General features: G+C 37.5%; 96 protein-coding genes (2 of these 96 cut by a window edge). 55 read left to right on the top strand and 41 right to left on the bottom strand.

What is annotated here, in order from left to right; translation table 11 throughout:
* Both AC5YGI_RS06065 and AC5YGI_RS06060 read left to right on the top strand, forming a co-directional pair.
* Position 1: a 1-nt sliver of a M17 family peptidase N-terminal domain-containing protein gene (locus AC5YGI_RS06065; protein ID WP_330747108.1), read on the top strand. 728 nt of this gene lie to the left of the window's left edge; a 1-nt sliver of its 729-nt coding sequence is all that appears in the window; its start codon lies off the left edge, out of view; the stop codon is cut by the window's left edge — 1 of its three bases falls inside, at position 1.
* A gap of 406 nt (positions 2 to 407) precedes the next feature.
* Positions 408 to 2,534: a type IA DNA topoisomerase gene (locus AC5YGI_RS06060; protein WP_330747107.1), complete on the top strand. Its 2,127-nt coding sequence runs from the start codon at positions 408 to 410 to the stop codon at positions 2,532 to 2,534.
* A 337-nt stretch (positions 2,535 to 2,871) separates the two neighbouring features.
* Here AC5YGI_RS06060 and AC5YGI_RS06055 read toward each other — a convergent pair whose 3' ends face one another.
* From AC5YGI_RS06055 to AC5YGI_RS06040, 4 genes are all read right to left on the bottom strand, one after another.
* Positions 2,872 to 3,363: a hypothetical protein gene (locus AC5YGI_RS06055; RefSeq protein ID WP_330747106.1), complete on the bottom strand. Its 492-nt coding sequence runs from the start codon at positions 3,361 to 3,363 to the stop codon at positions 2,872 to 2,874.
* A 188-nt stretch (positions 3,364 to 3,551) separates the two neighbouring features.
* The gene (locus AC5YGI_RS06050; protein ID WP_330747105.1) at positions 3,552 to 4,406 is read right to left on the bottom strand and encodes a helix-turn-helix domain-containing protein; all 855 of its coding nucleotides are present in this window, start codon (positions 4,404 to 4,406) and stop codon (positions 3,552 to 3,554) included.
* 350 nt (positions 4,407 to 4,756) lie between these two features.
* A complete protein-coding gene (locus tag AC5YGI_RS06045; protein WP_496167789.1) occupies positions 4,757 to 5,179 on the bottom strand; it encodes a hypothetical protein in 423 nt (140 codons plus the stop codon).
* Between the two features lie 94 nt (positions 5,180 to 5,273).
* On the bottom strand, positions 5,274 to 6,143 hold the full coding sequence (locus AC5YGI_RS06040) for a helix-turn-helix domain-containing protein (protein ID WP_446105316.1): 870 nt from the start codon (positions 6,141 to 6,143) through the stop codon (positions 5,274 to 5,276).
* 102 nt (positions 6,144 to 6,245) lie between these two features.
* Here AC5YGI_RS06040 and AC5YGI_RS06035 point away from each other — a divergent pair, with 102 nt between their 5' ends.
* The 4 genes from AC5YGI_RS06035 (at position 6,246) to AC5YGI_RS06020 (ending at position 10,208) form a co-directional block, all read left to right on the top strand.
* Entirely contained in the window at positions 6,246 to 7,652 is a 1,407-nt protein-coding gene (locus tag AC5YGI_RS06035; RefSeq protein ID WP_496167788.1) for an aldehyde dehydrogenase family protein, read from the top strand.
* An 11-nt stretch (positions 7,653 to 7,663) separates the two neighbouring features.
* On the top strand, positions 7,664 to 9,217 hold the full coding sequence (locus AC5YGI_RS06030; RefSeq protein WP_330747101.1) for a GMC family oxidoreductase: 1,554 nt from the start codon (positions 7,664 to 7,666) through the stop codon (positions 9,215 to 9,217).
* 122 nt (positions 9,218 to 9,339) lie between these two features.
* Positions 9,340 to 9,762: a PaaI family thioesterase gene (locus AC5YGI_RS06025; RefSeq protein ID WP_062672074.1), complete on the top strand. Its 423-nt coding sequence runs from the start codon at positions 9,340 to 9,342 to the stop codon at positions 9,760 to 9,762.
* 101 nt (positions 9,763 to 9,863) lie between these two features.
* Complete coding sequence (locus AC5YGI_RS06020) at positions 9,864 to 10,208, top strand: phage holin family protein (RefSeq protein WP_114821738.1); 345 nt, start codon at positions 9,864 to 9,866, stop codon at positions 10,206 to 10,208.
* 51 nt (positions 10,209 to 10,259) lie between these two features.
* Here AC5YGI_RS06020 and AC5YGI_RS06015 read toward each other — a convergent pair whose 3' ends face one another.
* Entirely contained in the window at positions 10,260 to 11,126 is an 867-nt protein-coding gene (locus AC5YGI_RS06015) for a chitobiase/beta-hexosaminidase C-terminal domain-containing protein (RefSeq protein WP_330747100.1), read from the bottom strand.
* 205 nt (positions 11,127 to 11,331) lie between these two features.
* Between AC5YGI_RS06015 and AC5YGI_RS06010 the strand changes: the two genes are divergently transcribed.
* On the top strand, positions 11,332 to 13,326 hold the full coding sequence (locus AC5YGI_RS06010) for a S9 family peptidase (protein WP_330747099.1): 1,995 nt from the start codon (positions 11,332 to 11,334) through the stop codon (positions 13,324 to 13,326).
* A 303-nt stretch (positions 13,327 to 13,629) separates the two neighbouring features.
* Positions 13,630 to 14,121, top strand: a complete 492-nt coding sequence (locus AC5YGI_RS06005; protein WP_496167787.1) for a DNA-deoxyinosine glycosylase — start codon at positions 13,630 to 13,632, stop codon at positions 14,119 to 14,121.
* Between the two features lie 143 nt (positions 14,122 to 14,264).
* On the opposite strand, the gene AC5YGI_RS06000 is transcribed toward AC5YGI_RS06005, so the two are convergent.
* The 6 genes from AC5YGI_RS06000 to AC5YGI_RS05975 form a co-directional block, all read right to left on the bottom strand.
* Positions 14,265 to 15,323: a phosphotransferase enzyme family protein gene (locus AC5YGI_RS06000; RefSeq protein WP_330747097.1), complete on the bottom strand. Its 1,059-nt coding sequence runs from the start codon at positions 15,321 to 15,323 to the stop codon at positions 14,265 to 14,267.
* A complete protein-coding gene (locus AC5YGI_RS05995; RefSeq protein ID WP_227941829.1) occupies positions 15,314 to 16,228 on the bottom strand; it encodes a nucleotidyltransferase family protein in 915 nt (304 codons plus the stop codon). The genes AC5YGI_RS06000 and AC5YGI_RS05995 overlap by 10 nt, the downstream gene beginning before the upstream one ends.
* Positions 16,218 to 17,615 (bottom strand): Gfo/Idh/MocA family protein, encoded by a 1,398-nt coding sequence (locus tag AC5YGI_RS05990; RefSeq protein ID WP_446105325.1) that lies wholly within the window; start codon positions 17,613 to 17,615, stop codon positions 16,218 to 16,220. Before AC5YGI_RS05990 ends, AC5YGI_RS05995 begins: the two co-directional genes overlap by 11 nt.
* 245 nt (positions 17,616 to 17,860) lie before the next feature.
* Positions 17,861 to 18,019, bottom strand: a complete 159-nt coding sequence (locus AC5YGI_RS05985; RefSeq protein ID WP_496167786.1) for a hypothetical protein — start codon at positions 18,017 to 18,019, stop codon at positions 17,861 to 17,863.
* Positions 18,020 to 18,090: 71 nt separating this feature from the next.
* Complete coding sequence (locus AC5YGI_RS05980; RefSeq protein ID WP_047433734.1) at positions 18,091 to 18,783, bottom strand: AIM24 family protein; 693 nt, start codon at positions 18,781 to 18,783, stop codon at positions 18,091 to 18,093.
* Positions 18,784 to 18,816: 33 nt separating this feature from the next.
* Entirely contained in the window at positions 18,817 to 19,530 is a 714-nt protein-coding gene (locus AC5YGI_RS05975) for a hypothetical protein (RefSeq protein ID WP_496167785.1), read from the bottom strand.
* Positions 19,531 to 19,684: 154 nt separating this feature from the next.
* On the opposite strand from AC5YGI_RS05975, the gene queA reads away from it, so the two are divergent.
* The 6 genes from queA (at position 19,685) to AC5YGI_RS05945 (ending at position 26,096) form a co-directional block, all read left to right on the top strand.
* Positions 19,685 to 20,734, top strand: a complete 1,050-nt coding sequence (gene queA / locus AC5YGI_RS05970) for a tRNA preQ1(34) S-adenosylmethionine ribosyltransferase-isomerase QueA (RefSeq protein WP_034696367.1) — start codon at positions 19,685 to 19,687, stop codon at positions 20,732 to 20,734.
* Between the two features lie 70 nt (positions 20,735 to 20,804).
* Positions 20,805 to 21,839 carry a dual-specificity RNA methyltransferase RlmN gene (gene rlmN / locus AC5YGI_RS05965; protein ID WP_120231776.1) on the top strand — a complete coding sequence of 345 codons (1,035 nt, stop codon included), beginning with the start codon at positions 20,805 to 20,807 and terminating at the stop codon, positions 21,837 to 21,839.
* Positions 21,840 to 21,913: 74 nt separating this feature from the next.
* The gene (locus AC5YGI_RS05960; RefSeq protein WP_446105327.1) at positions 21,914 to 22,864 is read left to right on the top strand and encodes a sterol desaturase family protein; all 951 of its coding nucleotides are present in this window, start codon (positions 21,914 to 21,916) and stop codon (positions 22,862 to 22,864) included.
* A gap of 221 nt (positions 22,865 to 23,085) precedes the next feature.
* Complete coding sequence (locus AC5YGI_RS05955; protein WP_496167784.1) at positions 23,086 to 23,994, top strand: hypothetical protein; 909 nt, start codon at positions 23,086 to 23,088, stop codon at positions 23,992 to 23,994.
* 71 nt (positions 23,995 to 24,065) lie between these two features.
* Positions 24,066 to 25,043 (top strand): polyprenyl synthetase family protein, encoded by a 978-nt coding sequence (locus AC5YGI_RS05950; protein WP_496167782.1) that lies wholly within the window; start codon positions 24,066 to 24,068, stop codon positions 25,041 to 25,043.
* A 258-nt stretch (positions 25,044 to 25,301) separates the two neighbouring features.
* Positions 25,302 to 26,096, top strand: coding sequence for a hypothetical protein (locus AC5YGI_RS05945; RefSeq protein WP_330747089.1), 795 nt, complete (start codon positions 25,302 to 25,304; stop codon positions 26,094 to 26,096).
* A 209-nt stretch (positions 26,097 to 26,305) separates the two neighbouring features.
* On the opposite strand, the gene AC5YGI_RS05940 is transcribed toward AC5YGI_RS05945, so the two are convergent.
* On the bottom strand, positions 26,306 to 26,599 hold the full coding sequence (locus AC5YGI_RS05940; RefSeq protein ID WP_227941821.1) for a hypothetical protein: 294 nt from the start codon (positions 26,597 to 26,599) through the stop codon (positions 26,306 to 26,308).
* A 137-nt stretch (positions 26,600 to 26,736) separates the two neighbouring features.
* Here AC5YGI_RS05940 and AC5YGI_RS05935 point away from each other — a divergent pair, with 137 nt between their 5' ends.
* Positions 26,737 to 29,169, top strand: coding sequence for an alpha-ketoacid dehydrogenase subunit alpha/beta (locus AC5YGI_RS05935; RefSeq protein ID WP_330747088.1), 2,433 nt, complete (start codon positions 26,737 to 26,739; stop codon positions 29,167 to 29,169).
* 54 nt (positions 29,170 to 29,223) lie between these two features.
* Here AC5YGI_RS05935 and AC5YGI_RS05930 read toward each other — a convergent pair whose 3' ends face one another.
* Together AC5YGI_RS05930 and AC5YGI_RS05925 are read right to left on the bottom strand one after the other, a co-directional pair.
* Positions 29,224 to 29,640, bottom strand: a complete 417-nt coding sequence (locus AC5YGI_RS05930; protein WP_496167779.1) for a carboxymuconolactone decarboxylase family protein — start codon at positions 29,638 to 29,640, stop codon at positions 29,224 to 29,226.
* 108 nt (positions 29,641 to 29,748) lie between these two features.
* On the bottom strand, positions 29,749 to 30,141 hold the full coding sequence (locus tag AC5YGI_RS05925; RefSeq protein WP_343639145.1) for a winged helix-turn-helix transcriptional regulator: 393 nt from the start codon (positions 30,139 to 30,141) through the stop codon (positions 29,749 to 29,751).
* A 166-nt stretch (positions 30,142 to 30,307) separates the two neighbouring features.
* On the opposite strand from AC5YGI_RS05925, the gene AC5YGI_RS05920 reads away from it, so the two are divergent.
* Positions 30,308 to 31,369 (top strand): NADH:flavin oxidoreductase, encoded by a 1,062-nt coding sequence (locus tag AC5YGI_RS05920; RefSeq protein WP_034696378.1) that lies wholly within the window; start codon positions 30,308 to 30,310, stop codon positions 31,367 to 31,369.
* Positions 31,370 to 31,600: 231 nt separating this feature from the next.
* Here the strand turns inward: AC5YGI_RS05920 and AC5YGI_RS05915 are convergent, their stop codons facing one another.
* On the bottom strand, positions 31,601 to 32,803 hold the full coding sequence (locus tag AC5YGI_RS05915; RefSeq protein ID WP_202839256.1) for a C1 family peptidase: 1,203 nt from the start codon (positions 32,801 to 32,803) through the stop codon (positions 31,601 to 31,603).
* A gap of 206 nt (positions 32,804 to 33,009) precedes the next feature.
* Between AC5YGI_RS05915 and AC5YGI_RS05910 the strand changes: the two genes are divergently transcribed.
* The 13 genes from AC5YGI_RS05910 to AC5YGI_RS05850 all read left to right on the top strand — a co-directional run bounded on the left by AC5YGI_RS05910 (position 33,010) and on the right by AC5YGI_RS05850 (position 54,005).
* Positions 33,010 to 33,528: an RNA polymerase sigma factor gene (locus AC5YGI_RS05910; protein WP_330747085.1), complete on the top strand. Its 519-nt coding sequence runs from the start codon at positions 33,010 to 33,012 to the stop codon at positions 33,526 to 33,528.
* Positions 33,529 to 33,540: 12 nt separating this feature from the next.
* Positions 33,541 to 35,877, top strand: coding sequence for a T9SS type A sorting domain-containing protein (locus tag AC5YGI_RS05905; RefSeq protein WP_496167777.1), 2,337 nt, complete (start codon positions 33,541 to 33,543; stop codon positions 35,875 to 35,877).
* 90 nt (positions 35,878 to 35,967) lie between these two features.
* On the top strand, positions 35,968 to 37,872 hold the full coding sequence (locus AC5YGI_RS05900) for a vWA domain-containing protein (RefSeq protein WP_496167776.1): 1,905 nt from the start codon (positions 35,968 to 35,970) through the stop codon (positions 37,870 to 37,872).
* Positions 37,873 to 37,936: 64 nt separating this feature from the next.
* Positions 37,937 to 40,705, top strand: coding sequence for a hypothetical protein (locus AC5YGI_RS05895; RefSeq protein WP_496167775.1), 2,769 nt, complete (start codon positions 37,937 to 37,939; stop codon positions 40,703 to 40,705).
* Positions 40,706 to 40,708: 3 nt separating this feature from the next.
* On the top strand, positions 40,709 to 45,229 hold the full coding sequence (locus tag AC5YGI_RS05890; protein ID WP_330747081.1) for a TonB-dependent receptor plug domain-containing protein: 4,521 nt from the start codon (positions 40,709 to 40,711) through the stop codon (positions 45,227 to 45,229).
* 169 nt (positions 45,230 to 45,398) lie between these two features.
* On the top strand, positions 45,399 to 45,902 hold the full coding sequence (locus AC5YGI_RS05885; protein ID WP_034696386.1) for a GbsR/MarR family transcriptional regulator: 504 nt from the start codon (positions 45,399 to 45,401) through the stop codon (positions 45,900 to 45,902).
* A gap of 154 nt (positions 45,903 to 46,056) precedes the next feature.
* A complete protein-coding gene (locus AC5YGI_RS05880; RefSeq protein WP_330747080.1) occupies positions 46,057 to 46,419 on the top strand; it encodes a hypothetical protein in 363 nt (120 codons plus the stop codon).
* Positions 46,416 to 47,231, top strand: coding sequence for a DCC1-like thiol-disulfide oxidoreductase family protein (locus AC5YGI_RS05875; protein ID WP_330747079.1), 816 nt, complete (start codon positions 46,416 to 46,418; stop codon positions 47,229 to 47,231). Before AC5YGI_RS05880 ends, AC5YGI_RS05875 begins: the two co-directional genes overlap by 4 nt.
* Before the next feature lie 27 nt (positions 47,232 to 47,258).
* The gene (locus AC5YGI_RS05870) at positions 47,259 to 47,735 is read left to right on the top strand and encodes an SRPBCC family protein (RefSeq protein WP_330747078.1); all 477 of its coding nucleotides are present in this window, start codon (positions 47,259 to 47,261) and stop codon (positions 47,733 to 47,735) included.
* 16 nt (positions 47,736 to 47,751) lie between these two features.
* Entirely contained in the window at positions 47,752 to 48,456 is a 705-nt protein-coding gene (locus AC5YGI_RS05865; protein ID WP_496167773.1) for a YqjF family protein, read from the top strand.
* Positions 48,457 to 48,689: 233 nt separating this feature from the next.
* The gene (locus tag AC5YGI_RS05860) at positions 48,690 to 49,589 is read left to right on the top strand and encodes a TIGR01777 family oxidoreductase (RefSeq protein WP_330747076.1); all 900 of its coding nucleotides are present in this window, start codon (positions 48,690 to 48,692) and stop codon (positions 49,587 to 49,589) included.
* A gap of 50 nt (positions 49,590 to 49,639) precedes the next feature.
* Positions 49,640 to 51,082 carry an alpha-L-fucosidase gene (locus tag AC5YGI_RS05855; protein WP_330747075.1) on the top strand — a complete coding sequence of 481 codons (1,443 nt, stop codon included), beginning with the start codon at positions 49,640 to 49,642 and terminating at the stop codon, positions 51,080 to 51,082.
* Between the two features lie 259 nt (positions 51,083 to 51,341).
* The gene (locus tag AC5YGI_RS05850; protein WP_496167772.1) at positions 51,342 to 54,005 is read left to right on the top strand and encodes a beta-glucosidase; all 2,664 of its coding nucleotides are present in this window, start codon (positions 51,342 to 51,344) and stop codon (positions 54,003 to 54,005) included.
* 54 nt (positions 54,006 to 54,059) lie between these two features.
* Here the strand turns inward: AC5YGI_RS05850 and AC5YGI_RS05845 are convergent, their stop codons facing one another.
* Positions 54,060 to 54,947 carry a hypothetical protein gene (locus AC5YGI_RS05845; protein ID WP_330747073.1) on the bottom strand — a complete coding sequence of 296 codons (888 nt, stop codon included), beginning with the start codon at positions 54,945 to 54,947 and terminating at the stop codon, positions 54,060 to 54,062.
* 290 nt (positions 54,948 to 55,237) lie between these two features.
* Between AC5YGI_RS05845 and AC5YGI_RS05840 the strand changes: the two genes are divergently transcribed.
* The gene (locus tag AC5YGI_RS05840; protein WP_238349598.1) at positions 55,238 to 55,501 is read left to right on the top strand and encodes a hypothetical protein; all 264 of its coding nucleotides are present in this window, start codon (positions 55,238 to 55,240) and stop codon (positions 55,499 to 55,501) included.
* Positions 55,502 to 55,728: 227 nt separating this feature from the next.
* Complete coding sequence (gene lpdA / locus AC5YGI_RS05835) at positions 55,729 to 57,117, top strand: dihydrolipoyl dehydrogenase (RefSeq protein WP_137904683.1); 1,389 nt, start codon at positions 55,729 to 55,731, stop codon at positions 57,115 to 57,117.
* 83 nt (positions 57,118 to 57,200) lie between these two features.
* Here the strand turns inward: lpdA and AC5YGI_RS05830 are convergent, their stop codons facing one another.
* From AC5YGI_RS05830 to chrA, 3 genes are all read right to left on the bottom strand, one after another.
* The gene (locus AC5YGI_RS05830) at positions 57,201 to 58,178 is read right to left on the bottom strand and encodes a nuclear transport factor 2 family protein (protein WP_496167771.1); all 978 of its coding nucleotides are present in this window, start codon (positions 58,176 to 58,178) and stop codon (positions 57,201 to 57,203) included.
* Positions 58,179 to 58,221: 43 nt separating this feature from the next.
* Entirely contained in the window at positions 58,222 to 58,800 is a 579-nt protein-coding gene (locus AC5YGI_RS05825) for a TetR/AcrR family transcriptional regulator (RefSeq protein ID WP_496167770.1), read from the bottom strand.
* 193 nt (positions 58,801 to 58,993) lie between these two features.
* Positions 58,994 to 60,118, bottom strand: coding sequence for a chromate efflux transporter (gene chrA, locus AC5YGI_RS05820; RefSeq protein ID WP_496167769.1), 1,125 nt, complete (start codon positions 60,116 to 60,118; stop codon positions 58,994 to 58,996).
* Positions 60,119 to 60,396: 278 nt separating this feature from the next.
* Between chrA and AC5YGI_RS05815 the strand changes: the two genes are divergently transcribed.
* Entirely contained in the window at positions 60,397 to 61,197 is an 801-nt protein-coding gene (locus AC5YGI_RS05815; protein WP_330747069.1) for a patatin-like phospholipase family protein, read from the top strand.
* A 119-nt stretch (positions 61,198 to 61,316) separates the two neighbouring features.
* Here the strand turns inward: AC5YGI_RS05815 and AC5YGI_RS05810 are convergent, their stop codons facing one another.
* From AC5YGI_RS05810 to AC5YGI_RS05795, 4 genes are all read right to left on the bottom strand, one after another.
* Positions 61,317 to 61,754 (bottom strand): hypothetical protein, encoded by a 438-nt coding sequence (locus tag AC5YGI_RS05810; RefSeq protein ID WP_110010462.1) that lies wholly within the window; start codon positions 61,752 to 61,754, stop codon positions 61,317 to 61,319.
* Positions 61,755 to 61,903: 149 nt separating this feature from the next.
* Positions 61,904 to 62,389: a hypothetical protein gene (locus tag AC5YGI_RS05805; RefSeq protein ID WP_330747068.1), complete on the bottom strand. Its 486-nt coding sequence runs from the start codon at positions 62,387 to 62,389 to the stop codon at positions 61,904 to 61,906.
* Between the two features lie 23 nt (positions 62,390 to 62,412).
* Positions 62,413 to 63,132, bottom strand: a complete 720-nt coding sequence (locus AC5YGI_RS05800; RefSeq protein WP_110010464.1) for an ABC transporter ATP-binding protein — start codon at positions 63,130 to 63,132, stop codon at positions 62,413 to 62,415.
* A gap of 80 nt (positions 63,133 to 63,212) precedes the next feature.
* Positions 63,213 to 63,773: a hypothetical protein gene (locus AC5YGI_RS05795; RefSeq protein WP_227941789.1), complete on the bottom strand. Its 561-nt coding sequence runs from the start codon at positions 63,771 to 63,773 to the stop codon at positions 63,213 to 63,215.
* Between the two features lie 760 nt (positions 63,774 to 64,533).
* On the opposite strand from AC5YGI_RS05795, the gene AC5YGI_RS05790 reads away from it, so the two are divergent.
* Complete coding sequence (locus AC5YGI_RS05790) at positions 64,534 to 65,055, top strand: DUF305 domain-containing protein (protein WP_330747067.1); 522 nt, start codon at positions 64,534 to 64,536, stop codon at positions 65,053 to 65,055.
* A 586-nt stretch (positions 65,056 to 65,641) separates the two neighbouring features.
* On the opposite strand, the gene AC5YGI_RS05785 is transcribed toward AC5YGI_RS05790, so the two are convergent.
* From AC5YGI_RS05785 to AC5YGI_RS05770, 4 genes are all read right to left on the bottom strand, one after another.
* The gene (locus AC5YGI_RS05785) at positions 65,642 to 67,111 is read right to left on the bottom strand and encodes a TolC family protein (protein ID WP_330747066.1); all 1,470 of its coding nucleotides are present in this window, start codon (positions 67,109 to 67,111) and stop codon (positions 65,642 to 65,644) included.
* Entirely contained in the window at positions 67,104 to 70,265 is a 3,162-nt protein-coding gene (locus AC5YGI_RS05780) for an efflux RND transporter permease subunit (protein WP_202839316.1), read from the bottom strand. The genes AC5YGI_RS05785 and AC5YGI_RS05780 overlap by 8 nt, the downstream gene beginning before the upstream one ends.
* 15 nt (positions 70,266 to 70,280) lie before the next feature.
* Positions 70,281 to 71,366, bottom strand: coding sequence for an efflux RND transporter periplasmic adaptor subunit (locus tag AC5YGI_RS05775; protein ID WP_496167767.1), 1,086 nt, complete (start codon positions 71,364 to 71,366; stop codon positions 70,281 to 70,283).
* Between the two features lie 104 nt (positions 71,367 to 71,470).
* The gene (locus tag AC5YGI_RS05770; protein WP_496167765.1) at positions 71,471 to 71,929 is read right to left on the bottom strand and encodes a hypothetical protein; all 459 of its coding nucleotides are present in this window, start codon (positions 71,927 to 71,929) and stop codon (positions 71,471 to 71,473) included.
* A gap of 401 nt (positions 71,930 to 72,330) precedes the next feature.
* On the opposite strand from AC5YGI_RS05770, the gene AC5YGI_RS05765 reads away from it, so the two are divergent.
* The 3 genes from AC5YGI_RS05765 (at position 72,331) to AC5YGI_RS05755 (ending at position 75,993) form a co-directional block, all read left to right on the top strand.
* Positions 72,331 to 73,839, top strand: a complete 1,509-nt coding sequence (locus AC5YGI_RS05765) for an amidohydrolase family protein (protein WP_496167763.1) — start codon at positions 72,331 to 72,333, stop codon at positions 73,837 to 73,839.
* A 397-nt stretch (positions 73,840 to 74,236) separates the two neighbouring features.
* Complete coding sequence (locus AC5YGI_RS05760; RefSeq protein ID WP_496167761.1) at positions 74,237 to 75,799, top strand: lamin tail domain-containing protein; 1,563 nt, start codon at positions 74,237 to 74,239, stop codon at positions 75,797 to 75,799.
* Positions 75,724 to 75,993, top strand: a complete 270-nt coding sequence (locus tag AC5YGI_RS05755) for a hypothetical protein (RefSeq protein WP_496167822.1) — start codon at positions 75,724 to 75,726, stop codon at positions 75,991 to 75,993. Before AC5YGI_RS05760 ends, AC5YGI_RS05755 begins: the two co-directional genes overlap by 76 nt.
* 85 nt (positions 75,994 to 76,078) lie before the next feature.
* Here AC5YGI_RS05755 and AC5YGI_RS05750 read toward each other — a convergent pair whose 3' ends face one another.
* Positions 76,079 to 76,543, bottom strand: coding sequence for a hypothetical protein (locus AC5YGI_RS05750; RefSeq protein WP_330747060.1), 465 nt, complete (start codon positions 76,541 to 76,543; stop codon positions 76,079 to 76,081).
* Between the two features lie 402 nt (positions 76,544 to 76,945).
* Here AC5YGI_RS05750 and AC5YGI_RS05745 point away from each other — a divergent pair, with 402 nt between their 5' ends.
* Positions 76,946 to 78,313, top strand: a complete 1,368-nt coding sequence (locus tag AC5YGI_RS05745; RefSeq protein WP_330747059.1) for a phage tail-like protein — start codon at positions 76,946 to 76,948, stop codon at positions 78,311 to 78,313.
* Positions 78,314 to 78,724: 411 nt separating this feature from the next.
* Here AC5YGI_RS05745 and AC5YGI_RS05740 read toward each other — a convergent pair whose 3' ends face one another.
* The gene (locus AC5YGI_RS05740; RefSeq protein ID WP_496167758.1) at positions 78,725 to 81,121 is read right to left on the bottom strand and encodes a hypothetical protein; all 2,397 of its coding nucleotides are present in this window, start codon (positions 81,119 to 81,121) and stop codon (positions 78,725 to 78,727) included.
* A 347-nt stretch (positions 81,122 to 81,468) separates the two neighbouring features.
* On the opposite strand from AC5YGI_RS05740, the gene egtD reads away from it, so the two are divergent.
* From egtD to AC5YGI_RS05720, 4 genes are read left to right on the top strand one after another with little or no spacing between them, the layout of a single operon-like run.
* The gene (egtD, locus tag AC5YGI_RS05735) at positions 81,469 to 82,449 is read left to right on the top strand and encodes an L-histidine N(alpha)-methyltransferase (RefSeq protein ID WP_330747057.1); all 981 of its coding nucleotides are present in this window, start codon (positions 81,469 to 81,471) and stop codon (positions 82,447 to 82,449) included.
* Positions 82,450 to 82,465: 16 nt separating this feature from the next.
* Positions 82,466 to 83,656 carry an ergothioneine biosynthesis protein EgtB gene (egtB, locus tag AC5YGI_RS05730; protein WP_496167756.1) on the top strand — a complete coding sequence of 397 codons (1,191 nt, stop codon included), beginning with the start codon at positions 82,466 to 82,468 and terminating at the stop codon, positions 83,654 to 83,656.
* An 8-nt stretch (positions 83,657 to 83,664) separates the two neighbouring features.
* The gene (locus AC5YGI_RS05725; protein ID WP_496167754.1) at positions 83,665 to 84,585 is read left to right on the top strand and encodes an ABC transporter ATP-binding protein; all 921 of its coding nucleotides are present in this window, start codon (positions 83,665 to 83,667) and stop codon (positions 84,583 to 84,585) included.
* Positions 84,582 to 86,147 carry an ABC transporter permease/substrate-binding protein gene (locus tag AC5YGI_RS05720; RefSeq protein ID WP_496167753.1) on the top strand — a complete coding sequence of 522 codons (1,566 nt, stop codon included), beginning with the start codon at positions 84,582 to 84,584 and terminating at the stop codon, positions 86,145 to 86,147. Before AC5YGI_RS05725 ends, AC5YGI_RS05720 begins: the two co-directional genes overlap by 4 nt.
* A 141-nt stretch (positions 86,148 to 86,288) precedes the next feature.
* Here AC5YGI_RS05720 and AC5YGI_RS05715 read toward each other — a convergent pair whose 3' ends face one another.
* The 4 genes from AC5YGI_RS05715 to AC5YGI_RS05700 form a co-directional block, all read right to left on the bottom strand.
* Entirely contained in the window at positions 86,289 to 86,459 is a 171-nt protein-coding gene (locus AC5YGI_RS05715) for a lmo0937 family membrane protein (protein ID WP_047433678.1), read from the bottom strand.
* 56 nt (positions 86,460 to 86,515) lie between these two features.
* Positions 86,516 to 86,833, bottom strand: a complete 318-nt coding sequence (locus AC5YGI_RS05710; protein WP_496167752.1) for a hypothetical protein — start codon at positions 86,831 to 86,833, stop codon at positions 86,516 to 86,518.
* Positions 86,834 to 86,969: 136 nt separating this feature from the next.
* Positions 86,970 to 87,518: a type 1 glutamine amidotransferase domain-containing protein gene (locus AC5YGI_RS05705; RefSeq protein WP_496167751.1), complete on the bottom strand. Its 549-nt coding sequence runs from the start codon at positions 87,516 to 87,518 to the stop codon at positions 86,970 to 86,972.
* A 107-nt stretch (positions 87,519 to 87,625) separates the two neighbouring features.
* Positions 87,626 to 88,078, bottom strand: a complete 453-nt coding sequence (locus AC5YGI_RS05700) for a PA2169 family four-helix-bundle protein (protein WP_110010492.1) — start codon at positions 88,076 to 88,078, stop codon at positions 87,626 to 87,628.
* Positions 88,079 to 88,526: 448 nt separating this feature from the next.
* On the opposite strand from AC5YGI_RS05700, the gene AC5YGI_RS05695 reads away from it, so the two are divergent.
* Together AC5YGI_RS05695 and AC5YGI_RS05690 are read left to right on the top strand one after the other, a co-directional pair.
* Entirely contained in the window at positions 88,527 to 89,198 is a 672-nt protein-coding gene (locus tag AC5YGI_RS05695; protein ID WP_496167750.1) for a hypothetical protein, read from the top strand.
* A 411-nt stretch (positions 89,199 to 89,609) separates the two neighbouring features.
* On the top strand, positions 89,610 to 90,248 hold the full coding sequence (locus AC5YGI_RS05690; RefSeq protein ID WP_496167749.1) for a hypothetical protein: 639 nt from the start codon (positions 89,610 to 89,612) through the stop codon (positions 90,246 to 90,248).
* An 85-nt stretch (positions 90,249 to 90,333) separates the two neighbouring features.
* Here the strand turns inward: AC5YGI_RS05690 and AC5YGI_RS05685 are convergent, their stop codons facing one another.
* Together AC5YGI_RS05685 and AC5YGI_RS05680 are read right to left on the bottom strand one after the other, a co-directional pair.
* Positions 90,334 to 90,540, bottom strand: coding sequence for a hypothetical protein (locus tag AC5YGI_RS05685; RefSeq protein ID WP_496167748.1), 207 nt, complete (start codon positions 90,538 to 90,540; stop codon positions 90,334 to 90,336).
* 142 nt (positions 90,541 to 90,682) lie between these two features.
* Positions 90,683 to 90,829 (bottom strand): hypothetical protein, encoded by a 147-nt coding sequence (locus AC5YGI_RS05680; RefSeq protein ID WP_496167747.1) that lies wholly within the window; start codon positions 90,827 to 90,829, stop codon positions 90,683 to 90,685.
* Between the two features lie 271 nt (positions 90,830 to 91,100).
* Between AC5YGI_RS05680 and AC5YGI_RS05675 the strand changes: the two genes are divergently transcribed.
* Entirely contained in the window at positions 91,101 to 91,931 is an 831-nt protein-coding gene (locus tag AC5YGI_RS05675; RefSeq protein ID WP_496167746.1) for a HipA family kinase, read from the top strand.
* A 2-nt stretch (positions 91,932 to 91,933) separates the two neighbouring features.
* Entirely contained in the window at positions 91,934 to 92,824 is an 891-nt protein-coding gene (locus AC5YGI_RS05670) for a hypothetical protein (protein ID WP_496167745.1), read from the top strand.
* 109 nt (positions 92,825 to 92,933) lie between these two features.
* On the opposite strand, the gene AC5YGI_RS05665 is transcribed toward AC5YGI_RS05670, so the two are convergent.
* Positions 92,934 to 93,242: a helix-turn-helix domain-containing protein gene (locus tag AC5YGI_RS05665; RefSeq protein WP_496167744.1), complete on the bottom strand. Its 309-nt coding sequence runs from the start codon at positions 93,240 to 93,242 to the stop codon at positions 92,934 to 92,936.
* An 89-nt stretch (positions 93,243 to 93,331) separates the two neighbouring features.
* Here AC5YGI_RS05665 and AC5YGI_RS05660 point away from each other — a divergent pair, with 89 nt between their 5' ends.
* Entirely contained in the window at positions 93,332 to 93,877 is a 546-nt protein-coding gene (locus AC5YGI_RS05660) for a hypothetical protein (protein ID WP_496167743.1), read from the top strand.
* Between the two features lie 613 nt (positions 93,878 to 94,490).
* Here AC5YGI_RS05660 and AC5YGI_RS05655 read toward each other — a convergent pair.
* Positions 94,491 to 95,708, bottom strand: a complete 1,218-nt coding sequence (locus AC5YGI_RS05655; RefSeq protein WP_496167742.1) for a phage tail-like protein — start codon at positions 95,706 to 95,708, stop codon at positions 94,491 to 94,493.
* Between the two features lie 402 nt (positions 95,709 to 96,110).
* Between AC5YGI_RS05655 and AC5YGI_RS05650 the strand changes: the two genes are divergently transcribed.
* The 3 genes from AC5YGI_RS05650 (at position 96,111) to AC5YGI_RS05640 (ending at position 100,961) form a co-directional block, all read left to right on the top strand.
* Positions 96,111 to 98,615, top strand: coding sequence for a PIG-L family deacetylase (locus AC5YGI_RS05650; protein ID WP_496167741.1), 2,505 nt, complete (start codon positions 96,111 to 96,113; stop codon positions 98,613 to 98,615).
* 100 nt (positions 98,616 to 98,715) lie between these two features.
* Entirely contained in the window at positions 98,716 to 100,407 is a 1,692-nt protein-coding gene (locus AC5YGI_RS05645) for a sodium:solute symporter family protein (RefSeq protein WP_446105371.1), read from the top strand.
* Between the two features lie 35 nt (positions 100,408 to 100,442).
* Positions 100,443 to 100,961 carry a DUF2911 domain-containing protein gene (locus AC5YGI_RS05640; protein ID WP_110010501.1) on the top strand — a complete coding sequence of 173 codons (519 nt, stop codon included), beginning with the start codon at positions 100,443 to 100,445 and terminating at the stop codon, positions 100,959 to 100,961.
* Between the two features lie 131 nt (positions 100,962 to 101,092).
* On the opposite strand, the gene AC5YGI_RS05635 is transcribed toward AC5YGI_RS05640, so the two are convergent.
* The 3 genes from AC5YGI_RS05635 to AC5YGI_RS05625 form a co-directional block, all read right to left on the bottom strand.
* A complete protein-coding gene (locus AC5YGI_RS05635) occupies positions 101,093 to 101,776 on the bottom strand; it encodes a hypothetical protein (protein ID WP_496167740.1) in 684 nt (227 codons plus the stop codon).
* A 224-nt stretch (positions 101,777 to 102,000) separates the two neighbouring features.
* Positions 102,001 to 102,318, bottom strand: a complete 318-nt coding sequence (locus AC5YGI_RS05630; protein WP_330747039.1) for a nuclear transport factor 2 family protein — start codon at positions 102,316 to 102,318, stop codon at positions 102,001 to 102,003.
* Positions 102,319 to 102,338: 20 nt separating this feature from the next.
* Positions 102,339 to 103,169 carry an SDR family oxidoreductase gene (locus AC5YGI_RS05625; protein WP_496167739.1) on the bottom strand — a complete coding sequence of 277 codons (831 nt, stop codon included), beginning with the start codon at positions 103,167 to 103,169 and terminating at the stop codon, positions 102,339 to 102,341.
* 87 nt (positions 103,170 to 103,256) lie between these two features.
* On the opposite strand from AC5YGI_RS05625, the gene AC5YGI_RS05620 reads away from it, so the two are divergent.
* Positions 103,257 to 103,625 carry a winged helix-turn-helix transcriptional regulator gene (locus AC5YGI_RS05620; protein ID WP_137904643.1) on the top strand — a complete coding sequence of 123 codons (369 nt, stop codon included), beginning with the start codon at positions 103,257 to 103,259 and terminating at the stop codon, positions 103,623 to 103,625.
* A gap of 96 nt (positions 103,626 to 103,721) precedes the next feature.
* Here AC5YGI_RS05620 and AC5YGI_RS05615 read toward each other — a convergent pair whose 3' ends face one another.
* Positions 103,722 to 105,302: a helix-turn-helix domain-containing protein gene (locus tag AC5YGI_RS05615; protein WP_496167738.1), complete on the bottom strand. Its 1,581-nt coding sequence runs from the start codon at positions 105,300 to 105,302 to the stop codon at positions 103,722 to 103,724.
* Between the two features lie 238 nt (positions 105,303 to 105,540).
* Between AC5YGI_RS05615 and AC5YGI_RS05610 the strand changes: the two genes are divergently transcribed.
* The 5 genes from AC5YGI_RS05610 to AC5YGI_RS05590 form a co-directional block, all read left to right on the top strand.
* Positions 105,541 to 106,140, top strand: coding sequence for a hypothetical protein (locus AC5YGI_RS05610; RefSeq protein WP_330747036.1), 600 nt, complete (start codon positions 105,541 to 105,543; stop codon positions 106,138 to 106,140).
* A 100-nt stretch (positions 106,141 to 106,240) separates the two neighbouring features.
* Complete coding sequence (locus AC5YGI_RS05605) at positions 106,241 to 106,768, top strand: phage tail-like protein (protein ID WP_330747035.1); 528 nt, start codon at positions 106,241 to 106,243, stop codon at positions 106,766 to 106,768.
* Between the two features lie 166 nt (positions 106,769 to 106,934).
* The gene (locus tag AC5YGI_RS05600) at positions 106,935 to 114,467 is read left to right on the top strand and encodes a DUF8202 domain-containing protein (RefSeq protein WP_496167737.1); all 7,533 of its coding nucleotides are present in this window, start codon (positions 106,935 to 106,937) and stop codon (positions 114,465 to 114,467) included.
* Positions 114,468 to 114,687: 220 nt separating this feature from the next.
* Positions 114,688 to 114,990, top strand: a complete 303-nt coding sequence (locus AC5YGI_RS05595) for a hypothetical protein (protein WP_330747033.1) — start codon at positions 114,688 to 114,690, stop codon at positions 114,988 to 114,990.
* Positions 114,991 to 115,023: 33 nt separating this feature from the next.
* Positions 115,024 to 115,343, top strand: partial view of a helix-turn-helix domain-containing protein gene (locus tag AC5YGI_RS05590; protein ID WP_330747032.1) — the 5' portion only. Its footprint extends 7 nt past the window's final position; 320 of the gene's 327 nt are visible here — the first part of the coding sequence; its start codon is at positions 115,024 to 115,026; its stop codon lies beyond the right edge, outside the window.

The following is a 115,343-nucleotide window of genomic DNA, read 5'->3' as shown; positions in this document are numbered from 1 at the left end:
ATGAACTAGTTTCATTACATTGTTGATCCGGCCCTCTTTTTATAAGGGGGCTTTTTGTATAAAAATGATTATGATTACATATCTAAAAAGCAATTTGTTAAACGCAAAGTTTAATATCCCTTTTTTAAAATTCTAAGGAAGCAAAGTTGGAATCAATGAAATTGATCCTTTCTAAGCTTGTGTATTATCCTTTCGCTTCATCAGCGACTTTAGTCGCAATTATTTGCTCCCTCAAATAAATAATAGAATCCAATAACCTTTGCGTTTACATATGTTGTAGAACTTTAGTTCTTTAGAATATAAAAACGTAATTTGCTCTTTCTCAACTTTAAGGCCTCAATCCTCAACGAAATTTGAAAAGTCAAAAAAAATCCCGATTTTTGCACTCCTTCAATAAACCCGAGTTCATGAAATTATGTATTGCCGAGAAACCCAGTGTTGCCAGAGATATCGCCAAAGTATTGGGCGCTACCACGCCTAAACAAGGCTATATGGAAGGGAACGGCTATTGCGTAACATGGACGTTCGGACACCTTTGCACCCTGAAAGAACCTCACGATTACGGTCCGCAGTTCAAATCCTGGAACCTCTTTTCACTGCCGATTATTCCCAATAGTTTTGGAATCAAACTGATCCCGAATAAAGGCGTGGAAAATCAGTTTAAAGTAATCGAGAAATTAGTAGAAGAATGTGATGAGGTCATTAACTGTGGGGATGCCGGGCAGGAGGGAGAACTCATTCAGCGTTGGGTATTGCAGAAAGCAAAATGCAACAAACCGATTCAGCGTTTATGGATTTCTTCACTAACGGAAGATGCTATTAAAGAAGGGTTTGCGAGCTTAAAACCAGCAGAAGATTATAAAAACCTGTATCTGGCCGGAAACGCCAGAGCTATAGGAGATTGGTTATTGGGAATCAATGCTACCAGGCTTTTTACGAAGAAATTCGGGGGAAATAAAGCTGTTCTTTCCATTGGAAGAGTGCAGACTCCTACATTGGCGATGCTTGTGCAGCGTCAGAAAGAAATTGATGCTTTTACCACAGAAGAATATTGGGAGCTTAAAACCAAATACCGTGATGTCCTTTTCAGTGCAGCCATAGATCGTTTAAAGACGTTGGAACGCGCAGAAAAAGGATTGGAATACCTTAAAGTCAATCCATTTGAGATCGTTTCTTTCGAAATTAAAGAAGGAAAAGAAAAAAATCCACGACTTTTCGATTTGACCGGACTTCAGGTAGAAGCCAATAAAAAATATGGATATTCAGCAGAAAATACCCTGAATTATGTGCAAAGTCTGTACGAAAAGAAGCACGTAACTTATCCGCGTGTTGATACCACCTACTTATCAGACAGTTTATATCCGAAAATTGCAGGAATCCTTCAGAAAATGTATCCGTATCAGGATCTGATTGCCCCGTTGCTGGAAGCTCCGATTCCAAAATCAAAGGCTGTTTTCGACGATACCAAAGTAACCGATCACCACGCCATCATTCCTACGGAAATTCCACCTTCTCAGAATCTGAGCAGGGAAGAAAAACTGATTTATGATCTGATTGCAAAACGTTTTATAGCCGTATTCTATCCGGAATGTAAAATTTCCAATACTTTGGTAGAAGGAAAAGTAGGTACCATTCCTTTCAAAACCAGCGGAAGACAGGTTCTTGAAGCAGGATGGAGAGCTGTTTACGCCAAAGAACCGAAAGAGGAAACCACCGATAAGGAAAAAGAAAAAGAGGAAGAACAAACGATTCCTGAATTTGTTGTAGGAGAAACCGGACCCCACGATCCGATGATCCACCAGGGAAAAACAACGCCTCCAAAACCTTACACAGAAGCAACACTGCTGAGAGCGATGGAAACTGCCGGAAAACAGGTAGAAGATGAAGAATTGCGTGAAATGCTGAAGAACAACGGGATCGGAAGACCATCCACCCGTGCCAACATCATAGAAACCCTTTTCAAAAGAAAATACATTGAGAAGAAAAGAAAAAATCTGATTGCTACCCAAACCGGAATCCAGCTGATCGATACCATAGAAGATGAGCTGTTAAAAAGCCCTGAACTGACCGGAGAATGGGAATCCAAACTTCGTAAAATTGAAAAAGGAGAGTATGAAGCTAATCTTTTCAAAGAAGAACTGATTCAGATGGTGACCGAACTGACAGAGAAAGTGGTGTACGGAAAAGGGAAAGTAATTACCCTTCAGGAAGAAGGAAAAGAAGAAGTGAAGGAGAAGAAAAAAAGAGAACCCGCACAGAAAAAAGAACTGCAGTCCTGGGAAGAAACGAAATGCCCAAAATGCAAAGAACATAATCTGATCAAAGGAAAAACCGCTGTAGGCTGCTCCGATTTCAAAAACTGCGGTTTTAAAATTACGTTCGAAATCTTTGGTAAAAAATTATCGGATAAACAGCTTTTAGACCTGGTATTAAAAGGAAAAACTTCAAAATTAAAAGGCTTCTCTACCCACCCGGAAGCGATCACAGAAGGTGTATTGACCTTAAGCGATGATTTCCACGTACAATTGAGCTAATCAATAGTATATTTGATCTACATCGTCAATGATCATTAGAAAAAAATAAACTAACTAGAATTATCAAATGGAGAATACGGGATTCGAACCCGTGATTTTTCAATACCTAATTAAGCGTATCGGTTATTTTATATCGGGATTCCTAGGGAATGACAAGCTGTATGGATAAACTATGCGTTGTATTTGTCATTCTGAAAGAATCCCGCCTTACCCTTTTTCTATCCAATCTGTGTACCAATACCCTAACTGAATACGTAAAAATTCCCCTCTTGAGAGGTGGCAAAAATTCAAAGAATTTTTGACGGGGTGGTTTTACAGTTTCTTGAATAACCTGTCATCATGAAACTTCAACATTCTCTCTTTTCTGTTTGATAAACTGAAAAACAGATCCAACAATAAAAAGCAGTAAAATAACAAGAAGAGTCTGCCCAATGATCGGATCTTTGATGTCTTTGGCCAAAGGATGTCCAATCGGAACCCGTGTGAATGTCTCATTAACAGTTGGGACAAGCGACAGAAAAAAGCTGAATGACAATAGAAAATTCTCAAAATATCGGGCTTTCTTACTTCCTTTTTTATTGGCAAAAAGAAAATAGGCTGCAGCGATCAAAACGATGATAAATAATGAAAACACATGTCCTGCATTAAAACCTCCGTTTTTTGAGATACCCAATGCAGTAAGTGAAGTGATGGCCGTCGCATAAAAATAGACCTTTCCTGACGGCTTAGCCAGATTGATTTTACCATATCTGATAAATCCGATCACTGCGCCAACAAGAGCTGTTACGCCAATAATCGTGTGGAAAATTCCTAAACCTGATAGATTCATATTGATTGTATTTTAAATTGATACTTATAAGCTGCAGGTATATTACTGTTCCCTGAAACTGACGGTACAAATTTGCAATAGAATCATAGAAATTATTTTTTGATTTAGTTCAAAAATTTGGGATTTCGGTTCAAAAAAACATTCCTTATCGAAATTAAGAAATGTCCGTATCATAAAATATGGTTCAGTTATTTTTCTTTCCGTTCCTGACGGTAGCCTGAAGGGGAGATAAGATATTTATCACTGAAGTTTTTGGTAAAAGTGGCCAGATCATTGAATCCGCATTCGAACGCGATATCGGTAATGCGTTCATCGGATATTAAAAGTAATTCAGCGGCTTTTTCCAGTTTTTTATTTCTTATATAATTGGCAGGAGTATCGTTGTATAGTTTTGCAAATTCTCTTTTGAAAGATGATACACTTAGATTGCTTTGCTCAGCAAGCTGTTCGATTGTTAGCTGTGAAAATAAATTCGCTTCAATGATTTGCTTAAAAGAATAAGCGGTGGGAGAGAAAAGCTGTGACAGGATCAGCTGAACGGCCTTTGCACTGTGTGACTGAGCCAGCAGCAAAATGATTTCCTTGAGCTTTAGAACCAATATATCTTCATTAACGAGGGAAGGGTTTTCAAAATAAAAAAGCAGCCCCTCTACATACTTCTGGATCAGGAAATCATTGTTTATTTTCTCATTGGATTTATTAGAAACGATATCGGAAGGTTTTTGCAGCAATAAAGGCAATTCTCTGTCATAAATTTTTTTCAGGATGTCAGGATAGAACGTAATGATCACAATTTCACAATGATCCTCTGACGTTGAGTTCTGAATATGTTTTCCGGAGCTGATACAATTCAGAAAAAGGGAATAATTTGCAGTAACATCAAACTCCTGCTCCTCTGTTTTGTACTGAAACTCACCTTTAAGTACATACAGAAAGCAGGCTTGCTCCGAAACCGGAAAATCATACCTGAAGGGCCCTGATATATCAATTTTCTGTATCAGGGTTTTCCCAAACAATTCGTGTTTTTTGTAATCATTCAGCATAATGGAGTACGTGAGTTTTTGAATTCAATAATCAGGAAAAGTTAAATAATTTACATTGTAAATGCAAAGCTACAATCCATTTTATCGGAGATAAAAATCCTTGCGCCTTACTTAAGACAAAACTAGCGTCTTTGCGTTTTCCAACAAAAACAATGCAGAAATTCCTATGGAATGACCAGGTGCATGGATAAACTAAGCTTTTTATTCGTCATTCCGCAGAAATCCCGCCTTACCCTTTTTCTATACAATCACATTCGTTATATTATGTACCAATACCCCAACTGAAGACGTAAAAATTCCCCTCTTCCGGAGCGGTGGCGAAAATTCAAAGAATTTTTGACGGGGTAGTTTTACTGGAACAATTTCTCATACCAGGCGCCAACATCGCTTTTAATCTCCTCATGATGCTTACACAAAATCACAGCCAGCTCCAGTTCAGACCTGCCAGATTGATAAGGATTCAAAGTAAGAAACCCGAAGAAATTTCCATCCTGATCAACAATTGCCGGAGGATAAGAAGCATAAGCATTCCATGGTGAATAGGGGCCATAGGTACTTCCGTAGTTTCCATACGTATTCCAGATAGATTTTGAGCTGAAAATATTTCCGTAATCACCAAACTTATTCCATATCGAATTTTTATCAAAATTGTCACAGTTTAAACATCCCAGATATTCTTTTTGATCTGCACCGCCATACAAATGCAGGGTTTGCGCATAAAAGACACAGCATAAGAGAAGACTTACAACAATAAACACTTTTTTACAGTACATAGGATGATTACTTTATTAAATAATGACAACTGCCAGAAATAAAAAGACCGGTACTAACCTCCATCTTCTTGCTTCCATTTTCCAGCTTTATCTATCAATCTACCTTAAACTTCTTCGGAGACTTTCCGGTGATCTGGGTAAATTTTCTGTAAAAATACTCCAATGTATTAAAACCTGATTCAAAACAGATATTTTTAATCCCGATTTCAGGATTGCTGATCAGCAATTGCTTGGCATGTTCTATTCTCAGTTGGATAATATATTCTACCGGAGTACAGCTGTAGGAATGCTTAAACTTTTTAAACAGATTGGCTTCGCTCATTCCTGCAAGCGCAGCAAGTCTCCTGATGGTAATTGGTTCTCTGTAATTGTTTTTGATGAAATGAACCACTTCCTGAAGTCCGTTCTGTATATTTTCTGCCTTTCCAGAATGGAGGAGGATATGCTTTGCATTGGTTTTCATCAGCTCATAAATCAGTTCTTTAAGACTTAAGCTTAAAAGAAAATCCGAGGTATTATGAAGATTTCCGTCAATTCTTCTGTTATAAAGATTGGTAAGGCTTCTCCATAAAGACTCATCCGAGCTGATGAACTTTTTCACAGTGTTTTCTTTCATCATAATTCCTGTTCTGTCCCAGTCCGGATGCCAGTTTTCAATCACTTCGGAGAATACACTGTCAATATATTCCTGCTCAATATTCAATACCAGACATTTCGTAGGTTCTTTAAAAACGGGATGAATATCTATACTCAGTTCCTTGTTACAGGGCGGAATAAATACACTTCTCTCCTTGAACTCAAAAGTCTCATCATCACTGCGAATAATCTTATTGCCACTCAGCATAAGTGTGATGACAGGCTTTTCAAAAAAGAAAGGAAAATCATGACAAACTACATTTGTTTCAAATACATTCAATTCACCAAAAGGAATGCTGAAAACAGTTTTTTCTTCGATCTTTTCCATGATAGGGAGAGTTTAGGTTAAAAAAAATAGAGAATAAGTAAATAATTTATATCATGTTATTGCCATTTTCGGATTACGTAAAATACAAAATAATTTAAAACAATGGAAAATACATCAGCAGCCAAACAAACCCATACCCCAGATACTCAGTTTTTATCCGTAAATCCTTCTACTTTAGAGGTTATAGGTGAAGTTATCAATACTTCCAGAGAGGAGATTGATGATAAAATTGAGAAAGCAAAAAAAGCCCGGAAACTATGGGCCGCAAGACCGGATGCAGAAAGAAAAGAGATTTTATTAAAAGTAGCGGAAGCGTTGCAGCAAAATTCAAAACACCTTGCAGAATGGATCACCCGCGAGCAGGGAAAACCGTTGAATGGTCCTGGAGCTAATTTCGAAATGCAGGCTTGTGTAGGCTGGACACAGGTTCCCGCATCACTGGATTTACCCGAAGAAATTGTTTTCGAAGACGACACCCGGAAAGATGTTGTATACAGAAACCCGATTGGAGTAGTAGCAGCCATTGCTCCCTGGAACTGGCCTTTGATGATTGCCATCTGGCAGATTATTCCTTCATTGAGAATGGGAAATGCTGTCATCATCAAACCTTCGGAATATACCACTTTCTGCAGTCTGGAAATGATAAAAGTGATCAACAGTGTGCTTCCTGAGGATATTTTGCAGGTAGTTACCGGCAGAGGAGAAGTGGGAAGTTACCTTACCTCACATCCGGAAATTGTGAAAATTATGTTCACAGGTTCTATCGCGACGGGGAAGAAAGTTATAGAAGCTTCTGCTAAAAATATGGCCCGATTAACCCTTGAATGTGGAGGAAATGATGCAGGAATTATTTTACCCGGACTTGATGTCTCTAAGTATATTGATGGAATTTTCTGGGGAGCTTTCCTGAATATGGGGCAAACCTGTGCCTGCTTAAAAAGACTATACGTTCATGAAAACGATTACGAAAAAGTCGTTAAAGCATTGGCAGACTATTCTTCCAATATTCCGATGGGGAACGGAGCGGATGAAGCCAGCGTTTTAGGGCCTATCCAGAATAAAATGCAGTACGATAAAATTCAGGATCTGATTCTTGATGCTGAAAATATCGGAGCAGACTTCATATTCACAGGGCAAAAACCTGATCTGGAAGGTTATTTTATTCCCGTAACTCTGGTTGGAAATGTAGATAACGGAGACAGAATTGTAGACGAAGAACAGTTTGGTCCTGTATTACCAATTATTAAGTATAAAACGTTGGAAGAAGCGATCAATAAAGCCAATGATTCAGAAAACGGACTGGGAGCTTCCGTTTGGAGTGATGATCTTGACGAAGCTCAGAAAGTGGCTGCACAACTGGAAGCAGGAACCGTATGGATCAATCAGCATGGTGCTATTCACCCGTTTGTTCCCTTCGGAGGGGCAAAACAATCCGGTTATGGAGTAGAGTTCGGAATAGAAGGATTAAAAGCAGTTACAGTTCCTAAAGTCATCAGCATTAAAAAATAAAGTTAGAACTCATGAAATACGATTTTATAATTGTCGGATCCGGTTCGGCAGGCGCTGTAATCGCTAACAGATTAAGCGAAAATGAAAATATAAATGTTCTTCTGCTGGAGGCAGGTCCTGATGATAAAGTTACTGAAGTGGAAGAACAGGCCGGCTGGCCCGCTATCTGGAATACCGAAAGAGACTGGGCTTATCATACCGTTGCGCAGGAACATGCAGGAGGGAATACAAGATACTGGCCTCGTGGTAAAACATTGGGTGGCTCAAGTTCCATCAATGGAATGATCTACATCAGAGGGCATCAGCAGGATTATGATAGTTGGGCTTATAAAGGATGTGTGGGCTGGGACTGGAAAAGTGTTCTGCCTTACTTTAAAAAATCAGAAACCCATGAAGAAGGTGAAGATGACATTCATGGAGGGGAAGGACCGCTTTTTGTAAGCCGTATCAAGCGCCCGAATGCCATTTCAATAAGTGCTATTGAAGCCTGTAAAGAATTGGGCTATCCTTTGACAGATGATTTTAACAAAGAAATCTGGGGTGCAGGTCTTAATCATCTCAGTGTAGGTAAAGATCATAAAAGATGTTCTACGGCAAAAGCATTCTTAGATCCTGTGAAATCGAGACCTAATCTGCATATTCATACCAATGCGCTGGCTCAGAAGTTAATTTTTGAAGAAAACGAGTGCATCGGAGTTCAGTATTTGAAAGACGGTGAATTAGTAGAAGTGGAAGCAGAAAAAGAAGTGATTGTATCCTGTGGAACCATAGAATCTGCCAAACTTCTGATGCTTTCCGGAATTGGTGATCAACAGGAACTGGAATCAGTGGGAATTCCGGTAGTAAAAGATTTGAAAGGAGTTGGAAAAAACCTTCAGGATCATCTTTTGGCAAGTGTTATTTTTAAAGCTAAAAAAGAAATTCCTGCTCCGGAAGCCAATCTGCTGGAAGCCCAGTTATTCTGGAAAAGCAAAGAAGAAATGGCTTTCCCGGATCTTCAGCCTTTGTTTATGGGACTTCCTTATTACAGTCCGGGATTCACAGGGCCGCAAAACGCATTTACATTCTGCGCCGGATTTATCAGACCTGCCAGTAAAGGGTATATTAAACTGACGTCTTCCGATCCTTCCGCTTCTCCGGAAATTAACCCGATGTATCTTTCTGAAGAATCCGATCTGGAAGCCCTTTACCAATGTGTTGAAATATGCCGCGAAATGGGAAAAACAGAAGCCATGAAAGAATGGAATGACGGTGAAATCTATCCCGGAGAAGGAAAAACAAAAGAGGAAGTGATAGATTATATCAAAAAATCATGTTCCACCTATCATCATATGACCGGAACCTGTAAAATGGGAACCGACAGCCATTCTGTAGTAGATCCGAGACTGAAAGTATATGGAATAAAAGGATTAAGGGTAGCAGATGCATCCATTATGCCGGATGTGGTTTCCGGAAATACCAATGCGCCTACCATTATGATTGGTGAAAAAGCAGCCGATATGATCAAAGAAGATCATCATCTGAAAGCGTCAGGTTCATCTGAAAAGTTATCGTTTGTTGTGTAAGAAGGGTTAAAATCCTTGAAAAGAAGCCGTTTCATGTTTATGAAGCGGCTTTTTAATGAAAAATTGAAAGATCATTGAGATAAAAAAGCCTGTAGCACTTACCTTTGTTTAAAATAAAATTCATGACACCAGAAAAAAAGAAACTCATTACAGACAGCTTCAGCCGCTCGGAAACCCTGAAATTCTATAAAGCAGAACTGCTGGAAGTAGAAACTGATTTTATCTCCATGAAGATCCCTAAGATGGAAATGATGACCCGAAAAGCAGGAATGTTCAATGGCGCAATGATCGCCTCTCTGGTGGATGTTTCTTCAGGATATGCCGCTGTGAGCCACTATCCGGAAGACTGTTATGTTGTGACCGTTGAGCTGAAAGTGAACTACCTTCGTCCGGCAATGGGTGATGCTTTGATTTCAAAATCCTATGTCATCAAAGGGGGCGGAAAAATTGTTGTGGTGAGAACGGAAATCTATGTTCAGACCGAAGGTTCTGATTCTGAAAGTCATGTAGCCACTTCATTAGTCACCATGATGAAAATAAAATAAAAGACAAAATATTCCTTCAATAAAGGGTTTCAAAGCATTTTTTTTCCCGGAATGGAATAGCTTTTGCTCAACAAACCCCATAAACATTAAAAAATATCACAATGAACTTAATTATCCGACTATTTATTACAGCGATTGTTGCTTATCTTTTAACCAAAATTTTACCGGGAGTACAATTTGAAGGATTCTCTTCAGCCATCATCTTTGCGATTGTACTTGGGGTTCTTAATATATTTGTAAAGCCTATTTTAAGTCTGTTTGGCCTTCCGTTGACCATTCTTACCTTAGGATTCTTTGCCCTGGTAATTAATGCCGCAATTGTCCTGATTGCAGACTATTTCATCGACAGTATGGTCGTAGATGGGTTCTGGTGGGCATTTATCTTCAGTATATTATTATCAATTGTAACTTCTCTGGCGAACTCTATGTTCTCAGATGGAGATTAATTAAATTATAAAAGATCAAAATAAAGGAATCCGCTCAACGAGCGGATTTCTTTATTTTTTAATGAACTTCAGTAACACTAGATCTCCTTTCGAATCTGTAAGCTTTAGAAAGTAATTTCCCGAAATAAGCTGACTAATTAAGATTTCTTTCACAAACTGATCTTTTAAAATCACTCTTCCGTTCACATCTATAATTTCATATTCATTGAAATTCCGGTCCGTATTTACTTTTAAAATATCTGAAACAGGGTTCTGATAAACTTTGATTAAAATGCTGTTATTTTTAGAGACTGATTCATTAGACGCTAAAAATAAGCATGAAGGCGGAGTGGTTATGACCCCATCCGTAAAATCATAATACAAAGTACTTCCCATCGTGATCAGATTGGTGCTGATGGTGGCAGGAATATTTTCAAATAGAGTACAGTTATTAAAACGGACATTGGCAGTTTCAAAATCTCTTGTAGTCTTATACCATGATTCACACCCTGCAGGTTGCATCACAACTCCGGGCCAGAAGGTATCGATTGCAAATCCGTCTATAGAATTGGGACTGACCATATCAACCATTACACAGCTTCCTGAAGTCCATGTAGAAGGAGCTTTAAAATAAATAACAGCATTAGGAATATTTCCTGTGTAATACTTTTTACTGATTACAGGAGACGAACTTCCTTGTCCGTTAACAAGAAATGCCTTGATCTCTTTATTCTGATCAATAGAAATCTGCACATTATTTACGGCATAGGAAGAACTAATTGTCGGAGTGCTTCCGTCAGTGGTATAATAAATAGTCCCGTTTCCATTAATAGTGACCTGATAAGGATTATAATAATGATTGGGAAAAGGACTCATCGTAAGCTGTGAAAAAAAGAATGAGGATACACAAAGTGAAGAAAAAAGTATAAATTTTTTCATATTAAATGGGTATTAGTTTAGTTTTTTGTAAAACTAATAAAATTTTTGCCATACATAAATCAATTATTTTTCAACTTTAAAAACTTAATGTTAATTCTTTCGTCCGTTTTTATTTTAAATATTAACTTTGGCAATCTTTGAATTTAATAAAAGGATGTAGGAAATCAGCTGATTTTGTACATCCGTTAAAAATGAATATCAACATATGAAACTTAAGTACAGTCTGCTGGCTTTGGCAGCTCCGCTTTTAATGAATGCACAACAAGTAATGACGCCTGAAATTCTTTGGACTTTGAAAAAAGTTGGAGTACAGGCAGTTTCACCGGATCAGGGCTCCCTTATCTATAAAGTAGGACAGGTAGACCTGAAAACAGAGAAAACGAAAAACGAGAACTATTTTCTGAATGTTCTTAATCATCAGTCTTCCAAAATAGATTTCGGGAAAAAAGCCCTTATTCAGTGGGATAAAAACGGAATATATGCTCAGGAAGGAGATAAAATCTATCTTTCCAAAGATGCCGGAAAAACCTGGGCAGAATTTTATACCATTGGTGAAGCAGATAATATCGTAATTTCTCCGGACGGAAAGAAGATTGCCTTCAGTAAGCAGGTATTGGTGGAGAAAGTAATGGGGAAAGATAAATTCAGCGATACTCCTAAAACAACGGCTCAGGTATACACAGACCTGAACCACAGACACTGGGATTATTTCAATGAAGGTAAGTACAATCATGTATTTGTAGTGAATACTTCTGATAAGGTAGAAGGAGCAAAAGACCTTTTGGAAGGGAAAACCTGGGATTCTCCTCAAAGACCTTTCGGTGGTGCTGAAGATTTTATCTGGAGCCCGGATTCTGCCCAGCTTTTATATGTTACCAAACCTAAAAGTGGTAAAGAATATGCTACAAGTACCAATACCGATATCTTTGCTTATGATCTGGCATCTGGTACTACCAAAAACCTTACAGAATCCAACAAAGGATATGATGTAAACCCTAAGTTCAGCCCGGACGGAAAATCTCTGATCTGGCAGAGTATGGCAAGAGACGGATATGAAGCTGATAAAAATGATGTGAAAATCCTGGATTGGAAGTCAGGGAAGACCACTAACCTTACCTCTGGCTGGGATGAAAGTGTTTCAGGAGATGTTCTTTGGGGAGCAGATTCAAAAACAATCTACTTCACAGCGGCATTCAGAGGAACAAAACAGCTTTTCTCGCTGGATTCAAAATCAGCAAAAGTACAGCAGATCACCAAGGGAGATTTTGACGTCAACGAAATCTTTACAGACAATAAAACTTCACTTTTAGTAGGAAGAACAGACGTAAACCATGCTACAGAATTATTCTCTGTAAACGTTAAGAACGGAGAAATGAAGCAGGTAACTGAAGCGAACAAGGAAACGTATGCGAAGTTAGCTCAGGGGAAATCTGAACTTAAAATGGTGAAAACTTCAGACGGTAAGGAAATGGGAGTTTGGTTCCATTATCCACCGAATTTTGATCCGAACAAAAAATACCCAACGCTGGTATACTGCCAGGGAGGGCCGCAGTCTGCGCTTACTCAATATTTCAGTGTAAGATGGAACTTTGCTCTTATGACAGCCAACGATTATATCGTAGTGGCTCCAAACAGAAGAGGGATGCCGGGCTGGGGAACAAAATGGAATGAAGACATTTCAAAAGACTGGGGCGGGCAGCCAATGAGAGATTATCTGGCAGCCACAGACTTTGCGAAAACTTTACCTTACGTGGATGGTGACAGGGTAGCAGCTGTAGGAGCTAGTTATGGAGGATACAGCGTATTTATGCTGGCTGGAATCCATGAGAACAGATTCAAGACATTTATTGCTCACGATGGTTTATTTGATATGAAATCATGGTATCTGACTACCGAAGAACTATGGTTTGCCAACTGGGATCTTGGTTCTCCATGGGAAAAACCACTTCCAAAAGCATACACAGAATTTAATCCAAGCAACTTCGTGGAAAAATGGAACAAACCCATCATGATTGTTCAGGGAGGAATTGATTTCCGTGTTCCTTACGAGCAAGGTCAGGAAGCTTTCCAGGCTGCAAAATTAAGAGGATTAAAATCTAAACTGGTGTACTTCCCGAACGAAAACCACTGGGTACTTCATCCTCAAAACGGATTGGTATGGCAGAGAGAATTCTTCGACTGGCTGAAGGAAACTTTATAGACAGACAATATAAAATATCAATAGGAGCGGGCTTTAGCCCGCTTTTTTTATAATCAAAAATCCAACGGCTTTAGCCAAAACCTAAATAAGCTAAGTTTAAGATAAGATTGAGTTGGAAGCTGGGTGCTTGAAGAATGAAGTTATGGAGGTTGTGATGAGTAGTTTTTTCCATATTTTCATCTTTTTTAAGCGATGATATCATTAATGTATGATGACCTCTATAAATGGTGAGACTAACAGTAACTTCCAGCCTACCTCTTCCGGCTTCCTAATCTGCAAACAATAAAATCAATATATTTGAAGATGCAAAACCGTATTTCTTCATTTCCACCCATTATTAACGCTCAGTCTGAAATTCTGATTTTAGGATCAATTCCCGGAGTGAAATCACTGGAAAAACAGCAGTATTATGCTCATCCTCAAAACAAATTCTGGAAAATCATTTTTGAATTGCTGAACGAAGAATTTACTGATGATTACAAACAAAGAATTGAAACGATAAAGAAACATCATATTGCCCTTTGGGATGTTATCGATTCCTGCGAGAGAAAAGGAAGCCTGGATTCTGAAATCAGGAATGAAGAAGCCAATCAGATCGCAGAATTGTTAGAAAAACACCCAAATATCAAAGCCATTTTCTGCAACGGTGGAAAGTCATACAAGAACTTACAGAAACTGCTCGGGAAAAATTATAAGCTGCCCGTTTTTTTATTGCCTTCTACCAGCCCGCTTCATACGGTTTCCTTTGAAAAGAAGCTGGAAGAGTGGAAGAGAATATTGGAATTTTTGGTTTGAGAGTTTGAGAGTGGGAGGGTTTGAGAGTTAGAATGCTGAAATTGTAAACGTATAGATTCCTGCAGAATGGACAACTGGGACGCTTTATTTATGCATACACTTTGTCATTCAGCAGGAATCTATGCACTTTATAAACCCAGCCCTCAAACTCTCAAACTCTCCAACCCTCCACTAGCACCTAAGTATTCTCTCAATCCTTTCAACAGTTCCAATTGATTTTTTGTTCTGTCCAGATTGTGTTCAGGATGCGTGATAGAATAGTACGTACTTCCATTCAGATAATCGGTTAAGAAACGAAGTTCCTGAATATAAATAGCGACCTGTGCTGCATAATCGAGATTCTCAGCTTCCAGTGGTGTCAGTTTTTCTTTTAAATGGAATAAAAATCCTTCTTTTACGACTTTATACATTTCAGGGTTGAAATTATCTATGGCGCTTCCATCATCTTCCTGGGTGGTATTGGTGTAAGACTGAATCATGGTTCCAAAATCATACAAAATAGTGGAAATCATCATGGTATCCAGATCAATCACCGCTAAAGGTTGATGATTCTGATCAAAGAGAATATTACTGATCTTTACATCTGCATGAATAATTCTTTTTGGGATCTGATTGTTTTTCTCCATCTCAATCCATCGGTCCGGTAAGGACAAAAGCTGGTTGGTGATTTCAATTTCAACCCTGGCATTTTCTCTTAAATGAGGTTCTGCATTTTTGAGTGAGTTTTTATAATCTGCAACCCTCTTCTCAAAATTGAGGAAATTGGGAAGAGAATCTTCAATGGCAGGCAGTTTTTCAGTATTGACCGTATTGAGAAAATAACTGAAGGTTTTAGCAGCATCATAAGCCGTCTGCAAAGTGGGAGCAGTAAGGAATGTTATACTATTTTCTACAAAACTGAGCATACGCCATGGCTGACCATTTTTATCTTTTACCAGAATTTTACCGGTAAGAGAAGGAACAGGTTCTATAATTTCAAATTGATAATGATTTGACCTGAGAACTTCATTAATCATTAAATGGTTATTAACGACCACTTCCGGCTGTTTAAAAACATGATTGTTGATTTTCTGCAGAATAAACTTTTTCCCCTGCCCTTTATCCTCCAGAAGATAGGTGGTATTGATCAACCCGTCAGTAATAGGAGTAAGGTCATAACTGTCCGTACCGATAAATTCAGCAACAATATCATTTAGCTCCATAAATTTTCCGGGTATCTGTTGTTTTTAATCTCTGAAATCAGAAAATCTTTAACTTCCTTTTTATCATCAGCATACGTAACTCCCATCCATGGGGAAGGAGATACTTTTACCTTTACCTTTACTCTGTTTTCATCCATCATTCTTTGTACTGCAGAAGGAATATAAAATTCCTGATCAGGCAGTGGATCAGATTCTATGAAATCATAAAAATAGGTGTCCAGATAACAGAAAATGTGTGGGTGGAAAATAAAAAAATTCATGGATACCAGGGTGTCAGGATCCAGTTGTATACTTTCTCCGTTTTCAATGTAAACAATTGAGTTATTTATTCTTTGAATGGATGTTTGTTCCACCACTTTGATCAGGTAGTTTTCAGCATCCAGCGTACATATTCCTCTGGCTACAGTACCGTTTCCACTCAACGTTGTACCTACAGGATAAGCAATCATTCCTAATTGTGTATCTGATATATGATGATGGTTAATTTCATGTGCAGCGAGCTGATACACTTCTTTTCCGTAGAAATCATCCGCGTTGATCATCACAAAAGGTTCCTGTATTGAATATTTGGCGCAAAGTACGGCATGAGCGGTTCCCCATGGCTTCGTACGGTCAGGATAATCAAAACCTTCCAGTGAAATAGGAATGCTGTCTATCTCCTGATATACCCAGATCAATTCAAAATTTTTAGCTTTTGAAATGCCGTTGAGTCTTTCAATATAACTTTCAGGAATCAGTTTGTTGACAATAATAACGACTTTTTGGAAACCGGCTTCCAGTGCATCAAAGATGGAATACTCAAGAATTGGCGAACCGTTATCGAGTATGCCGTCTACCTGTTTAAGCCCCTTGTATCTGCTGCCTAATCCGCCTGCCAGTATAAGTAATGTTTTCTTAGAACTCATCGGTCATTCCAAATACAGGTTTACGGGTTTTCCATTTTCCATTGGTGAAATCAGGAATATCAACTACCTGACCGCCTTTGGCAATAGACTCTTCGCTTAATGGCGTAATAGAATACCACAATGCAAGATCATACACATCCATCGGGAACTCTATATTCCGTTTGATACATTCAATAAAAGTATTCATCACAAAGAAATCCATTCCGCCATGTCCGGCACCTGCAGCAGTAGCTTCAAACTTTTTCCACATCGGATGATCGTGTTCTTTCATCCATTTTTCAGTATTGTCCCAACGGTGGGTATGGTTCATGGTTTTTTCAAAATAAATATGTCCCTGGTTGAAATCTCCCCATCCGAAATCCTGCCACAACCCTTCAGTTCCCTGAACTCTGAAACCAAGATCATAAGGTCTTTGTAAGCTTGTATCATGAGTAAGAAGGATGGTTTCTCCATTGGCACAGGCAATCTGAGTGGTTACAATATCTCCCTGGTTGAATTTTACTTTGGCACTAGGATGGTTTTCTCCGCCCTTTGCATGTTCAACAATGTATTTGTGAAGCCCCACTGATTTTGAAGAGAATGAAGAAAGCCTTGTTAAACGGTTTCCTCGGTTGATGTCCATCATCATCGCAACCGGACCTAATCCATGGGTAGGATAAAGTTCTCCGTTACGTTTTACGTAATGTTCAGTTCTCCATTTTGCCTCACTGAAGCCTTTTTCTCCAAACTCAGCACCGGAATTGTATGGAGTAACTCCGTCATTGAAAAGAACACCTCTCAGGTCATGCTGATAACCGCCTCTTCCATGTACCAGCTCTCCGAACATTCCTTTACGGACCATATTCAGGATGGCCATAATATCTCTTCGATAGCATACATTTTCCATCATAAAGATAGGAACTTTCGTCTCCTCATATACCTTTACAAATTCCCAGCAGTCCTGAAGCTTTATCGCCCCGGAAACTTCCATGCCTACAATTTTTTTAGCACGCATAGCTTCCACACCCTGGGTAAGATGCCATTCCCATGGAGTAGCAATCACAACAGCATCTATTGTTTTTAATTTCAACAGATTTCTATAATCGTATTCCCCGTTGGAAAACTCCTGAGCAGCCGGTTTATTATTGTCTTTTAAGATTTTTTGAGACGCGGCAAGCATTCTTTTTTCCGGATCTGCAAATGCAACAATCTCTACATCATTACGTTTTGCCAGTAATTTTACATGTTCCTGACCACGAAGACCTACGCCGATAAAACCAACGCGGACTTTTTTATCTGTTTTAAAATCATTGGAATAAGCAAATAAAGAATTGGGTAAAACCAATGCCCCAAAGCTTGCTAAAGCGGCAGTCTTAAGAAAGTTTCTGCGGGAGTTACTATTGTCCATCTATTTTTTTTTTAAATATATTAAAACTTTTGTAAATCCCGGTAAGGTGATAGGTAATTAGAGAATGAAGTGATGAAGGTAGTTTGTAAGAATTTGAGGCTTATTGGATTTTAAAATTGAACAGTTTTGTAGTTATTAAAATATAGATTATTAATTTTCACTTTTTTATTGGTTTTGCTCATTTATATTTTTTTTTTAAATATTTGTTATATGCGTGAAAATTTATTGATTGATCCAGGCTTTTCTTAATGCAATTTGTTTTGAATCAGGATTAAAACTGGAGTTACCTTTCCATTGGTTTCATCATAGTTGAATCCTGCCTTTTCCAGATATTCTTTCAAAGGAACGGGTTGGGTACCTTCTATATAATCTCTGAAAAAAGTACGTATTTCAGGATAAGTCATTTTTGTGATCTCATCAAAAAGTTCATTATCATTAAAGTATGTACACTAAATCTCTTCAAAATTTGTCTCTTTTATTTTTCCATATAATATACCTCTTCATAAGGCTGAATCAGTACCCATCCGTGACCTGAGAATTTCATCTGAAACTCTTCGCCGCTTCCTCTGCCGATAAGGCTTTTGAAAGAAACATTGGTTTTCAGTTCCGGGCTGAGGTTTCCGGACCATGCCACAGTAGCATTCGGATCTGTAAATACAGGTGTATCAGGAGTTACAAGTAAAGTTAAAGGATCTCCGTGAGTCGTAATAGCAATATGTCCTGTTCCTGAAAGTTTTGCCTGGAAAAGACCTCCGGACATCATTCCAGCGATGCTTTTCAGCATAGTAATATCACTTTTTACACTTTGTTCATGGGCAAGAATATCATTTCCGTTTACACAAACAGATTCATTGTTCAGATAGAGAATACGGACTTTCTTCCCGGAATCAGCAACATATAATTTTCCGGTTCCTTCTGCTTTCATCAACCTGGCACCTTCACCGCTGATCGCTTTCTTCAAAAGATTTCCAAGTCCTCCGGAAAGCATTCCCTGCCTTTCAAAATTGATATTTCCCACATAGCTTACCATACTTCCTCTTTTGGTCCATACCGCCTGATTATTAAGGTTGATTTCCAGAAGATGCTTTGTTTCCAGCTCAAAATAATCTCTTTGTTGTGGATTTTCTTTTGTTTCATTGATAAATGCTTCTATTGAATATTTGCTCATAATGATAATTTTATTGGTTGATATATAGTGTTATTATTTTAGTTTGTCGAGTTTATACTTCCTTTTGTTACTTTTAGGATTCAGATCCACAAATTCATATGCTTCAAAACCGGCAAGCCTGGCTTTGAACATCTCAGTTGCCTTTTCCAGTGACCAGGTTTTAGGGTAATGAAAACCTTCAAATTCTGCATTGACAATTTCTGCTTTGAAATCATGTGAAAATTCATGATCACCTGCGTAGGTCAGTGCTATTTTGCCTGTCCATATAATATCATACCGGTGATTTTCTTTTTTTGAAAACCGGATCTGATGTCCGGCACAGCTGTCATGCCCCAGCAGGTAGATGTTGAAAGCAAGATCGTCATCATCAGAATGGTGTTCAGACGGAAGATCATTACTGAAAAGATCATTTTGAACAACAGCATCGAAATCTAATTTTTCATCAAGATTATTAATTCTGATTCCTCTCTGTTCACCCCAATAGTTAGAAGAGAGTGTACAGGTATGATAGTTTCTCCATACGATTTTGGAGTCCCAGTCGGACAGATCTTCGTCTTCTTCTTCATTGTTTTCATTGTCATTGGCATAATATTTTTCAGTTTTTAAATGAAAATCAAACCAGATAAGTCCATATTCATCAATTCTTCCACTCCATCTGAAATTTTCAATTGTATGACCGTCAGGATACGGATTATCAATGAAGTATATTTTACTTACAGATTCCATATTGAATTTTAATTTTTCCAAAAATACTCTTTTTATGTCTTGAAAATCCCCGTAAAATCACGGTTTTATGTTTGATTGTAAATAATACTTGACAAAGGGGTGTTCAATGTCGTATATTTGCACTCCGAAAATTACACCTTGTAATTTCAATAATTTTTAAACCGTAATTTAAAAAATGAAAACATCAGATTTTAATTTTGATCTTCCTGCGGAATTATTAGCAGAACACCCATCAGAGCACAGAGACGAAGCGAGATTAATGGTACTTGATAGAAAAACACAAACTATCGAGCACAAATTATTCAAGGATGTTGTGGATTATTTTGATGAAGAAGATTTGTTCATCTTCAACAATACAAAAGTTTTCCCTGCACGTCTTTACGGAAATAAAGAAAAAACAGGTGCTAAAATTGAAGTTTTCTTATTAAGAGAGCTTGATAAAGAAACCAGAGTTTGGGATGTTTTGGTAGATCCTGCAAGAAAAATCAGAATTGGTAACAAATTATTCTTCACTGAAGATGAGTCTTTGGTAGCTGAGGTTATTGATAACACAACTTCAAGAGGAAGAACATTAAGATTCTTATTCGACGGATCTTACGACGAATTCAGAACAAAACTAAAAGAATTGGGAGAAACTCCGCTTCCCAAATATATCAAAAGAGCTGTAGAACCTGAAGATGCAGAGAGATATCAGACAATCTATGCAAAAGTAGAAGGAGCAGTAGCTGCCCCTACAGCAGGTCTTCACTTCTCTAAGCATTTGATGAAGAGATTAGAGATCAAAGGAATCAATTTTGCTGAGGTTACCCTTCACGTAGGATTGGGAACATTCAACCCGATTGAGGTAGAAGATCTTTCTAAGCACAAAATGGAGTCTGAAGAAATTATCATTGATGAGAAAAATGCTGCGATCATTAATAAAGCAGTTGAATCTCACAGAAGAGTATGTGCAGTAGGTACTACTACCATGAGAGCATTGGAAACTTCTGTTTCTTCAAACAAAAAAATCTCTGCTTTCAACGGATGGACAAACAAATTCATTTATCCTCCTCACGATTTCGGAGTAGCGAACTCAATGATTACCAACTTCCACACACCGAAGTCTACTTTGATCATGATGATTGCTGCATTTGCCGGAAGAGATTTCGTAATGCACGCTTATGAAGAAGCCGTAAAAGAAAAGTATAAATTCTATTCTTACGGTGACGCAATGTTAATTCTATAAAAAAGATAATAGGTAATAGGTTGCAGATAATAGTATCTGCAACCTGCTACCTAAAATCTACAACCTTACAATGAAAGATATCCGTACATTATCACTAGACCAGCTTAAAGACTACTTTGTGTCTTTAGGAGAAAAGCCGTTTCGTGCGAAACAGGTCTATGACTGGCTATGGAGTAAAAACCTCCATTCGATTGACGAAATGACGAATCTTTCAAAATCACTTCGTGAGAGAATTTCGGAAGAATATACCATTAATCCTGTTTCCGTAGACCTTCTTCAAAAAAGCTCTGACGGAACCATCAAAAACGGAGTGAAACTTCACGACGGGCTGATGGTGGAATCTGTTCTTATTCCTACAGAAACAAGAACTACAGCCTGTGTATCTTCGCAGGTAGGATGCTCATTAAACTGCGAATTCTGTGCTACAGCAAGACTGAAAAGGATGAGAAACCTTGAAGTAGCTGAGATTGTAGATCAGGTAGCCCTGATTGACAGCCAGAGCAGAATGTATTTCGACAGACCGCTTTCCAATATCGTCTTTATGGGGATGGGAGAGCCAATGATGAATTACAAAAACGTAGTGGAAGCCATCAAAAAAATTACCCAGCCGGAAGGATTGGGAATGTCTCCAAGAAGAATTACCGTTTCTACATCCGGTATCCCTAAGATGATCAAAATGCTTGCAGATGATGAACTGCGCGTGAAGCTGGCTTTATCCCTTCACTCTGCTATTGAATCCAAGCGTAATGAGATCATGCCTTTCTCTGATAAATTCCCGTTGACGGATATTATGGAGGCTCTTCAGTACTGGTATCAGAAGACAGGTTCTGTAATTACTTTTGAATACTGCGTATGGAAAGGAATCAATGACGGCGATGAAGACATTAAAGCTTTAATCAAATACTGCAAACAGGTTCCTTCAAAAGTAAACCTGATTCAATACAATCCGATCGGGGACGGAAAATATGACCAATGCAACAAGCAGGCAGAAGAAAATTACATCCGTCAGCTTGAAAATGCAGGGATTACCGTAATGGTCAGAAGAAGCCGTGGAGGTGATATTGATGCCGCCTGCGGGCAGTTGGCCAACAAAACAACAGATTAAAATTTCCTTAAAAAAAGCCTAAAACTTTCTTAAAAAATAGCTTAAAACCCTACCTTTGCACAAATTATTTTGTGATGATGGATTTTCTTATGAGCGAGGACGGGCTGGAAAATGTGTATGCATGGGCTATCCCATTGCATGCCACTGTCATTTTAGCTGAAATGATTTACAGCCACGTTTCAGAAGCTAAGTTATATAGCGGGAAAGATCTTGCCACCAATGTTTATCTTGCATTGATGAACTTTGGTCTTGACCTTATCATGAAGGCATTTGCCATGGGCGTAATGTTTTTCTTTTATCATCACAGGATTTTCTCATGGGATCTTAGTATCTGGTATCTGCTGGCTTGTTTTATCATCACAGATTTTGCCTATTATGTGCTGCATTATGTGGACCACCGTTCCAGAGCATTCTGGGCAGTTCATATTACGCACCACAGTTCAGAATATTTTAACCTGACAACAGGATTCAGAAGTCCCGTATTACAGCCGCTTTACAGATATTTATATTTTTCACCGCTGGCATTTTTAGGATTCAATCCCTGGCACATCATGGTGGCATACGCCATCGGACAAGTGTATGGAACATGGGTACATACGCAGACTGTGAAGAGTATGGGATTCCTGGAATATATTCTGGTAACACCTTCTCATCACCGCGTACATCACGCATGTAATGTGAAATACCTGGATAAAAATATGGGAATGTGTCTCATTATCTGGGATAAAATATTTGGAACCTTCCAAAAAGAAGATCCGAATGTACCCGTGAAATATGGAATCTATCCAAAAATGCCGGATAACAGACCGGATACGGTATTATTTTATGAATGGAGAAAAATCTGGAAAGATCTGAAGCAGCCGGGATTAAAATTCACAGACAGAATCAATTATATCTTTAATTCCCCGGGATGGAGACATGACGGAACAGGAAAAACCGTAAGGCAGTACCAGAAAGAGTATTTTGCAAGACAGGCACAAAAGAAAGAACAACAGCAAAATCAGAAAGAGCAGAAAACGGCTTAACTTCTGATTTAAAATCAATAGAAATCTAAGGGAAAAGCGGGCTGTTTCGGCCCGTTTTTCTATTTTGGAATTGGCATTTTTCAATGGCTATGCAATATTTATATTCCGCAGGAATCCACACTCTCCCCCCAAACCCGCAGCCCACATCCCGAAACCCGCATCCCGCATCACATGCAAACCCTCCAACTCTCCAACTCACAATAAAACCTTATTTTTGTCTTATGAAAAAACTCCTTCTGATAGTTGCTCTTTTCGTTGGCCAATCTGCATTTTCCCAGCGGACTGATTTTCTGAAAATAAAAAAATACAGAGTTAATTACCTGGATGATAAGATTGAAGAAACTTCAGGACTGAATATTTTCAATGGAAAGCTGTATACATTCAATGACAGTGGAAATCCTGCCGAACTTTTTGAATTGGATAAAAAAAGTGGTGAAATTATCAGGAAACTGAAAACCAATTTAATCAATACAGATTGGGAAGCGTTAGCCAATGACGGAGAGAATTTTTATATCGGGGATTTCGGAAATAATACCGGAACAAGAAAGGATCTAACGATTTACAAAGTCCCATACGAACGTCTCGATGAGTCTAATGTCATTAAAATTCCAGGTTCGGAAAGAGCCCTCGATGGAACGAAAATTTTGTTTTATTATCCTGAACAGACCGAATTTATTGCTAAAAACACAAAGAACGATTTCGATGCAGAAGCCATGATTTACCTGAATGGAAAGCTGCACATATTTACCAAAGAATGGGCTTCAAAAGCAACCACGCATTATATTGTAGATCCTGAACTCTCAGAAATGCAAAAAGCAGAAAAAATAGAAACCTATAAAACAGGCTTCGTGGTTACAGATGCTTCTTACTTTGATAAAAAGCTTTACTTAGTAGGATATACCAGGAAAACAGAAGTCTTTTTAGATATTTTTACAGAAACAGAACCCGGAATATTTTTTAAAGAGAAACCAAAGCATTATTACCTCGGGACTGCGCTTTCATTAGCACAGATTGAGGGAATAAGTGCAGATGAAACGGGAATTTATATTTCAGGGGAAAAGTTCAGATCTCCGTTGGGAACTACAAAACCTTCATTTTATTTTATCCCGAAAGAACAACTCAAAGATTAATTTGCCTTAAAATTGAGCGAAAAAAATTATCTTTGTGAGAATTAATAATTATTCACCCAGCATCGCAGATTGTGGCAAACATTGTAGAAGAGATTAAACGACCGATCAATGATGAAATGAAACTTTTTGAACAGAAGTTTTATGAGTCAATGCAGAGTAAAGTAGCTTTATTGGATAAAGTAACCCGTTTTATTGTTACCACCAAAGGAAAGCAGATGCGTCCTATGTTTGTGTTTCTTTGTGCCAAACTGGTGGGTGAGGTGACGGAAAAAACATACCGGGGTGCTTCAATGATCGAACTGATCCACACCGCTACTCTGGTACACGATGATGTGGTGGATGAAAGTTTTAAACGTCGTAATTTCTTTTCAATCAATGCACTGTGGAAAAATAAGATTGCAGTTCTGGTGGGAGATTACCTTTTATCAAAATCGGTTTTACTATCTACAGATCACAAAGATTATGACCTGCTTGGGGTGATTTCCAGAACCATCCGTGAAATGTCTGAAGGAGAACTTCTTCAGCTGGAAAAGGCCAGAAAGCTGGATATTACGGAAGAGGTTTATTATGAAATTATCCGGCAGAAAACAGCAACTCTGATTGCTGCATGCTGTGAAATAGGAGTTCTTTCCAATAATGCGGATGAAGCTTTAGCCAAAAAGATGATGGATTTCGGCACTTATACCGGAATGGCATTTCAGATCAAAGATGACCTTTTCGATTATTTAAGTTCAAACGTCATCGGTAAACCTGTTGGAATTGATATCAAAGAACAGAAAATGACGCTGCCTTTGATTCATACCTTGAAAATAGCCTCTGAAAAAGATAGAAAGTATTATTTCGATACCATAAAAAGATATAATAACAATCCCAAACGTGTAAAAGAGCTTATTGAATTTGTGAAAAGCTCCGGTGGATTGGATTATGCCATTACAGTGATGAAAGAATTTCAACAGAAAGCTCAAAATATCCTGAATGAATTTCCGGATTCCGAAGCAAGAAAATCGCTGCATATTATGCTGGATTATGTCATTGAAAGAAAATTCTGATATTAACGTTTTTTATCAGTTCTGATTTTTTTATTCTTCTATTTCCTTTAATCCTGCATGGTGTAACGGATCCACATTATTGAAAGAAAAATAATCCTATCTTCCAATAATTCAATGAGTTGTGATTATTTTACTTTTTTGTAAGATTAAATTACTGTAAATTAACATTTTGCATTAATTAAGTAAAATAATTGCTAATAATTCATTGATTTTCAATATAAATTTTGTTTATTTGTCGTTAGAAAAAAACAACAAATAATGAAAAAAATTCAAACTATGATGATAGCGTGTGCTATCAGTTCAAGCTTCATCGCGTACGCACAAGTGGGAATAGGTACTCAAAATCCCCAGACAACTTTTCATATTGACGGATCTAAAGACAATCCTGCAACAGGAATTCCTTCTGTGGCTCAACAGGATAATGATTTCAGTGTAACTTCAGGTGCTAAAGTAGGGATTGGTACAGTTTCACCCACTGAAAAATTGGATGTAGCGTCTGGAAATGCCCGTATCCGTAATATTAATTCGAATGTAGGTATCGGAGGAACCGACAGGGTGGTTGTAGCTGATGCTACCGGAATTCTGAAGACCATAGATTTTACAGCTTATTCACTGTTTCATGCGCGTTTGGCAGCGAACCAGAACATCAGTTCTTCTACGATCACGACATTATTATTCGCTGCACCGATAGCGACTTCCCCTTTCTATTCTTATAATACCGGAACTGGTGTGATGACTTTTAACCAGCCCGGAAATTATCTGGTAACGCTGCAGGCTAGTTTTACCAATATGCCCGCAGGAACACAGCTGCTCATTGGTATCAGACCTGTACCGGATGCGAATTATCTGGGAAGAGGAAGCCATTATAACGCAGTTGCTGCTTCGGGAACTGTAGGTGAACTGATGAATTATACAACCGTGGTTGTTGCACCTACAGCCGGATATCAGATCCGTTTTACGGCAGCGCCGAATCAAAATTCTACGATTATTTCGACAGAAACAGGATCTACAGGAAGTGGAAATGTTACCAATGTAACTGTTCAGAAGATCTGATTCTATTTTTACTTTAATCAAACTAAAGTGCTGTATATAGGTTTTCGGGAAACTGAAAATGTATGTACAGCACTTTTCTTTTTAAATTCAGAATCTGATAGTGATTCAGTATAAAAAATGAGAAAAGAGCTACTTAATTAATTCTTGTATTTACATGTAATTATCCTTATTTATTACCTTCGATTGTTTAATTAAGCGAAAAATTTAAATTAAATAATTTTTAGGGTTACAATGATAACGGCTAGAACTATACAAAATAAAGCGATTAAAAATAAATAATCCGCAATGTTCTCAAACGTGTATTCCCGCTTACTATTCCTTGTTCTGATTGCCAGAAAGGAAAAGAAACAGCTACAGGCAAAAAGAATACAGGCAAATCCTGCAAATTCGTCCAAATAGGTATGCTGACTGATTTTAGAGATTTTCAATGAGGTGATAATGAGTAAGGAAAATCCTAAAAGATTGCTGGAAGCATTCAAGATATGTGGTGATTTTTTTTCCATCTTTTACAATTTTTTTCAAAATAAAGCACAATTTTTTTTATTATCAAATTTTTAAAAAAGATTATTAAAAATTAAAATTAATTTAAAAAGTGTATATTAGCAAAATACTTGAAGATTAAAAACTTTTTTACTTAGCTATGCAAACAACCTATATTGAAACACAGCAAATATCCTTTCAAGATTTTAAAAATCAGATACTTGAAGACTACAGGTTAGGAAGGATCTCTCGTGAAATGTCTTATCTCGGAAGGAGAGAAGTACTCACAGGAAAGGCTAAATTTGGAATTTTTGGGGATGGAAAAGAACTTCCTCAGCTTGCAATGGCGAAAGTTTTCAGAAATGGAGACTTCCGTTCAGGATATTACAGGGATCAGACTTTTGCATTGGCAATAGATGCCTTGACGGTAGAAAGTTTCTTTGCGCAGATGTATGCAGATACCAGCGTGGAAAGAGAACCTGCTTCAGCGGGAAGACAGATGAACGGGCATTTCGCAACAAGAAGTTTACATGAAGACGGAAGCTGGAAAGATCTGACAGCTCAGAAAAATATTTCTTCCGATATTTCTCCTACAGCCGGACAGATGCCAAGATTATTGGGATTGGCTCAGGCTTCAACTATTTATAAAAGCGTAAAATTTGACGGTTCAGAAAAATTCTCAAGAGAAGGTAACGAAATTGCTTTCGGAACTATTGGGGATGCTTCTACAGCAGAAGGACATTTCTGGGAAACTCTGAATGCAGCATGTGCGCTTCAGGTTCCTATGATCGTTTCTATCTGGGATGACGGATACGGAATTTCAGTTCCTACGAAAAATCAGAGAGCAAAAGCTGATATCAGTGAAATGCTAAGTGGTTTCCAGAGAAAAGAAGGAGAAAACCAGGGATGTGAGATTATCCAGGTAAGAGCCTGGGATTATCCTGCATTATTGGATGCTTATGCTAAGGCAGAACATTTTGCAAGAACAGAAAGTGTACCGGTGGTAGTACACGTGGTAGACGTTACTCAGCCACAGGGACATTCTACATCCGGATCTCACGAAAGATATAAAAACGAAGAGCGTCTGGCATGGGAAGCTGAGTATGACGGGCTGGCGAAATTCAAAGAGTGGATACTGAACTATTCTATCGAAATTGACGGAAAAGAAGAAGTAATTGCTACTGCTGAAGAATTGGATGCTATCGACGACGAAGCGAAAAAAGCGGCAAAAACCGGACAGAAAACAGCCTGGGAAAATTATCAGAAAGCCATTTCAGAATTGATCCAGTCTATTTTACCTTTAGTAGAAAACCTTAAAGGACAGAATGCTGAAGTTGAAAATTATATCGCTCATTTTAACAAATTGGTTTCAAAAGCGAAGAAAGATATTTTCCATCTGGTTAGACAGACTTTACTGGCGACAAGAGGAACAAATTCTGCTGAAAGAAATCAATTGATGCAGAAATACAATGAAGTATCTGCTGTTGAAAAAGACAACTATTCTTCTCACTTATATTCTCAGTCCCAATGGAAAGCTGAGAATGTTCAGGAAATCAAACCTGTATATTCTGACAGTTCCGAAGAGGTAGACGGAAGAGTAGTGATCAGAAACAATTTTGACAAAATTTTTGAAAAATATCCTGAAACTTTAATCTTTGGAGAAGATACCGGAAACATTGGTGATGTCAACCAGGGATTGGAAGGAATGCAGGAAAAGTATGGTGCTGTACGTATCGCTGATACGGGAATACGTGAAGCAACGATCCTTGGACAGGGAATTGGTATGGCGATGAGAGGTTTAAGACCCATTGCTGAAATCCAGTACTTAGACTATGTTCTTTACTGTTTACAGGGAATGAGTGATGATCTGGCAACGGTACATTACAGAACAAAAGGAGGTCAGAAAGCTCCATTAATTATCAGAACAAGAGGTCACAGATTAGAAGGAATCTGGCATTCAGGTTCTCCAATGGCTGGTATTCTGAACCTTTCAAAAGGTATTTTGGTATTGGTTCCTAGAAACCTTACGAAAGCAGCAGGATTCTACAACACAATGCTTCAGGCTGACGAACCTGCTATCATCGTAGAATGTCTGAACGGATACAGATTAAAAGAAAAACAACCGGATAACTTAGGCGAATTTACTGTTCCTGTAGGGAAAATTGAAGTAACAAAAGAAGGAAAAGATGTTACTTTGGTCACTTACGGATCTACATGGAGAATTGTAACGGAAGCCGCTAATGAATTGGAAAAATTAGGAATTTCTGCAGAAGTGATTGATATTCAGTCGTTGATTCCTTTCGATTTATCTCACGAAATTGCTGAAAGTGTTAAGAAAACCAACAGATTAGTAGTGATTGATGAAGATGTGGAAGGAGGAACTACAGGATTTATCCTGCAACAGATCCTTGAAAAGCAAAAGGCATTCAGATATCTGGATTCAGATCCGTTGACGATCTCTGCCAATGATCACAGACCAGCATATGCAAGTGATGGTGATTATTTCAGTAAGCCGTCTGCAGACGATATGGTAGAAAAAATCTACGCTATGTTTAATGAAACAAATCCTCAGAAATATCCAGCGATATTCTAATCGGGATTTTAGATAAATTTTAAACCGCTTCCTTTGGGGAGCGGTTTTTGTTTGCTAATCCTCTTCCGCCAAAGCAATCCTTAGTGTATTCAAAGTATTCATCAGCATTATACTTGCCGTAAGTTCTACAATCTCTCGTTCTGAAAATTGGTCTATCAGCTTTGCTTTGGTGCTTTCCAAATTATCTTTGCTGTAAATGACAGCTTCTGTCCATTCCAAAACAAGCTTTTGCTGATCAGTGAAGCTATTGGTATGTTTCCAGCCCGGAAGTCTGTTGATGAGATCCTGTTCAAAGCCAAAATCAGAGAGTTCTTTAGCGTGATAACTGCAGCAATAGGCGCATCCATTGATTTGAGACACACGCAGCTCCACCAAAGCGATCAGTTTTTCATCAGTACCGGATTTTCTAATGCTGTTATGGGCTCTGTAGAGATTTCCAATGGTTTCTTTTGCAATTTCTTTGTAATTCATTATGAATATTTTTGTGCAAATTTGCATCAGAAATAGTTTTGAAACTATATGCTTACATTTTGGTGATATACTTACCTTTTTGGAAGTGCTATCCAAGATAAAAGGCTATCAAACATTGACAGCCTTTTTATTTTTTACTTCCGCATTCAGAAAAGCACAATCTTTATCTTCATGCTGTCCTTTCACCTGATATTTAGCTTCCCATTCCTCCAGCAAATAAAGAATAGGCAGCAGAGCTAATCCTTTTTCTGTAAGAGAATATTCTACTCGGGGAGGAAGTTCTTTAAACTCTTCACGGATCACCAATCCATCGGTTTCCATTTCCCTAAGCTGATCAGTCAGTACCTTCCTGGAAATGACATTAATGCGTACTGCCAGTTCCCCGAAACGTAACTTTCTGTCTTTAATCACCAGAACAATAATAGGCTTCCATTTGCTTCCCAAAGCGGCCATTGCCTTTCCTAAAGGACAGCTGTATTGCATTAATTCATTCTTTTTCATAGAGAGATCTTTATTTTAATATCATATGAAACTGCAGTTTCATATGTTACTTTGATGTTACTAATGTAAGTTACTGCGAAGTTACCACTATTTTTTTTATGAAAGATACAAAAGTGAACTATTATTAGTTACTTTGTGTAACAATTATAAAATATAAATTTTAAATATGAGCACATCATCATTATTTAAACCGTTTCAATACAAGAATTTACAGCTTAAAAATAGAATTGTAATGGCTCCAATGACCAGAGCACAGTCTGATAATGGAGTTCCCACTCAGAATATTGCAGATTATTATGGAAGAAGAGCCGCTTCAGAAGTAGGATTGATTCTTTCCGAAGGAACTGTGATCAACAGACCTGGATCAAAAAATATGCAAAATATTCCGGATTTCTATGGAACAGAAGCTTTGAATGGTTGGAAAAACGTCATTGATACTGTACATCAGAATGGAGGTAAAATGGGCCCTCAGATCTGGCACGTTGGAGATACAAGAATGTCAGAGGACTATCCGTTGGTTCCAATGGAAAAAGCTTCTACGATGACCATCGAAGATATCCAGGATACGATTGCACAGTTTGCAGCCTCTGCAAAGTCAGCGAAAGATCTTGGTTTCGACTGTATTGAAATTCATGGCGCTCACGGATACCTTATCGACCAGTTTTTCTGGGAAGTAACCAATACCAGAACTGACGAATACGGGGGTAAAACATTGAAAGAAAGAAGCAGATTTGCTGTAGAAGTAGTAAAAGCAATCAGAGCAGCAGTAGGAGAGGATTTTACGATTATTATCCGTCTTTCCCAGTGGAAGCAGCAGGATTATAAAACCAGACTGGCATTTACTCCAAACGAAATGGAAGACTGGTTATTACCATTAAAAGAAGCAGGGGTGGATATTTTCCACTGTTCACAGCGTCGCTTCTGGGAACCTGAATTTGAAGGTTCTGATTTAAACTTTGCAGGATGGGCCAAGAAAATTACCGGGCAACCAACTATTACCGTAGGTTCTGTAGGCTTAAACGGAGATTTTCTTAATGCTTTTGCAGGACAGGGAACAGAAAAAAGAGACCTTACAGAATTGATCAGAAGACTTGACAATGAAGAGTTTGATCTTGTTGCTGTAGGAAGAGCTATTTTACAGGATCACCAGTGGGTACAGAAGATCAAAGATGGCAATACAGAAGCTCTGCTTGACTTCTCAGCTGAGAGTATGGGCGTTTTATTTTAATATCAATTATGAATTGTGATTTCGTTTCGCGGTGGTTTTTTAACAGCATAATTTATTCATTTGCGAAAAGGAATTGACGATTCAATCTGGTATTAAATCAGCATAAATTCACTTTATTTTATATTTAATTTTCACCTATTTATTAAAGAACCCGCTCACAGAATTTTCATGAGCGGGTTTTAACAGATTTAAATATCTAAAACTGCCTTTAAATTGGCAGAAATGATTTCCTTATAAACCGATATTCTTGGTCGGTTTCAATTGTTTTAAGATGCTTTTCGGGATGGCATTTTTGTGAACAAGAATTGCTGTTGATTTGTATTCAACATAAGGTCTTGTTACATAAATATATCCGGCAAAATCATTGGTTACACCCCATGAATTTTTTACCATATAATATTCTTTACCAGTCTGGTCTTTTGCCAGACCTACGATATGCATACCATGGTCATCCGTTGTAGAAAGATTATTAAGTGCTTTCTGACGCATGTCTTCAGTGATGCTTTTATCCTTTTTAGGCTCTGTAAATAAAGTCTGCTTGTTCTCAGCAGTAATCTGGTCAAGATCCATGTCCGGAACATAAGCTACCCCGTTTTTGTAAGAGAAATAAGGCTCAGAAACATCCGTTGCCCAACCTACAGAATATCCTTTATTTACAGCGTTATCAATAATTGCAGTAAGATCTTTCATCGGAACATTCCAGTCAGAATCGTGGCTCCAGTTATCAGGAATCGGAACTACAAATTTCTGAAAATATGGATAATCTTTATAGGAAGATAATTCTACATAATCTTCAGGATTGATTCCTACAACTTCTTTAGCAAATGTTTTCGGAGTATAGTTTTTCCCTTCGTAAGTGAAGTTGGCAGGTACTTTTCCCAAATATTCATCAAGAATAGCATCTACAGAATCCATCCAGTTATCGGTCAGTTTTCCTTTTGAAGAAGCCTGAACAAGGCTGTCAAGAACCGGCTTCAGTTTTCCTTGCATTTCTTTGAAGTTATTCGTAGTCTGTCCGGCTTTTAATCCTGTGTAAACATCCTGAGGAACTGCTCCGTACTTTTTGTACATATTGATTACGTCGTGAAGTTCTCCTCCGTCACCCCAGCTGATAGCACCATTATTCAAAACATATAATTTGGCTTTATCGTGGTAAGAATTTCTTGCTGTAAAGATCTCAGCAAGATCTACAGGTTTTTTGCCCATTCTCTGCATTTCAGATTCAAGGAAAGAGTTTCCGGAGTAGCTCCAGCAAGTTCCTGATGAACCCTGGTTCTTTACAGAAGTCGCACCTACGTCCTTTAACGTTGTGAACTGAAAATTAGCATTTTGTGATTGGTTGTTTTTTAACTTGTTGATTAAGTCATCTTGGGCAAACATCATACTTCCTGCAGACAAAACAAAAAGTAATGATGCAATTTTGGCATTTTTCATTACTATAAAAAGATTATTTGTATTAATAGTCGTTGATAATAGAGATTTGTTACACAAGGAAAAGTTAAATTTGAAATTAAAAAAAGACTCAAAAGAAGTAAGAAGTTGCTTTATAATTTTATTTTTTAATTATTTTCTTAAAAAAGTTGATCATGTTTCCAACCCTTTCAAAAGTTTCCGCATCTATCATAGTATAACTCCTGACTATGGAACAAGAATTATTATTGGAATGCCAGCGTAGCAACCGCAATGCCCAGCGGAAGGTTTACGAGAAAATGGCGGGCAGACTCTACGCAGTCTGCAGACGCTATCTGAAAAACGACGAAGATATAGAAGAAGTATTGGCTGATACATTCTATAAAATCTTTACGAAAATTACTCAGCTTCAGAATCCCGAAACTTTTGAAGCATGGGCAAGAAAGATAGCGGTAAACGAATGCCTGCAGAAGTTGAGATCAGATAAAGGACTGTTTATTTCCCTGGAAGAAAATTTCACTGATCATTCTGAAGGAACTACAGAAAACCTTTCTCTGGAAAAAGATATTCTGAGCTTACTGAACTTTCTTCCTGAAGGCTGCAGAGCCATCTTTAATCTTTTTGCTATTGAAGGATATCCTCATAAAGAAATAGCGGCGATGCTTTCCATCAGTGAGGGAACATCAAAATCCCAGCTCAATTTTGCAAGGAAAAAGCTGCAGGAACTTCTCGTAAATCAAAACATTTAAACTTTTACAACAATGGAAAATAATCATATAGATCAACAATTCAATGAAGCTTCCAGACTTTCAGAAGAGCCAGCTGTTTTTCCTGGTTTTGAGAAAGTATGGGATAAAATTGAAGAGAAATTAGATAAAAAAGAAGATAAAAAGAAAACAATTCCACTTTGGCTGCCGTATGGTATTGCCGCAAGTTTGATGATTGGTCTTGGGGCCTTTTACTTTATGAATAAAAAAGAGGTTGCAGAGCCTTCACAACCTGTAATAACAGAAAATAAAGGGTCAAACGTTCCTGGTAATAAAGTTGATATTGCAAAAATAGACAGCCTTACAAAACAGAATATCCAGAAAGAGAAAAATAGTGTTAAGCCGGTAGAAAAACTGGCAATTAATACACTGCCAACTCATACTCAATATCCTGTGGGATTTCCTCAGAAAACATTGCCCAATCCCGTGTTTTCAGAAAAAGAGAAAAATGATACTTTATATAGTGATAGAAAAGTAGATTATATCTATTCAGGGCAACGCAAAGATACCAATGCCGTTAAGAGTATTGAAGAAGTGGTAGTGATGGGATATTCAAAAACAGTTAAAAGTAAGACTGTTTCATCTGCTTCCACTGTGATGATTGCTTCCACAGACAAAACTTCTGCACATGCTCCGGTTGCAATATCTTCATTGGCAGGAAGTGTTGCCGGAATAGAAGTAACCACTGGAATTAAAAAACGTGATGAAATATCAATCAGAGGAGCAAAAAGTATTGATGGCCATTCTACGAACCCTTTATATATTGTTGATGGAATATTATCAGGCAGAGAATCTGGATTTTTAAATATCCTTGATCCTAAAAAAATAAAAGAATTAAAAGTACTGAAAGGTCTTGAAGCTACTGCGCTGTATGGAAGCAAAGCTAATAACGGAGTTGTTGTCATCACCACGAATGGATTATCTAAAGAAGAAATAGAAAAACTTAAAAAAGTTTCTTCAGAAAGTAAAGAGAAAATACTAAAAGAACCTGAAAAAGTACTTCCGAAAGCAGGCCAGCTCACAGCAGGAGAAGTTAACGATTTTTCTAAGTGGGATTATTGGAAAGATATTGCAGTTCCTACTCTGGATCAGTATAAAAATACATGGAAGTTCTTCCCTGATAAAAGGGTTTCAGTTCAGTTGGTCAATCAAGACAGAAAACCGGTAATAGGGGAGAAAATAAAACTATTGGATGATAAGAAAAATATTATCTGGGAAGCCGTTTCAGATAATCTGGGCAATGTGGAATTATGGATATCACCGATGACTGATGAAAACTCAGATTCTCAGAAATATTATTTATCTGATGGTTCTGGGCAGATCATCAGTAGTAATCTCAGAACCTTTAAAAATGGACAAAACCTGATTATTCTTGATAAACACTGTCTGCAAAAGCGTGTATTAGATCTTGCTTTCGTAGTGGATGCTACCGGTTCTATGGGGGATGAGATTTCTTATCTTCAGTCTGAACTTTTGGATGTGTTGAAAAAGATCGAAGGACAGCTTAAGAATACAACGGTAAGATATGGATCAGTTTTTTACAGAGATCAGGGAGATGAATATGTAACCCGGAAGTTTGATTTTTCAGACAAAGCAGAAGACCTTGTAGGATTTATTAAAAAACAGATGGCCGGCGGTGGCGGCGATACGCCGGAAGCTGTTGTAGAAGCACTAAAAGTTTCCGTTGATGAGCTGAAGTGGAGTGATGAAAATTCTACTAAAATAATGTTTTTAATTCTGGATGCTCCTCCGCACCATTCAGAACAGAATATAAAGGAACTTTATAGTACAATAAAGGCTGCCGCAAAGAAAGGAATTACCATTATTCCACTGGCAGCCAGTGATACCGATAAACAAACGGAATATCTGATGCGTACATTTGCTTTACTCACCAATGGAACCTATACGTTCCTTACAGATGACAGTGGAATAGGAAACAGCCATATCAAACCTACCATAGATTCTTATGAAGTTGAAAAACTGAATGATTTACTATTAAGATTAATCCTTCAGAGAGCTGTTTTGCCAGAATGCAGCGCAGGAATTTCAAATGATAACATCAACAAAAAAATGGAAAAAGAAATTGACAGTCAGGTTGAGAGTAAAACTGTACTATTTCCAAATCCTACAAAAGGTCAGCTGCAGATAAAAACAAGAAAACCAATTGAAGAACTGTTTATCTATGATCTTGCCGGAAAGATTATTATGAGAAAAGAAAAACTGCCGGAAGGTAAAAATACAATTGATTTAACTTCTTATCCTCAAGGGATTTATCTAGTACGTATTCATACTAATGATCTGTGGGAGACATTTAAGATCATTAAAAATTAACTGTCTTTTTTATTTAAGGAATAAGTTTTATTTAACAATTATTAACAGGTTTGAATTTATTTTAATAATTTCCTGTCGAAATTTTTAAAGATGAAAAAAATTGTAATAACCATGCTAGGGCTTGTTGCATTGACAAGCTGTAAAACTCAAAAAAATACTGAAATGTCCAAGGAGACAAAGACTTACAGTGTCAGGAAAGATAAGGATCAGGATGGAATTCCTAATCAATTGGATAAATGCCCTGATATTGCCGGTCCGGTAGAAAATGAAGGTTGTCCGTGGGTAGAGTCGGATGGAGACGGTGTTATTGATAAAGATGACGCATGTCCTACAGTGGCAGGACCTCCTGAAAATAATGGCTGTCCATGGCCGGACACAGATGGAGATGGTATTTTGGACAAAGATGATGCCTGTCCTACGGTTCCGGGATTACCGGAATATAATGGCTGCCCAAAACCGAAGTCAGTGACCGCAATGGAAGTAGAACGTTCCATAAAATTCCCTGAATCAGGAAGAGTGTACGACCATCAGGTAGGTGATAAAAAGAATATTAAAAAGCCTACAAAAAAGGCAGATCAGGATATTGATTATAACAATGAAGAATATGCAGCGTTAGTTGAAAATGCATTTGAATTAACCCGTAATCAACCTGTTTCTACATTTTCCATTGATGTAGATAATGCTTCCTATTCCAATGTCAGAAGAATGATCAGTTACGGAGATAAGGTTGATAAAAACTCAGTGAGAGTAGAAGAGATGATCAATTATTTTAAATATGATTATCTTCAACCCGCAAATGGCGATCCTTTTTCAATTAATACAGAATACAGTGCATCTCCATGGAATCCTAAACATAAATTGCTCAAAATAGGACTTCAGGGGAAAAATATTCCGATGGATCGTCTGCCTGCTTCCAATATTGTTTTTCTTATTGATGTTTCAGGTTCAATGAGTGAGGAAAATAAACTGCCATTGCTGAAGTCTTCTCTTAAAGTTTTACTGAAACAGCTCAGACCTAAGGATAAAGTTGGGATTGTAGTATATGCCGGTAGTGCAGGAATGGTACTTCCCCCAACGTCAGCAGGTGAAAAAGAAAAAATAATTCAGGCACTAGATAAGCTTGAGGCAGGAGGAAGTACAGCGGGAGGAGAAGGAATTGAACTGGCCTATAAACTAGCGAAGCAAAACTTTATAAAAGGAGGAAATAACAGAGTTGTTCTGGCAACAGACGGTGATTTTAATGTGGGAGCTTCTTCTACCTCAGATATCGAAGCGTTGATCACAGAAAAAAGGAAAACCGGGATTTTCCTTACCTGCCTCGGCTATGGAATGGGAAATTACAAAGACAATACCATGGAAATTCTGGCGGACAAAGGAAACGGAAATTATGCTTATATTGATAATATGCAGGAAGCCAATAAATTCCTGGGAAGAGAATTTGCCGGAAACATTTATACCATTGCCAAAGATGTAAAAGTGCAGATTGAATTTAATCCTAAATATGTAAAATCATACCGACTGATCGGCTATGAAAACAGAAAACTGAGAAATGAAGACTTTATAAATGATAAGATTGATGCAGGAGAACTAGGAAGCGGACATACAGTAACTGCTTTATATGAAGTTATCCCGGTTAACATAGATTCTGAATTTATACCAAAAGAAACAAAATTGAAATACTCTGAAATTTCTAAGAAGAACTCTGGAGATGAAATGGCAACGGTAAAGTTCAGGTACAAAAAACCTGATGGAGACAGAAGCATTGAGATGACTAAAGTGATTAAAAAAGAAGATAAATCTTCTGCAAGTCCGGATTTTAAATTTGCATCTTCCGTAGCCTGGTTCGGGTTGGTATTAAGAAACTCGGAACTGATTACAAAAAAAGATCTTTCCGATATTGAAAACCTTGCTAAACAGGGAAAAAGTAAGGATGAAGAAGGCTATCGTTCAGAATTTATAAGGCTGATAGAGAGCTATAAAACAATTCAAAAATAATTCATAAAAAAAGAAATTTCCCCGGAAATTTCTTTTTTTATATTTTTAAGCATACTAATAATTGATGAAAAAGAATTATTTGCTGTTATTGCCATTTACGATTACCTTATTACAGGCACAAAATTCACAATTGTACTATTCCGGAAAATTTTTAACATCTAAGGATAAAGAACACAACTTTTTAAAGGTTTATAATAAAAACAGTGGTATTTATGAACTGACTGATGAAAAGGGATTGGCCATTATTGCAGCTAAACCTTATGATACCCTAGTGTGGAACCAGGGGAAAAATACCCATGTTATTTCTTCTTATGAACTCAGGGAATTAAAAACGATTCTGGAAAATCAGACAGGAAGTAAAAGTGTAGAAAATGTTTACAGTAAAGCCTATGACAGTCTTGTTTCAAAGGAGATTAAAGACGATTTCAGTATTGAAAAAACCAAAACCCGACTCAGTAAAAGATCACATTCTTATTTTGATAAAATAAGAAAATTAAAGCAGAAGAATGATAGTGTTTATGTTTTAAAAAGGATCAATAAGACAACATTGCTCTTTAACGGAAGCTTTACCACATCTTTTGATATTAAAAGCAGGAATGCTGTTCCGGGGACTCAAAATAAGTATGTCCAGGGAAGATCTGAAAATGGAAACCTTGTTTGGAAAGGCCCTGAAACGAATGAAATGTTCAGTTTTGGACCAGAGCTATCTACCCTTGGATTTAATGGATTACCTTATGAGTACGATCAGAATGGAAAACTGATTCCGTGGATTAATGGACTTCAGCGTGCAAAAAGATATGATAATAACCTCTTTAGAACAACGGTAGGTTATAATAACCAGTTGAATGTAAATGCTTTTATACAACAGGGTAACAATGAAAAACTCCGTCTTGCACTGAATCTGGGGCAGCAAAAGAACCAGATGTATTTTATTGATCAGTTTGATATTACCAATACCCTTAAAGCAAAGCTGAATGCAGATTTGGGTAGATATTACATTAATCTTGCTTTTAACTACGAAGAAGATAAAGCTACGAATACCAATAGAATAGGACTGTTCAACAGAGCTTACCAAAACTCATTGTTAACGCCGGTTTCTTTTTCAAATGAACAAAATACTCTCCTGAATAACGGTTCGCAGAGAAGCTACAGCAAATATGCAGACAATCCTTCTTTCCTTTTTGAGCAGGATAGCCAATACCGCTATAAGAATCGGGACAGACAGTTGAGTCTCAGCGTAGCGAAAGACTGGGATCAGTTTAAACTGAATATTACTCAGTCCTATGAAAGTATTACTACCTGGAATCAGGACCAATATAAACCTTCTACTTATGGTTTCATCAGCGGTGTATCGAATGAAAGGATTCAAAACAACAACTCCTATCATTCCAATATACAGGGCTCTTATTCATTGGGAAACTATGACTTTAGAAATACTTTCAGCCTGAATTTTATTTTAAATGACAAAAAATCCGACATTTATAACAGCCTGACCCATCAAAGATATCTCTATCAGAGAACTTCACAGGATCATATTTTTAATTATAATATGAACATCCGCGATTATGATTTCGAAGCAGGTCTTAATCTTGGAAATTCATTTTATATCTCTAATACTTCTATTAAAAATAATTATTGGCTTCCAAAGGCTAACTTTTATCTGAAGTTCAATGAGATCTTCAATTGGTATAATTACAATTTTAAATTATTTGGAAGCTATACACAATTAGGCTCCGAGCCGGAAATTATAAGATCCTATGCTTCGTATTCTACTACTTTGCTGAAGGCGGAAAATTACAATCAATACTTTCCGGTGCAGGAAGTAGAAAGCTTCCGGGGTTTATCTAATATTAATACACAGGAATGGAAAATTGGAGCCAGGCTGAATCTTGGGTATAAAATAAGTGTAGATGGAGAATATTTTAATAAAAAGAATACTGACGATATATTTCCTGTCTTTGAAAACAATCAGCTGAGGTTAAAGAATGTAGCAGATCATACCTACAGCGGATATGAATTCAATTTTGCTTACGAACGATTACGTCTGGGATACGATATGTATACCACCCATAAAGTTTCCTTTTTCAAATATAAAGATATTGTAGACCGGATAGCTCCGGGATATCAGGATCTGACGGTTTCAGGATTCAAAGATATTTATAAAACACTATCAGAAGGTCAGGTTTTGGGTGCTGTGATGGGCAGTTACTTTGAAAGAAATGCAGCCGGACAACTGATCATTGATGAGTTCGGTTTTCCTGAAAAAGCAGACGGAATGAAAATTATTGCAGATCCTACACCGGATTTTGTGATGAAATTCAACCACAGTTTTGCCTATAAAAACTGGTCCTTAGATATCAATTGGGAATGGAAAAAAGGAGGCCACCTTTGGAACGGGACACAGGCGGTTCTCGATTACTACGGTCGTTCTTACGGCTCAGGAGAAGAAAGGAACATCAAAAATTATATTTTCGAAGGTGTACAGGCCAATGGAACTGTCAACCAGATTCCTGTGGATTTCTATGATCCCAACCAGAATGTTATGGAAAACAGGTGGTCGAGGTACGGTTATTTAGGCATGGCTGAAAATTATGTTCAAAAGGCAGATTATATAAGAATCAACAATATATCCGTTTCCTCAGATTTCCCGATTAACAACAGTAAACAGAATCTTAAACTGACTTTTTATGTAAACAATGTCATGCTCTGGCAGGCTAATAATGGGGTAGATCCCAACCAGAATTTCTACGATATGAGCAATGGAAGAGGATTGGATTTTTTTAATCTTCCTTCCTTTAAAACATTTGGCTGTATTGTTTCACTTAAATTTTAACTCATGAATCTCAAGTTTATATCCACCTATATCATCCTGCTGTGCTTATTGTTTTCAGCCTTTTCTGTGAAAGGCCAGCAACCATTTCAGGACTTTGAAAAAGAAAAAACCTACATTCAGACCAATCATGTTTTTTATAAACCTGGGGAGCAAATGTATTTTAAAATATATGTGGTAAAAGGAAACAATAATTTACCGGTCGAAGAAAGCAGAGTCGTAAATTTCGAAATAACAGACCCTGCAGGAAGTGTTGTGAAAAAATTGAAATATGAAATTACCAATGGATACGCCGTGGGAGATTTCTATTTTGCTGAAGATATGAAGGGTGGCATCTATAAAATCAGAGCTTTTACCAACTGGATGCAGAACGAAGAAGGGAAAAATACCTTCGAAAAAGAAATTACCCTCCAGAAAATTGTATCTCCAAGAATTTTAATGAAACTGGATTTTCCTAAAAAAGGATATGGCCCTGGGGATGAGGTAAGTGCTGATTTTTCAATGAGAAGTCTTAGCAATCTTCCGATTCCTTTTTATGAAGCAGATTACACCGTAATGCACAACGGAGAAACCGTTTCAGAAGGAAAACTCATTACGGATAAAGAAGGCAAAAAACTGTTGACCTTTAAGCTTCCTGAAGTTTTGAAATCCTCTGATGCTCTTTTGAATATCAAAGTGAATTTTGACGGATTTACCGAATCCATCTCCAGAAATATTCCTGTTGTCCTGAATAATCTGGATGTAAAATTCTTACCGGAAGGCGGAACTTTTGTCAATGGAATAGAACAGAATATCGCTTTTAAAATTCTGGATGAGTTTGAAAAACCTGTAGATGCTGTTCTGGCAGTTTACAATCAGAATCACGTAAAAATAAAAGAAATTTCAGCCTATAATTTCGGAATGGGAAACTTCTGGTTTACGCCTACAATAGGAGAAACTTATTATGCAAAAGTTGTAAAACCGGAAAATATTACCCAGACTTTTAATCTCCCGGTAGCAAAAAATGAAGGACTGGTTTTGAATATTCGGAATGAAAATAAAAACCTGAATGTTACCATCGTTTCCACCCGGGAAAAAACAATTACCCTGCAGGGAAGTTTCCGTGGAAAAGACGTTTACAGCAAAATTATTTCGCTGAAAAAAGGAATAAATTCTTTAGAAATTGCAGAAAAAGATTTCCCCACAGGAATCTGTAGGTTTACCATTCTGGAAAACAGTATGCCACTTGCAGAAAGGATTGTTTTTACCAATAAAGTAAACCAGCTGAATATAAAAGTTACCCCTGTAAAGCAACATTATCTTCCAAGGGAAAAAGTAATGCTGAATATTGAAACTACCGATGAAAATAATAAACCTGTTCCCGCTAATCTTGGAATAAGTGTGGTAGATGATAAGCTATGGACTTATGCCGATGATAAACAGAATCATATTATTTCCTGGCTTTTGATGGACTCTGAGCTCAAAGGGAAAATTGAAAAGCCTCAGTTTTATTTCGATAAAAAAGAAGAAAAAGCAGATAAAAGCTTAGATCTTGTGATGCTGACAAACGGTTACCGATATTTTGAGCCTATTCCGGAAATTGTGAAGAGCAATAAATACAAATATCTTCCTGAAAAGAAAAACACAATCTATGGCGTGGTAGAAGATGAAAACAAAAAACCGGTGAAAGCAGATGTTTTTCTTTTGGACACCTATAATAAAAAGATCCTCAAACAGACTGTTGCTGAAAACGGGAAGTTTTATTTTTCGGATTTAAATGCAAATAATTCTTATAAAATTATTGCAAAGTCTTTTCAGCCTAAACATCAGATGAAAATCAGAATTCTGTCTTATAATCTGGATATTAATCCTTTAGTAAAACAGAAACTTACCCATATAGACGTAGAAGAAATTGTAAAGGAAGCTGAAAGAAAAGAAGAAGTAAAAAAAGAAAACAGAAACAATACCAGTCAGCTGAATAATCCCGGCAGATCAAAAACCGATACCATCAGTAAAAATAAGAGTATTGAAGAAGTAATTGTTGTGGGGTACGGGGTAAAGAAAGATCAATTAACGGTTGCTTCTACCACAGTTTCTTCTTCTATGGAAATGCAGAATGCCAGCGTAACTTCTATGTTGAGTGGAAAAGTAGCAGGATTAGTTATAACAGGTACCGGACAGTCGGGGACAGGAGAACAGATCAATATCAGAGGAACGGCCTCTATTACCAATAAGAACCCTCTATTCATTGTGGATGGTATTCCTGTCGAAAACTTTAATACGACGATTAATCCAAATGATATCAACAGTATTACCGTTTTGAAAGATGCTGCGGCTACCGCTATTTACGGAAGCAGAGCTGTGAATGGAGTAGTGATCGTCAACTCATCCAAAAATAGAAAATCAGAAATAAGTTTTGATATTACCCCGAAATCTTACCTTGCCATAGAAACCGTGCCTTATGGAAAACTAATAGCATATGAGGGGGCAAGAGAATTCGTTTATCCTGAGTATAAATCCACCAGTACCTCTTACCGTTTTGATTACAGAGAAGCGCTTTACTGGAATCCCGTAGTAGAAACCGATAAAAGCGGAAAAGCAAAAGTAGAGTTTTATAATTCAGATGCGAATTCCACTTTCAGAATTATGACAGAAGGAATTGCCGCATCAGGACTTTTGGGAAGAGATGAAACAACATATGCTGCCCAGAGTCTGATTTCGATAGATACTAAAATTCCTCAGTACCTGACGAGAACAGACCAGATGACAATTCCTGTGGTGATTAAAAATAATTCTTCTGAAACGCGTAAAATGACCATGGACGTTATTGTACCGAACCATGTGAAACTCATCAGTTCTGATAGTCTTATCACTCTGAAACCATTAGAATCAGGAAGATTATTTGTGAAAATACAGGCTGATGAGACTGTGAATTCTGATATTCAGTTTTCAGTGAGATCAGGAGATTTCAGAGAGACAATGATTCTTCCGTTTAAAGTAGAAGAAAAAGGATTTCTCCATCAGTTTTCCATCATTAATAATAAAACAGAAGATCTCAAAATCAATATTCCGGAGTATATCAACGGAAGTCTGTATTCGTCCTATTATGTATTTGAAAGTACGGCTCTGAAGATGTTTGGAGACATAGAGCAACTTAAAAAGGAACCTCATGGATGTTTTGAACAGCTTTCCTCAACAGTATATCCTAACATTTTTATTCTTGATTATTTAAAATCAAATAAAAAAATAGACACCGCGACTGAAAATCTGGTGATAAAAAACCTGAGAAAAGGCTTCCAGAAGTTGCTGAGTTATAAAAATAAAGACGGAGGTTTCGGATATTTCAGCTCCGCAGAATCAGATGTTGCCCTTTCAGCATTCGCATTACTGGAATTTACGGAGTTAAAGAAGTATGTGAACCCGGATACTAAGCTCATCCAGGGACTTTCCTCATTTATTTTGTCAAAAAAGAATGCAAACGGATTATTCGAAGTAAGAAAACCCTATGAGTCCCAAAAAGACTTTTCTGAATTTTCCTGGTCGAGAAATATGTATGTTGTATATGCTTTATCCAAACTGGGCTTTAAAAATGAAATTGAAGATTCCTTTCAGGTAATGCTGAAAAGAGCTTTGGCTACGAAAGATTCTTATCAATTGGCTTTACTTGCTAATGCAGCAGCATATCTGGGGAAACAAAAAGAATATGACGATATGATAGACATTCTGGACAAACAATATGAAACAAAGAAGGTAAAATCTGAAGTTACTTTTACGGGTTCATGGGGAATGTCTGCAGATGCAGAAACACTTTCGTTATATATAATGGCACTTCAGAAAGATGAGAAACTTAATCAGTTGAAAATCGCTGAAGCAGTTGATCAGCTTATTGGTTTGAATGGCTATTTCGGATTCGGATCTACGCAGGCCACAACACTGGCAATCCAGGCATTATCTGATTTTTTCTCTAAAAATGATAAGTTGTATGGAACTGAAAAACCGCTGATTACCATTAATAAAGCACAAACCTTACCTATGATAAGTACTTCATCAGCGTTTAAAGCCGGAGAAAATACGATTAATATTCATTATCCAAATAAGAATGGACTGCCTTATAAGCTGGAATATCAATATTACACGCTTCAGGCTCCGGAAAGCAAGGATATTCCTCTTACCATGGAGACCAAATTAAAATCCGGAATATCAAAAACAGGGGAGACCAGGAGAATGACCATTACTGTAAAAAATAAAATAAACGGTGAATTGCCGATGACCATAGCAAAGATTGGTATCCCGGCAGGACTGACGCTGCAAAATGCCTTATTGAAAGATATGGTTGATAAAAAACAGGTTTCTTACTATGAAATTTTCGATAACTATCTGGTTTTATACTGGGAACATTTCAATGCAGAGGAAACAAAGACTATTAATCTTGATCTCAAAGTAGAATTTGCCGGAACGTATACAGGAAAATCGAGTAACGTATATCTGTATTATATGCCGGAAGCAAAATATTGGAACCAAGGGATTACAACCAGTATTGAACCTTAATTTTTATAAACTGAAACAGACATCTATTGATCCTTGTCAAGGTTTTAAACCTTGGCAAGGATCATTAAAAATCTTTTTAAAAGAAATAACCTTAAATTAATTTTCAAAAATTATTGAAAATTCAAAAAATATAATTACATTTGTTACAGAAATTAAAAAAGGAAACAAGATGCAACTTTCAGAAGCCAAAGAAAAATACATTCAGACCTGGGGAACCTTTGCTACCAATTGGGGAATCAACCGTACGATGGCACAGGTGCATGCATTGCTTCTGGCGAGCGGAAAACCTCTTTCTACAGATGAAGTCATGGAACAACTGGAGATTTCAAGAGGAAATGCCAATATGAATCTACGTGCTTTGATAGACTGGGGCATCGTAAAAAAGGAATTTGTAAAAGGCGACCGTAAAGAATATTTTGTAGCTGAAAAAGATGTCTGGTATCTGTTCAAACAAATTACCAAAGAAAGAAGAAAAAGAGAGATTGAACCTGTGATTTCCTTTCTTGAAGAGTTAAAAAATATTGAGGATAAAGATTCGGAAGAAGCGCAGGAATTTATCAAGCTGATGAATGATTTCAGTTCTGTCACCGGAAAAATCAATAACATCATGGATCTGGCGATAAAAAGTGATGACCACTGGCTGGTAGGGAAGATTACCAATCTGTTGAAATAAAAATAAAGAGGGTGAAAATCCTTTTTTATTTCAATATAATTTTCAAAAATTACTGAAAATATAAAATTAATAATAATTATGAAAAATTTAATCATTCACTTATTCCTGATTATTTATTTCAGAAGAAAAGGATCACTTTAAAACCATTGCTGCCATGAAAACATTTGCAAAATATGATTATTACATTCAGTTATTCTTTATAATAATTGGGCCTCAGGCTTTTATATTGGGTGGTTTGTCTGGATTTGTTCTGTTTTATTTTATAGTAGGAATTCCTCAATTGGTAAGTTTCCTGATCAAACTGTTTTTCAAAACAAAAAAGTCAGCATTGTATATCGCGTATGGAATTGTAATAGTACCGGTCTGGATTATTGTAACCATCTTGTTTACAGAGAAACACATCAATGATTTTTTTGGATATGTTTTAATGGCCGCTCTTTTATATAGTCCTGTGATGGCAGTGGCGTATGTTTATGACTGTTATACTATTTATCAACCTTATCAATCACAATTATGAAAACGCTCAAAAACCACACATTAATCTACGACAATGAATGTCCTATGTGCAATCTCTACTCCAAAGGTTTTACTAAATGCGGAATGCTGGATGCAGATGGAAGAGAAGCCTTTACAGAAATCACATTGAGAAATAAAATCCTGATAGACTTCAACCGTGCGAAAAATGAAATTGCTCTGGTAGATCACAACAAAAATGAAGTCGTTTACGGATTAGACAGTCTGCTCCTCATCATTGGAAACTCTTTTCCATTGTTGGCAAAAATTGCACGGACAGAACCTCTGTATTGGTTTTTTCAAAAACTGTATTCTTTCGTTTCTTATAACAGGAAACAGATCATTCCTTCCTCAAAAGACTATACAGAACAATCCTGTGTTCCAGATTTTAATCTGAAATACAGAATGGCATACATCAGTTTTGTTGTTATTTTTTCAGCATGTATCCTAAGTATATTTTCCGGTAAACTGAACTTGAATTTAGAGAGGAATTTCGTGAGAGAATTTGCCGTTTGCTTTGGCCAGATCCTTTGGCAGATTATCTTTTTAAAAGCTTATGTCAAAGATAAAATCTGGGATTATCTCGGAAATATGATGACTGTTTCGTTAATCGGAACTTTACTGTTAATTCCTGCGCTGATGACCAGTTTTGCTCCTGTTTTTTATATGATCTATTTTGGAATTGTAGTATTGATCATGTTTGTGGAACATATCAGGAGATGTAGAATACTAAAGCTAAATTTTCTTCCTACCATTTCATGGATATTATTTAGAATAACAGCGCTAACAATCATTTTTCTGGCCACTTGGAAATAAAATATAACAAGCCAAAACGTTTTAAAAATGTCAACCATCTATTTAAACACAGTCATTAAAGCAGATATTCACTATGTTTTTGATCTGGCAAGAAATATCGATCTGCATCAGCAATCCACTTCTAAGTCTCATGAAAAAGCCATTGGAGGACGTACCTCTGGATTGATTGAAGAAAACGAAACCGTAACCTGGCGGGCAAAACATCTGGGAGTTTATCAAAATCTCACCACGAAAATTATCAGCATGGAAAAACCGTTTCAGTTTATTGATGTTATGCAGGAAGGAGCCTTCAAATCCATGCGCCACCGACATATTTTTAAATCCGTAAATGGGAATACCCTGATGACAGATATTTTCGAGTTTGAATCTCCGCTGGGTATTTTAGGGAAATTATTTAACTCAATTTTTCTTAAAGGATATCTAAGGAAATTTTTACTCAGAAGAAATGAAATGATCAAAACTATTGCAGAATCTTCTGTCCGTGACGGGATTGCGATTTTTTAACCTTAAAAACAACGTTATGAACTTTTTAAAAGCAGAATGGCGAAAGTTGGCCATCATCAATTACGAAATCAATCCTGAAGTTTTGCTGCCCTATCTTCCAAAAGGAACAGAGCTCGATTTTTATAAAGGCAGATGCTATGTAAGCTTGGTGGGATTTATGTTTTTAAATACCAGGCTGTTAGGCCTTCCTATTCCCTTTCACCGGAATTTTGAAGAAGTGAATCTAAGGTTTTACGTCAAGAAAAAAGAAAAAGGCATCTGGAAAAGAGGAGTGGTGTTTATCAAAGAAATTGTTCCCAAACCTGCATTAAGCCTGGTCGCCAATGCTGTTTACAAGGAAAACTATCACACGATGAAGATGAAAAATCAGATGGAAAAAGGAGAGGATGAACTGCTGATCCGTTATTCATGGAAAGATAAAAACTGGCATTCTATTCAGATTAAGGCTGGAAATACAGCAAAACCAATGGAGGAAAACTCAGAATTTGAATTTATCACAGAACACTATTTTGGCTTTACAAAAAAGGAAAATACAACCTCCGAATACGAAGTATGTCATCCGAAATGGGAATGCTACAGCATAAAAGAATATGAGCTGGAGGTAGATTTTCAAAAAATATACGGCAATGATTTTGCATGCCTGAATCATCAGAAACCTCTATCGGTAATGCTTGCCGAAGGCTGCGAAATTCAGGTCAAAACCAAGAAATGCATCAGCTGAAAAATGAAGAGATTAAAATATCTTGTTTATTCATAAACATCTGTGAAAATCTGTGTCATCTGTGGGAAAAAAACACTTTCCAATAATAGTTGCTACAAATTATTTTAAACACAAATATCACCAATACTTTCACAAATAAGCACAAGGAAAATACAACATAATCATCTGTGAAAATCTGCGAAATCTGTGGGAAAACCTTAAACATTGAACTCAAAACTTTAAACTTCAAAACAATGAAAATCATCATAGCCGGAGGCACCGGATTTCTCGGTGAAAACTTAGAAAAATACTTTACAGAAAAAGGACATCATGTCTATATTTTTACCCGCAATCCTCAACGTAAAAACGAAATCTATTGGGATGCCCGAACAATAGGAGAATGGAAAAACAGCCTTGAAAATGCCGATGTTCTGATCAATCTTACGGGGAAATCTGTAGACTGCCGGTATCATGAAAAAAATAAACAGGAGATCTATTCTTCAAGAATCAACAGTACAAAAATATTACAGAAAGCAGTAGATGAATGTTCTGAAAAACCAAAAATATGGCTGAATGCAAGTTCTGCAACCATTTATGTTCACTCTGAAAATAACTTAAATACAGAAGAAAACGGAATTATCGGAGACGATTTTTCTATGAATATCTGCAAAAGCTGGGAGAAAGAATTTTTTGCAGTTAAAAATGAAGAAATACGAAAAGTTGCCCTTCGTACTTCTATTGTCCTTGGAAATAATGGCGGTGCTTTTCCAAAACTGAAAATGATTACAAAACTGGGGTTAGGTGGAAAACAGGGAAGAGGAAACCAGATGGTAAGCTGGATTCATATCGAAGATTTCTGTAAAGCAGTGGATTGGATTATTCAGGATGAGAATCTTTCAGGAACAGTGAATATAACTGCTCCGGATCCTCTTTCCAATGAAAATATGATGAAAAAACTAAGACATAAAATAAAAGTTCCTTTTGGACTCAATGCTCCTGTGTGGCAGTTGGAAATAGCCTCCCTATTCCTGAATACAGAAACAGAATTATTATTAAAAAGCAGAAACGTTTACCCTGAAAAACTTATAAAAAACGGATTTCACTTTTCATATCCCACATTTGATGAAGCGATTCTTAATCTCTTGGAATCCTAATGTTTGCGGGTTTCCCAAAGGATAATTAAATTAGCAGAAAACTATTCCCTATGCTGGCTATATCCAAAATAAAACCCTTTTTTCTTTCATCCTTTTTAATAAGTTCAATTGCTTTTTCACAAGCTCATAATGTATCAGAAGGTTATCAGAAGCCTACAGACCCATTGGTTGTCCAGAATCTTGAGCAGTGGCAGGATATGAAATTCGGACTGTTTATGCATTGGGGAACCTACAGCCAGTGGGGGATTGTTGAAAGCTGGAGCTTATGCCCGGAAGATGAATCGTGGACACAGAGAAAACCTGAACACGGGAAATCTTATTACGAATATGTGAAGAATTATGAAAATCTTCAGACAACATTCAATCCAACTCAGTTCAATCCTAAGAAATGGGCTGATGCAGTAAAAAATGCCGGAATGAAATATGTGGTTTTTACCACCAAGCATCACGATGGTTTCGCCATGTTTGATACCCAACAATCAGATTATAAAATTACATCTCCCAAGACCCCTTTTTCAAAAAATCCAAAATCTGATGTGACGAAAGAAATTTTCAATACTTTCCGAAAAGAAGGATTTAAAATAGGAGCTTATTTCTCAAAGCCTGATTGGCATTCCGATGATTACTGGTGGTCTTATTTTCCGCCCAAAGACAGAAATGTCAATTACGATCCAAAGAAATACCCGGAAAGATGGGAGAACTTTAAAAAATTCACTTTCAATCAGCTGAATGAAATTACTTCCAATTATGGGAAAGTTGATATTCTTTGGCTGGATGGCGGCTGGGTACGTCCTTTTCATACGATAGACCCTAAAGTAGAATGGCAGCGTACCATTAAAGTAGAGCAGGATATTGATATGGATAAAATAGGGACAATGGCAAGAAAAAATCAGCCGGGAATGATCATTGTAGACCGTACCGTTTCCGGAAAATGGGAGAACTATGTCACTCCTGAGCAGGCAGTTCCGGAACACGCGCTTTCCATTCCCTGGGAAAGCTGCATCACTATGGGAGAGTCCTTTTCTTACGTTCCCAATGACAACTATAAAACCTCTCAAAAGATCATTGAAACATTGGTTAAAATCATTTCAAGAGGAGGAAATTACCTTATGAATATTGCGCCCGGACCTAACGGAGATTATGATCCGGTAGTTTATGAAAGATTACAGCAAATTTCAGGTTGGATGGAGAAAAATCAGTCCGCTGTTTTTGCAACCAGAAGCATTGCGCCTTATCATGACGGAAATTTTTATTATACACAAAGCAAAGATGGAAAAACAGTAAATGTTTTTCACTTGGATGAAAAAACAAACTATGAGTCTCCATCAACATTAATTTTTACAGTTCCGGAAAATTTTAAACCAAAATCTTTGAAAATTTTAGGATTATCAAACAAAATTCAATGGAAAAAATCAGGGAATTCAATTGAAATTAATTTACCGAAAGAAAGAGCTCAGTTAAAATATTCAACTGTCATTCAAATACTGCAATAGTTGAATTTGTGACTCATTTTTTATATTAAAGTGACATAGGAAATCGGAGCGTTAAGAGAATAAAGTCTGAGAACGTTAAGAAAACTCTACTGTTTGAGCGCGAGATAACTGTTGAAGAGAAAAACTAACATCAAATTCGCGCGAGTTTTAGAATTTTTAGAGAACAGATTTTATTTTTAGCGGAGAGTTCCAGGTCTTGAACTTTTGGTTCTTTTGCATCAAGGTAAAAGAACAAATTTTAAACTAAATTATTCTTTAGATGTGTTTTAAACTTCGATTTGAAATTTTAGGAATTTTCTTGTTGAGCTCAGTATTTATCTCTGCTCAAAAACCTTTATATAAAGATCCCAAGCAGCCCGTTGAAGCCAGAGTTCAGGATCTGTTGCAGAGAATGACCCCGGAGGAAAAATTCTGGCAGTGTTTTATGATTCCCGGAGATCTAGATAACGTTCCGAAAGGACAGTATTCCCACGGAATTTTCGGATTGCAGGTAAGCGCAGGAAGTCAGGGAGGCGGAGAAGCAGGACAACTGCTGAAATACAATGCCAGTGAAAATGCAGAGATACTTGTGAAAAAGATCAATGCCATTCAGAAATATTTTGTGGAAGAATCACGATTGGGAATTCCAATCATCCCTTTTGATGAAGCTTTACACGGGTTGGTTCGGGAAGGTGCTACGGCTTTTCCGCAGGCTATTGGTCTGGCTGCTACTTTTAATCCCGAATTAATGACCAGGGTTTCAACAGCGATTGCAAAAGAATCAAAACTGAGAGGAATCCGCCAGATTCTGACACCTGTAGTCAACCTTGCCAATGATGTCAGATGGGGAAGAACAGAGGAAACTTATGGTGAAGATCCATTTTTGACATCCGTAATGGGCGTAAGTTTTGTCACTTCCTTTGAAAAGATGGGGATTATTACCACTCCCAAACACTTTTTGGCCAATGTAGGAGAAGGAGGGAGAGATTCATACCCGATTCACTGGAGCAAAAGGTATCTGGAAGAAACCCATTTGATTCCTTTTCATAATGCTTTTACCCAAGGAAAAAGCTGCTCAGTGATGACTTCCTATAATTTGCTTGATGGAAGACCTTCAACTGCAAACCATTGGCTGTTAACGGAAAAATTGAAAAAAGACTGGAATTTCAAAGGCTTTGTTATCAGTGATGCCAGTGCAGTAGGAGGCGCCAATGTTCTGCATTTTACGGCAAAAGACTATGATGATGCGTCTGCACAGGCCATCAATGCAGGGCTTGACGTGATTTTTCAAACCGACTACAAACATTATCAGCTCTTCATTCCACCGTTTTTGGATGGGAGAATTTCAAAAGAAAGAATAGATGATGCCGTATCAAGAGTATTGAGAGCCAAATTTGAACTTGGATTATTTGAAAACCCTTATGTTTCTGCTAAGGAAATTGAAGAATTAAAAAAACTCAATCACAAACCTTTGGCAGAAAAAGCAGCAGCAGAGTCTTTTGTTTTACTTCAGAACAATAACCAAACGCTACCTGTTCCCACGAATGTTAAAAAGATTCTGGTGGTAGGAACAGATGCTGTGGATGCAAGATTAGGAGGTTACTCAGGGCCTGGAAACAAAAAAGTAAATATCCTGGATGGCCTTAAAAACTATGTGAAAAATACAGAGACCGAAATTATATATTCAAAAGGAATTGACTGGAATGTAAAAGACTTCACCACAATTTCAAAGGAATATCTGTCCTCTGAAAACAAAAAAGGATTAACAGGATTCTATTTTGCCAATACCAATTTAATAGGCAATCCGGCTTTTGGAAGGCAGGATGAAAACCTCAGTTTCAAATGGACTTTATATTCTCCTGATCCGGAAAAATTGCAGTCTGACAATTACAGTATCCGCTGGACCGGAAAACTGGAAGCTCCCAATTCCGGAAAATATCAGATAGGCTTACGTGGGAATGATGGTTTCAGATTATACCTGGATGGAAAATTAGTGATTGATCAGTGGGAAAAGCTGAGCTATTCTACCAAAACAGTGGATGTAGATTTTGTAAAAGGGAAAAAATATGATATAAAGATCGAATTTCATGAAAATCGAGGCGAAGCCAATCTGGAATTGATCTGGAACTATGGTTTATATGATTATCAGAAAGATGTTAAAGAAGCTTTGGATCTTGCCCGAAAAGCAGACTATATCCTTATTACGGCCGGAATTCATGAAGGTGAATTTCAGGACAGATCATCACTAAGCTTACCTGGAAATCAGGAAGCATTTATTCATGAAGTTTCAAAATTAAATAAACCGATTGCCGTTGTTTTAGTAGGAGGTTCTGCCATCAAAACAACATCATGGAAAGATAAAGTAGGAGCGATCCTGGATATTTGGTATCCGGGAGAAGAAGGCGGAAATGCGGTGGCAAAAACACTTTTCGGAGCTGAAAATCCATCCGGAAAACTGCCTGTCACTTTTCCGGTTCAGGAAGGTCAGTTACCTTTAACCTATAATCATCACCCGACAGGAAGAGGAAATGATTACCATGACCTGAGCGGAGAACCGTTATATCCCTTTGGTTTCGGATTAAGCTATACTACTTTTGAAATTTCTGACCTTCAGTTGAGCAAAACTCAGTATTCTGAAAATGAAACCATTGTTGCTGAAGTCAAGGTGAAAAATACAGGTTCAAAAGCCGGAAGTGAAGTCGTTCAGCTGTATGTGAAAGACGTGCTGGCTTCCGTTTCAAGACCGGTTATTGAATTGAAAGGATTTCAGAAAGTAGAACTAAAACCAGGAGAATCAAAATCAATCACTATAGAAGTTCCTGTAAAGCAATTACAGTTTTTAAATGAAAAAATGGAATGGGCTGTAGAAAAAGGAACCTACAGAATTATGATCGGTAATTCATCGAAGAACCTTCCCTTAAAACAAAATATTGAAGTTTTATGACCATAAAAAAGAGCAGAAATTTCTGCTCTTTTTTGTATCTATTATTGAGATTGTCTAGTATTTTCTGGCCAGTAAAACGTTCAGTAAGAATGTTCCTGCCCAGTTACTGTTATTGGTTGTTACACCATTCGTACCGATAAAGTCTACACGGGCAACAGATACGGTAAGCCTGGTTTTACCGCCAGTACCGCTATTGGCCAGACTTACAAAAGATGCTGTAAACACATCCGGGAAACTTGAGTTGTTTCCTGCGGTAAGAATAGGATACATATTGGTAACATTGAAAGGAGTACCCTGATATTCATACACAAGGGTCATTCTGCTGGCATTGGAGTAGGAAGCAGTCTGGGCTCTGTCCACAGATGTTTTGCTCACAATCCACCACCTGTCTGTTGCAGTACCTGAATCATAGCCTGCATTAGCATGATTGGTCCAGTCCGCAAGGGCTGCTGTTCCAAGGGCATGAGGAGGAATGAAAAGCTGTGTACCATAAATTTCTACATTGCTTGGTTTTGGAAGAACTGTAAAAGATAAATCCCATGTTCCTCCGGAAGTATTACTGTTGTTTACTACTTCGGCATATGCTCCAGTAGGGATTACAAAAGAAGCAACAGGAGTATTGTCTATTCTTAAAGTATTTCCACTGGAAGCCTGTAATGTAATAGCATTGGGAGAAATGTTCTTAATCTTATAAATTCTTCCTGTAAAACTGGTGGTCCCGGTTCCGATCACAGGAAGGGTAAAGGTAGCATCTGCAGTTCCGTTATAGGTAATATAATGATCAGTAGCCAGTATATTATACGTTGTAGCAGTAATCTGAGTATAGCCAGCCCTAAGAGAACCGTTTACAGCAAGTGTACTGTTAGGTGTTGTTGTATTAATGCCTACTTGCGCAGTTAAGGGAACAGCAGCCAATAAAAGGATCGAAATGTATTTTCTCATATTGCATAATTTAATTAACACAAAAATATAAAAAAAAACATCTGAAAATTATTTGATAATTAATATTTTAAATGTTTTTTAAATAAATCATTAAGATTTTAATATCAATCAATGTTCGGAAACAGACATTTCTCAATATACATTATTTTAAGCGGAATCATCTCCTGGAGATACATACTATGCTTTCTTTAAAAAATCTTGGTATGATATATGTAAGATTTATCGTGAACCGGAATGAATTTCATTAAATGATATTGGTTTAATTGAAAACATTCAAAAATATGAACATTATGAAAAAGTTATTAATTTCAACAGTATTGTTATTAGGTTTATCCATGAATGTTGCTGCCCAGAAACATCCGCCAGTACCTCCGCATCCTTCAAAAAGTGAGTTGGTCAATATTAAAATGCAAGAGCTTACCAAAAAATACAATACTGAAAAAAAACTGATCCTTAATCACCCGCTTGCGACCAAAAAGATGAAGAGAGATCAGATGAAAGCCTTGAATGAAAGATATGCAGCTGAAAAACGATTGCTTAGACAGGCAAGATAATACAGTATTTTTGCAGTTTTTAAAATGGTAAAACCATTTTTTTATCCGTAAAGTTTTGAAAAGTTTTCAACGTAAGGAAAGTTTATTGAAAGAGAATACATCGTGTATTCTCTTTCTTTGTTGAAAATTGAATGAAAACAGCTTTATTGGTGCATTTTAAGATCAGTTTGAAGAAACATAAAACATCCAATATTTTTCCTTAAATTCGCATAAAAATTTTTAAAGTAATGAATTACGATATTATTGTCATTGGAAGTGGTCCTGGTGGATATGTTACTGCGATCAGAGCAGCGCAATTAGGTTTCAAAACCGCAATTATCGAGAAAGAAAATTTAGGAGGAATCTGCCTTAACTGGGGATGTATTCCAACTAAAGCTTTATTGAAATCTGCTCAGGTTTTTCATTATATCAACCATGCTGAAGATTATGGTTTGAATAAAGTGGAGGCAAGCTTTGAATTCCCGAATGTAATTCAGAGAAGCCGTGGTGTTGCCAGCAAAATGAGCAAAGGAATCGAATTCTTGATGAAAAAGAATAAGATTGACGTAATTCTTGGTACTGCAAAAGTACAGAAAGGTAAAAAAGTTTCTGTTACAGATAAAGAAGGTAAAGTAACTGAATATACAGGAACTCATATCATTATCGCTACAGGAGCCCGTTCAAGAGAATTACCAAACTTACCACAGGATGGTAAAAAAGTAATCGGATACAGACAGGCATTATCTCTTCCTGAGCAGCCAAAATCTATGATCGTTGTAGGTTCCGGAGCAATCGGGGTAGAATTTGCTGATTTCTATAACACAATGGGAACTAAAGTAACCATTGTTGAATTCATGCCAAACATCGTACCGGTAGAGGATGAAGAAATCTCTAAACACTTGGAGAAATCTCTGAAGAAGACAGGAATCGAAATCATGACAAACGCTTCTGTAGAAAGTGTTGATACAAGTGGTGAAGGTGTAAAAGCTACTGTGAAAACAGCTAACGGAAACATCACCCTTGAAGCTGATATCTTATTATCTGCTGTAGGTATTGCTGCTAATATTGAGAACATCGGATTAGAAGAAGTAGGAATCCAGACAGATAAAGGAAGAGTATTGGTAAACGAGTGGTACGAAACTTCAGTACCTGGTTACTATGCGATCGGAGATATTATCCCAACTCAGGCATTAGCTCACGTAGCTTCTGCAGAAGGAATTACTTGTGTGGAAAAAATCAAAGGAATGCATGTTGAGAAAATCGACTATGGTAATATCCCTGGATGTACTTACTGCCACCCTGAAGTAGCTTCTGTAGGTCTTACTGAAAAGCAGGCTAAAGAAAAAGGATACGAAATCAAAGTTGGTAAATTCCCTCTTTCTGCAAGTGGTAAAGCTACTGCAAACGGAAACACGGACGGATTTATCAAAGTGATTTTCGATGCTAAATATGGTGAGTGGTTAGGCTGCCACATGATCGGTGAAGGGGTAACTGATATGGTTGCTGAAGCTGTTGTAGCCAGAAAACTGGAAACTACAGGTCATGAGATCATCAAGTCTATTCACCCGCACCCAACAGTTTCTGAAGCGATTATGGAAGCTGCAGCTGCTGCTTACGGTGAAGTGATTCACATTTAATCTGAAATACAGCATCTTATATATAATAAAAACCCGGATTTTCCGGGTTTTTTTAGTGAAAGTAATAATAACTTTGTAAATCTCTATTGCACATTAATAGCTTCGGACTGCATTTCTTCATTAAGTTTATAGCTATCCTCCAGAAAATGATATTTCACAATTTTACCATTCACTACTTTAAAAATCACAACAAATTCAGTAGTAAATATCTTGTTGAATTTTAAAATTTTTGAAGACAGATGTCCGGCAGCAGTGGCATTTTCACCATTAACAGCTATAAAGTCAATTTCAAATTTTTCGGGTTTGACATTTGAGTATAATTCTTTAAAAAACTCTTCTATTTCCTTCTTGGTTTGCCTTTTACCTGTCCACGGAAATTTTTGTTTATTTCCGGGTAAGTCCCAGTCTGCATGATCAGAAAATAAATCTAAAATATTTCCTTCCTTTTTTCCGGATTGTAAAGCAAAAAATTCATCTATCACCTCTTTTGTTGTTTTTAGAGATTCTTTGTTGATAGCCAACGATGGATTTTTAAAGATATTTACTCTATCTGCATCTTCTGAAGTAAAATCAGGATCTACATACACATGTACACGTTTGATAAATTCATCTTCGAATTCAAAAACATTGCAGAATTTACCATAAGAAATCTTATGATCAGGCCACTCCTTTCCGGATCTTGTAATTCCCCTTTCTGTCCCTTCTACCACAATACTATGGTCAGAAATTACATATTTAAAATTATCAATATCATGGCTGAGGCTTTGAAGATGGGCACCCATTACTTTTCCAAAATTTGCGATTCCATTTTTTCCCTTTTCAAACCCGAATTTAGGATAATATATTTCTACATCATCTGTATAGAGATTAAAATATTCTTCGTCAAATTGCCCTTCATCCACTTTTTTGAAATACGTTTTGACTTTGTTTTTGCGAAGTGTCGCAAGATCTGTATTGTTCATATTTTTTTGTTGTTGTATTGCTGGCCTTTCCTGAGCTTTCATATGGGTACTGTTTATGAATATCAGAAAAGTAGCTGTTATTATGATATTGTTCTTCATTTTTTTTATTTAAACCGATCGTTCCAGAATTTGATAAAAAAAATTATTTCTTAATTTGATCTATTAAAAAATCAACCATTTCCATTACTTCCTTTTTATTTTGGGTCAGGTTATAATGGCTCCAGAAACTGCTGAAAGAAGATAATATATAGCGGGCAATAATCTGAGCTGAAGTTGTACTTTTGATATTTCCATCTTCCTGAGCCTGTAATATTGCTTTTTCTAAAATAGCCAGTAAAGATTTGCCGCTTTGTAAAATAAGCTGCCTGGCTTCCTGATCTTCCGGAACAATTTCGAAAATGGTTTTCACCGTAAGGCATGCTTTATTATCAGTTACAGTTTGTTCAACAACATCACGGATAATGTTTTCAAGCGCGGTTATACCTTCATTTTTTGCTTGTAACGCCAGGTAATATTGATTTTCTTTGAAATCAGAATAATTGGATAAGCATTTTAAAAACAAATCATGTTTATTACCATAGGTATCATAAATACTGCTTCTGTTCAGCTTCATAGCATCTACAATATCGTGCATTGAGGTAGCGTGATATCCCTTTTCCCAAAAGAGATTACGGGCTAGTTCCAGTTTTTCCGTATAGTCGAATTCTTTATTTCTTGGCATACTGCAAATATACAATTTAAACCAATCGTTCCAAATTGAGTTTATTATTATTTAGATTCTTCAATAGCGTGTAAGGCTGGCAATTGATTCTTTAAACAGGTAAAAATAACCTGACAGGTTTCAAAAACCGGTTAAGTTTAATACACATACAACCAAAGATTTTTATCTGTGAAAGTATACTCATTAGTATTTTTCAGGATAAAAAGCTTAGTAAAAAACCTAGTAGTGCTCCTCCGATAACAACAAAAGCACTGTTTATTTTTTTTAATCCGAATACAACAGCTATACTTATACAGGCGATAAGAGTTGTTTTCCAGTCGGTAATGCTGTCAATTCCCATAGTGATGCATACAGACAGAATGAGAGCTACAGATGCCACATTTACGCCGTTAAGAAAAGAAGAAAATGTTGCAGAATTTCTCATTTTATTTACGAAAGGACCCGACAAAGCAACAAATATAAAAGAAGGAAGGAATATGGCTAAAGTAGATACCAAAGCCCCTGAAAGTCCATTAATCTGATATCCGATAAATGTCACTGAAGAAAACACAGGCCCCGGAGTAAACTGGCCTACGGCGATAGCATCTATAAGTTCCTGACGGGTAATAATCCCTCTTGAAACAAGCTCTGTATCCAGAAAGGCGAATAAAACATATCCGCTGCCGTATAATATGGCTCCGATTTTCAGAAAGATCCAGAATAATTTTAAATTGAGCAGGGAAGAAGTGTTGGATAGTAAAAACTGAAGTGGACTGATAAAAATAAAATTGTTCAGTTTTTTATTTCTTTGATACTCTATTATCAATATTAAAAATCCGGCTCCGAACATTAAAACTATTTCATTGATTTTTAACAAAGAGCATAGGAGAACAATTCCTCCCACAGCCGCTAATGGGAAAGTTTTTACTGATTTTTTTGCCAGTGGGAATGCAGCACCTATTATAATTGCTATAATGGCAGGTTTTATTCCACAAATAACGGGAGATACTTCGGGAAGCCGGCCATATTCTTTGTATAGCCATGCAAAGATACCTGTAATAATAACCGCAGGAAATATAAAACAAAGCCCGGCAACTATCAGTCCTTTCCAGCCTGCTCTTTCACGTCCTATATGGATTGCCATTTCAGTACTGTTAGGACCAGGAATAAGATTGGCAGCTCCAACAAGATCCAGAAATTCCTGATCTGTCAGCCACTTTTTTTCAGCCACTACTTCTTTTTGCATCATTGCGATATGGGCAGCAGGGCCTCCAAATCCAATGATCCCGAGCTTCAGAAATAATTTGGCAAGGTCTTTTAAGTCATTATTATTGTTCACTTTAAACGATGGGTTTTACCAGGACCATTTAAAAAAAAATGATTTAATAAAAGTAAAAAACTATAGGATATATTTTAATATCTGCATGGTCATTTTTACATTAATTTTGAAAAGTATGGGTTTTAATAGCAGATTATAAGGTCAGGCCGCTTAAGGATTTAAAGCTGTTTGATTGAATTTTGATGTGATTACAGTCGTTTTTCTTAAAATAATTTTAAAATTAACATATTTATAAAAATTAACTTAATTATTTCAGACTGTTTTCTTACATTTATTCAATGAATTTTGAGAGAGTAGGACTTGTTTTATCAGGAGGCGGTACCAAAGGAATCGCCCATGCAGGAGTATTAAAATTCTTACAGGAAAAAGGTATTGAGATAGATATTCTTTCCTGTTGCAGTGCGGGATCTATTGTAGGATGTCTTCATGCTGTCGGGAAAACTCCGGACGAAATCCTTGAATTCTTCAATTCTGTCTATTTTTTCAACTGGAAACACTTTACGTTCAATCAGCCGGGACTGGTTTCTTCAGTGATCTTCAGAAACTACCTGAAACCTATTTTCCACGAAATGAAATTAGGTGATCTTGATATCGAAGTGAAAATCGTAGCTACAGAGTTAGTTGCAGGTACCCAGAAAATTTTTGATAAGGATTTTGAAATTGTTGATGCTATTATTGCCTCTTGCTCCATTCCGGGAATCACCACTCCCTACATCATTGGAGATGAAATGTATTGTGACGGAGGAGTACTGAATAACTTCCCCGCAGATATCATTAGAGAAGACTGTGATAAGCTGATCGGTGTATTTGTATCTCCGCCCAATGAAGCAAAGATCAAAGATCTGAACTCTATTAAAGCAATCGTTTCCCGTTCTTATGATCTTCTGTCCTACAGAATCGAAAAAATAAAATTTGATTACTGTGACTGGTTCATTTCTTCCCAGAAACTATCGTCTTACGGGACTTTTGAACGAAGAAAAGACAGGTTGGAAGAGATTTTCAATATCGGTTACAAAGCAGCAAAAGATAGCTACGAAGAAAGTAGTTTTTTTACGGAATTAAGACAATCCGGAACATAAAAAAATCCTGTATCATACAGGATTTTTATTTTATAAAAGCTTAAAACGGTTTTGAGTTCTTAAAGAGAAGTTATAGAAAGACGATAACAACTTCCAGCTTCTCACCTCCATCTTCATCTTTAATTCTTCACTACATAGCCATCCTGGCGAACAATTTCACGATCATTCGCATCATTTACAACCAGCGTGTAAGGTGCTTTTTTGGGAGAATCTGTAAGGTAATTTCTCCAGATCTGATAGCTGTGTCCTTCATTGCTGAATTCGATATAATAATTTCCTCCAGTACCGTCAGGAATCAACTCACCATCACTGATAATCATACTTGGCTTAGCGGTGATCTTTGCATTGGCATTCCAGGACTGGTAAAGGTATTTTCCATTCGGTTGTTTGTCGATTCTGATCTTGAACTTTTTGGTTTTAATAATAACAGTCTTCGGTACCTGCTGAAGGGCAGAAGAAGTTATAAAACCGTCTGTTTTCGGAGCGGGAACTTCTTTAGCCTGAACAAAAGAAAACTGGGCTAAACAGAAAGTCCCTAATAAAATATGCTTTATCATATTGAGTGGTTATTGGTTAACATTTCAGACTCTATCAAATATAGAGCCATTTTTCAGCTGAATTTTCTTTTTAAGAACAAGTGCGTAAAGTTTATACAATGATTTTTTAATTATAATAAATTTGTATAAGCTAAAAATAGATTAAATAATTATTTAAATATTTCTTTGAACTCATCTGTGTAAGATAACTTTTCATAACCTAAGTACTTAAAATTTCCTTGAATGTAATTTTTTATCTGAAAATAATTTTTATGATAGAATTGTGATATTTTTACAACTTTATTTCCTTCTTTATACAAGTAAAGATATTCGTAAGTTCCTCCTTTACCTGTCAAATGGCTAAACTTCCAACCTTCAATTTCATGAGTTTTATAAGTTTTAGTTAGAAGTCCAAAAAATCTTCTTACAACAATAGTATCTTTATTGATTGTTATCTTGATACATTTTGTTCTTACTTCTCCAAAGAGTACTACATACGAAAAAAAAAGTATACTTGGGAGAAATATTCTTGGAAATACTGGAGTATTATAATTTTTTGTAATAAATATCCCGGGGATAATTGATATAATAATATATAAACAGGCAATCAACAATAAAGCTGGTAAAAAAGCTTTAAAAGTAAATTTTGTATTCATAATTACAAAATAGATCTCCTAATTTAATGTTCAGGTTTAATCTCAAAATTCTGTGTATAACTTGCAAAAGCATCTTCCAGGCTTTCAAATTTCCCTTTGAATTCATCAATAGGGCAGTCCTGAAGAATATTTCCTTTATGGATCAGAATGACTCTTGAACACAGTGCTTCCACTTCCTGCATGATGTGGGTAGATAGTAAAACAGTCTTTTGCTGTCCGATCTGTTTCACCACATTACGGATTTCAATGATTTGGTTAGGATCCAGACCATTGGTAGGTTCATCCAGAATCAGCAGATCCGGCTGATGAATGATCGCTTGTGCCAATCCTACACGTTGCTTGTATCCCTTAGACAACTGTCCGATTTTTTTTGATTTTTCCGGAGTAATTCCTACGAGTTCAATCACTTCATCTACTCTGGATTCGGAAATTTTGTGGATATTGGCTACAAACTGAAGATATTCTTTCACATACATCTCCAGATACAGCGGATTATTCTCAGGAAGAAAACCGATTTTCTTTTTGCTTTCGATCTCATGGTCTGAGATATTCATTCCATTAAAAATAATTTCTCCCTGATCAATTTTCAGCGCACCGACAATAGATTTCATCAGCGTAGATTTTCCGGCACCGTTTGGGCCAAGAAGACCGATGATCTCATTTTTATCAATAGAAATGTTGATGTTGTCAAGAGCAGTCTGTTCACCAAATTTTTTGGTTAAATTGATTATCTGAAGCGGCATAAATTATAATGTCTTTCTGCAAAAATAAAATAAAAAAACTCATCCGATAGAATGAGTTTCGCAATATTTATAAAATATAATTATTTTCTTGATTTTTTCTTGGCTCCGCCAGATGCCGGAGCTGCTGTAGAAGCAGTATTGGTGGCTCCTTTTACTGCCGAAGGGTTTATGCTGGAAGGTTTGTCATACATGGCATACTTTCCATTCGTTCTTCCAAAAATTTTCTCCACCTGTTTTTGGGTTAAAAACTGTGATTTTCCAATGTATTTCCGGTTCTTGTTGATCACCTGAATAAACTGCATGGTCTGCTGCCCGTAGTTCTTTTCATAATGAAGCTCTATGATATCATTAGGCAGTTCCAATATAACATTTTCTTCTGGAGTGGAAATAAAACCATCCATAATCAGTTTATAGAGCCCGGCAACATCTCCATTAAGGTTCTGGAATGAAAAAGATCGGATTGTATTCAGGTTGCTGGTGTTCAGATCCTGGTAGTTAACTGTAAATTTATCTTCCTTTTTATAGAGACCAACGGAATTATCTTTACCAATTTCCACCAAACTTTCATTTTTCAACACTTTGATCTGTGAGAAAACTGAAATACCGAACATACATGTAATAAGTAGAATTATTTTTCTCATGGAATGAATTTTAATGTTTTATAACTTGGTGCACATAAATTTACTCATAAAAAAGCTAAAAAGCAATTTTAATTCGTTAAAGCAAAAGTAACATTTTTTTTTAATACTTATAAGAGATCATCTGCTGATGTTATGGGCTTCATTGTTTATGTAAAGAGTTGTGATTCACAGGGTTTTAATCTCTTTTGTGACAGTGCTGTTATTTTTGTATAAGCCAGGTTTATATTTCAAATCTGGTGTAAGGTGTTGAGAAACAGAGTGAAATTTACTCAGGTGTTATGAAATTAAAAATTTATTAAAAATAAATGTTAAAAATGAGGTTTTGTGAATTAATCAATAAAAAATATCAATGAGAAGCTATAGCTGTAAGAATTACATTCTTTATTGCAGCTTCTTTGAAACTCCAGTATTCACGTCTTGTTTCTGAGCTGCTGCGGCAACAGATAACAACGTAGAAAATACACCTGTGAAAAATAATTGTGTTTTGGTCATTACTTTTTTTTTGCTAAAAATTGAGATATAAGAAAATTCTTATTGAATCTTTAAATGGTTGTTTTAAAGATTTGAGCTCCCGAATATATCTTTTTCCTCAGATTGTACAAGTAAATATTTTTGTCAATTAATATGAGTGAAAACATAAATCAGTAAGATAAAAGTCAGTATTTTTAATGGTGGTTTGAATTTATATGAGGAGTAATACTTCAAAAATGCTGATGGTACCTTATTCAGAAATGTCAATAATCAATTAAATTTCTTTTTTATGGAAAATACAGAGCATAAGCATGGAGCACCTTCTTCCATGGAAGTTGAAAAGCATTCAAAACGTCCTTCCTCTGCAATGTACGGACAATTTGTGTTGATGGCTGTAGTGATGTTTTGCGCGATGTATATCATTATGTATGCGATGATAGACAGCCTGAAGAATCTTATTTCGAACATTAATAATCTATATATGGCTTTGTTGATGACTTCAGCGATGCTTCTCATAGAATTGTGGGTGATGCGAAAGATGTATACCAACAAAGCCATAAATTGGACTATCGTGATCATTGCCGTAACATCAGGTATTTTTTCCTGGTTCGGAATCAGAGAACAGATGAATGTTGATGACAGGCAGTTTGTCAAAAGTATGATTCCTCATCATGCAGCAGCTATTTTAATGTCTCAAAAGGCACATCTTACCGATCCGCAGCTGATTACCCTGCAGAAAAATATTCTTAAAACACAATCCGAAGAAATCAAGCTGATGAAGCACAAACTCAGAGAATTTGAAAGAAGATAGGGCAGGAATCTGAAATAACACAAATATTGATATACTGTTATTTTAATCAGAATATTTTAATAATTTAGTTTCCATGAAAATTATATGTTTTTTGAAAACGAAAAACGCAAAGTTTCTTTAATTCTATGAATAATTTTAAGCCGCGAGAAGAAAGATTTTTAGCAAGTGAAAGTCAAAAAAATATCAGCACCTTACCTTAGAGTCAAAATAATTTAATAAAAGGCAAACCCTTATAAAAGGGGATATGAGATAAACCATGCTGAGCATTAGAAGCTTCATGCTGCTATCCGCTCATACTCCTCGCACAGGGCTGAATCCACTTCCTGCTGCGGGGTAACCGCTGCTATCAGGGCTAGAATAGAATTATAAATTATGAATTATGAATTATGAATTATGAATTATGAATTATGAATTATGAATTGAAGAAATATACTCAAACATCTGTGCCCATCTGTGCGATCTGTGGGAAAAACAAAAACATTCAATAGGAACGGTCTTTAGCCCGTTTACCAAAGATTAAAGAAATCATCTAAAAAAAGAAGCCTGCCTCACGGCAGACCCCTATAAAAACAAGATTGAAAAGAATTTATTGTTTGGTAATATCCGGAACTGCCAACGGAGCCTGATCCCAACCACCGCCAAGCGCTCTGTAAACAGCAACACTCGCTTTAAGTTGGTTCACTTTCTTTTCTACAAGCTCAAACCTTGATTCCAGGGCATCCCTTTGAGTCAGTAAAACCTCCATATAATCAGCACGGGCATATTTGAACAGGTCGTTGGAAATGTCTATAGACTTTGTTAAAGCATTTACTTCCTTCGTTTTGATATTCACACTGCTTTCCAGATTATGAATTTTAGACAGCTGATTGGCTACTTCAATATAAGCTCCCAGAACAGTCTGCTCATAATGATACACTGCCTGAATCTGTTTCGCGTTGGCATTATAATAGGCGGCCTTAATCGCTCTTCTGTTAATCAGCGGAGCCGTAAGTTCTCCAGCAAGAGAGAACAGGAACGACTGAGGTTTGATGATATACAGCGGATTAAAAGCCTGTAACCCGACTCCTGCAGAAAGATCAAGAGAAGGGTAGAACCTTGCTTTGGCCACTTTAATGTCAAGCTTGGCAGCAGCCAGTTCATATTCAGCCTGTTTGATATCCGGACGGTTTTCCAAAAGTTCAGAAGGAATTCCTCCATACACAGCTTGCGGAACAACAGAATCAAAAGAATCCTGACTTCTTTCTACAGGCTGGGGGAATCTACCCACCAGATAGTTGATCTTATTCTCGGTTTCAACAATCTTCTGCTGGATGTCATACTGCATGCCCTGGGTTTTCAGAACCTGGGCTTCAAATCTCTGTACGGCCAGTTCATTGGATCGCGCATTCTTTTTTAGTTCTTTGATAATCTCCAAAGCATCATTCTGAATTTTGATATTCTGATTCAAAATGACCAGCTCATTATCCAGTGCCAGCAGCTCATAATAAGAATCGGCAATCTCAGAAATCAGATGAGTGGTCATGAAGTTCTTTCCTTCAATGCTCGCAAGATACCTTTGCACCTGTGCTCTTGTAGCATTATGAAGTTTTCCCCAGATATCGGTTTCCCACTGTGCCTGGGCACCAACACCAAAGTCAAATAAAGGTTCCGGCATTTCTCTGCCGGGTTCTATTTCAGTATTGGCCTCCATGGCTCCGATATTGGTGTACCGGCTTACTTTGTCTACGCCAGCTCCGGCTTTTAAACCTACAGAAGGAAGATATTCACCTTTCCTGGCTTTGATTTCATTTTTAGACATTTCAATTTCCTGAAGAACAATATTCAGTTCCTGATTATTCTGCAGGGCCTGACTGATCAGCTCCTGAAGATGAGGATCACTGAAATATTCATTCCATTTCATTTTTCCCGTATTGATAGTGTCATTTTCTGCTGAACCGTATTTTTCAGGGACAGTTTTGTTCTCAGTACGTTGTGCTATTTCTATAGGTTTACAGGCAGTAAGACTTAATAAAACGACTGCCAGACCTGCATATTGATATATTTTTCTTTTATTCATAATGGATCATGTCTTCGCTTAATGGAGATTCATCTTCGTCTTTGATCATTTTTTTACCATCAGACCACTTGGCGAATATGTAGTAGAGCCCCGGAATGACAATCACTCCGAAAAGCGTTCCTATCAGCATTCCTCCCAGTGAAGATGCCCCGATGGTATGGTTTCCGATTGCTCCCGCACCTCTTGCAAAAACAAGCGGAACCAATCCTGCAATAAAGGCAAAAGAAGTCATCAGGATCGGTCTGAAACGGGCTTTGGAGCCTTCTACCGCAGCTTCAAGAATAGAATCTCCTGCCTGGCGTCTTTTCACGGCAAATTCTACAATAAGTACTGCGTTTTTACCCAGTAATCCGATAATCATGATCAATCCAACCTGTGCGTAGATGTCATTTTCAAGTCCCATTGCCTTTAATAATAAGAAAGATCCGAAAACTCCGACTGGGAGTGAACAAAGTACCGCAAACGGAATAAGAAAACTTTCATACTGAGCCGCCAGAACCAGATACACAAATACCAAAACAACAAGGAAGACATAAATGGCTTCATTCCCACGCTGGGCCTCATCATAAGACAATCCTTCCCATGCCACTTTATATCCGTGAGGAAGTGTTTTAGCCGCTGTTTCATTGATTGCCTGAATAGCATCCGCTGTTGTATACCCTGCAGCCGGAAGTCCGCGGATTGCCGCAGAATTGTACATGTTGTAACGGGTGATTTCATTAGGCCCCTGTGTCTTTTTCATCGTCATAAATGCGGAATAAGGCACCATTTCATCACGGTCGTTTTTCACATACAGATTCATAATATCTGTCGGAAGTCTTCTGAATTCCGGAGAGGATTGTACATAGACTTTAAAGAACTGTCCGAAACGGATAAAGCCCTGTTCATAGGTACTACCAATCAGAATGTTGAGGTTGTCCATCGCTTTTCCGATAGAAACTCCTTTCTGCATCGCCGCATTATTATCAAAAACCAGCTCATACTGAGGATAATTAGCCGCAAAAAAGGTGAAGACTCCTGAAAGCTCCTTACGTTTTTTAAGCTGTGCGATGAAATCTTTATTGGCTTTATCAAATTCCTGATAATCGGTCGTTCTGTTCAGATCAAGCAATCTCATGGAGAAACCTCCCGAAGATCCGAATCCCGGTACAGCCGGTGGTTCAAAGAACTCAATGGTAGCTCCAAGGTCTTTTGATTTTTCTTCCAGTTCTTCCATGATCTCCTTCACAGAATGATCACGGTCGTTCCAGCTTTTAAGGTTGATCAGACAGGTTCCTGCATTCGAACCACGGCCTTCCGTCATGATTTCATATCCTGCCAGGGATGATACAGATTCCACACCGTTTACTCCCATACAGATTTTCTGCAATGTTCTGGAAACCTTATTCGTCTGCTCAAGGGTAGAACCCGGAGGAGTCTGGATGATGGCATAGATAGTTCCCTGGTCTTCATTCGGGATAAACCCGCCCGGAAGAACCTTATTGATCATCACAATTCCGGCACAGAATGCGATCAGAATTCCCCATGTTACCACCTTTCGGCTTACGATTTTTCTAAGGAATGAAGCATATTTTCCGGTTACTTTATCAAAACCGCTATTGAATGAATCTAAAGCTTTGGTGAAAATATTGGCTTTTTTAGGCTTTCCATGGTGGTTTTTCAATAGCATTGCGGCCAAAACCGGAGTCAGCGTAAGGGCTACTACTGCAGAAATCACAATAGAGCTTGCCATGGTAATCGAAAACTGACGGTAGAAAGTTCCCACCGGACCCGTCATAAATGAAATAGGGATAAACACGGCTACCATCACAGCTGTAATGGCAATAATAGCACCCGCAATTTCACCCATCACTTCTTTTACCGCTTTATAAGGCGAAATATTACTATCTTCCATTTTGGCGTGAACAGCTTCAATGACAACAATCGCGTTGTCAACCACAATACCGATCGCCAGTACCAAAGCAAAAAGGGTAACAAGGTTGATGGTTAACCCAAAGAACTGAATCACAAAGAAAGTTCCGATCAAAGAGACCGGTACAGCAATAATAGGAATCAGCGTAGAACGCCAATCGCCAAGGAAAATGAAAACCACAATGGCCACCAGAATAAATGCATCTCTTAAGGTATGTATCACCTGTTCAATAGAAGCATCAAGGAACTGGGATACGTCATAACTGATTTTATAATCAACTCCCGGAGGGAAGTTTCCTTTCATTTCTGCCAGTTTCGCTTTCACATCTCTGATCACGTCATTCGCGTTACTTCCGTAATTCTGTTTTAAAACGATAGAGGCAGAAGGATGGCCGTCAAGATTGGAATAAATATCAAAGAACTCACTTCCCAATTCTACTTTGGCAATATCTTTCAGCTTTACATTTTCACCTTCTGCATTGGAACGGACAATGATATTTTCATACTCTTCCGGTTTATTATATTGTCCTTTATAGGTCAATACATATTCCAGCGACTGTGCTGCAATACCGGAACTTTGCCCGATTCTTCCCGGGCGTCCGATGATACTCTGTTCGCCAATAGCTTTCATCACCTCATCTACAGAGATGTCATAAGCGCGCATACGGTCAGGGTTCAGCCAGATACGCATGGCATATCTTCGGCTACCCAGGATCTGAGATTTTGCAATCCCGTGGATACGGTTGATTTCCGGGATGATATTCACCATAGAGTAGTTGTACAGGAATTTTTCATCCATACTTTTATTCGTACTGTAAAGGTTTACGTACATCAGCATACTCGGCTGAATCGGGTTGACAACAACTCCTTCTTTCTGTACCAGTTCCGGTAATAAAGGCATTACCTGGTCCACTCTGGTTTTTACCAGAACGACTGCCTCATTCGGATCGGTTCCGGGATCAAAGACAACATTCACGGTAGCTTCCCCGGCACTGGTAGCATCGGTGGTGATGTAACGCATTCCCTGAACTCCATTGATGGCATTTTCAATCGTAATCAAAGATGATTTTACCAATACATCTGCACTCGCGCCGGGATAGGCAATAGAAACGGCTACAGTGGTAGGGGCAATTTTTGGAAACTGTTCCGTAGGAAGCTGCTTCATGGCGATACCTCCCATAAACAGGATCACAACCGATATTACAATGGCGAAAACCGGTCGGTGTATTACTTTTTTAAACATAATGCTGCTTTTGGGTTACTCGGCGTACAGATCCAGGTTCGACATTACTTTTTCAGGCTTTTGGTATTTTGAACTGATCTTTTGATTTTCCTGTACCATTCTAAGACCCTCAAGTAGGATTCTGTCATCCTTTCCAAGTCCTGAAGCCACTACATAAATATGCGGTAATTCGGCAGCTACTTTTATTTCTCTTGCATGTACTTTACCATCTTTACCGATCACATAGACATATTTCTTTTCCAGCTCTTCGAAAGTTGCTTTCTGTGGAATCATCATTGCATTGGCATAAGGAGAGGTGATAACGATGTTTCCGGTTTCTCCGTATCTCAGCAGTCCCTTCGGGTTCGGAAAAGTAGCCCTGTAAGCGATATTTCCGGTTTCATTGTCAAAATCAGACTCTATGGTTTGTACAATACCATCTTGTGTAAACTCTTTGCCATTGGCCATTCTAAGACGTACATGCAATGGATTGTCATCTTTTTTTGCGTCCATCTGATTAAGATATTCAGCTTCCGGTACATTGAAATATACCCACATTTTGCTGTTGTCGGAAAGCTCAGTCACAAGCTCGCCTTCATCTACAAGGCTTCCTTTACGTACGTGTAATTTTCCTACAATTCCGTTGAAAGGAGCACGGATTTCGGTAAATTTTAAATGGGTATTCATTGAAGCAAGTTCGGCCTGGGCTTTTTCATATCTTGCTTTAGCCATAGCCATTTCCTGAGGGGCAACAATGTTTTTGTCAGAAAGATTTTTGGTATTCTGATATTCGATTTGTGCGTATCGGGTTTCCGCTTTGGCACGGTTTACATCAGATTCATAAAGATTAGGCATGATTTTGAACAGCAGCTGCCCTTTTTGTACAAACTGTCCTTCATCTACATAAATAGACTGAATGTATCCTTTTTCCTGGGCCCGAAGTTCAATATGATTAATAGAACGGATTTGCGCAACATAATCTTTGTTCACCAAAGTATCTTTAATAAGCGGGCTTGTTACGTTGAATGAGGCTGCTTCTGTTTTTTCCTTTTTTTCAGATTGACAGCTTACAAACAAGAGAATAAGGCACAAGTTGATATACATGAGACTTTTCTTGACCATGATAATATATTGTTTTATATAATTTATAATTGAAAAAATAGAGTGACCGGCTTTCACAATAAAGGATGAAAGCGGATAAGGTTTTCGAAAAAATTAGTATAAAATCACAGTCGGATGACCCTGTACTGGATGTACAGATCATCATGTAAGGTCTTTAAATGTTCTGATTGGGCAAGTGAAACAGCGATTTGTCTGTTGTGAAATGTAGTAACGAAACCTGAAATCAGATGCCAGAAACCATCTTTGAAAAGGGCAAGAAGCTCGGTAGAACCGGACGTCTCTACGTTGTCGTCATTTTCATTGTCGTTTTCAGAAAGATTAGCTCTGATTTTATTGTACCGGGGATGGCTGACATTGTAAGTATCATGAGCTTCATTATTTTTAAGAAATGTAAAAGAGTCTTTGAAGCTCTTTTTTTCGTGAACAAGAAGATCAGTGGTAAAATGAAGATCGGAAGAAATATCCGTTGATATATACTGCTGAATTTGCCCGTAATACCATCCTAAAACGGTAAGCAACGCAAATAGCAAACTGTATAAATATTGATAAAATCTTTTCCGCATCCCAGAGACAAAGGTAATTAAACTTCAAAATAGGTGCAACCGCTAAAGATTAAAAAAGTGTTAAAAAGTAAGTTTTTTCATTGAAAAAAATAAATGAAATAAGGTAGGAATCAGGGGTGAGCAATTACAATCCTTTACCGGGCTGTTTAAAAATAATGCCAGTCTTTCTCCTCCGCAGTTCAGAACCTCTTTCCAGTAAGGGATCATAGATAATTTTTGACCAATATAAGTCTGCAGCATTGATGTTACATCCTTTTTATTTCATTATAATTACTTGGAGGTTTTAAAAAATTTAATATTATTTTTGAATTAGCTTTATTTTGCACAATTTTTGCTGTAAAAAGCTACTTTTAACGGTTAAAGCATAACCGATAGTACAAAAAACTCCTCCAATATTTATTATGATGAAAAAATACCTTATTTATATATCACTTTTTGGAGCACCCTTATTTTGGGGCCAGGCTAAAGTGACTGAAAAATCTGTATATCAACAGAATCTGGCATTATCAGAGACAGAAAATGCATTAATGGCATTTGATGCTGATATAAAATTGTCCGACGAAGAAATAGCTTTGGATAAAAAACTATTCCAGATTCGTAAACAGTTTATCAGTGATTCGGAAGCCAAGAAAATATCTTTATATAACAGCTCTTTTAATGAATTAAAACCATTAATAGAAAGCAGCAAGCTGTTTGAAATTCTTCAGACAATGCCAAAAGGAGGCTTGCTGCATACCCACAGCGGTGGAATAACAGACGTAAAATGGATTATTTCAACGGCCAGAAAATACCAGGAATGCTATGTTTACGATCAGAAAGATAATGATCAGTACATTTTCGGACAGCTGGCTTTTTTTGAAAAAGGAAAAGTTCCGGACGGATTTGTAAGTCTTGATAAAAAGCTTACTTCAAACCCTGGTTTTGAAAAAGAACTGCAGGATCTTCTTACATTGAGACGAGACAACCTTTGCTCTTACACAGATTATTGGATTGAATTTGAAAAACGTTTTAAACGTATCAGTTTGCTGCTTCCGTACCGTCCTTTCTTTAAAGCATATTATCTGAAAGGATTTCAGGATTTGATAAAAGACAAAGTACAGCACGTTGAAATCAGATATATCTTTGATGAACTTTATGATTTTCAGCATGGAAAATATTCTTTGGAAACTTCTATCACAGATCTGCAGGACATTCTTAAAGTTATACACCAGTCAGATCCGCAGTTCACCCTGAAACTGATCTATTCAAGTTTTAAATTCCTGGATAATGAAAGCATCGGGAAACAGCTGGAATCAGCATTTGAAATGAAGAAAGAATTTCCGGATATGATCTCAGGTTTTGACCTTGTAGCGGATGAAGCAGCAGGTCATCATATCAGTTTTTTTGAAAAAAGCTGGGCAAAAATGAATGAACTTAGTGCAAAGTATAAGGTGGAGCTGCCACTTTTCCTTCATGCCGGAGAAAGCAATTCTAGGTTGAATACAAATGTTCTGGATGTAGCACCGCTCAATAATAAAAGAATCGGTCACGGACTGAATCTCATCTATTTTCCGAAAACCATGGATCAGATCAGAAAACAAAACAAGCTGGTTGAGGTAAGCCCGATCAGTAATCAGATCTTAGGATATGTAAGTGATCTGAGAAATCATCCGGCAAGAGTTTTATTAAGTAACGGAGTACAGTGTTCTATCAGCAGTGATGACCCTTCTGTCTATGGATATACCGGTCTCAGCTATGATTTCTGGGTAACACAGGTGTATTGGGAGCTGGATGTGAAAGCCCTGAAAAAACTGGTTTTCAATTCTATTAATTATTCTTCTATGAATGATGGTGAAAAAAAGAAAGCAATAACTTATTTGAACCAGCAATGGAATGATTTTGTTAAGAAAACAAATCAGAAGTTAAACTAAACAGATTTTTCCTGAATAAGCAAGATCGCATTATTGACCTTCAATAATGCGATTTATCATTTTAACAGATGTATTTGTTACTTTTTAAACTTTTCTCGGACAATTCTCACGTATTCTTTTTCCTTTTGATGTACAGCATTCCAGACGGAAATCAAAATCAAAGATTTTTTAAACTTATGTGGACTGATTATGCACCAGATATACTCTAAATCTACTTAAGTGTTTAAACCTTTTGTGGTTTGTTTTTTCACTGATGATACGGGCTTCCACAAAGGCTGGCGGTTAGCGTTATTATTTTTTATACGTACAAATGCCTATAGGGTACAGTACAAATACCTGGCTTCAAAATCGGAAATTTATACTCTGAGATCCCGCTCTTTTTCGACGTTACTTTGTTATGTTCAAAAGAAGCTTCGAAACCCTGAACAACGGCAGCATCCGAAAAGCCAGTAAAAGAGTAGGAACCATACCCAATATTATTATCATGAAAAATCCAGAAAATGTTGCTCCGTTTGTAGAAGCATCACAAATTATTACAGAATTGAAAGACAGAGCCAATGATATTCTAGCAAGTGTTTTAAGTACAGAGCTCTCGGCGATCACCATCAACGGTAAAGGAAATTTTCCTTACTACTGGCAGGATCCGTCTAATCTGAAGTTTAACAAGAAAACGTATGACTGGATCTCTTCCAACCTTAGAGCCAGTACTGAACCCGTGCAGCTGGATCAGGTATTTACCAATTATTTTATTGATGCTTTCTCAAAAGTCAATTATTCTCTATCATTAGAAGATACAGCTGTACTGAATGATGCCCATACAAGAGCTACAGATCAGCAAATGGCATTGCTTAACGCCTGGGTAGCTGCTTATAATACGCTTCCTCCGGCTACCGATACCATGCAGCCTATCGATATCATTATGGATAAAATTGCTACAGAATGGGCGAATCCTGCTACTACTTTATACCAGATTCAGAAAAGTGATAACCTCGATGCCTTACTGAATAAGACACCGGCTAGCGGAAAACCTATTATCCCTGTATTGGCCAGTTATCTGGATGCGCTGGGTGCCACCATATCTTTGCAGAACAATGTAACAATGAATAACGGATACTTATCCAAAGCCTTAAAAAATGTACAGAATCCTAAAAAAGAAAATGGCGGACTGCTCCTGAATGATGACAGTATCTTACCGGCTTTTGAGGTGACCACTCCGCTTGACCAGATTTTAAATGGTCTTAAAAATACATCTCAAACCGCACAGATTGATATGGAAGTAAGCCGTGAATCTGATAGCCGTTTCCGTGTTTCCGTTGAGGGGAAAACGGGTTTTTCTATTCCTATCTTTGATTTCTTTACCTTAGGAATTGGAGGCAATGCCAACTATTTTAGTGAAAATATTGCGACAAGCAAAAACTCCATCAAAATATCCATGATGTTTACAGGAGTTACCCTTGTAAACTTTGGACCAAAAGATTTTAATATAGCCAGCAATATGTACTGGGCATGGTTCGATCCTATCCGTAAAGCACAGATCAACAGCAGAGATAAAGAGGAAGAAAAACATATCTCAGGATACAAATTTTCTCCGGATCCGGGAATGAAATTCGGACCTGAAGGACCTTTCGGTTTGTTGAACGGAGTGGCCATTTCCAATTATCCTACAGTAGAAATCACCGTAACAGGTGAAGATTATAAAAGCATTCAGAAAACCTTTGAACAGTCTTCTTCTGCTACGCTTTCTTTTTTGGGAATTCCTTTGGCAAGTGTTAAAGAATCTACCTATTCTTCTTCGTTTTCTGTGGATCAGTCAAAATCTACGATCAAGATCACACTCAGCCCTCCGCCAAGTCTGGTAGCAGGTAATAATAGAGATTCCATAGCGTGGGTTCTTGGTGCTATTGTGGATTATCCTGCGGAAGTGAGTATGATGTTGAGCTTCTTAATGATGAAGAGTTAGTCGCTAAAGGTGCCTATCCTAACTATCAGCTGTATAAAGATAACTTCGGAACGACCTATTGTTCTGTGAAAAAAGTAAAATCGCATGCTGTGGGGGCTACGTGGGTCAGCGAATGTCTTGCCGCCCATCCGGGTACAAGCCCTGCAGGAAAACCCTGGACAAGTCCTAAACAATCCGGAGTGATCTGGCCATAACCAACCCAAAAATAGATCATAAAAATAGACTGTCTCAACAAGGCAGTCTATTTTGTTAGATTGTATTGTATTAAAGTTTTAAAAACTATTTGACCAAAAGATAGATTCCAACACCAATGGCTGCATAAGCCGTAACGGTAAGAATATCAGCAATAGGCTGTGAAAAGCGTTTTTCTGCAATTCTCTCACTATTGATCTGGTTCTTATGGAATTTCAGATTTTTTTTAGCATTACGAACCGGGTGTACTACCAGACTGTCTCCTTCCCATCGGTCGACAATGACTTTATAACTTTTGCTGTCGACTTCAATTTTAACATTTTTACCGGCAGCCAGTTTCTCCTGAATATTCACAGGTGCAGGTTGGGCGTTCAGACTCTGGGATGCAGGGTTTGTACCCGCCATTTCTGCAGAAGTATTATTCGCTGCAACGGTATTTTTTTTAGAAGCCTGATTATTGTTGGCAGCCGGATCCGCTGGCTTTTTTACCTGATAGGTATAGCAGCTGGTAAGCGTGCATAATATAAGGATGAAATAAAAATTCTTTCGCATAAGCCAAATTTAAGAATTAAACGGAATATTTGGGAGTTTCTTTTGAAAGATGATGTTTTTTTTGAAGATTCTTACTTACTATGCAAAAAGCTTCATATAGTAGCAGGGCCAAAGTGAAGAAAGAAAGTACGGTTTTCCTGTGCAGTATAATTTCCACAGAAAAAGGCTTATGTTGGAATCGCTGTCAAGGTTTTAAACCTTGACGGGGATATTTCTGCGTGCAGAAGATAGTGGAATAGAATATTCTGATGAAAAAAGTCCACCCGTTTATACAACGTATATAGAGGATAAATGCACTATTGCTGTATGTTAAATTTATTGGAGGTGTATCATTGATGTATGCAAATATTGTTGTTGTCATTTCACATCTACTTACATTTACGCCAACAAAATGATCAAATAATGAAAAAAAAATTTCTATTGCTTGGAGGCTTACTATTAAGCCTTCAGGTATTCTCTCAAGTAGGTATTAATACACCAGATCCTCAGGCTAGCCTGGATGTAGTAGGTAAGCCCACATCTACAAATGTATTCGATGGTATTATTGCACCCAGAATTACAGGAGCACAACTCAGAGCAAAAACATATACCCAAAAACAGCAGGGAGCATTGGTGTATGTAACAGCTGCTGATACGGCTCCCGGCGGGCAGACAACTGAAGTAACCAGCACCGGATATTTTTATTTTGACAGCAACCTGAACCGCTGGCAAAAACTGAACTCGGGAACTATCGCCGCAGGGGATCCTACAACCGATGCTTTCATAGATGATCCCGCCAACACAATGGTAAAATTAGGAGCATCTTCTACCGGAACTGCCAGATCTTCAAACACTGATTTTGTCATTAAAGACAATGGAAGAGTAGGAATAGGGACTGCTTCCCCTGATACAGCGCTGCATATAAAAGAAAACGGAAATCCTGATAGTAATCAGTTGAAAGTTCAGTCAACCAATAGTTCTCCATTAATTAATCTGGAAAGAACAGCAGGGAATAACCTGTCTGCCGGAACAGAGCTTGGAAAACTATCCTTTAACGGAAAGATTTTTGGGGCTAATTACCCATTGGCAGGGATAAAAGCCAATTACTGGGGAGACGGCTCAACCAATTCTTCAGCTCTTACACTTTCTACCAGTGACCGGCCGGCTGTTGTAATTAACGAATACGGATCTATGGGAATAGGACGTTATGATACCAACTATGCAATGTCTCCTACACAAAAGCTTGATGTAGACGGAAATGTAAGATTCAGAGGTGTCCCGTCATCCACAATGAACAGCACAGACATGTTAATGGCATTAGATACTAACGGGGTTGCTAAAAAAGTAGATATCACAACACCGGCCAGTGCTTTGGTTGCTACAAGAACAGGGCCTTCAGTAAAATCTGCAGATGGTTCCTCTGCCATCATGTGGTTTGAAAATACCTACCTTTCTAATAACGCTTATCTTACAAGAATAGATAACGGTACCTTTCAGGCAACCAAAACAGGATTATACACCATAAACATCACCGCACACTTCGACCAGGTTCCTGCAGGGACAGTAGAGGAAAGCCATTACAGAGGAGTAACCGTTGGGGTAAGGAATATTTCGGGTGGCAAGCTAACCCAGCATTACGGATCTAATTATTTAGGCGATGGATACACCAATATTACTGCTGTTTTTATACTAAATGCAGGTGAACAGTTTTATGCATACAGCCAATGTAATAAAGGTGGATCGTACAGACAGATGGAAGCTACAATGTCTGTTGTTTGTACACCTTTGTAATAAGTATCTTAAAGATATTACAGTTATAACACCATTTTTTAATAAATATAAGCAGCTGTTCCGGTTAACTTCATAATTTCCTTTCAGCTTCAAAACTAGAAAACCCTTTTCAGAAAAACAGAAAAGGGTTTTGTTATTATTTTAAAATGTTGTTTTCAGAATCTTTGATTTATAATGCTTAACACGAAAGTATATTCGAGGCTGTGAGGAGAAACTTTAAGCTTACCAATAAATACTTTAGAGAACTTTCGTTTAACGTAAAGATTTACAAGTTTTTTTCTATTACAAAATGGTAGTTTGTAGTAGACTAGTATAAAACTGAGAAACGTAGCGGTATCTTTATGGCTACTATGATTTCTGATTTTTTTCTTCAAAATAAAAATAGAGAGACCGGGATAGTCTCTCTACTTTTTATTTTAGAACCTGCTTATCATAAAGAATATTATCATCTTCATCAAAGCTTATGATCAACACTTTAAATTGTTTGGCGCTGTCGTTGTTAAAGAATTTAATTCTTGGCGGAACATAATCACTGTCAAATAAATTAGGATTCCAGTACAGTGTCTCACGCGTATCATTTTCAATTTTTTCCGGAGCATCGTCATCGATCATTTCAATAGGGAATTCTGAAGGTTTATCATATCCTTTGATAATTGATACATTGTTCTTCTTCAATTCTTTTTCATTGCTTTTAGATTTCATATTCCCCTTCATGGTATAGATGGCTACGGCATCACCTATTAATCCGGATCCTTTAATGATCTTTACCATCGCAATATTATTAACCGGAAGATTGCTAATCATAGTAGGGTCGGTCTGTATTTCATCCAAATAGAGCTTAGCCTGCTGCCCGCGGATATAAGGAACGCTTGCTCCTGAGTTGTTTTTCTGAAATGTCAGGCCGGCAGCTCTTCCCTGCAGCCAGTCTAAAATATTGCTTGATCCTGAAATATGCTGGTCTTCATTAACGAAATCAAATACTGTAGAATTGACAGAACTGAACATGCCGCTGGACAGTTGTTTATCCAGCTCTGCTTTCGGATCTTTCTTTTTTCCTACCAAAGCTACTGCCTGGATTTGTATATCATTACTCTCTTTCTTTTTAGTATTTTTCTGAGTGTTGATCGCTCTGGAAATGGTTGGAGGCAGGCTTTTATTTTTGTCGGTTTTTACCAATGTGTATGGGGTTGCCGGGAAATTACCTGTAAATGGGGAAGGAGTTACTAACGGTTCTATGGTAACAAACAAATCATCATTTCCCGATTCTTTATTTTCTGAATTCACAAAGGCCGAGATCTCCAGCGGTTCATCATTATTGAGGTTGTTTAAATAGATATACCCATTCTGATCTGTTTTGAACTGACCGAATACGGGCTGATTTTCTCCCGATTTTGATAGTAAATTGACCGCCGAATTGATCATCAGGGCATTATTTTTAATAGGTTTCACCCTGTAGGAAAGATATTGCTGAGACTGTGTTTTAATGGTGGGTGCCGCTCCGCTGAGTACAGAATTCCAGTCGAATCTTTTCCAGTTTTCTGAAATAAGCAGGGCGTCCAGAGCTTCGGTGTTGGCATTTTTAGAGAAATATTGCGCCGGGCTGTCTATTCTTGTTGTAAAGTCTCCCGTCAGCCAAAGTCCGCTCAGAATATTTTCCTCTTCAGGAGTCTGGCTACCGTCATCTTCACTCACTAAAACTGTGTAATGTTTAAAATAAGACTCAGGGGAAAGATCAATACTATTGAATGCTCTTGGCGTTGGTTTTAAGCTTTGTCCTATTATTTCTGCTTTCTCAATTTTTAGATCAGCAGGTTTTATAAAGCAAAGCCTTTTTGCCACGATATTGTCCTGTTCATCAAAAATAACCAACTGTAAAATACCATTCGCACCATTACTTACTTTTGTAGGAATGAGGCTTGATACATCACTCGTCAGATGGTTGATATTGGCTCTGTAAGCAAGATGGTTGTTGATGAGTCCTACAACTTTATAACCCTGAAGCTGTTGTTTCAGATGAATACCCTTTATGTTGTATTTTATCCCTTCTTTGGAACTTACAACCTCTATACTAAGACCGCTGTCTGCAGCTTGCGGCAGATCAATGGTCTGGCTTTTTCCTTTATTATCCTGAATAATGGCCTGGTACTTTTTTCCTGATACCGGAGTTATTTTAAAGGAAGCCACATTTTTATCAAAAGATTTAAATGTAGTAACAGGAGTGTTGGGAGCTTGAATATCAATTATCTTTCCGGACCAGCTTTCCGGGAGGGAAGAATTACCCGATAACCTTACAGCAAATTTGGTAGAGGTGCCGTTAATGAAAGTTCCGCCTTCCGGAAATACTTTGGCAGACCAGTCGGAATTTTTTGCAATAACCAATGATTCCGCAGAGTTCGGATTGTAAACCGGAATGGTTTTGACAATCTGGAAATCTTCATTGAAATTGGTCATATAAGGAGTGTAGGCTCTCACAAAATAAACCTGTTCCGGGAGATCTTCTTTCAGTTGAAAATCCCCGCTGCCTTCCCCATTCGTAAGAAGTACAGTTTTCCAGTCGATTAATTTTTTATTGGCATTGTAAAGCTCTACAAATAGGGTAGTAGAGAGTGGCGATCGGTTATAACCGTTAAATACAAAACTTTTAAACCAGATTTTATCGCCCGCTGCATATTGTGATTTGTCGGTAAGTACATATACTTTCTCCTGCTCGTAATGATCTTCAAGATTGGTAATTGCTTTTTCCAGTCTGGTTTGCGCCATAATAGGCTGTACCATCGAAAGAAGCATTACACAGAATATTTTTTTCATAGAAATCTCAGCACATTTTAATTCTTTGCTAATGTAATCATTTAAAGACTTCCGGAAAGGTTAAAAACTTATAATTATCCAATGTATAGGCTATTTTTTACTAAAGTTTTTACTTGCAGAACTACCGGTGTTTTTTAAGAATATGATGTTTTATAAAACAATACAGTCTAATAAAATTACCCGGCAATATTGATAATTTTCTCAATAAGGTGAGATGTGGTACATTAAAACCGCAAATAAAACCTATCTTTAATTATATGAATTGAAGAAGCTTACAGATATGCGGAAAGTGATCCGGTGTCGGCAAGATAGTTGTACTCAATGAACGACCAAACAGAATATAAACTATGAATGTACAGTTAAAACAGAATTGTCATTTTAAAAATGACGGTGCCGATAATTTCGGTTCGGACATTTTAAAAGGATTGTCCGCTCATCCGAAAAAATTATCTTCAAAATATTTTTACGACAAAACAGGCGATCATCTCTTCCAGCAGATCATGGCGATGCCGGAATATTATCTTACCAATTGTGAACTGGATATATTTCAAAATAAAACAGAGGAACTTGTAAAAGCAATTTCCAATATTAATGAATCTTTTGATCTGATAGAATTAGGCGCTGGCGATGCGATGAAATCATCATACCTTCTCAGAAATTTAGTAGAGAAAGGAACAAACTTCACCTATATGCCTATTGATATTTCAGGAAATATTCTTTCTGTTTTGCAGGAAAACCTCAAAAAGAGCCTGCCTGAACTGAAAGTTTTACCGTTGGAAGGAGAGTATTTTGATATGCTTGATAAAGCCACCGGGATTTCAAAAAGGAAAAAAGTAGTTTTTTTCTTAGGCGGAAATATAGGCAATATGGAAAGCGAGGAAGCTGCACATTTCTGCAGTGAAGTGAAAAGAAAACTGAATTCCGGGGATCTGTTTCTTGTAGGATTTGACCTCAAGAAAAATCCGCACACCATTCTTGCTGCTTACAACGATCCTGCGGGAATTACCGCTTCATTCAATCTAAATCTTCTTACAAGAATCAACCGCGAACTGCAAGCAGATTTCAAGGTGGAAAATTTCCAGCATTATCAAAATTACGACCCGGTTTCAGGAGATTGCAGAAGTTTTCTGGTAAGTCTTTGTGATCAGGAAGTTCATATAGGAAACTGTTTGTTTACCTTTAAAAAAGATGAATTGATTGATATGGAGATCTCCCGGAAATTTTCTGAACAGGATATCAGAAAACTGGCTGGCGACTCGGGTTTTCATATTCTTGCTGAAATTAAAGATTCTAAAAACTGGTTTGTAGATTCTATCTGGATGGTATAATTTAAAAAGATTTTTTATGAAAAAAGATGCATTACCTGTAAAGGCAAATCCTCATAAAGACAGGGTTAAGAAATACTTTGAAGTCAGAAATCGTTCCGTTGAAATTTGCAGTCCTCTGGAAATTGAAGACTATGTAGTTCAGCCCGTAGTAGATGTGAGTCCTCCGAAATGGCATTTGGGACATACCACCTGGTTTTTTGAAACTTTTATTTTACAGTCCAATTTTCCAGGGTATGAAGTTTTTGATCCTCAGTATAATTTTGTGTTCAACAGTTATTACGAAACCATCGGTGCCCGTGTTATCCGCACCGACAGGGGAAACCTGAGCCGTCCCTCTGTTTCGGATGTTTTTAAATACCGCGAATATGTGGATCAAAAGATGGATGAATTTCTTCAGAGCGGATATCTTACACAACCATTGGAATCCCTGCTGGAATTAGGCTTAAACCACGAACAGCAGCATCAGGAATTGTTACTTACAGATATCAAATACATTTTAGGACATAATCCTTTATTTCCTGCTTATAAAAAAGAAAAGAATTCAAAAAAAGAAACTGCCGGAAATTCAGAAATGATCAGTTTTTCAGAAGGAATTTATGAAATCGGTTTTAAAGGGGAAGGGTTCTGTTTTGATAATGAGCTGGGTAGGCACAAGGTATATCTGAATGATTTTAAAATTAGCAGTCAATTAGTGTCCAATAAAGAATATGTAGAATTTATGGAAGCCGGAGGCTATGAAGATTTCAGACACTGGCACGCCGAGGGTTGGGACTGGGTAAAGCAAAATAGTGTTAAATCCCCTTTATACTGGCATTTCATTGATGGGAAGTGGATGAACTATACTTTAAACGGCTTACAGGAAATCGATTTAGAGGAAGCGGTCTGTCATATCAGTTTTTTCGAAGCTTCTGCCTTTGCTTCATGGAAAGGAAAACGCCTGCCAACCGAAGCTGAATGGGAAGCTGCATCAGCCTGTTTCAACTGGGGAAGCTGCTGGGAATGGACGAATTCCGCTTATCTTCCTTATCCGGGATATACAAAAGAAGCTGGAGCAGTAGGAGAGTATAACGGAAAATTCATGGTGAATCAGATGGTGCTTCGTGGTGCTTCGGTGGCCACTCCGCCGGGACACAGCAGAAATACCTACCGGAACTTTTTCCCGACTCATTTACAGTGGCAGTTCACCGGAATCAGACTTGCACAATAATTTTGCCTATGATTACAGTTCAATCGGTTTCAAAAAGTTTTAACGGAAAAAAAGCAGTTGATGGTATTTCCTTTCAGGCCAATGATAAGGAAATTCTGGTGCTTCTGGGAACAAGCGGCTGCGGAAAAACCACCATGCTGAAAATGATAAACCGCCTCATCGAAGTAGATTCCGGAACTATTTTGATTGATGGCAAGAATATTCTTTCCCAAAAAGTGGAAGAGCTTCGCATGGGAATTGGATTTGTCATGCAGCATTCCGGGTTGTTCCCCCATTATACCATACAACAGAATATAGCAGTTATTCCCGATTTGCTGAAATGGAATAAAAAAAAGACAACCCAAAGAACCCTTGAATTATTACACAAACTCCATCTCTCTGAAAACGTGCTTACACGGTTTCCCAACGAATTAAGCGGCGGACAGCAGCAAAGAGTGGGAATTGCCAGGGCTTTGATTGCCGATGCCCCTGTCTTGCTGATGGACGAGCCGTTCGGAGCGCTGGACAATATTACCAAAAGTGATATTCATTCAGAATTCAAATCACTCGAAGAACTTAAAAATAAAACCATTATTCTGGTGACCCACGATGTTCAGGAAGCCTTCGATTTAGGTCATAAAATCTGCCTGATGGATCAGGGGAAAATTATTCAGTCAGGAACTCCGGGAGAAATGTTGTATCAGCCTAAAAATGATTTTGTTAAGAATTTTTTTGCTAAAAACCGGCTTTTACTGGAATACAAAGTAGGCAGACTGAAAGATCTGAACTCTCTGATTGAAGGCAGCCGCTTTTATGAAGAACTTCAGTTTTCAGACCATACGAGTGTTTGGGATGCTTTGCAACAGTTGAGTGCAGATACTTTGCTTTCCGCAGAGTACGAAAATCTGGTGAAAGCCTTTAGTGAATACCGAAAATTCCAGACTGTATGAGCGAACAAAGTTTTTGGCAGTTTATCACAGAGCAGCATGAAAAACTGCTTACTCAGGTTGTACAGCATCTGGGACTCACTTTTTTATCTCTGTTTCTGGCCATCATAATCGGGGTGCCTTTAGGGATTCTCATTGCCCGAAAAAGAAAATTATCAGGTTCTGTTTTAGGAATGGCAGGAATTTTACAGACCATTCCCAGTATTGCTTTGCTTGGTTTTATGATTCCTGTTTTCGGGATTGGAGCAGTTCCGGCCATTGTTGCATTGCTGATCTACGCTCTTTTACCGATCATCAGGAATACGTACACCGGAATAACGGAAGTAGATCCGGCGGTAACAGAAGCTGCAAAAGCAATGGGAATGAATAGAAAACATCTGCTTTTCAAAGTTCAGCTTCCTTTGGCTATGCCGATTATTATTGCAGGAATCAGGACGGCAGCGGTGATCAATGTTGGGGTGGCAACTTTAGCTTCATTTGTGGCGGCAGGCGGTTTGGGTGAATTTATTTTTGGCGGAATTTCCCTCAATAACACCAATATGATTCTGGCCGGCGCAATTCCCGCCGCTTTACTGGCTGTTCTTTTAGATCAGACCATTGCCGTTTTACAGAAATTAAGCTATCAGTCTGTAAAGAAATTAAAATATATCATTCCGGCTGTTTTGGCATTTATCGGGATTATTTATCTTTTAACTTTTGTTTCAAACCATAAGATTAAGGCAGGTTTTACCCCTGAGTTTATGGGCCGGCAGGACGGAAATCTGGGACTACGTTCGGTATATGGGCTTGATGCACATCCACTGGTTGTAAGCGATGCCATTATGTACAAAGCAGCCTACGAAAAAGAGCTGGACCTCATCAGCGGATATTCAACAGATGGAAGGATCAAAGCTTTTGATTTGTATGTTCTGGAAGATGACAAAAAGATTTTTCCTCCTTATTTTGCGGCCCCGGTGATCAAAACAAAAACATTGGAAAAACTTCCCGGACTGGAAAAAACACTGAACCTTTTGGCAGGTAAATTCAATGATTCTATCATGACTGAACTGAATTACAAAGCCGATTATCTTAAACAGACTCCCGAAAAAATTGCTAAAGATTTTTTAATGAAAACAAATTTATATAAAGATCCACGCAAAGGAAATTCCCAAACCATAAAAATCGGATCCAAAATTTTTGGTGAGCAATATATTTTAGCTGAAATGTACAAAATGCTCATTGAAGGTTACACAGATTATAAAGTAGAAACAAAAACAGGGCTTGGCGGAACGAAAATCTGCTTTGATGCTCTGATGAATGACGCCATTGATGTGTATCCTGAATACACAGGAACCGGACTGCTGGTTTTGCTGAAACCTTCGGCAAAAACGATAGAAGAAGTGTCTAAGAGCCCGGAAAAAACGCTGGAGTATGTTAACCGGGAATTCCGGAAACAGTACGGAATTGAATGGCTGCAGCCACTTGGTTTTAATAATGCATATGCTTTGATGATGCGGAGGAAACAGGCTGATGAACTTAAAATCAAAACTATTTCAGACCTGAAAAAATATATGGATTCCCAATGATGACAGACAGTTTCAACAAAAAGAATCAAATAAGACTCAACTTTACTTTCTGTCCGGTAGATCATTCGTAGATGGTCTTTATGTAATTGCTATTAAATATTAATCAGAGTAGATGGTTTTTCTACTCTGATTTTTTTGTTTTTAATTAAGAGGCTTTCTGCCGGTAAAAATATTGATCAGAACGACAATAATGGCAACCACCAAAAGGGTGTGGATTAAACTTCCTGTGTCCATACCGGGAATGATACCAAGCATTCCAAGTAGCCAGACTGCGATGCAGATGACTGCAACAAGCCATAATAAATTTCTCATACTATTATTTTTTTGTGGTTAGTGTTGTGATGTAGTGTATAGTTAGCGGCCTCGTTTTATTGATGCCTTACACCTTTATGGTGATATTGGGTGCTTTTGTGATCGGTTTTATAGTTGGAATAAACAGTATCAGTAACCGTACTGTAATTTTTATTGAAAGACTGATCATCCTCTAACTGTGGCATGGAATAATGGAACTCCTTGCCGTTCTTATAAAGCTTATTATCATAAGTACGGTAAATCTGGTTTTCTTTATAAGTATTTCCGTCAGGAGCAAGATATACTTTGCTTTTCTTGCTTTTTTTTCGCAGGCCCAGATAAAGCAAAGAACTTCCTGCTGCAAGAGCCAATGTAATTTTTACTATATTGTTCATACGATTGTGATTTGGATTTAAATAGGTACAAATTTTTTGCCATAGGAGAGAAATGTGGTACTTTTTAAGTATTTACATAGCTCTTATCAAATTTGGAGCGAAGAAAAAAGTCTGGCAGAACCAGACTTTTTTAGTTTTAGAGCGTTTGTTCCTTATGTTTTCCTTCCCTGATCTCTTCTACCATTTTGGCATTAAAGGCAGGAAGATCTTTTGGTGTTCTGCTCGTAACAAGTCCCTCATCTACTACCACCTCGCTGTCTTCCCAGCGTGCGCCTGCATTTTTTAAATCCTGGCTGATGGAGTTGACGGAAGTCAGATTCCGGCCTTCTACCACATCCGCGTTGATCAGTACCTGCGGTCCATGGCAAATGGCTGCTACAGGTTTATGCTGAGCAAAAAAATCCTTTACAAAAGTGAGTGCTTTTTCATTGGTTCTCAGCTGATCGGGATTAATAACGCCTCCCGGTAATACCAGCGCATCATAATCTGAAGCAGCTGCATTGTCCAGCGTTTGATCTACAGGATATTCCTTTCCCCAGTCTTTTTCTGCCCAGGCTTTAATGCTTCCCGGTTCAGGACTTACGATATGGGCGGTCCATCCCTGTTGTTCCAGATATTCTTTAGGTGAGCTTAATTCACTCTCTTCAAAGCCATGTGTGGCCAGTATTGCGATTTTCTTTGACATATTACTGTTTTTTGTGTTAAGTGTCGGAAGGTTTATGACCTCCGATGACAATGTTCGATTGTTGTGTGATGATTAAATAAAAACTTCCCCCATGAGAAAGAGGATATCTACTTCTTTAAATCTTCAAGAACTTCAAATTTATCATGAGAAGCCTTAAGCTGATGAAGCTGATCCAGTACCACTCTGGAACTTTCCGGGCAAAGATCACCGCTGTCTAATGCATCCTGATACGCATCTATAGCAGCACTTTCACCATATACAACATTTCCTAACGTAGAGCCGGCTGTATCTGCAGCAAAAGAATTTTTAACATCAATCCATGCTCTGTGGATAGCTCCTGCAGTAGATCCCGATTGATCCGGTGTGCCGCCTCTTTCCGTAATCAGATTGCTCAATTCGTTTTTCATCTTGTGAGATTGGGCTACCATGGTATCATAATCTGCCCTTAGCTGCGGATACTCATCCCATACTTTGTCTTCCACTTTTGAAAATCCCTGAATTCTGTCGTTGGTAATGTTCAGTAAATCATTCAATACTGAAACTGTTTTCTCGTTGTTCATATTTTTATATTTTAAATTGGTACTATGAACTTTGCAAGTGCTGTGCCTCAAACGGCATATCTGCAAAGATGTGGTATTTAAAAAAAACTTAAAATTTTGAAAACAAATCTTAATTAAAAATACCTGAAGAACTGCAAAGAACTCCATAATCAAAAGCACCACAGAGGTTTATTAGTTTTGTGCTGCGAATAAATGCTTCCCTGAAAAAGCATTTACCGGCAGCTATTTGATCAGCAAAAGAATTGATAACAGTTTCAGCTTTGGCTTCTTTTGATGGAGTAGGAGGGCAGTTGCAATAAAATATAAATTGGGCACGCAGATAGATGATGCCATAATTTTTTCTATATTTAGAAGAAGTAAGTGTATGATTTACTCATGTTTAGAAAAAATGGCTTGTGTTTGTATTTTACATCTTAAACAGGCCTATCCATATAATATAAAAAAGACAATGCCGATAAACCCGATACCTCCGGATGGAGGCCTGTTATATAAAGAAACAGATATGACTCAGTTGTTCCCTGAGCCTTTCAATGCATTAACAGCCTTATTGTTTTTAGCCATAGCCATTTTCTGGACCATCAAGCTGAAAGGTAACTTCAAAGAATATCCTTTTTTAACCTACTGCCTGGTTTTATTATATATCGGTGCCATTGGGGGAACGGTTTACCATTCTTTCAGACAATGGCCGGTATTTATTATGATGGACTGGCTTCCGATTATGCTATTATGCCTGTCTGCCGGGTTTTATTTTGTAGCGCAAAGCACCAGATGGTACTATGCTGCTGTAATGGTTCTGGGATATGTCGCTCTGATGTTTGCTTTAAGAAACTGGATTCTGATCGATAATCCTTCCCTTTTTATCAACGTCAATTATGCTATCATGGCCTCATTTGTAGTTTTCTCGGTACTCAGGTATTTGATGTATACCCAATGGAAAGCTGGCAAATGGGTAGGCTTTGCAGTGCTGTCGTTTGTTTTTGCACTGACTTTCCGTATCGCTGATAAATGGGAATGGTTCAGCTTCGGAACCCACTTTTTGTGGCATACTTTCGGGGCGGTGGCGACGTTTTGTATGTTTAATTATATTTATCTTACCCGCGATATCATCAGGAAGGTGTAAGTTTTTAGATCTTTCATCAGATCAAGACTGGAATTCTTTTTTAATGTAAAGTTCATTGATCATTTCGTTGTATTGTAAGTAAGCCTAGTGCTTCGGCTTCGTTGCTCATGAAGCGGTGTGCTTATCTATGTGTTTCTAGGAATCAGCAAAGTTTATTCTACATTTTTGCGATCTTAAAAATCATCAGTTTCAAAAGTAAAAATCTCCGTCAAATATCATCAGTATATTATCTTTTTATTCACTAAATTCCTTAAAATTAGGGATTTCCTATCCTTATTTTTATTTGTAAGTTAGTGCCGCAAAAATAGTACGGGATAAATATACAGAACGATTCTGATGAAGAAGGATTCGTATTGTTTTATCGTTCACTGTTTTAAAAAAATTATACACCCAAAAACTAAATTTATTACAATGAAGAAGACACTGATTATTCTATCAATAGGCGCTTTGCTTGCTGCCTGTAACAAAAAGGCTGAAGAGAAAACAGAGGCAGCTAAGGATACTGTCACCATAGGAAATACTACAGCCGCAGAAAAATCTCCGAGAGAAACTACTCAGTTTGACATTAATGCTGTGCCGGTTTCCACCGCTGAGGTAGGAGATTTTCCCTTTTTCAGTTTTCCCCAAGGACTGGACTTTCAAAATAAACCAGTACAAAGAAGCTTTGACATGCTGTTTTTTCCACTTAACGGCGTAATGACAGCCATAGAAGGAAAAGTATGGAAAACATATGTAGTCAATGGGAAAGATAATACGGAAGAATGGTCATTGCCCTATTTTTTGAAAAGCTATGATGAGGCTATTACAAAAGTTGGCGGTGTAAAAATATTTGATGGTAAAGTTTCTCAGCAAGAGCTTGACAGAATAAAAGAAGAGGCCAAATACTTTGGCGAGGAAGGCTCCATAGATTATTGGAATGAACCCGTAAAAGTATATGTCATCAGAAGAGCAAATGGTGATGATATTTATATTCAGCTTTATGGAAATACTTCTACCGGAGCCATACAGATTTTACAGAAAAACCGGGTTGAGCAAGGCACAAGACCGTAGAATGAAGATGGTGAAAATATAAGGTAAATCCTTTAACAATAGAGACTTGAAACTTTTTTTGTTTTTAGTTTTTTTGTTGAGCAGTCTATTCTTTTTTGTTAGTTTTTTTTCTAAACCAATTCTTTATATTTTTAAAAAACTCTAGATGAATATTTTCTAACTTGTATATATGTTCATCTAATTCCTGTAATAGTTCAAACTGTTTTTCAATATACTCATTTATACTAATGACCTTGTTATCATAAAGTTTTTCATTTTCTAACTGAGCTTTTTTAATTTCTTTAAGCGTCATAAATGTATAGGGTGATTTTTGACTTTTTGTTATTTAATTTCAATATTTCTCTGAATAAATAAGTGCTAAACGTACGGTTCTTCGTAATCAAAAAATCTCAGCATTGCTGAGACTTTTAAAGACATTTTTAACAATCTAAAGATTATTTTGAATCTCCAGGTTTGTGTTTGTGAGGCTTTAGATCCGGATGTTTTGGTTTTGTTTCCGGTGTTACCCTTCTTCTTTTGTCTGGAGTTCCATCAGACTTGTCAGGTTTTGGGCCTGGCTTAATTGCTTTAATTATTTCCATTTTAATTTATTTAACATTCTAAATTTAAAGTAAGTTAAAGCTTTTACATTACGGAAAACCGTATTCTTTAAAACCTGATTCCTATTTCAATAGTAGAGTTTTAGAAATTGTTGTAATACACCAGATACTTAAGTTAGATAAGGAAATTTCAAATATGTTTTTGTGATAAAAAACCATTTTGATGAATCATGAGCGTTATATGGCTTTTAATTCTTACTTTTAAGTAATAATATCCTTAATAGATTTTTATAATGACATATTTTGTGATTATATGACAAGGGTCAATACAATTGCACGATTGAAAGTTATTTCTGCCGGTGAAGAAATTTATACGACAGGAAATAGTCCTGTAAAAGTAATTACAGAAGACTATGAAATGTATTTGGCTAAGAATAGTAAATCTAAGAATCCTGCTTGTGATATGATTAATGAGTTATTGGCAAATAGGTTTCTGAAGTTGTGGAATTTAATAACTCCTGAGATGGCAATTTTGGATTTTTCACAAGACTTATTACTTCCTGAATATTCAAAAAACTATCATAAACCTGTTTTTTATAGTAAGCCTTTATTTGGAAGCAAATGGGAAGAGAATGCTATCGATAGTAATAATTTTTTCAATTTAAAAAGTAAATATTCTCATAAGGACTTTAGTAATCCAATGGATATTTTTAAGATTGGGTTATTTGATATATGGGTAGAAAATGATGACAGAAAACCAACAAATCATAACCTTCTATTCATAGAAAATAATGAGAATCAATTTGATATTGTAGCAATTGACCATTCCTATATATTTAGTACAATGGAATATAAGAGTCTTTTAGCAGAGGATTTTTGCCCTATTGCAAACGAAAATATTTTGGTGACAGATTTGGCAAAGAGTTTGAAAAATATAAAATGTCAAAATAGAAAATGGGATGTAGAAGATAAAGATTATTTTTACCTTTGCATTTCCGAATGTGAAAAATATTTTGATAATATTATCCGTTGTATTCCTGAAGAGTGGAATTTCACCGAGGAAGATGCTAAATGTGTAAGAAATTTGCTTTTTAATCAGGAGAGGAATAAAAAAGTATTTAAAGATTATTTGGAAAAAATATAATAATGAAAACCTTTTATACCATTTTAAAATTATCACCAAATACGATGGCTGGAGATTCTCTTTCTATCGGACTTTTGGTATGCAGTGGAAATGAGTATTGGTTGAAGATTTCAGAAACAAAGAAAAACATTATTAAGAAGCTTATAGTTAACAAAACTAAATCTGTAGATTTTGTTTTAAGGCAGTTAGAAAATTATTTGAAGCAATTAAAAACAACTTCTGATCATGAACAATTATTTCCTTTGGAAAGATTTATTACAGCAGATTATATAGATTATCTAAAAGTTTATTCAAACGGTTTGCTTCAGTTCTCAAAAGCTTCAATATTAGATGACAACTTTAATTCCGAAAAGTTTATAAAGCTTTATTCCTTATTAATAGAAAAAGAACCGGAACTTAAACTAGCTTTAAAGGAAACAGACAAGCTAAATGATGCAAAATTAAATATAAATCGTTATTACGAAACTGATTTAGATATCAATCAAAAAGTTCAGTTAAATTTGATTCAAAGGGTTGAGAATAAAATACATACAGAGATTACATTGAATCATTCTAATCTGAAAAGTTTATACTTTAATATTAATGTGGATTGCATTGGCTTAAATGGTTCTTTTGTTGGAGCAAAAACTTTATTGCTAGAAAATACTGTGCAAACCTTGGAGAAGTATGTTTCTCATTATGTTACCTTGATCGCTTTTCTTAGTCAGCAATATAAAAAAGATCTTGATAAAAATAATTTCTTTCTTATTACTGATGAGCCAGAAAGAAAAACTCCTGAACACAAATTTTGGCAGGAAATGAGAAATGTTCCTTCCTTTGAAATGATTCCTTCAGATGAAGCTGAAAAAGTTGCTGAAGTCGTGGAAAAAACTGGAGCTACTAGATTTTTATAATTAATCAATTTTTTATAAAATATAAAAACTTAAGAGAGTTATATTCCTTAAGTTTTTTAGATAAAGATATTCATCAAAGTTTCAAAATAAGAGAAAATCCCGACTCTCGTCAGGATTTTCTCTTATTTTGATTTTTAAATTCTTTTTGTAGTCGGTTGATTTCACTTTCAATATTCTTTAATTCTTTTTCATTGAGTTTTGTAAATAAATGTAATAGATCAATTTCAAGAAAATTACAGAATGTAAGAAGGCTTTCAATGGTTGGGTTGGTTTCAGCTCTTTCAATTCTACCAACATGGTTACTTGAGATATTGAGTTCATTTCCAAGCTGAAACTGTGAAAGTCCCTTTTTAAGCCTATATAATTGAATAAGCTTTCCAATTTGAAATTTTAATTCTTCTATTTGCCATTTATACATTTAGTAAAGGTTGAGCTTTCTAAAATTTTTCATCAACACATATATGTGTTTTATTATTTTTTTTCCTACATTTATAAAAAAATACAAACATGAAAAAAAGCAAAACAAACTTCGATCCCCGGTTTCGGGCAGAAAAGAAGAACTCCGGTTTGCAGCTGATAGAAACTTTCTTTCAGTTCAATGAGCTGGATGTTTCCAAAGAAAGGCTCAGCAATATTATGAATTATGCGGTAAAGAGAAATAGCTGGATCCATGAAGATCCGGCGGTGATCTTCCAGTTTCATCAGTCGATGAGGTCATTGATCCAGGCAGGCTATCTCATGATGCTGAAGAACAGAAAATGGACGGTCGATACCCGGCCGGAAAAGATTTCCCCTTGGGTTCTTGGCCTGCTTTCGGAGAAAGAATACCGGAATCCTCTGTTGGTTTTCAAAAAAGCATTCAGTGCCTACACCCTCAAAGAATTTGATTATTTTATGTCCGGAATCGTCTATTTTTCACTGGGGGTCTATGAAAATCTGCCGGAAAGAAATATCGTGATGCCCTACATTCATACGGTGAAAATGCTGGATGCGGCACATCTTATTCTTCAGAGAAAAAGGGAAAAGAAGATAACTGAAACAAGTTTAGAATAAGAAGTTTGTTGGTAAATAAAAGGTTGGGAGCTGTTAATATGGTTGATTAATGTGGTGCTGGCCTATTGTTCTGACGCAAAGATTTCATTTTTGAAACTGTTGATTGTAAGAGAGCAAAGGAAAGAATCAACAGAGTTGATTTGCTGAAGCGTATGGATAAGCATGCCGCTTAATAAGCGACAAAGTCGCATCGCTTTGCCCACTAGAATAAAACGGAATTAGTAATGAACTTTGCGTTCATCTTTCTACTCAAGAATAATTTAAATACGAACTGGTGACGTGTTTTTTTAAATGCAAAGGTTTTGTTTTTGAAACTGTTAATTGTAAGAGTGCAAAGGAAAGAATCAACGAAGTTGATTCGCTGAAGCATATGGATAAGCATGCCGCTTCATCAGCGACAAAGTCGCATCGCTTTGCCCACTTAAAATAAAACAGAATTATTAATGAACTTTGCGTTCATCTTTTTTCAAAAAATAACTTCAAATATTGTGTTCTGCTGTGCAAAGCCCAACTTTAAGTTTGTTCCAAAGTCAGGAGACATCGGAGAGCAGAGAAAAGAAAATGATTGATACCAATTAAAAATAAAAAATGCCCCTTTTTCAGGGGCATTATATTATTGAGCTTTTACCTGCTCCAACTTGATGAATATTTTAGTAAGGTTGGGCTGGGCATTGCCTGAAGTAGGAGCACCTGCCATGATGGTTGCGGTATAAGCAGTTTTTGAAGAAGAATTACTGTCTATCCAGGTATATCTTCTATGCTCAGGTCCGCCGCTGGAACCATCTATAATTCCTATGTTCCCCCAGTACGCACTTCCCATTGCTCCTGTACCCTGAGGAAACCAGGTAGCTGTTGCATCTCCCATACCGCCCCATACTCCTGAAGTAATATTGTTGGTAGTTTGAGCTGCTCCAATATAACCGCCATATTCGGTATTGTAATTCCAGTACAGGTTTACGGTAGCACCTGTATTGTTAAACAACTGTACATTAGGATTGGCAAGGGTTGTCCCACTTGTGGTATCAAATATTACTCTGATCGAATATTTGCCATCCGGGGTAGCAAGAGGGAAGGTGTACGCTTGTTTCCCATTGGGATCGGTGGTCAGGGTGGGATATCCCATCACAGCTACAGAGGCAATGTCTGCGCGGCTGCTATTTCCTACTGTTGCGGTACAGTTTTGTGCTGCTGTTAGGAAAGAAACCGTACTGCTGGTCATTGGGATAGTCATGTCATTAGCAGTGGTGGGAGTTCCGCTTACTGAGAATACCAGTTCTCCATCACCAAACTCTAAAGTTCCGGGTCTTAGCTGGAAAGTCAATCCGTTGATGGTAAAAGGAGTTCCTGAATTATATGCCCCGCCGTTTCCTCCATTATAGGTAACTCTCAGGTTTCCGGTGTAAGGAGTACCGGGAGTATAAGTAGAAGGACTTAAGTAAGCTGTAGTACATTGTAAAGCAGAAATTGCCGGAGCTATGGCATTGGTTGCCTGTGTCAGTCTTTGCCATACTGTACCGTCAAAATAATAATAGCCCATAGCAGTAACATTGACACGTTGCCCTGTGGCATCTCCGCCGGTGACGTCTGTAATATAAATTAATGCGCCGGTCTGATTGATGCCATACGTAGCGGTATTGGCTGTAAGCTCAGCTCTGGTGAGCCTTGGGGCCTGTAATCCGAATGTTTGTGTGTTATTCGTAATCAGCCCTGAAGCATCCCTTGTGGCAGATACATCCAATGTTGTTTTAGGTGAGGCTGTGTTGATCCCTACTTGGGCAAAGGAAGCTCCTGAAATAAGAATAGTAGTGAGGAGTGTAAATTTTGTTTTCATATGAGGGTGTTATTTTGTGTGTACCAAATATAATTCTTTTTTTTGTGAAAAATGAAAAAAAAACCTTTGTGATTGATAAAAATTAACTAATTGGTAATATTAAGTTTCATTATGATATGTTTTTAAGATAAAAATTTCATTTTTTTTACCGTTTAATTTTTGTTGTGTTACGTGCAATAAAAGGCAAAAAGCTTTTTAAGCACTTTAGTTATGTAAGCTATTTACTTTGAAAATAAGAAGTGCCCAAAGTATTGTAGAGGATCGAAAATTTTCATCTTTGAACTTCAAATTTTTCTGCCTTTGTGATTAATTTTAAAAACTTTTCTGTAAAATTCACAGCCTGATTCTTTTAATGTTGAAAGAAAGATGATTTACTTATATTTGCCTGCAAAGCAAATTCAAATGTTCAAAAAAGTAAGCACTGTATTTATTCTTGGCTTTTATACGGTATTTTGTTCGGCCCAGCAGGTCCGGCCATCAAAATCATCTGAAATTTACCGCGAAATCAAAACCCTTAAAAACCTGCCTAAAGTTTTATATCTTGCGGCGCATCCCGATGATGAAAATACAGGATTGCTTTCCTGGTTAATCAACAGTCAAAATGTAGAAACGGGGTATTTATCTTTAACCAGAGGTGATGGCGGTCAGAATTTATTAGGTACGGAGCAGGGGGCTGCATTGGGATTGATCAGAACACATGAGCTTTTGGAAGCAAGAAAGTTAGATGGTGCCCAACAATTTTTTACCCGCGCTATTGATTTCGGATTTTCTAAAAATACGACCGATACTTTTAAGCAATGGGATGCAGACAGCATTACAGCGGATGTGGTTTGGGTAATCCGCCAATTCCGGCCTGATGTTATCATTTGCCGTTTTCCTCCCACTGCAGCAGCTGGCCACGGACAGCATGCGGCTTCGGCGGTAGTTGCGGAAAAAGCTTTTAAGCTGGCAGGAGATAAAAATGCTTTCCCGGATCAGCTGAAATATGTGAATACATGGCAGCCAAAACGTGTATTGTGGAATACTTTCCGGTTTGGTGGAGTTAATACTACAGCGGAAAATCAACTGAAAGTTACCGTTGGGCAATATGATGCGCAACTGGGAATGGGCTATGGGGAGCTGGCAGGATTAAGCCGAAGTTTACATAAAAGTCAGGGTGCGGGAACACAGTCTGTAGCCGGCATCAGAACAGAATATTTTGCCCATGTTGCCGGTGAGCCTGCAAAAGCAACTCTTTTTGACGGAGTTACTAAAACATGGACTTCACAGGGAAATGCTGATATTGACCAGTCATTAGATCAGATTATTTCCGCTTTCAATTTCAATAACCCCGATCAGAGCCTGCCTGCTTTGCTTGCATTAAGAAAAAAGGTCATGGCGCTGCGGGATTCGGACCAGAAAAAGGATAAAATTAAATCTCTTGACAACATTATTTTAAGCTGCGCCGGGTTTATGGGAGAGGTGGTTACCAATCAGGCTGAAGCAGTTGCCGGAGATCATTATAATTTCAGGTTAAATCTGATTTCAAGAACTGTAAATCCTGTCGTTTTAGAGAATGTTAAATGGTTAAGTCAATCAGAAAGTTTCAACAGGGAACTGTCAAAAGATTCTTTAATTACCATTCAGCATGATATTCAGATTCCTGCAGATGCAGCACTTACAGAACCTTACTGGCTGGCAAAACCACCCGTGAACGCAGCAACTTTCGCTGTTCCGGATGAAACTTTAGTTGGTCTGCCTGAAGCAGAATCACCATTGAATGTTTTGGTCGGTTTAAAAATCGGCCCGGAAAAGTTTCAGGTTAAACTTCCTTTATCTTTCAAGAAATTAGATCCTGTGCGTGGTGATGTGGTTGAAGCCTTGCGTATTGTTCCTGCTGTGGAACTGAAATTTACACAGCCGCTTTATCTGGTCAAAGAAAATGAAGACCTGCAGGTAAGTTTAAATTTTAAGGTTAATTCTAACAAACCGTTCAATAAAGGTATTCTAAACCTGATGTACAACGGAGAACGATTAGGAAGCGCTGAGGTAAGAGCTGTAAAAGAGAAAGATTTTACTTTCGATTACGTTATTCCAAAAGCTAAGCTTGTCTCCATAAATTCAAACCGTTTGCAGCTGGACGCTGATTATGTTGCAGATGGGGCTACCTATAATAAAAAACAAATATTAATTCAGTATCCGCATTTGCCTTCCCTGCAATATTTTGCGCCTGCCGCTGTGACAGTGATGAAAGGCGATATTCAGGCTAAAGTTAAAAAAGTAGGTTATATACAAGGTGCGGGTGATTTTATTCCCGAATTTCTGCGCATTGCAGGTGTTCAGGTAGATATCCTGAAAGACGGAGATTTTTATGGAAACTTAGATGAATCCGGCGGAAACGGCAGTCAAAACAAGCTGTTGCAATATGATGCCATCGTGCTTGGTGTCCGTGCCAACAACACGGAGAAAAAACTGGGACGCTGGATGCCTTTTTTATGGTCTTATGCAAAAGCAGGCGGTAATCTGGTGATGCAGTATAACACCAACCAGGATACCACCGTTGATGAATTGGGAATGTACAATTTCAGTATTGCCAATAAACGGGTTACGGAAGAAAATGCTGCGGTAAAGTTTTTAAATCCCAATCATAAATTACTGAACTTTCCGAATAAAATCACTGCTGACGACTTTAAGGGCTGGGTACAGGAGCGCGGTGCCTATTTTCCTGCTCAATGGGATGCAGCGTATGAACCGCTTTTTGAAATGCACGATACAGATGAAGAGCCTCTTCAGGGTTCAACTTTATACGCGAAATACGGTAAAGGTAATTTTATTTATACGCCACTGGCATTTTTCAGACAGCTGCCTGCAGGAAATGCCGGAGCAGCACGTTTATTTTTAAACTTTTTATCTGCACAGAAAAACTAATGAACAAAAAACTTAAAAATTGGAATACCTGGTATCTGTTATTAACAGCTGCATTAATCTTGCAGATTGCATTTTATTATTGGTTTACTAAATTCTGGGCATGAGTACTATAGATTGGACCGTTCTCGTTATTACACTTGTTGCAGTGGTAGTTTACGGCGTATTCATCGGCCGTGGCCAGAAAAGCAACGAATCCTACCTGAAAGCAGATAACAAAATGCCCTGGTATATTGTGCTTATCGGTATTATGGCTACCCAGGCGAGTGCCATTACATTTCTCTCAGCTCCGGGCCAGGCGTATACAGATGGTATGCGCTTTGTGCAGTATTATTTTGGACTGCCTCTGGCAATGATTGTGATCTGTATCACTTTCATCCCGATATTTCAGCGCTTAAATGTTTATACTGCCTACGAATATTTAGAAAATCGTTTTGATAAAAAAACAAGGGTACTCACTTCACTGCTTTTTCTTTTTTCCAGAGGCTTGTCAACGGGGATCAGCATTTATGCTCCGAGTATCATCTTGTCAAGTGTTTTAAACTGGAATATTTATTTGACTAATGTTTTAACAGGTGGTATTCTGTTGATTTATACCTATGTTGGCGGGGCAAAAGCTATTGCTCATACCCAGAAATTACAGTTTCTTATTATTCTGGGGACCATGGCTTTTGCAGGGTATCTCCTTATTCAGAATATGCCGGATGGAATTGGTTTTAATGATGCGCTGTATCTGGCGGGGAAATCCGGAAAACTCAATGTTATCACCACAGAATTCGACTGGAAAGATAAATACAATATCTGGAGTGGCTTGATTGGCGGTTTTTTTCTGGCGCTTTCTTACTTTGGTACGGACCAGAGCCAGGTCGGTAGATATATCACTGCGAAAGATAATACCAATGCAAAAATGGGTTTGCTGTTGAACGGACTGGTTAAAATTCCGATGCAGTTTGCTATTCTCCTGATTGGTGCTTTGCTTTTCGCATTCTTTTCTCTGAAACCGGCTCCGATTTATTTTAACGAACGTTCTTATCAGTATTTAAAGGAAAAACAGCCTGAGCAGGCGGCAGTTTTTGAAAAAGAGCATCAGGATTTACAACTAAAATTTAATGCAGAATCGAAAGAAATTTTAAAGCTGAAAGAACAAAATTCTCCTCAGCTTACCAAAACAATTCAGGATTTTAAAGATACGCAATCGCAAGTAAAAGCACTGCACGGAAGGGTAGAGGAAGCGATTAATAATTCAAATTATAATGCAGAGAAAACGGACACGAATTATATTTTCCTGTATTTCGTAAAAAATACCTTGCCTGCAGGAATGATCGGGCTGCTGTTTGCCGTCATTTTTCTCGCCAGCTGGGGCTCCATTTCGGCAGCACTGAATTCCCTTGCCGCCTGCTCATTAAAAGATGTTCATTTACTATACAGCAAAGAAATTCCTGATGATAAAACCGAATTGAAGTACAGCCGCCTGCATACTTTAGCCTGGGGTATTTTTTCAATCGGTGTAGCTATGTTTGCTACGCAAATGGGTTCACTTATTGAGGCGGTTAATGTATTAGGCTCTCTTTTCTACGGACCGATATTGGGGATTTTCCTTGTTGCATTTTACTATAAAAAGATCAACGGTCCGAATGTATTTATTGCTGCCATTGTATCGGAAATTACGGTTATTGCCGTGTATCAGTTCGATGTCGTTTCTTTCCTCTGGCTTAATGTAATCGGGGCAGCAGCAGTCATTATATTTTCTGCAATCGGTTTGCTGTTTTATAAGCAGAAAACAGTAAATTCGTAAACGAACAATATTAAAAACAAACAAATAAAAATATTATGAAAACGATTCTTAAATCTGCAACTGTACTTGTTGCTACGATGACGATCTCAATGAATGCCTTTGCACAGGAGGCTAAAAAACCTGCCAGCCCTCCCGCTACGGCTACGGGAAAAATTAAAGATGCCAACATTACCATAAACTATAGCAGCCCTTCTGTGAAAGGACGTACAATCTGGGGCGGTCTGGAAGCTTATGATAAAGTTTGGCGAGCGGGAGCGAATGAAGCAACGACCTTCGAAACGGATAAAGATATTACCGTTCAGGGTAAAAAACTGCCTGCAGGAAAATACAGCTTTTTCTTAATCCCTAAACAAAGCGGAACCTGGACAGCCATTTTTAACAAAGAACCAAAACAATGGGGAGCTTATAAATATGAACAGGCTAAAGATGCTTTACGTGTTGATGTAAAAACAAAGGCTTTGCCAGCAACACAGGAAACTTTAGTTTATAAAATAAACAGTAATGGATTTACAATGGATTGGGACAAAATCTCAGTTCCTGTAGAGATAAAATAATTTGAATTACAAATTAAAATCCCGGTTTATCCGGGATTTTTTGTTTACAATTTTGATATTGTATAAGGCTGCTGTTGCAGTTCTAATCATTTCCTGTTTAAATTTTAAAATGTAGAACAGTCTCAATTACATTATAATACAGCCTCTGACCATTCCTCAGCTATCTTTTCAACATAATCTACAAAATTGTCAACATCTTGTATTGTGTAAAAAGTGTATTCAGGCTGATCTTCAAGGGGATCAACATTCTCAAACCAATGATCATGTGCAAATAAAAGTACCTTCCCTGAATTCTTTTCATACATTGTCATATTGCCATTAGCTTCCAGGGCAAAGCAAATGAAGTCATTATATTGTACCGGTTGTTTGTGTTCTTCTTCACAAAGATTTTCATAATATTCTTCCCATTCGCCGATTCCCGTTATGCAGGCAGATTTTAAGAATAAGTAGTCCTGATTATTAGTCAGGGCCGGTTCGGGCTGATGATAAGATTCTGAAATCCCGCCAATCTCTTTAAGTAATAATTCATGTTCTTTTGCTAACACAATATTATCCGTATCTTCTAACTCAATTTTGGTTAACCATCCACAGCTTTTATTGTACTTATTGGTCCATGAGAACAATCGGTAGGGATTATTATTTACACTAAATTCCAGCTTTCTGGCCTTTTGAATAAGTTGAGATAATTTAGGGAATGTTGATGTAAAATTTTCGGAAAGATTCAGAACTGATTCTGTATCATACAATGTAACAAGATCATTTGGCCTGATAAACCAATTGATGTCTTTTTTAAATGTTTCAAAGTCTAAATTCATTTGATTTTGATTGAATAAACAATAAATATAGGGAAGAAAATAATAATTGAGTTACCTACATCGAAATTAAAATATATCAAATGGAAATGAAACGGTCAAAAGTAGATTTTACAGAAAGCTGTGCTTACGCTTCAAAGGGGATTCTGGAATTTGGTAATCATTTGTAAATCATTAAGATGTGGTACTTTGAAATATAAACCAGTACATTCAGGTTTATTGAAATATTAACCCGTTATTTTCAGAGATTGAATGAGTCCGTCAGACAATTGAAAATGATATTTCAAAACAATTGGGCTGCCCGGAAATGTTCCCGAAACTTCCGCCGATAAGATGCTTTCACTTTCGTTATAATCTAGTGATTTCATACTGGCTTTGTATTCTTTGTTCGCTTTGTCAATCCAGCTTTCAATTTCTGCTTTTCCGTTGTAGGTTTTGCCTTCATCAAATACCTCCGCATTTTCAGCAAAACAATTTGCGTAGGCTGCACTGTTAAATTCGTTTTGGGTTTTCACCAATTCTGAAATAATGTTTGGTAAATTCATTGTATAGTATTTTAAGATGATTAAATGGTTGGCACTGTACCGCCATCGATTATAAATTCAGTTCCGGTTAAATAACTGGCTCTTGGTGAAACAAGAAAACCAACTAATTCAGCTACTTCTTTCGGTTCGGCAGGTCTTCCGAAAGGTATTCCGCCCAATGCATCCATAACGCTGTTTTGCGCTTCTTCTATTGTACTGTTTGCGTTTCTCGCAATTTCACCCAGCCAGGCTTCCGAAGCTGTTGTATTGATCCATCCTGGTGAAACAGCCAATACCCGGACACCTTTTGGGGTAACTTCGTTCGATAAACTTTTACTATAGTTTCTCAGTCCTGCTTTTGAAGCTGCATAAGGTAAGGTTGAATCATAAAGGGGTAATTTACCCTGGATGGAAGCGATGTGAATAATTACACCATTTTTTCGCTCTATCATTTGTGGTAAAAAACCTCTGTCCAGCCGAACCGGAGCAAGCAAATTAGCTTGTAAGGTTGATTCCCAATCTTCATCGGTTAATGCTGCAAATCCACCAGCGGGTGTTGATGAAGAACCCAGGTTGTTCACAAGAATGTCCAGTCTCCCATAAGCCGACAGCACTTCGCTGATGACTTTTTGTGTTCCTTCTGCTTTACTCAAATCGGCAGGAACGAAATGCAGGTTGCTGTTTTCTTTTTCAGGCGCGTTTCTCGCAGTTATTATAACCGCTGCACCAGCTTGCAGCAGTCTTTCTGCTATTGCTTTGCCGGTTCCTTTTGTTCCGCCTGTTACTAAGGCAATTTTACCTTGAAGTTCGTTGTTGTAATTAAATAGATTTTCCATTGTTAAATTCTTTGCTACAAATTTCCGAAGTATCACTTTTTCAGGCAATAACGGAAAACCGAATTGCATAGGGATAATTTTTTCCCCTATTGTGCAATTTGGCACATTGGATTAAATTTGTGTATGCATGAAAGAAAAATACCCTTGAATTTAAACTGCGGTCTTGACCTTATCGGTGAAGTCCTTTACGGTAAATGGAAAATCCGTCTGCTGTGGTTTATCAATGAAGGTCATCTGCGCCCAAGTGAATTGCAGCGTAAAATTCCGGATGCTTCGAGACGCGTTTTAAATATCCAGTTAAAAGAACTTGAAGAGCACGAACTTGTTACAAAGAAAATTTATGCCCAGGTTCCGCCAAAAGTTGAATATTCCCTTACCGATTTTGGTAAGACTTTAATTCCTGTAATTTCTGCATTAGGATATTGGGCTGATGAAAATGAAAACCGGCTGAGAACAGTAATTTTAAAAAGAATGGCGGGGAATGGCCAATAGTTCATCAGATCTAGAAATCAATTATCAAAACTTTTATACTTCAGCATAAAGTATTTTATTACCAAATAAATAAGGTGCTTTATGTCTCTGTAAATATTATGCAGATTTTAGTTGATCTATAAAATATGACGGTGTAAAACCTGTTTCTTTTTTAAAGGCGTTAACAAATACTCGTGGAGTTGAGTATCCGCACTCTTCAGAAAGATAAGCTATTTTGTATTCTCTGTAGACAGGATTTTCATAGAGTTTTCTGATGATATAATTGATACGGAGTTCATTAATATAGCTGGTGAAATTATGCTCTCTGTGTACTTTAATAATTTCTGAAAGATACTTAGTGTTGGTGTTCAGATTGTTAGCCATCCATGTGAGACTGAGGTCTTTCCTAAGGTATTTCTCTGAAGTTTCAAATTTTTCAAGTTTAAGGAGTAGGATCTTTATGGTTTCATCTGTTATATTGACAGATGATTTTGCATCTGTGTTTTCTGAGGTTTCCGGATCCTTAGTTTGAGTATCCTTCCGTTCATTGCTGATTTTTGCAATCAGTTCTTCATATTTTTTATGAATAATTTTATTATTTCTTTTCCAGAAAAACCATGTTATCAATAATAAAATTAATAAAAAACAGGCAATGCCTGTGAGTATTTTTTTTAAATTAGAACTATATTCTTTATCCTTTTTAGTTTCAGCATTTGTTATCAGTTTGTCAAATTGCTGGCTTACCTCTTTTTTAGAAGCCAGGTTGATGCTATCGTTTAATGCTGCATATAATTTTGCATATTTAGCCTGCTCTTTTGAGTTTCCCAAACCCTCATAGGCATCAGCAAGAACCGAATAAGCATAAGATTTGTAAGTGTAATTTTTCTTTGTTTTTTCCCTTTGCAAAACTTCATTTGAAAACTCAATAGATTTGTTGTAATCCCGCTTATAAAGATAAAAATCAGCAAGACCGCACAATATTGGTAAATCCAGTTCTTCAAAAATGTCCGGATTTGTAGTTTTATAATTATAAGCATCCATAAAATACGGTTCTGCCAGATCCAGTCGCTGTGGTTTTATAGTCAGATAATATTTTCCAATATTGAGTTTGCTAAGTGCAATGGACATCTGTACTTTTTTGGTCTCTTTGTTACTTATTTGCTCAAGTTCTTTCAATTCTTTTTTCTGATAATAGAATGCTGAATCAGTAGACTTACCATCGAAAAATATTGCAGTAGTATTATATACATATGAAACTTCCATATGTCCCTTATCTCCCTGCAGCTTTTTAGCATGTTTCAATGCGTCCAGCAGATTCTGACGTGCTTCTCTTTCTATACCTAATGCATTATTTGCTATTGATTTACTCATATAAAGTCTGTTAAGTTGCAGATGGTCATTCTCTAATCCCAATGCCTCTAATTCCCTGATGAGTTTAAGCATTCCTTTGTAATCGGAGCGGAAATTTAAATAGGAAAGGGTTTTCATTTTACCATCTATGACTCCATTTTTATAATTGATTTTCTGAGAAGCTTTAATTAATTCTTCTAATTTTTTGACATCCTGTTCATCGTCCGGATAAATCATTTCATTAGTCTTATATACGCTGTCAATTTGTTGTTTTGTATGAAAATTATTTTGAGAATATGCGCCTTGAAAAGGAAATAGAATGAGAATGAGGTAATAGAAGTTCTTCATGATTATAGTTTAAATTTTAAAAAATAACTGATTGAGCAAATTTAATTTAAATATAGTTTCGATTTAAACAAATACCTACCTCCACATTTTTATCTTCTAAAAAAACAGAGCGTTTTTTTAATTTGTTGATAATCAGTAATGCATATTTGTAAAATAGGTTGGGTTGCATATGAAACTTTCGGAATTGTTCCCTTGCTAAACTTGTGAAGATTTTGATGTAATCATAATATTGCATGAAATGATAACCGATTCTAAAAATAACATGATGATTAAAATCTTCTCCCTTACATTCACCAAAGTGAGAAGATTTCTTTTGTTCATTCTGTTAATTTGTAATCTTCAGATCATAAAAGCTGTCTCCCGATGCAATAAGGAAACCTCATCAGATAATCCAATACAGACAGATATAATATTTATAGTAGAGGGAACTAAGATTACAGGAATAGAAAACGTAAATATTTCTTATCCTGACAAAAAAAGGTCAGATTCAAAGCTTAGGAAAAAAGGAGCTATTGTTCAGGGTAAAAAAAAAAGGAGGAAGAAGTTCCATATTTCTGTAGCTCATAAGTATTCTGGAGCTCTGTTTCTTTTCCGTAAAGCCCCAACATCAGAAACATCTTTATTGATATCTTCAGACAGACAAAAACAGGTTATAAACCCTGATCAAAATAAAAAAGAACAGATAAAACCGGAAAATAGCTTTCATGTTCCAATATGTTTATCTGATATCTGCTTTAAAAATACTTATAAGAGCCATTGGTTCTCTACTTTTAATTTCTTCCGGAATTATCAACGCCCGCCACCAGATAATCATGTTATATTTCTGACATCCGTTTAAGACAATCTTTTCAAAGAAAAATTAAACGCGATTTATACCTATTCGACGGAAATATCCGGAGCGAATTGTTACTGTCATTTAATAATTCAAACAAAATACAATGAAAAAAGCATTACTGATAATAGCCATTTTAGTAGTTGGTACTGTAAAATCACAAGTGGCAATCGGAAAAGAAAATATAACCAATTCTTCCGTATCATTAGAGTTCTCATCTGCTGAAAACAGAGGGTTTATCCTTCCATATATTGATGACAAATCCGGATTAACCTTTGAAGGAACTGTTATTTACGATACTACAGATCATAAGGTCAAATATCTTAAAAATAATTCCCAATGGACCAACCTGAGTGAGGATGATGGAACAGCCGCAACAATTGGCCTTGCAGATTTAAGCATACAGGGAGTTGATAAACAAGAGAAAATAACAGCAAAGGCAGGTATAGGAATTCTTTCTCCAACACCAGGTATACTTGTACTGGAAGCATCAGATAAAGCTATGATTTTGCCTAAAGTGGCAAGTCCACACCTAAACATTATCAATCCCGCAGCAGGAATGATGGTTTATGATACTGCAAAACGACAGCTGGCAGTCTATAATGGTAAAGTATGGACTTTCTGGAAACCTTAAATAGGATTTTTAAATAATTCATTTTGATCAAAAAACTCATAATCCCTAAAAAAATGAAAAAAAATACAGTTTTATTAATTCCCGTTTTTATAAGCATGATTGCTTATAACCCTGTAAATATTAACCTCAAGTTTCCTAAAATGACACTGGATTAAACTATTAAACCATGAAAAAACAGACTATCCTTTTTTTCATATTGCTTATTTTGGGCAATATGATAACCAGGGCACAGAACTGCAGTGTAAATGCAGGTGCCAATGTCACCATATGTGGCACGTCTGCCAGCCTCTCAGGAAGTCCTGGGGGGAGTATTTCAGGAAACCCAACCTGGACACTGGTTTCTAAACCTGCGGGTGCACCGGATCCGGTCATCGTAAATCCGGCAGGGTATAATACCAATGTTACTGGGATGACATCTCCCGGTAGCTATATATTTCAGATTGCCCAAAACTGCACTGTAGGTACGGCAACATCACAGGTAACCATTACGGCGCCGGGAGAGGTGTCTACCTTCACTGCAGGTCCGGATATTACCAATGTTAATGCCACCACAGGTACCGTTACACTGAATGGTGTTGTACCGAATGGATATACGGCATCGTGGAGTGCCTATAATATTTACAGATGGGAGCGCAGCGGTATAAAGACCAGCCAAAACTCTCAGTTTAGCTCTACAACATCGGCGACAACAACGTTCAGCCTTGTCAATAAAGCCAATCATGATATTGATCCGGTGTATGTAGTAACGTTGAGGATAACCTCTACAAATAATCCGAACTGCTGGTATGAAGATACGGCTATTGTCCGTTTTATTCCGAATCCGCAGATACTGCCTACAGTATCAACTTCCAGATGTATTTCCAATACTGGAAATCATTTTATTACACTTCAGAATACATCACCTAAGTTTTCCAAGGGATATCCTTCCTCACCCGGTTCCTCAGGAAACTTTGGGACGACGGTGACTATGAATGTTACCAGCCAGCCGGCAGGAGGAAATATTGCCTATGCCAATATTTATGATGATAATATATTTTTTACAGGGGTAAATGTTGTAGGGGTTTACAAATTTACTCTCACGATTACTAACTCCAGCGGAACCTATACAACACCGGAACTCACATATACCTATAATGGAATACAGCCTAATCCGGTAAACTTTCTGGTTGCCTCAAGACCTGAGCAGATGATGATTTATGATGGTGGAAGCTCCGGAGGAGAAGTTCATTGCGGGTATGCAGGACAGTCTACACCTATTACATTCTATTACACCATCAATCCGGCTGACAATCCGGCTACCATCAATACGGCTGCAGTTCAGTCAGGTACTCCACCTCCAGGTGGCGCGGTTGTCGTGGTAAACGGAGGAGCGGGTACGGCAACAAGAAGTGCTACCGTAACACCACCTGCAGGCGGGTGGAGCGTAGGAACCTATAGGTTTACGATTACCAGAGACAATGCCGGGGCTTGCTTGGCAACACAGAGCTATTATATCCATATTTCAGACGGCAGCCGTCCTAACGTAACAGTTCCTGCAACGACAGTATGCTATCCGGGATCCGGTGTTGTAACGGCAACTATACCATTGCCTGCGGTATATAAAGGTGTCGTAAACAGCAGCTATTTCCAGGATTTTGACGGGCGTTACAGGCTGACATTGGTTTCAAAACCTGCAGGTGCCGCTGATCCTGTATTCGAGCCCTATGCCAGTACGTTATTTACGAATACATCTACTACGATTTCCAATCTTACTACGCAGGGTGAATATGTATTTAAAATAAAAGCAGATACCTATAACACAAGTGTGGGTACATTTTTGGATAAGGAATATGCCTGCTCCGGAACTTCTTTGGAAGGTACATTTTCGGTATTTGTATCCGCACAGGTAGGCTCTAATGCTGGATCAGCCCAGACATTGGTAGGAACATCACAAACCACGTTCAATGCAAACAATCCTGGAGTAGCAGCTACAGGTGCGTGGACACTGCTGACCAAACCTGCAGGCGCTACCGACCCGGTAATTGCAACACCATCGGCCTACAATACCAGTGTTACAGGATTTAATACCCAAGGAACGTATACCTTCAGATGGACCGTGACCACAGGTACTTGTACCAGTACAAGTGATTTGACAGTAAATGTAATGGCTGCCGCACCCGGTGGAGTAACAGCTGCCGTGTGGTATAAAGCAGATGCTATTACATTCTCTGATAATACATTGCTGAATCAGTGGAATGACCAGATGGGAACAGGATACAACCTTGTTCAGACTACCGCTGCACAGCAACCTACTTTCTCTAACCAGAGTACACTGGCTAACTTTAACCCTACCGTAACATTTATTTCAGCAGGCCATGGAACATTGCAGGGTGGCTTTATGGCAGCAGATCCTGGAACAGGTAATGCCATCATCAACCGTACTCAGGGAAGTATTTATATTGCGGGTAACATGAATAGCCTTGGAGCTGCAGGATTAGCAGGATTTGACGCAACAATGGATTATCCGGGACTGCACACGAATAATACTTCACCATACGATAAGCTGTTATTCTATGCTAATACGGCTAACAGTAATTATTCAACGCTATCCACGAATTCGTTTGCTGCTAAAAATCCTTTTGTAGCAGGTTCTTCATGGCTGAATGGTGCAGGGGCCACTGCATCAAACCTATTGGCAAAAATATGGTTAAATGGCAGCGAATCGGTTTATAATAATCGTGCCAACGTAGCGGGAACTGAAACTACCGCCCGTATTTTCAGACTAGGTCGTGATACCAACTGGGGAAGCCACGATGGGCAGATGAATGAAGCGATTGTATTTGCAACTCCTCTTACTGCGTCAGAAAAAGCACGTGTGGATTCTTATTTATCCGTTAAATGGGGATCAACCTTGTTAGGAGACTATGTAAGCTCTGGCAATACAGTGGTGTGGAATACTTCTGCTACCTATCAGAACAATATTTTGGGGATTGCAAGGGATAATATTTCCACGTTGTACCAGAAACAGTCACGAAGTGAAAATCCTAATCAGAAGCTGATCATAGGAATTGGAAGCACATTGGCTAATACCAATGCAGGAAATGCTAATACCTTGACAGATGGGCAGTTCCTTTTAGCAGGAGATAACGGTCTGAGGCAAAGTCTTACGACACCGTTAACATTCTCAGCAGGGTCTAACGGGGTAGCTAATTATCGTTTTGAATCGATCTGGAAAGCACAGAATACAGGAAATGTTGGAACCGTAACGATGGCATGGCCTAAAGGCGTAAAGAATCTGTATCTGGTACAATCTCCGGATGCGGTTTTTGATGGAACAGATACCTTTACTCCGATGAGTTCAGAAGTTACTGTAAACGGAGTGGTGTACAATACAGCTAATGTGACATTGACAAATGGGCAGTATTTTACTTTTGCAGGATACATGCATGCTCCTGGAGGAGTAGTTTCATCTCTTTGGTATCGTGCAGATAAAAATTTAGTTCCAACAGGTGGTGCGGTTACTTCATGGACAGATTATTCGGCTGGTTCGGTAATTGTTACCCCTAACTTAGCTAGTACAACATCTGCACCTGCTGCGGTAGACGGAATAGGATTAAACCTGAACTTTAACCCGGGGGTTACATTTGTACCAGCAAATGCTTTAGGAAATTCATCGATACTGAATGCTGTCTCCAGCACTAATTATTCAATTTATACCAGTACCACACCGGTTACAGGATCTGGCTATGACAGAGTAGTCGGGTTAAATTATTCAGCGCTTACAGGTGGTAATAAATATGATAGTCCGGGAATTGCTTCTGTTTATATTAACATGAGGGATAATACTTCAGGTTCCCATATTAATGCTGCTGTAGCACCAGTTACGGCTCAGTATACACAGCTAAGCAATACAACTATTGTAAGAAACAGTTTTACCGATAGCCAATTTCAAAGAGCATTGAATGGTGCGGCGGTTATTTCCAGCATGGTGATGACTCCTCTTACCACATGGCCAGACGGAGGAATCGTATTGGGAAGAAATGCAAATGATGGCGGTGATGATAATGGTACCGGAATGACGATGTCTGAAACCATTGTTTTTGATAAAGCACTTACAACCAATGAAATCAACAGGGTAGATTCTTATCTGGCTATAAAAGGAGGAATTACACTGGACATTGTTAATACTCCTGATTATCTGAGCAGTAATTCTGTTCCGGTATGGGCGTCAGCAACCAATACAGGGTATAACAATAATATATTCGGTATTGCAAATGATAAGTTATCCGACCTGAATCAAATCCAGTCTAACAGTATCAATGTAGGACAAAGACTGATTATCGGGGCAGGAAACTCATTGGCCAATACCAATGCATCCAATACCAATACTCTTGCGGATGGACAATTCCTGATGACAGGAGATAACGGCCTTTTACAGGGACTAAAAACTCCGTTGGTTTATACCGCAGGTTCTAACGGTACAACTAATTACCGTTTTGAATCCATCTGGAAAGTACAAAATACAGGAAGTGTAGGAACCGTAACGGTGGCATGGCCTAAAGGGCTAAAGAATCTTTACCTGGTACAATCTCCGGATGCTGTTTTCGACGGAACGGATACCTTTACTCCTATGATTACAGAGGTTACTGTAAATGGAGTCGTTTATAACACAGCAAACGTTACGCTGGGGAATGGGCAATTCTTCACTTTTGCAGGTTTCGGAAATGCTCCGGGAGGAGTTGCAAATGGGCTATCTTACTGGTACCGGGCTGATAAAAACACTGTAAATACTGGTGCAGGAACTGATGTAACCGGATGGACAGATGTCTGGAACGGAACTACAGTAGCACAGTTAGGAACGAATACCCTGCCGAAATATGTGTTGGGGGCTTCCAATTATTTCAACTTCAACCCGGGAATTAACTTCACGGTAGGTACACAAACCTTAGGAAATAATACAGTGCGTACCCTGACAAGCCTGGACTTTGATGTATTCACTCTGACTAAAGAAGGCTTGGCTTCTGGCGGAGGTAATCCAAGGTTATTCAGTGTCGGTATGGATAATACGACTACCGGGTCTGCCAACTGGGATGCATTCGGTATTTTTCCTAATACAACCAATTTGGAGAGAAGACCTTATGGTGCAGGCACTCAATTCCCTGGAGTAAACCCTGCATTTGATGCTGCCATTCCAAGTATTATGTATTTCAAAAATACCAATACTACGAGTGCGAAAGGATTAAATGGTGCTGCCATGAATACAGCCGTTAATTATGCAGCGGTAAATGCTCAATACGGAGGACATATTTTCGGAAATACTGTTTTTTCAGGTAATGGAAGTGACAATGCCGGATTTACAGGGCATATCGGGGAAACTATTGTATATGGTGCAGGAACTCTTACAACTACGGAACGTAGAAGAGTAGATTCCTATCTTGCCATCAAGTATGGTATTACCCTGGGACAGGTAAATACTGACCACTATCTGGATACTGCCGGAAATATAGTATGGAACGGAACAACCAATACAACATACAATAATAATATCTTTGGAGTAGGAAGGGATGATATTGAGATTCTGGAACAGAAAGTATCAAAAAGTGTCAATGCAGGAACCATTCTTGCCGTGGCAACGACTAATGATTTTGTTAATCCAAACCAGGATGTAGCACGTACAGGATTTGCCCAGGATAAAACGTATTTGGTATTAGGAGATAATAACAATACGAATCTTGCACTAAACAGCATTACGGTAAACGGCTTTACAGGAGGTTCACGTGTCCAGAGACAATGGCTGGCGCAGCCTACCAATGCTGTCGGTACGGTAAATTTCGGGGTAGACCTTAGTTCTTATGGGGCAGGTTTTGGAAATAGTGCTCCTGTAAAAATGATGGTGGCAGATGATGCCGCATTTACAACTAATGTAGTATACGTTGCCGGAACCTATGATGCCACCAGTGGAAAATGGGTACATCCTTATAATTTCGCTGCGGGTCAAAATAAGTATATTACTTACGTAACAGTAGATGAGACATCTTGTACAACAGGCTGTAACAACAATACTTATCTTACTGCAACAGATCCTAATACTATAGAGTATGATAATATTGTTGCATCTGAAGGATCTACTATAGTAAAACAAAAAGATGGTTCGTTTTACGTTTGGGGATATGGAGTTTCACCTAATGTATCTACTTCGAACTCTAATGTAGTATTGAACCTTCTTACACCAACGAAAATAGACCCTGCTACATCACTTCCAGGTTCAGGCTCAGGATTCAACTATACCGGCACACCGTTAAAAGCAACAACAAGCGGTGGTGGTAGTGGTATTGATGCTTTGGTTTTATTGACCACTGACGGGCTTTATACTTGGGGACATACTATTCTTCCTATAAGTTTAAGAAGCACGGGTGACTTCAGATTTGGTAAGCAATCGGTTAACGGTAAGGCAGACGGTCTGCCACCGGGAGTTAGCCCGACCAATGTAAAAATGATGGTTGCTAATCAAGGTTCATTAACTATTACAACCTGTAGCGGTGCAGTATGGAACTACAATACAGGTTATTACGGAGATAATGCTCCTGTGAGTACGGCTAATAACACAAGATGGCACCGTGTGATGACATCGGCTACCCAAACGCTGGACAATGTAGTTGCTGTACGTGGCATCTGGAATACTAAGCTCGCTTTAACTTCCAATGGTAAGCTTTATACTTGGGGGTATAGAACTTTCCTTAATGATAATAATAACCCGGTTGTATCTAATTACGCAACAGAAATTAGTGTTCCTACGGGAGTAACTCCAAAAATGATAGGGATGACTGAAGGAGTTGGTGAAGGAGAAAGTTCTTATTATCTTTTGGCTACTAATGGTAAGCTCTATGCTATGGGGTATAATAGCGAAAGACAGTTGGGGGATGGTACTGTTACCCAACGTAATAACTGGGTAGAAATAACTGCTACTGCTACGGATGCCAATAGCGTTACCCACTCTTTGGGTGGTAATATCGCCTGGATCTCACCGGCTGAGCATGTTAATGATTATCCATCTATTAATATATTGACTACAGATGGAAAACAATGGGGATGGGGATACAATCTTCGTCAGCAATTAGGTAGTAGCAGCAGTCCTTATTATGTTGATCCACGGTATATGCCGGGTAACGGCACAGCTGCTAATCAGCTTGGACTAAATGATAAAGTAATAGCTGTAGAAGATGGAGGATATCATGTCATCAACTTTAAAGAGAGCTCCACGAGCTTTGGGTTTATAGGTATAGGTGGTTATGGTATTATGGGAGACGGTTACAGTGGTACTCCGCATGATACGGATAAATACCTTTATATATCTCCTCTTGATCTATGTGGAGCAACAACAGCTTCTGCCCTTTGCTACAAACCGGGTATTCTAACAGGGACTGCATTAGATACCAAAATGGGTATTACCGCTCTTAACAGAGCTGGAGCCAACTCCGATAACTGGCCGATGGTTAGAAAAGGAGGCTGGCTTGCGCTGGAAGCTAAAAGCAAAGGTTTCGTTCCTAACAGGGTTGCATTTGATGCATCAGGAAATCCGGTAGGTATTCCGGCTGCCAATTTTGTGGAAGGAATGATGGTATATGATACGACAAACAAATGTATCAAAATGTATACTTTGAAAGAGGGGGATGCCTCTATGGCATGGCATTGTATATCTACGCAGACCTGTCCGGACTAAATTAATAAACAAAAAGACTTTTCACAGAAGGCTTTATATATCATAACAGTCTTGTTGATAACTCTTAACAAGACTGTTTTTTTATAATTTAAAAAATATGAATACAAATTTTAGAAATATCCATATTGGGAAACTGATACATTTTAGAGTTTCGGAAAGTAAAATTGACCTCTCTCGTATATGTCGCTTTTTGAACTGTACAGAGGAGGATGTCAAAGAAATGTATTCACAAGAAGATCTACCCACCAATATTCTGATGCGGTGGAGTAAACTGCTTGAATATGACTTCTTTAGAATTTATTCTCAGCATCTGATATTGTATGCACCACCTTCCGCCATATCCAACGGAATGGAAGTTTCAAAATTGCCAAAATTTAAAAAGAATCTCTATACCCAGGAAATTATAGCATTTGTACTTGAACTCATAAAGACAGGAGAAAAAACCAAACGGCAGATCGTAGACGAATATGGTATACCTAATAGTACTTTAAATAAATGGGTCAACAAATACAATACTATTTAGAAAATAAAAAAAATTAATAAACATACATTAAAGATGCAAAAATACAGTCAGCCAAACTATCAACGAATCTATTCTGATATTATTATAAGAAGTTTCCCCCATAAGAGAAAGGAATGTGAAAAACTATTAAGAAAACAATATCTGTCAGTAATTGACATTTTAGAACTTAATAAAAGGATTTTTGGTACAATAGATAAAGAAAAAGAAAAACTGAACCCGAGGCACCGTTCATATAGCAAATCTGATATTGTGAAGATTCTGAATTATCAGAAAACACATAATATGAATAATTCACAGATAGCTAAACACTTTGGATTAAGTAAAAATTCAATAACCAAATGGAGGAGAATATT

Source organism: Chryseobacterium sp. CS3K3.1 (genome assembly GCF_059515165.1).
Note: the sequence above shows the minus strand (reverse complement) of the source record. Positions and strands in the feature narration are given on the sequence as shown.

What these genes read in the sequence shown, in the direction of transcription:
- AC5YGI_RS06060 (WP_330747107.1), top strand. Translation starts at nt 408, where the DNA reads ATGAAATTATGTATTGCCGAGAAACCCAGTGTTGCCAGAGATATCGCC.
- AC5YGI_RS06055 (WP_330747106.1), bottom strand. Translation starts at nt 3,363, where the DNA reads ATGAATCTATCAGGTTTAGGAATTTTCCACACGATTATTGGCGTAACA.
- AC5YGI_RS06050 (WP_330747105.1), bottom strand. Translation starts at nt 4,406, where the DNA reads ATGCTGAATGATTACAAAAAACACGAATTGTTTGGGAAAACCCTGATA.
- AC5YGI_RS06045 (WP_496167789.1), bottom strand. Translation starts at nt 5,179, where the DNA reads ATGTACTGTAAAAAAGTGTTTATTGTTGTAAGTCTTCTCTTATGCTGT.
- AC5YGI_RS06040 (WP_446105316.1), bottom strand. Translation starts at nt 6,143, where the DNA reads ATGGAAAAGATCGAAGAAAAAACTGTTTTCAGCATTCCTTTTGGTGAA.
- AC5YGI_RS06035 (WP_496167788.1), top strand. Translation starts at nt 6,246, where the DNA reads ATGGAAAATACATCAGCAGCCAAACAAACCCATACCCCAGATACTCAG.
- AC5YGI_RS06030 (WP_330747101.1), top strand. Translation starts at nt 7,664, where the DNA reads ATGAAATACGATTTTATAATTGTCGGATCCGGTTCGGCAGGCGCTGTA.
- AC5YGI_RS06025 (WP_062672074.1), top strand. Translation starts at nt 9,340, where the DNA reads ATGACACCAGAAAAAAAGAAACTCATTACAGACAGCTTCAGCCGCTCG.
- AC5YGI_RS06020 (WP_114821738.1), top strand. Translation starts at nt 9,864, where the DNA reads ATGAACTTAATTATCCGACTATTTATTACAGCGATTGTTGCTTATCTT.
- AC5YGI_RS06015 (WP_330747100.1), bottom strand. Translation starts at nt 11,126, where the DNA reads ATGAAAAAATTTATACTTTTTTCTTCACTTTGTGTATCCTCATTCTTT.
- AC5YGI_RS06010 (WP_330747099.1), top strand. Translation starts at nt 11,332, where the DNA reads ATGAAACTTAAGTACAGTCTGCTGGCTTTGGCAGCTCCGCTTTTAATG.
- AC5YGI_RS06005 (WP_496167787.1), top strand. Translation starts at nt 13,630, where the DNA reads ATGCAAAACCGTATTTCTTCATTTCCACCCATTATTAACGCTCAGTCT.
- AC5YGI_RS06000 (WP_330747097.1), bottom strand. Translation starts at nt 15,323, where the DNA reads ATGGAGCTAAATGATATTGTTGCTGAATTTATCGGTACGGACAGTTAT.
- AC5YGI_RS05995 (WP_227941829.1), bottom strand. Translation starts at nt 16,228, where the DNA reads ATGAGTTCTAAGAAAACATTACTTATACTGGCAGGCGGATTAGGCAGC.
- AC5YGI_RS05990 (WP_446105325.1), bottom strand. Translation starts at nt 17,615, where the DNA reads ATGGACAATAGTAACTCCCGCAGAAACTTTCTTAAGACTGCCGCTTTA.
- AC5YGI_RS05985 (WP_496167786.1), bottom strand. Translation starts at nt 18,019, where the DNA reads ATGACTTATCCTGAAATACGTACTTTTTTCAGAGATTATATAGAAGGT.
- AC5YGI_RS05980 (WP_047433734.1), bottom strand. Translation starts at nt 18,783, where the DNA reads ATGAGCAAATATTCAATAGAAGCATTTATCAATGAAACAAAAGAAAAT.
- queA (WP_034696367.1), top strand. Translation starts at nt 19,685, where the DNA reads ATGAAAACATCAGATTTTAATTTTGATCTTCCTGCGGAATTATTAGCA.
- rlmN (WP_120231776.1), top strand. Translation starts at nt 20,805, where the DNA reads ATGAAAGATATCCGTACATTATCACTAGACCAGCTTAAAGACTACTTT.
- AC5YGI_RS05960 (WP_446105327.1), top strand. Translation starts at nt 21,914, where the DNA reads ATGATGGATTTTCTTATGAGCGAGGACGGGCTGGAAAATGTGTATGCA.
- AC5YGI_RS05955 (WP_496167784.1), top strand. Translation starts at nt 23,086, where the DNA reads ATGAAAAAACTCCTTCTGATAGTTGCTCTTTTCGTTGGCCAATCTGCA.
- AC5YGI_RS05945 (WP_330747089.1), top strand. Translation starts at nt 25,302, where the DNA reads ATGAAAAAAATTCAAACTATGATGATAGCGTGTGCTATCAGTTCAAGC.
- AC5YGI_RS05940 (WP_227941821.1), bottom strand. Translation starts at nt 26,599, where the DNA reads ATGGAAAAAAAATCACCACATATCTTGAATGCTTCCAGCAATCTTTTA.
- AC5YGI_RS05935 (WP_330747088.1), top strand. Translation starts at nt 26,737, where the DNA reads ATGCAAACAACCTATATTGAAACACAGCAAATATCCTTTCAAGATTTT.
- AC5YGI_RS05930 (WP_496167779.1), bottom strand. Translation starts at nt 29,640, where the DNA reads ATGAATTACAAAGAAATTGCAAAAGAAACCATTGGAAATCTCTACAGA.
- AC5YGI_RS05925 (WP_343639145.1), bottom strand. Translation starts at nt 30,141, where the DNA reads ATGAAAAAGAATGAATTAATGCAATACAGCTGTCCTTTAGGAAAGGCA.
- AC5YGI_RS05920 (WP_034696378.1), top strand. Translation starts at nt 30,308, where the DNA reads ATGAGCACATCATCATTATTTAAACCGTTTCAATACAAGAATTTACAG.
- AC5YGI_RS05915 (WP_202839256.1), bottom strand. Translation starts at nt 32,803, where the DNA reads ATGAAAAATGCCAAAATTGCATCATTACTTTTTGTTTTGTCTGCAGGA.
- AC5YGI_RS05910 (WP_330747085.1), top strand. Translation starts at nt 33,010, where the DNA reads ATGGAACAAGAATTATTATTGGAATGCCAGCGTAGCAACCGCAATGCC.
- AC5YGI_RS05905 (WP_496167777.1), top strand. Translation starts at nt 33,541, where the DNA reads ATGGAAAATAATCATATAGATCAACAATTCAATGAAGCTTCCAGACTT.
- AC5YGI_RS05900 (WP_496167776.1), top strand. Translation starts at nt 35,968, where the DNA reads ATGAAAAAAATTGTAATAACCATGCTAGGGCTTGTTGCATTGACAAGC.
- AC5YGI_RS05895 (WP_496167775.1), top strand. Translation starts at nt 37,937, where the DNA reads ATGAAAAAGAATTATTTGCTGTTATTGCCATTTACGATTACCTTATTA.
- AC5YGI_RS05890 (WP_330747081.1), top strand. Translation starts at nt 40,709, where the DNA reads ATGAATCTCAAGTTTATATCCACCTATATCATCCTGCTGTGCTTATTG.
- AC5YGI_RS05885 (WP_034696386.1), top strand. Translation starts at nt 45,399, where the DNA reads ATGCAACTTTCAGAAGCCAAAGAAAAATACATTCAGACCTGGGGAACC.
- AC5YGI_RS05880 (WP_330747080.1), top strand. Translation starts at nt 46,057, where the DNA reads ATGAAAACATTTGCAAAATATGATTATTACATTCAGTTATTCTTTATA.
- AC5YGI_RS05875 (WP_330747079.1), top strand. Translation starts at nt 46,416, where the DNA reads ATGAAAACGCTCAAAAACCACACATTAATCTACGACAATGAATGTCCT.
- AC5YGI_RS05870 (WP_330747078.1), top strand. Translation starts at nt 47,259, where the DNA reads ATGTCAACCATCTATTTAAACACAGTCATTAAAGCAGATATTCACTAT.
- AC5YGI_RS05865 (WP_496167773.1), top strand. Translation starts at nt 47,752, where the DNA reads ATGAACTTTTTAAAAGCAGAATGGCGAAAGTTGGCCATCATCAATTAC.
- AC5YGI_RS05860 (WP_330747076.1), top strand. Translation starts at nt 48,690, where the DNA reads ATGAAAATCATCATAGCCGGAGGCACCGGATTTCTCGGTGAAAACTTA.
- AC5YGI_RS05855 (WP_330747075.1), top strand. Translation starts at nt 49,640, where the DNA reads ATGCTGGCTATATCCAAAATAAAACCCTTTTTTCTTTCATCCTTTTTA.
- AC5YGI_RS05850 (WP_496167772.1), top strand. Translation starts at nt 51,342, where the DNA reads ATGTGTTTTAAACTTCGATTTGAAATTTTAGGAATTTTCTTGTTGAGC.
- AC5YGI_RS05845 (WP_330747073.1), bottom strand. Translation starts at nt 54,947, where the DNA reads ATGAGAAAATACATTTCGATCCTTTTATTGGCTGCTGTTCCCTTAACT.
- AC5YGI_RS05840 (WP_238349598.1), top strand. Translation starts at nt 55,238, where the DNA reads ATGAAAAAGTTATTAATTTCAACAGTATTGTTATTAGGTTTATCCATG.
- lpdA (WP_137904683.1), top strand. Translation starts at nt 55,729, where the DNA reads ATGAATTACGATATTATTGTCATTGGAAGTGGTCCTGGTGGATATGTT.
- AC5YGI_RS05830 (WP_496167771.1), bottom strand. Translation starts at nt 58,178, where the DNA reads ATGAAGAACAATATCATAATAACAGCTACTTTTCTGATATTCATAAAC.
- AC5YGI_RS05825 (WP_496167770.1), bottom strand. Translation starts at nt 58,800, where the DNA reads ATGCCAAGAAATAAAGAATTCGACTATACGGAAAAACTGGAACTAGCC.
- AC5YGI_RS05815 (WP_330747069.1), top strand. Translation starts at nt 60,397, where the DNA reads ATGAATTTTGAGAGAGTAGGACTTGTTTTATCAGGAGGCGGTACCAAA.
- AC5YGI_RS05810 (WP_110010462.1), bottom strand. Translation starts at nt 61,754, where the DNA reads ATGATAAAGCATATTTTATTAGGGACTTTCTGTTTAGCCCAGTTTTCT.
- AC5YGI_RS05805 (WP_330747068.1), bottom strand. Translation starts at nt 62,389, where the DNA reads ATGAATACAAAATTTACTTTTAAAGCTTTTTTACCAGCTTTATTGTTG.
- AC5YGI_RS05800 (WP_110010464.1), bottom strand. Translation starts at nt 63,132, where the DNA reads ATGCCGCTTCAGATAATCAATTTAACCAAAAAATTTGGTGAACAGACT.
- AC5YGI_RS05795 (WP_227941789.1), bottom strand. Translation starts at nt 63,773, where the DNA reads ATGAGAAAAATAATTCTACTTATTACATGTATGTTCGGTATTTCAGTT.
- AC5YGI_RS05790 (WP_330747067.1), top strand. Translation starts at nt 64,534, where the DNA reads ATGGAAAATACAGAGCATAAGCATGGAGCACCTTCTTCCATGGAAGTT.
- AC5YGI_RS05785 (WP_330747066.1), bottom strand. Translation starts at nt 67,111, where the DNA reads ATGAATAAAAGAAAAATATATCAATATGCAGGTCTGGCAGTCGTTTTA.
- AC5YGI_RS05780 (WP_202839316.1), bottom strand. Translation starts at nt 70,265, where the DNA reads ATGTTTAAAAAAGTAATACACCGACCGGTTTTCGCCATTGTAATATCG.
- AC5YGI_RS05775 (WP_496167767.1), bottom strand. Translation starts at nt 71,366, where the DNA reads ATGGTCAAGAAAAGTCTCATGTATATCAACTTGTGCCTTATTCTCTTG.
- AC5YGI_RS05770 (WP_496167765.1), bottom strand. Translation starts at nt 71,929, where the DNA reads ATGCGGAAAAGATTTTATCAATATTTATACAGTTTGCTATTTGCGTTG.
- AC5YGI_RS05765 (WP_496167763.1), top strand. Translation starts at nt 72,331, where the DNA reads ATGATGAAAAAATACCTTATTTATATATCACTTTTTGGAGCACCCTTA.
- AC5YGI_RS05760 (WP_496167761.1), top strand. Translation starts at nt 74,237, where the DNA reads ATGTTCAAAAGAAGCTTCGAAACCCTGAACAACGGCAGCATCCGAAAA.
- AC5YGI_RS05750 (WP_330747060.1), bottom strand. Translation starts at nt 76,543, where the DNA reads ATGCGAAAGAATTTTTATTTCATCCTTATATTATGCACGCTTACCAGC.
- AC5YGI_RS05745 (WP_330747059.1), top strand. Translation starts at nt 76,946, where the DNA reads ATGAAAAAAAAATTTCTATTGCTTGGAGGCTTACTATTAAGCCTTCAG.
- AC5YGI_RS05740 (WP_496167758.1), bottom strand. Translation starts at nt 81,121, where the DNA reads ATGAAAAAAATATTCTGTGTAATGCTTCTTTCGATGGTACAGCCTATT.
- egtD (WP_330747057.1), top strand. Translation starts at nt 81,469, where the DNA reads ATGAATGTACAGTTAAAACAGAATTGTCATTTTAAAAATGACGGTGCC.
- egtB (WP_496167756.1), top strand. Translation starts at nt 82,466, where the DNA reads ATGAAAAAAGATGCATTACCTGTAAAGGCAAATCCTCATAAAGACAGG.
- AC5YGI_RS05725 (WP_496167754.1), top strand. Translation starts at nt 83,665, where the DNA reads ATGATTACAGTTCAATCGGTTTCAAAAAGTTTTAACGGAAAAAAAGCA.
- AC5YGI_RS05720 (WP_496167753.1), top strand. Translation starts at nt 84,582, where the DNA reads ATGAGCGAACAAAGTTTTTGGCAGTTTATCACAGAGCAGCATGAAAAA.
- AC5YGI_RS05715 (WP_047433678.1), bottom strand. Translation starts at nt 86,459, where the DNA reads ATGAGAAATTTATTATGGCTTGTTGCAGTCATCTGCATCGCAGTCTGG.
- AC5YGI_RS05710 (WP_496167752.1), bottom strand. Translation starts at nt 86,833, where the DNA reads ATGAACAATATAGTAAAAATTACATTGGCTCTTGCAGCAGGAAGTTCT.
- AC5YGI_RS05705 (WP_496167751.1), bottom strand. Translation starts at nt 87,518, where the DNA reads ATGTCAAAGAAAATCGCAATACTGGCCACACATGGCTTTGAAGAGAGT.
- AC5YGI_RS05700 (WP_110010492.1), bottom strand. Translation starts at nt 88,078, where the DNA reads ATGAACAACGAGAAAACAGTTTCAGTATTGAATGATTTACTGAACATT.
- AC5YGI_RS05695 (WP_496167750.1), top strand. Translation starts at nt 88,527, where the DNA reads ATGCCGATAAACCCGATACCTCCGGATGGAGGCCTGTTATATAAAGAA.
- AC5YGI_RS05690 (WP_496167749.1), top strand. Translation starts at nt 89,610, where the DNA reads ATGAAGAAGACACTGATTATTCTATCAATAGGCGCTTTGCTTGCTGCC.
- AC5YGI_RS05685 (WP_496167748.1), bottom strand. Translation starts at nt 90,540, where the DNA reads ATGACGCTTAAAGAAATTAAAAAAGCTCAGTTAGAAAATGAAAAACTT.
- AC5YGI_RS05680 (WP_496167747.1), bottom strand. Translation starts at nt 90,829, where the DNA reads ATGGAAATAATTAAAGCAATTAAGCCAGGCCCAAAACCTGACAAGTCT.
- AC5YGI_RS05675 (WP_496167746.1), top strand. Translation starts at nt 91,101, where the DNA reads ATGACAAGGGTCAATACAATTGCACGATTGAAAGTTATTTCTGCCGGT.
- AC5YGI_RS05670 (WP_496167745.1), top strand. Translation starts at nt 91,934, where the DNA reads ATGAAAACCTTTTATACCATTTTAAAATTATCACCAAATACGATGGCT.
- AC5YGI_RS05665 (WP_496167744.1), bottom strand. Translation starts at nt 93,242, where the DNA reads ATGTATAAATGGCAAATAGAAGAATTAAAATTTCAAATTGGAAAGCTT.
- AC5YGI_RS05660 (WP_496167743.1), top strand. Translation starts at nt 93,332, where the DNA reads ATGAAAAAAAGCAAAACAAACTTCGATCCCCGGTTTCGGGCAGAAAAG.
- AC5YGI_RS05655 (WP_496167742.1), bottom strand. Translation starts at nt 95,708, where the DNA reads ATGAAAACAAAATTTACACTCCTCACTACTATTCTTATTTCAGGAGCT.
- AC5YGI_RS05650 (WP_496167741.1), top strand. Translation starts at nt 96,111, where the DNA reads ATGTTCAAAAAAGTAAGCACTGTATTTATTCTTGGCTTTTATACGGTA.
- AC5YGI_RS05645 (WP_446105371.1), top strand. Translation starts at nt 98,716, where the DNA reads ATGAGTACTATAGATTGGACCGTTCTCGTTATTACACTTGTTGCAGTG.
- AC5YGI_RS05640 (WP_110010501.1), top strand. Translation starts at nt 100,443, where the DNA reads ATGAAAACGATTCTTAAATCTGCAACTGTACTTGTTGCTACGATGACG.
- AC5YGI_RS05635 (WP_496167740.1), bottom strand. Translation starts at nt 101,776, where the DNA reads ATGAATTTAGACTTTGAAACATTTAAAAAAGACATCAATTGGTTTATC.
- AC5YGI_RS05630 (WP_330747039.1), bottom strand. Translation starts at nt 102,318, where the DNA reads ATGAATTTACCAAACATTATTTCAGAATTGGTGAAAACCCAAAACGAA.
- AC5YGI_RS05620 (WP_137904643.1), top strand. Translation starts at nt 103,257, where the DNA reads ATGCATGAAAGAAAAATACCCTTGAATTTAAACTGCGGTCTTGACCTT.
- AC5YGI_RS05615 (WP_496167738.1), bottom strand. Translation starts at nt 105,302, where the DNA reads ATGAAGAACTTCTATTACCTCATTCTCATTCTATTTCCTTTTCAAGGC.
- AC5YGI_RS05610 (WP_330747036.1), top strand. Translation starts at nt 105,541, where the DNA reads ATGATAACCGATTCTAAAAATAACATGATGATTAAAATCTTCTCCCTT.
- AC5YGI_RS05605 (WP_330747035.1), top strand. Translation starts at nt 106,241, where the DNA reads ATGAAAAAAGCATTACTGATAATAGCCATTTTAGTAGTTGGTACTGTA.
- AC5YGI_RS05600 (WP_496167737.1), top strand. Translation starts at nt 106,935, where the DNA reads ATGAAAAAACAGACTATCCTTTTTTTCATATTGCTTATTTTGGGCAAT.
- AC5YGI_RS05595 (WP_330747033.1), top strand. Translation starts at nt 114,688, where the DNA reads ATGTATTCACAAGAAGATCTACCCACCAATATTCTGATGCGGTGGAGT.